This is a genomic window from Paraburkholderia sp. PREW-6R (genome assembly GCF_039621805.1).
Classification (GTDB): domain Bacteria; phylum Pseudomonadota; class Gammaproteobacteria; order Burkholderiales; family Burkholderiaceae; genus Paraburkholderia.
On sequence record NZ_CP155074.1, the window covers coordinates 1,548,229 to 1,663,571 of the forward strand.

The window sequence follows — 115,343 nt, forward strand, 5'->3', positions numbered from 1 at the left end:
CCCGGTTATCAGGTGCCGTTCGCGTCGCGCGAAATGCCGCTACCGTTCGGCTGGGGCACCGGCGGCATTCAGGTGACCGCAGCGATCATCGGCAAGGATGACACGCTCAAGGTGATTGATCAGGGGTCCGACGAAACGACCAATGCGGTCAACATCCGCCGTTTTTTCGCGCGCACCACGGGTGTTGCCACGACGCGCCGCACGGTGGAGGCCACCATCATTCAGACACGCCATCGCATTCCTGAGGCACCGTTGACCGACAGGCAGATCCTGGTTTATCAGGTGCCGATGCCCGAGCCGCTGTTCAGGCTCGAACCGCGCGTAACCGAGTGCAGGAAACTGCACGCGCTCGCCGACTATGGGCTGATCAGCGTGAAGCTTTACGAGGACATCGTTCATCATGGCAGCATCGCTACCACGTATGATTATCCGGTCATCGTGAATCAGCGTTACCTCGCGTCGCCGTCACCCATCCCGAAGTTCGACAATCCGAAGATGCACATGAATGCCGCGTTACAACTGTTCGGCGCGGGCCGCGAGCGGCGCATCCACGCCATTCCTCCGTACACGCCAGTCCGCAGTCTCGACTTCGACGATCACCCGTTCGAAGTGCAGAAATGGGATCACGCGTGCGCGCTGTGCGGATCGACGGAGAGCTTTCTCGACGAGATGATCGTCGACGATGCGGGCAAACGCATGTTCGTCTGCTCGGACAGCGACTACTGCCACGAGCGTCGCGGCGATCGGGATCCCGAACTGCCGGGCGGCGAAGCAAACCCGCGGGCACACGGGGCGCACAACGGAGAATCGGCATGACGCCGCTACTGAGCGCACGTTCGCTCACCAAACAATATGGCGGCCGCAACGGTTGCAGGAACGTCAGTTTCGATCTGTATCCCGGCGAAGTGCTGTGTATAGTCGGCGAATCCGGCTCGGGAAAAAGCACGCTGCTCAATGCGCTTGCGCTGAAGACGCCCACGGATAGCGGCTCGCTTCACTACACCGCGACACATGGCGAACAGCTCGATCTGCTTTCGTTGTCCGAACCGCGCCGACGGCTGCTCATGCGCACCGAATGGGGCTTCGTACAGCAGAATCCGCGCGACGGACTGCGCAGTGGCGTGTCCGCTGGCGCGAACATCGGCGAACCGTTGATGGCAGTCGGCGCGCGTCACTATGGCGACATTCGCCAGGCGGCGACGCACTGGATGGAGCGCGTGGAACTGGACGCGTCGCGCATCGACGAATTGCCCGCCGCGTTTTCCGGCGGCATGCAACAGCGTTTGCAGATCGCCCGCAATCTGGTCACGGGTCCGCGACTCGTCTTCATGGACGAACCGACAGCGGGTCTCGACGTCTCCGTGCAGGCCCGTCTGCTCGATTTGCTGCGCACGCTCACGTCCACGCTGCATCTTTCGGTGCTGATCGTCACGCACGATATTGGCGTCGCGCGGTTGCTCGCGCATCGGCTGATGGTCATGCAAGGCGGTGAAGTGGTCGAAGCGGGTCTGACCGATCAGGTGCTCGACGACCCGCAGCACCCTTATACACAAACGCTGGTTTCCTCGGTTCTGCCGGTTTGAGGTTCACAATGCACTCTCCTGAAAGGAACCACGACATCACGCAACGCGCGTTCGTCGACAACGCCGCGCTCATGTTGCGCGCGGACAACCTCGGTAAAATCTTCACGCTGCACGGCCAGGGCGGCGTGCAGATCGAAGCGCTCGCCGGCGTTTCGCTCGAAGTCGCGCGCGGCGAATGCGTCGTGCTGGTCGGGCCGTCCGGCGCGGGCAAGAGCACGCTGCTGCGCTGCCTGTACGGCAACTATCTGGCGAGCACCGGTTCGATCGTGATCCGCGACGCGGCCGATGACGGTCAACCCGTCGCGATCACCGGCGCGCCACCGCATAACGTGCTGAAACTGCGCCGCACTGTCGTCGGTTACGTGAGTCAGTTTCTGCACGTGATCCCCCGAGTGCCGACGCTGAGCCTCGTCGCCGAGCCGCTGATTTCCCGCGGCGTCAGTGAAGACGAAGCGCGCGCTCGCGCGGCCAGCCTGCTGGCCAGGCTGAACGTGCCGCAGCGCCTGTGGACGCTCGCGCCCGCCACGTTTTCCGGCGGCGAACAGCAGCGCGTGAACATTGCGCGCGGGCTGATTGCCGGTCATCCGCTGCTGCTGCTCGACGAACCGACCGCCTCGCTCGACGCGGAGAATCGCGACGTGGTCGCCGACCTGATTGTCGAAGCACGCGAACGGGGGGCGGCGATCGTCGGCATCTTTCATGATGAGGACACGCGCAACAAGGTCGCCACGCGCCGCCTTGAACTGCGGCCGCCGCAGCGCCACTGAGCAGGCAACGGCGGTACGCGACGCATCACACACTACATTGGCGCCATACGTTCAGGTACAAAGCGCATGGCGGCACAACTGAAGTCTGACTGACTACGGAGCAAGTCGATGTTGATCAGGAACGCTCGCATCGTGACGCGAGACGAAGTATTCACCGGCGTGCTGCGCGTCGAAGACGGCGTAATCCGTGACGTTGAACGCGGCACCACGTCGGCACGTGAAGCGGAAGACTGGGACGGCGACTATCTGCTGCCGGGTTTGATCGAACTGCATACGGACAATCTCGAGAAGCACCTCGCACCGCGTCCGGGCGTGCACTGGAATACCGATGCCGCCTTCGTGATTCACGACGCGCAAGTCGCTGCCGCCGGCATCACCACCGTTTTCGACGCGCTCGCAATCGGCTCGCGTTCGAATGTGGGACTGCGCGGCCGCGATCAGCAAACGCAATGCGCCGAAGCGCTCACGCGCTTTTCCGGACGCAACCTGCTGCGTGCCGAACATTTTTTGCATTTGCGCTGCGAGATCGCGACGGCCGACGTCGTGGAAGTATTCGATACGCTGTGCGCGCACCCGCTGCTCAGGCTCGCATCGGTCATGGATCACACGCCCGGTCAGCGCCAGTGGCATGACCACGAGCAATGGCGCCGTTTCCAGGAGCGTAACGGGAAACTGAGCGACGAACTTGTGGCCACCGCCCTCGTTCAGTTGTCCGTGGAACAGGAACGTTACGCGGACGCACATCGCCATGAAATCGTCGCGCGTTGCAAGCGGCTCGGCATTCCGGTGGCGAGCCATGACGACACACTGATCGAGCACGTCGAGCAGGCCAAGGCAGAGGGCATCGTGCTGGCCGAATTTCCCACCACGCGCGTGGCCGCCGAGGCGGCCCGCGAACACGGCATCTCGACGATCATGGGCGCACCGAACATCGTGCGCGGTGGGTCACACTCGGGCAACGTGTCCGCGCTCGAACTGGCTCGCGCGAATCTGCTCGATATTCTGTCGTCGGATTATGTGCCGTCCAGCCTGCTGACCGCCGTGTTCGAACTGGTCTACGAGGCCGGCTGGTCGCTGCCGCGCGCAATGGCGACTGTGTCCGCGGAACCGGCGCGTACCGCCGGTCTGCACGATCGCGGAGCCATCGAGCGCGGCCTGCGCGCGGACTTCGTGCGCGTGACGATGCTCGACAGGCTGCCGGTGCCGCGCGCCACCTACCGGGCCGGCGCACGGATCGTCTGAAAAGCGGAACGCCGGGGCAGTTTTTCGCTAACCAAAGGTCTAGCGATCGGACTGCAACTGCCCCCAGGTAACCAGCACTTTCTGGATGCCGCGTGCGTAAGCATCACGCGCTCGCGGCGTTTCGGAGTGGTAGGCGCCAATCGCGCGCCATGTGTTGCCGTGCTTGACCATCTTCTGCTTGAGCAGCCACGCGGCCACGTACACGTTCACGCACGGGTCGATCAATGCGTTGTGAGGCACGCCCTGGCGCGCGAGGTCGCCAAAGTGGACCGAGTTGATCTGCAACTGGCCAACGTCGATCGAACCGTTCGCGTTCTGATGGATCGCGGCCGCGTCACCCTTCGACTCGTACCAGGCGAGCGCTCGCAGCACCCACGGGTTGACGCCCTGATAGGCGGCGGCTTCGTTGAAGCAGTCGTCGGCGGCGTGGGCGCTCGTGCAGATGCACGCGAGAAACGCCGCTAGCGCGGTGCATGACAGTTTGATCAGTCTGCAGGACATGAGGCATCCTTTCGCTTTGCAGCGATTGAAATTCATGGAAACAGATGTGCTTCGGCGTGCGCCGTGACACTTACTTTGCGAGCGCCTCGTCGATCTGACGTTGCACAGCGTCGAGGTAGGCATGCGACGCGTCGGACACGATCAGGCGCACCACGGGCGCAGGCGGCGCCTTATGCTCCTGCACCGCGGCAGGCACACGCGCTTTTTTGCGGCGCGACGATGGCTTGACCGGCAGGTCATCGTCGGTACCCGAAGGCGGCAGCATGGCGAGCGTCGGCAACGGCGGATAGACCTTGTCGGCTGCGGGAAGAGCGGCCTGGAATGCGGCACCGGGCGCGCCGGCAAGTGTGCCGGGGAGCGCACCTGGAAGCGTGCTCGACAGCGTGCCAGACGGCGCGCCCGCGACCTGCGAAGCCGCGCCCTGGCCCGCGAAGGCCGGAACGGTCAGCAGCATGGCGACCGTCAGCAGAGACATCCGGACCATCACCTTTGCCTCCTTTATTGAACTGTTCGGATGGATACGCTGTAAGGCTGCCCGACGCCCGCGACGCGATTCTCGAAGCTGACCCGGGCAGCCCGCTGCGCCGGTACGCCCTTCCAGACGGCCTGGTTCAGATAGGTGAAATCCTGTCCCAGCGCGGTGACGAGCACGACCGCGGGTTGCGTCTGCGCCGCGGCCAGCGCCCCGGCTCTCGCCAGCACGGCGGAAAGTTGGGGGTCGCGTGCGCCGAGCGCGTCGGGCGGAAGCTCGAAGCCGATGACCTCGTTGGGCGCCCTGTCCTTATGGGCTACTGTCTGCACGGGCATCGGCGCGCACCCGGCCAGCGCCAGCACCGCCAATCCCATCCATACGCGTCGCTTCACGGCGCTCTCCGTCAATCCCGTTGCTATAAGCCAGTTTTCGGCAGCGCGCCGCGGAAAGTTGAGAGCTGAAAAACGGTCCGGCAAAAATCAAAAAGACTTGCCTCAAGAACGGCGCAAACGATTGCCGCCATGTGCGGTGAATTCCCGTTCACGGGGAGAGTTGTCTCGTGACCAGAAAAACTTTCCGAAAGCCTGGTCAGCGTCCGCGCCACGATCGACGACGCATCGCGCCCAATGAAAATGTGCGACCCCGCTCTCCCCGCTCAGGCGGTCGGCTCGGCTTCGCGGCCTGCCGATGCGTTCTCGCCGGGTTGAACCTGCGCGGGATCCGACGCCACTGCGGCGTGACCTTCCCGCAGCCGCGCCGTCTCCTGTGCGTGCGCGACTTCGGCGCGCCCCAGCGCGTCACGCACATCCCGATACCGCATGTACGCGCAGCGGCCGCCGGTTTTCGCCGCATACATCGCGGCGTCGGCGTTGAGCAACAGTTCTTCCGGGGTGCTGCTGTCGTCCGGATACTGGCTGATGCCGATACTCGCGCCCACCGTCATACTCTGGCCGTCCACCACCAGTTCTTCGTTCAGCGCCTGCACGACACGTGACGCGATCGCAGGCGCCGCCTCCGCCGAGCGCGGCCCTTCGACCAGCACGATGAATTCGTCGCCGCCAAGCCGCGCGACCACGTCGGCGGAGCAGAGCACCTGCCTGATGCGTCGCGCCACCACTGCCAGCACCTTGTCGCCCACCGCGTGACCAAACTGGTCGTTGATCTGCTTGAAACGGTCGAGGTCGACGAACAGCACGGCCAGCCCTTCTTCACGCCGGGTCGCTTCGTTGATCGCGCTCTGCAGCCGGTCCATGAACAGCATGCGGTTCGGCAAGCCAGTGAGCACGTCGTGCGTGGCGAGGTGAACAAGCTCACGCTGCTTGTTGTGCAGCACGTCCATCTGCGACTTGATCTCGCGACGCAGACGGTCGAAGCAGCGCGCGAGCACGCCGATCTCGTCGGTGCGCGTGAGCGGCAGCGTTTCCATCGCGTGTCCGGCGAACAGGTGGGTCGCCGCATACGCGAGGCTTTGCAACGGCCTCGTCAACGCGCGTGCGAACAGGACGGCAAGAATCAGTGCCAGCACGCTGAACACGATCACGATCCGGATGATCTCGTTGCCGAGCAGATGCGCGCCGGCCAGCACGTCGGCAAGCGGCTTGCCGAGCGCAAGCACGATGAAGCGGTTGCCTTCGGAGTCGCCGAACGGCCTGCGCACGAAAGCGAGCACCTCGCCCGCAGCCTGATGCGGATGACCAAGACCGTTGAGCAGCACCTCGCCTTGCGTCTGGGTAAAGAGCGGCTTCGTCACGGGAAAGCTCTCCTGCATCAGCACGCGCCGGCCATGGTCGAAGCCGAAGGTTTTCGACGCGTCCGGATGAACGAGGAAATCGCCCCACTCGTTTGCCAGGTACACCTGATAGTCGCTCGGCAGATCGCTTTGCAGGCGTTTGAGCAGACCGCCCAGATCGATATCGATCACGACCACGCCGACCACCTCGCCACTCGCGCTCGCCACGGGCGTGCCCAGCCGCAGCGTGGGTTTGCCTTGCGCGGCGTGCGTGCCGTATTCGTGGTTGACGGAAATCGGCGACGTGTAAAGACGGCCGGGCGCAAAGCCAAGGGTCTCGAACACATACGGAAACTGCCCTTTTTCCTGCAGCTCGGCGCCCTGCACTCTCACGAGACCATCGTCGTCGCGATCGAAACGGATCAGTTCGAGCCCGTGATGCTGCCGGGCAATCAGGCGCACCTGCAGGAATTCCGGGTGATGCACCATGAAGCTCGAGTACACCTGTGCGAGCCGCTCACGCCCCGCGCTTCGACCGAGGCCGTCGTCGGTCTCGACAATCTCCGCGGTGGACGGCAAGCTCGCAAGCACGAGGGCATCCGCGCCGACATCGTCGATTGCCACGGAAAAGCGCTGGCCCAGCAGCTCGGTCGAGGTCAGCAGGCTGTGCTCGGCTTCGTCCACCAGCATTGCGCGGTTGGCGCGGTAGGCGTAATAGCCGGTTGCGCCGGACGCGAGCACGCCAATGCATGCCAGCAGCACCGATAGTTTGAACGTGAGACCGGATGGCAACATCAGAAGCGCTCCGAGCGGTCGCCGGACACGATGCGTGTCCATAGCGCCTCACGACGCTGGATGTCTTCCACCGGCCCGATCCAGACGATGCGCGCCTGGTCGTTGCTTTCGACCGGCGCGCTCAGTGTGTTCGCGAGTCCCTGCCGCCGCGTGAGCAACGCGCTCACGTCCGGGTCCAACATGTAGTTGATCCACGCAAGCGCGAGCGGACGATCGGTCGCCGAACGGGTCATGGACCAGCAATCGAGCCACGCGAGCGCGCCTTCGTCGGGAATCACATAGCCCACGTCGGCGCCTGCGCGGCGCAGCAGTTCGACCTGCTGCGTGCCGTAATTGCCGAACATCAGCGCGACCTTGTGCTGGATGAAGAACGCGGTGGCTTCTTCGGGCAGTGTGTAATAGGTGAGCAGGTTGCGGCGCAGGTCGACCAGCTTGTGAGCGATCGTGCGCATCTGGTTGGCGTCGAGCTGAAAAGGATGCGCGTATCCGAGCGCGAGCGCCGTGAACGAAAAGTTGTGCTGCGCGCTGTTGAAGTCGAGGACCTTGCCGCGGTAGCGCGGATTCCACAATTCAAGCATCGAGCGCGGCGCGACGGCAATCTGCCTGCGGTCGTAAATCAACCCCATTGACGAATACGTAAACGGGATTGCATACACCTTGCCCGCCGACGTGAGGCCGTCGATCGACGAGAGTGCCTGAAAGCGCGGCACTTGCCGCCTCGTGTTGGGCAGGCTCGCCAGATCGAGCGGGGCAAGCAGATTGGCCTGCGTATAACGTGCAATCTCGGCGGTGTTCGCGGCGAGCACGTCGAACGGAGGCGGAGTTTTGGCGTGCATTTGCGACCACAGCGCCTCGTCGGAATCGACGAGCGTTACTTCGACTCTGGCGTTGTAACGGGCTTCGAAGTTTTTAACGACGTCGTCGTCTGCATAACCGGGCCACGCCAATACACGCAACACTCTTTCACGCGCTTGTGCGTGCGCTGCGCTTAATGAGCCGAAACAAAACGCTGAAACGAGCGCAAAACAGAAAAGCGCATGCAACGCGAGCGTCAAAATGCCAGCAAAACCGTTGCGGTTCAACAGATTCAAACGAGCGCCCGCCGCCGGCTTATGCGGCTGCGGCGTCTCATTCCACGCGCGCCATTCATCTGCCATCAAAATCATGTGCATACCCAACACCGTTTAGACAGACGTTCAACGAATGCACGCGCGCGCGTGGCCTCGCGGGCGCGTTGCTCCGTGACTTTGTTCAGACTTACGCTCGATTTCAAGCCGCCATGCGTGACGCGGCGAGCAACGATGATAGCGCCATGCAGAACATTTTGGGTGCGCGCTCACCAAAGTTTTGCACTGCTCCAGGGTTCGCACCGTAGCGATACGCTTCGCCGATATTTTAACGGCAGTTTATGTGAAATCTTTAATTTGACGCGCCGGACTTCAAACGTAAGTCGCGGTAAGTAACGTAATAAAGCAGAGGAATAGCGCGGACAGAATTGAAAACCGCCAAACTCCGCTTGCTGAATTAACGCTTGCAACGAGCCGCTCGCCAGATATAAACGCAGACTAAAGGAGCATCGCGTGCATGCCGATATTAATGACTCGTGCACCGTCGGCGCCTGCCTGCGGAGAGCGCGAACCGTGCGGAACGGCAAGCACCGGGCTGCGCACAGTCAGAAGAAGAAACGGATCATGCGCCTGACAAAGAAAGAATGGATGCTGGTCGCGGTCGCGGCGGTTTCGATCGCGGGCTTTGGCGGCTGGCTGCAGAGTGAAATGAACGCGGCCGCGCTCGCGCGCGCGCAGCGCGTCACGCAGGATTGGCCGGACACGCACGCGTTTTGCACCGGCATGAGCGCGCGCGAATCCGCGATGATGGACAAGGGCGTGCTCTGGTGCGGCAGTGTGGATGCCACGCGCGCTGATTCGCTGAGTAAGGGCTAAACACCTGGACCCGGCACCCGGACGGGCAAGCCGACGAACCACGCGGAGGGATCATGCTCACAGCACCGACATGGCGGTGGAGTCTTCACCAGATTCCCGCTTTAGAAGCTATCCTCTCGCGCCATCCGGTGTTTTACTAGCTACCCAATCTTTTTGAACTGATAAGCTTGGCGCGCGCTGCTGGCCGCCCCGGCCGGCGGCTTCAATCCAGACCCGGTTGTCATTCGCACCGGGCGCCCCGCGGCGGTATCAGCGCGCGCGGGCGTATTTGAACTACCACCCAGGAGTTAAACAGTGAAGAAACTGCTAGCGGCTTTGACGGTTGCTCTGCTTGCCACCGTCTCGATTGGCGCACACGCTAAAGATTGGTCGACCATCCGTTTCGGCGTTGACGCCAGCTATCCCCCGTTCGAGTCCAAGGGTTCGGACGGCAAGCTCGTTGGCTTTGACATCGACCTCGGCAATGAAATCTGTGCGCGTCTGAAAGCCAAGTGCGTGTGGGTGGAAAACGATTTCGACGGCATGATTCCGGCCCTGAAGGCGAAGAAATTCGACGGCGTGCTCTCGTCGATGTCCATGACGCCGCAACGCGCCGAGCAGATCGCGTTCTCGTCGAAGCTGTTCAACACGCCGACGCGCCTCGTCACGAAGAAGGGTTCGGGCATCATGCCGACGGCTGAGTCGCTGAAGGGCAAGACGGTTGGCGTCGAGCAGGGCACGATCCAGGAAACCTACGCGAAAACCTACTGGGAACCGAAGGGCACGAAGGTCGTGCCGTATCAGAACCAGGACCAGGTCTACGCCGACCTGCTGTCGGGCCGTCTGGACGCCTCGCTGCAGGACGCCGTGGAAGCCGAGATCGGCTTCCTGAAAACGCCGCGCGGCGCGGGCTACGAGTTCGCGGGCAAGGATCTCGTCGACGAGAAAATTCTCGGCAACGGCGCCGGCATCGGTATGCGCAAGGAAGACACGGATCTGAAGGCGAAGGTCGACAAGGCGATCGCCGACATCATCAAGGACGGTACGTACAAGAAGCTCGAGAAGAAGTACTTCGACTTCGACGTGTACGGCAGCTAAGTCTCGCCAGCGCGCCCAGTGGCGCGCTCGCCGGCTGGTATAAGAAACGGGCTCCGCAACACGCGGAGCCCGTTTCGTTTCGTGCGCGGCTTTCTGGCTGCGGTGTCGACGCAGTCGCGCTCCCCGCCCCCCTTTGCCGCATATCGGCTAAGATCGTGCGATCGAGACAAGGCCGGAAGGGATGAGCGAGGCTCGCAGCGACCCCTCCGCGCAATCATTCAACGAAACTGCTTTCCTCCTGAAATCAACGACATAGCGCGGCACATCCCGATGCCCGCGGATCTGAACAGACATGCAAACCCAATCCCACCCGCTGATCTCCCCGACGCTGGGCACCGCCCGCAATCTGACGAGTTTCCATTACGGCCCTGGCGGCGGGCAGAAGATCTACATCCAGTCGTCGCTGCATGCGGACGAATTGCCCGGCATGCTCGTTTCGTGGGCACTGCGCCGCAAGCTCGCCACGCTGGAAGCGGCCGGCAAGATGCGCGGCGAAGTCGTGGTGGTGCCGGTCGCCAACCCGATCGGGCTGAACCAGCATTTTCTCGGCCATCTGTCCGGCCGCTTCGAAACTGGCACGGCGCAGAATTTCAACCGCAACTTCTACGAACTGGCAGCGCTGATCCAGCCGGGCATCGAATCGCGTCTGACCGACAACGCCGACGCCAACCGCACAGCGATTCGCGCTGCCATGCGCGAAGCGCTGGATGCGCAGAAGCCGGAAACCGAACTCGAATCGCAGCGTCTCGCGCTGCAAAAGCTTTCGTACGATGCCGACGTCGTGCTCGACCTGCACTGCGACTGGGAAGCCGCGATGCACATTTACACGAATCCCGACCTGTGGCCGGAAGTCGAGCCGCTAGCGCGCTACCTGGACGCCAAAGCGTCGCTGCTCGCACTGAACTCGGTAGGCAATCCGTTCGACGAGATTCACAGCTTTTGCTGGTCCGATCTGCGCGGCCGTTACGGCGACCGCTTCCCGATCCCGAACGGCTCGATTTCGGTGACGATCGAACTGCGCGGCCAGCGCGAAGTATCGTACGACTACGCCGAGCACGACGCCCAGGCGATCATCGAATATCTGACCACGCGTGGCGTGATCGACGGCGAAGCCGCCCCGCAACCGCCGCTCCAGTTCGAGGCCACGCCGCTCGCGGGCGCCGAGCCGCTCGTCGCCCCGATCAGCGGCGTGCTGGTGTATCGCTGTGAAGTGGGCACCTGGGTCGAAGCCGGTCATGAGGTTGCGGATATCGTCGATCCGCTCACGGACCGTGTCGTCACGGTTAAAAGCACCGTGGCAGGCGTGCTGTACGCGCGCCATCTGACGCGATTCGCTACGGCTGGACTGGAGTTCGCGCGCATCGCCGGCGCCACGGCGTTCCGCAGCGGTTCGCTGCTGAGCAATTAAGCACGTGTCAATCTGGGGCTTTCCGGATTGCGCCGGAAAGCTCGCCGGAGCGCCCGCGCGCGCTTTACGCCCATCGCCGCGCTCACGCCTTTAGCACGACCAGCAGATAGCGTATGCGCAACGCCCCTTGCGCGTTTTGAACCGGTAAAGCGATCAAGTGTCGCGCCGGCGCGACACATTCCAGGTATCAGCCAAGCTGTCACATACCTTACTCTGCGTTCCCTTAAATTGCGGGCCATCGCACGACCTTGCCAGAGAGCCGGCGTCGCGATCGCTTATTTTTTAATCGGAGAACGTGTTTTGAACAAAAAAGTATTTGCCGCCGCTACCCTCGCCCTTTTTGCCGGCGCCGCTCACGCACAGAGCAGCGTGACGCTGTACGGCATTATCGATGCCGGTATCAGCTACGTGAACAACTCGAAGACTGCAACCGGTCACGACAACCTCTTCAAGTACGACGACGGCGTCGCTCAGGGAAGCCGCTGGGGCCTGCGCGGCACGGAAGATCTGGGCGGTGGTCTTAAGGCGCTGTTCGTGCTCGAAAACGGCTTTAACAGCGGCAACGGCACGCTGGGTCAAGGCGGCGCGCTGTTCGGCCGCCAGGCCTACGTTGGCCTGTCGCAAAACAATGTCGGCTCGCTGACGTTCGGTCGCCAGTACTCGTTCTCGACCGACTATCTGGGCGGCAGCTACGCGAACGGTGGCCAGACGGTCGCCGGCAACTACGCTTACCACATCAACGACGTCGACCAGCTGACTTCCAGCCGTATCAACAACTCGGTCAAGTTCAGCAGCGCGAACTTCTCGGGGCTGACTTTCGGCGCGTTGTACGGCTTCTCGAACCAGGCTGGCGCATTCGCGGGCGCGCCGGCAACCGGCACGACGGCTGCACCGGTCGCCGGTTCGTCGCGTGCTTACAGCTTCGGTGTGAACTACGCGAACGGCCCGTTCGGCGTGGGCGCGGCGTACACGGACATCCGTTACCCGAGCCAGTCGACCCCTGCCTTCTCGACGACGATCGCCAACGTCGCGACCGGCAACATCCGCGATCTGCGCACGTTCGGCGTGGGCGGCCGTTATGCAATCGGCGCGGCGACGCTGTGGGCGTTGTACACGAACACGCGCTTCGAGCCGATCACGGGCGGCTCGACGACCTTCACCGCTTACGAAGCAGGCGCGAAGTACGCGTTCACGCCGGCCATCACGGCTGCGGCGGGCTACACGTACATGCATCTGGGCGACGCGAACCGCGGTCACTGGAATCAGGCCGATCTGAGCGTCGACTACGCACTGAGCAAGCGCACGGACGTGTACGCATTGGGCATCTACCAGATCGCCGCCGGCCGCAACGGCACGGCGGACGTGCAGGCGCAGATCGGTTCGAGCACGAGCTACTTCAACACGTCGGGCACGGGTTCGGACAACCAGCTCGCATTCCGCGTCGGCATCCGCCACAAGTTCTGAGCGCGAGCCGCACGCAGGAAGCGCGAGCTTTCTGCTGCGGCGCTCACGGTGGCCGCCTTAAGAAAACGCCCTGCGGGGCGTTTTTTGCATCTGCGCACTCATTCGCACGAGTGTGTGGAGTCGCAGCCCCGTCGCAACGAGGTCGAATGCCGCAGCATGCCGATGCACACGTCCGCGAGATATTCGGCGTCGCGCGGCAGCACGATTGGGCCAGGTTCCAGCAGCCAGTCCCGCAGCACGCCGCCAAGAAACGCATGCACGACACCCGCGGCGCGTTCCGTGTTCAGGTCGGGCGGCAACTGGCCTCGCGCGATGGCGTTGCGCAGACCGAGTTCGAGCTGCCTCCTGCCGTTGCGCGCCGCGTTGCGCTGGCGGTCGAGCACCGGGTCCATGTCGCGCGTGTGCTCCCACTTGTTGAAAAGCACTTCGAACACGCGGCGGCTGTGCGGCTCGACGACGGCCTTGTCGAGGCAGAACACCAGCAGCAACCGGATCCTGCCCAGCGGATCGGACTCTCTCGCATCCACCGAGGCCGCGACCAGCATTTCCATTGGCAACATCACGCGGTTGGTCATCGCGACGAACAGCTCGGCCTTGTTGCGAAAGTGCCCGTAAATCGCGCCGCGCGTGACGCCCGCCCGCTCGGCGACGTCTTCGAGCGACGCACGCGCGACACCATGCTCGGAGAACACGCGCTCCGCGGCGTCGAGAATGTGGTCGCGTGTTTCCAGCGCCTGTTGCCGGGTCCGTCTCATCGCGCGCCGCCGGCTCCGCCGTTGCCGCCACCGCCCGGCGCAGCGCCGTCATGCGCTGCATCCGGCGTGCTTCCATCGTCGTTATCGCGGTCGTGGTGAGGCAGCTTGTGCGATACCTCGTCGAGCTTGTCGCCGAGGAGCCGCCTGACCACGACGTAGAACACCGGAATCAGCAGCAGCCCGAGGAACGTCGCGAACAGCATCCCGCCGATCACGCCGGTGCCGATCTCGTGCCGCGACGCGGCGCCCGCGCCCGACGAGATCACGAGTGGAAACACGCCGAGAATGAAGGCCATCGAAGTCATCAGAATCGGGCGCAGCCGTAGCCGGGCCGCTGCCAGCACGGCCTCACGCAACGTCAGGCCGCGCTCCTGCCCTTCCACGGCGAATTCGACGATCAGGATCGCGTTCTTCGCTGCCAGGCCGATGACCGTCACCAGTCCGATCTTGAAGTAGATGTCGTTTGGCACACCGAATGAAAGGCAGAAGACCAGCATACCGAGCATGCCGAGCGGCACGACCAGCAGCACCGCGGCCGGGATCGACCAGCTCTCGTACAGCGCCGCGAGGCACAGGAACACCACCACGATCGACAGCATCAGCAGCGTTGTCGCCGACGAGCCGGACAGCAGTTCCTGGTAGGACTGACCGGTCCAGTCCGCCGCGAAGCCCGGCGGCAGTTCGTGATTGACCATGTCCTGCAGCGTCTGGATCGCCTGCCCCGTCGAATGACCCGGCGCGGAATTGCCGACGATCTCGACCGCCGAGTAGCCGTTGTAGCGCGGCAGCACCGTCGGCCCGAACGCCCACTTCGCGTTCACGACGCTGGAAAGCGGCACCATGTTGTAGGGCGCGATCGATTTATTGGCAGGCGATGGATCGACCGGCGTGACGAATTCATTCGACGCATTCACGCTGCTGGCCGCGGACGGCGCACTCGCGCCCACCCCGGCGCCGGCCGACGCGCCCGGCGTGTACAGATGCTGGAACGCGTCCATGTTCATCCGGTAAGGCGCATCGGCCTGAATGTACACGCGCTTCACGCGTCCGCCGTAGGTGAACTGGTTGATATAGAACGGCGCAAGCTCCATCTGCAATGTGTCGTACACATCGGTCAGCGACAGCCCCAGTGCTTGCGCCTGGGTCCGGTCCACCGCGATGCTCAGCTGCGGCGCGCTCGGCAGCGAGTTCGGGCGAATGCCGAACAGCACCGGGCTCTTCGATGCGCTCGTGAGCAGCGTGCGCGTGGCGCCGCCAAGCTCGTCGCGCGACTGGCCGGCTCGCGCCTGAAGATACATGTCCACACCGCCAAACTGGCTCAAGCCGCGGATAGTCGGCAGATTCACGACGAAAACCTGCGCATCGGGAACGCTCGACAGAATGCGGTTGAACTGCGGGATCAGCTTCATCGCGGTGTCGGAACGCTTGTCCCAGTCCGCGAGCTTGATAAACGACATGCCGACGTTTTCATTCGTGCCGACGAAACTGAAACCCTCCGGCTGGAAAATGTCCACGATCTCCTTGCTGAACGCGCTGTGCATGAGCTTGTCGCGCAGTTCGGTCATCACATGATCGGTGGCTTGCAGCGTCGAGCCCGACGGCAGATTCACCAGCGCCAGCGCGAACCCCTGGTCCTCGTCGGGCACGAAACTGGTGGGCAGCCGCGTGTACAGAAAGCCCGTCAGCACGACGACGAGAACGAACGCAATCATCCAGCGCGGCGCGTGATTCACCGCCCGGCCGGTCTGACCGAGATACTTCTTCGTGGTCCAGTCGAACGTGCGGTCGAACCAGCGATAAAACGCGTTCTTCTTCTGCGCGTGCTCGGGCCGCAGGATCGCCGCGCACAGCGAAGGCGTGAACGACAACGCGAGGAACGCGGAGAAGCCCATCGACACGGCAATCGTCAGCGCGAACTGCGCATAGATGATGCCGGTCGCGCCCGGCTGCAGTGCGGACGGAATGAACACGGCGGACAGCACCACGGTAATCGCGATGATGGCGCCGGTGATCTGGCCCATCGCCTTGCGGGTCGCCGCGCGTGGCTCCATTTTCTCTTCGGTCATGATGCGCTCGACGTTTTCGATCACCACGATTGCGTCGTCGACCACGATGCCGATGGCGAGCACCATGCCGAACAGCGTGAGCTGATTGAGCGTGTAATGCAGCGCCGACAGGCCGATGAAGGTGCCGAGCAGCGCCACCGGAATCACGAGCGTTGGAATGATCGTGGCGCGCAGATTCTGCAGGAAGATCAGCATCACGAAGAACACCAGCACGATTGCTTCGACGAGCGTGCGGATCACGTCGACGATCGATGCGGTAATGAACGGCGTGGTGTCGTACGGCACGCTCCATGAAACGCCTTGGGGCAGGTCGCGCGCCAGTACGGCCATTTCGGCCTTCACCGATTTCGCCACCGCGAGGGCGTTGGCGCCCGGCAGCAGGAATACGGCCATGCCGCCGGCCTGCTTGCCGCCGAATACGGAGGCGAGGCCATAAGTCTGCGAGCCGAACGAAACGCGCGCCACGTCGCTCAGCTTGACCGTAGTGCCGTCGTTGTTCGACAGAACGATAATGTCCTCGAACTGCTTGATCGACGAAAACAGACTGTCGCCGGTCACGTTCGCCGTGAACACCTGTCCCTTTACGGCGGGGTCCGCGCCCAGCGAGCCGGCCGCGAACTGCGCGTTCTGCGCAGTGACCGCATTGAGCACCTGCGTCGTGGAAAGACCATAGCTTTGCAGCTTGTCGGGGTCGAGCCAGATGCGCACCGCGTATTCCGAACCAAGCAACGTCGTGTTGCCGACGCCCGTCACGCGGCCGATGGCGGGCTGGATCTGCGACGCGAGAATATCGGCCAGACGGCCGCCGTCGATGGCCGGGTTGCTCGATTGCAAAGCAATGAACAGCAGAATGTCCGGACTTGCTTTCGCGACGATCACGCCTTGCTGTGTCACCTGCGTGGGCAGCAGAGGCTGAGCCAGCGTGACCTTGTTCTGCACCTGCACCTGCGCAATGTCGGGGTTAGTGCCCGTTGCGAAGGTGAGGATGATCTGCGTCTGGCCGTTCGAGCTGGACGTCGAACTGAAGTACAGCAGGTTGTCGATGCCGGTGAGTTGCTGCTCGATCACCTGGGTCACCGTCGACTCCATTGTCTGGGCGCTCGCGCCCGGATACTGCGCGGTGACGGTTACTTCCGGCGGCGCGATGTCCGGGTAGGAATCGATCCCCATGCCGTGTACCGAGATGATTCCGAACAGCGAGATCAGGATCGCGATCACCCAGGCGAAGACGGGACGATTGATAAAATAACTCGGCATGGGCGGTCTCCTAATGCGCCACGCCGGCCGAGGCCGGGGATGCCGGGGAGGCCGCTGCTGTCGCCGATCCGGCTGTCTCCGCCGACGCCGCAGCCGGCTCCGAAGCTGCCGATACCGATCCCGCCGAAGCCGCCGACGTCGCCGGAGCGGGCGGTTCCCACGGCACCGTCTTCACCGTCGATCCCTCCCGCGCCACCTGCGCGCCGGTCACGATGACCTGATCGCCGTTCGCGATACCGCGCGTCACGATCCACGAGTTGCCGAAGCTGTCGGTTGCGTCCACGTCTTTACGCGCGACCTTTCCATTCGCGCCGACCACCAGCAGATACGCGCCGACCGTGTCGCGCTGCAACGCCTGCTGCGGTATCAGGAACACGTTGTTCTGCCGGCCGAAGTCGACCGTCAGCGTCACGTACATGCCGGGCAGCAGACGCCGCTGGGGGTTCGCGACGAGCGCGCGGATATTCACCGCGCCGGTGGCGGCGTTCACCGTCACGTCGGAAAAATCGAGCGTGCCCGCCATGCTGTACTGCGCGCGATTGGGCAGCCGGATGCGTACCTTGGTGCGATTCTGCTGCGTCAGTTCGACCGAGCCATCGCTTTGCGCCTGCTGCAGCGTCGCGAGGTCGGCGGCGCTGATCGTGAAGTTCACGTACATCGGGTCGATCTGCTGGATGGTGGTCAGCAGCGTGCCGCTGCCGCCCGTGTCCGACGTGCTGTTGCCGACCACCGCGCCTACCGTCACCTGCTGCTGCCCGGCAATGCCGTTGATCGGCGAGCTCACGTGCGTATAGCCGAGCAGCACCCGCGCGCTCTGCGCGGTCGCCTCGTCGGCCTTGACCTTGGCTGCGGCGCTGCGCTCGGCGGCGTCGGAGTTATCGACGGTCTGCTGCGAAACCGAACCGACCGGCAGCAGCTTGCGGTTGCGCGCGGCGGTGATCCGGTCATTGACGTAGGTCGCCTGATCTTCGGCGAGCACCGCGAGGTCGTTGTTCAGCTGCGCGCGGTAAAAGGTCGGATCGATTTCGAACAGCACCTGCCCCGCGCGGACCGGTGCGCCTTCGGTGTAGACGCGCCGCAACAGCACGCCGGACACGCGGGCGGTCACGTTTGCGCTGAAATAAGGCGAAAGCCGGCCGACGAACTGACGCTCGAGCGGCACCGATTGCGATTGCGCATTGACCACCGCGACCTGCGGTGGCGGTGGCGGTGGCGGCGCGCTTTTCGAGCAGGCGGCGAGTACGATCAGGCACAGATACGACAGCGGCGCGCGCTGAGGACGTGACTTCATGAGGACTCCGTTCTTGCTTGAGGCCGGCATGCGCGGGCTGCATCCGTGGATGCCGGCCCGCACGCTGACGGATCGAATGAGAGAGCCTGCGATTCAGTCGGCGGCCCGTTGCATCGCAGGCCGTACGGCGTTTTCAGAAAGCGGGGAAGCAACGGGCGGCGAGGCCGGCGCGCCTGGATTCACTGCTGCGGTCTGGCTTGTGTTGGGGCTCGTGTTGGGGCTCGTGAGCGGGCTGACGGCCGCGTCCGAATCCGCACCTGGCCAGCCGCCGCCGAGGTTCTTGACCAGCATCACGTTGCTCTCGGCGAGCAGAGCCTGCGTGTCGCGCAGGTTCTGCTGCGCCTGGATCAGCGTCAGCTGTTGCGTCAGCACGTTCTGCTGGCTGACCGCTCCAGCGTCGAACTGCGCCTGCTCGCTCGCAAACAGTCTGGAGCTGCTGGTGAGCACGTTGGCAAACGCGCTTTCCTGCGCCCGCAGATGGTTCATCGACGAAAGGCTGTCCTCGACGCTCTGGAAAGCCGTCAAGACGGTGTTACGGTAGTTCGCGACGTCTTCGTCGTAGGTCGCGCGGGCCTGATGAACCGCGGCCGTGCGCGCGCCGCCGTCGAAGATCGTCGCGGCGAGATCGGGGCCGAGCGTCCAGAAACGGCTTGGTGCGGTGAACAGATGGGCGAGCGTATTGTGCGCGAAGCCGCCTTGCGCGGAGAGCGTGAGCGTGGGGAAGAACGCGGCTTCCGCCACGCCGATATTGGCGTTGGCCGCGGCCGCCGTGCGCTCGGCGCTGACCACGTCGTAGCGCCGTTCGAGCAGTTGCGACGGCAACGCGAGCGGCACGGCCGGCACCGCGAAGCGATAGTCCGGATCGACCGGAATGCTGAATGCCCCTGGCGGCGTGCCGGTCAACACGGCAATGGCGTGTTCGTCCTGTTCGCGCGTGGTCTCGGTGGTTTGCAGATCGGCGATCACCACCTCCAGATTCTCCTGCGCGTTCAGCACGTCGTCACCCGACGCGCTGCCTTGCGCGAACCCGGTTTGCACCATCGAGAGAATCCGGCCGTACAGGTCCTGCTGCTGCCTGAGCGCCTGCACGTCGAAATCGGCTTGCCGCAACTGGAAGTAGTCCGTCGCCACGCTGGCGGCGATCGAGATGCGTTCGCCGGCGAGCTGCGCATCCGATGCCTGCGCACTTTCCTTCGCGCTCTCGATCTCGCGGCGTATCTGCCCCCACAGGTCCAGCTCCCAGCTAAGCGACCCGTCGGCCACCACGCTGTTGCCGGCGCCGACGCCCGCGGTCGTCGCGCCGCCCGCGGCGCCCGCCAGCCCCACGATATTGCCGCCGGAGCGCGCACCGGACAGACCAACCGTGGCGACCGGGAACAGACTCGCACGGTTGGCTTCCACGATGCCGAGCGCCACGCGATAGGCGGCCTCCGCCGCCGCGATCGATTGATTTGCCTGTAAGGCCTGTTCGACCAGACCGTTGAGACGGTCATCGCCATACATGCGCCACCACGTGCTCGAGATCGCCGCTTGGGGATTCGCGTCGGCACGTTGCCACTCGACACCTTCCTTGAACGATGCCGGCACCTGCACTTCGGCTTTGCGATAGTCGGGGCCCACCATGCAGGCCGCGAGCGACGTCGCAAGAAGCAACGTCGTGCCGCTTTTTATCGCCGGCCGCCATCGCAAGCGCGGGTCGTGCCGAAACGCGATCCGTGAAATCCGCCGATCTGTCCTCAATCGTGTTCCCCTATCCGCTGGATAAGAAGCCCGACAAAATCATGACATTTATTTCGGATGCCTAACTACAAAAACGAATCAAAAGGCAATTGAAGGCCTGACCTGTCAACTGGAAACCGTGGTGGCCGCCGCACATAGCGCAACATAGCGCAATATAAAATATTGTGCTGACGAGGCGTTCTCCGAGCGTCGCATGACCACCCGCCAGATCGGACAAACGACGATCAGCAGGCCGACGCTGACAGATCATGACGCCCACCGCGATTCACCATGTACAGGGCGCGGGTGAGGAGCCGCGCGAAATGGGCCAGCTTACGCCGGCCATTCGAAGTCTGGTACGCTGCGCCCTTTGCAACCGCCTGTATCGATTCGATGGAAACCCCTTTCAATGACCGTGGCGTATCGGTCACGCGCAATGCGCTTTCGTCCGCCGGCCAGGTTTTCCCATTGCGCGACATCCTGCGCGTGCAAGTCGTCACCGTGCCGAAGAACAAGGTGCTGCCGGTGACCATCTCGGTCGTCGGACTCGCCGGCGCACTGGTCGGCGGCCTGTTTCGCTCGCCAGCGGGCATGGTGTGCGGCACGATGCTGATCGTAGTCGGCTGGCTCACATGGGCCACGCAGGACGTCACCCATCGCCTGATGGTGACCACCGCCGTCGGCGAGCGGGAAGCGCTGATGAGCACGGACCGGGACTTCGTGGAACGCGTCGGCACGGCCGTGAACGAGGCGAAGGCAGCCGCCGTCACGCCGAAGGTTTGAGCGGCGGCGCGCGCGGTCAGCGCGCCGATGTCTGATACAGATCAGCACGCACACATGTTATTTACCGCGTCGTCTAGACGTTGACATATTTTTGCAAGTGCTTCTGAGCCGGGATGTAGAGTCGGCGCTTCCATTACTGCGTGCTCCCTCCCGCAGGCCTTGCAAACGCGCCGGTCTTGCCGCCTACGTCATGTGGGCGCAAGAAAGCGCCGCTCTGTGCGGCATCCCGGCGCGCTTTACGCTGCCCCGCCTTCGCCAGGGAGACGCTTTTTGCAAAGCGTGCTCCTATGTCCCGCTCCTGTTTCGACGCCGTACGCCAGCGTCTGATCCTTCGTCGTCGCGGTTTCAATCTCCTCGCGCTCTTCACCGGCGCGGCGCTCGTGCTCGCCGGCTGCGGCATCAACTTTCCGGTGCCGACGCCGCCGTCTCCCAGCGTTTCATTGATCAACGGCGGCAACGACGGCCTGCTGATTCCGTTGCAGGTCGAACGCGCCGATCAGGACCACGCGCGCCTTGGCCTGCCGGTTCAGCTCGACGGCAAGCCCGTCTACCTCGCACTCGACACCGGCACGCAAGGCGTGCGCGTGCTCAAGTCCGTGCTGCCCGGCACCCGCTATCCGGGCGTCGGCCCGCAAAGCACCCTGCCGCTTGCGAACGGCGCGCAGGTAACGGGCGCGGCCGTCGGCGTGCCGTTCAGCATCGCGGGCATGAAACCGGTCCAGGTCAACGCGCAGGCGGTCACGCTCGTGAACTGCCAACCAGGCATGAAGCGTTGCGTGGGCATGGACGGCTTTACAGCCGAATTCGGCTGGGCGTTCTCCGGGCTTCTCGGCGTCGGCGCGGCACAGCCGGACGACATCTGCTGCACGCAACCGCTACGCGCGTTGCCGGGCAACGTCGGCGAGCGTTATCTGGTGCACGCGAATTTTGCGAAGCCTTTTCTCGTGCTGAGCCCGTCGAGCGCAATCACAAAGAATTACACGATGGTGCCGATGACCGTGCTGACCGACGGCACGATGCAGTGGCCACGCGGCTGCGTGAACGTCGGCGACAAGATGACGTTTTGCGCGCCGCTCGTGTTCGCCACGGCGAACACCGACATGATCCGCATCGAAATGGACAAGGCGCCGAACTGGACCGGCGACGACGAGGTCGGCAAGGTCCTCAACCAGGGCAACTACAACGCGGCGGTCGGTTCGGGCAACTGGGTGCATCGCTATCAGGACGCGCAGGTCACGATCGTCAAGGCCAAAGCGGGCGCGAACCGTATTGTGATCGGCCTGATGGGCATGCAGAATATCGACGTGCTGTTCGACTTCACGCGTCGTGAGCTCGGCCTGCACTCCGCTACCCAAGTCGAATCACTGACTCCGTGACCGCGTGAAACGGCGTCACTCAGCCATGCAGATTAAAAAGGCCGTGCGGTCCTGATGGACCGCACGGCCTTTCGTGCAATGCGCGTTCGCTCAATCGATCTCGACCGGATTCACATGCCAGATGTCGCGCGCATATTCGGCAATCGTACGGTCCGACGAAAACTGCCCCATTCCCGCAACGTTCGCGATCGCGCTCTCGGCCCACGCGCGCTTGTCGACGAAGCGCGCGTCCACGTCTTCTTGCGCCTTCGCAAAAGCCGCGAAATCCGCCAGCACCATGTAGTGATCGCCCCAATCCACCAGCGTGTGGAAAATGTCCGAGAAGCGCACCGGGTCTTCCGGCGAGAAGTAGCCCGAACGGATCTGATCGAGCGCCATTCGCAGTTCAGCATTCTCCTCGTACACCTGACGCGGCCGGTAGCCGCTCGCGCGCAGGCTGTCCACCTCGTCGGCGGTATGGCCGAAGATGAAGATGTTCTCGCGCCCCACCGCGTCGCAGATCTCGATGTTCGCGCCGTCCATCGTGCCGATGGTCAGCGCGCCGTTGAGCGCGAGCTTCATGTTGCCGGTGCCCGACGCCTCGGTGCCCGCCATTGAAATCTGCTCGGACAGATCGGCCGCCGGAATGATCAGCTCGGCCACGCTCACACCATAGTTCGGCACGAACACCACCTTCAGCCGGTCGCCAATGAGCGGATCGTGATTGACCTTCTGGCTCACGTCGCCGATCAGCTTGATGATCGTCTTCGCCATCCGGTAGGCGGACGCCGCCTTGCCGGCGAACATCACCACGCGCGGCACCCAGTCGCGCTCGGGATTCGCGCGAATCTGGTTGTAGCGCACGATCACATGCAGCACGTTCAATAGCTGCCGCTTGTACTCGTGAATGCGCTTGACCTGCAGATCGAACAGCGCGTCCGGATTGAAAGTGAGTTTGGTGTGCTGCGCGAGCCGCTGGACGAGACGCAGCTTGTTTTGCCGCTTCGCCTCGCGGAAAGCATCGACGAACGCGGTGTCGTGCCGCAGTTCGCGCAATTGCTCCAGCTCGAACAGATTGCTGCGCCAGTGCGTGCCGATCTGCCTGTCGATCAGCGACGACAACGACGGGCTCGCCTGCGACAACCACCGCCGCGGCGTGATGCCGTTCGTGACGTTGGTGAAGCGGTCCGGATAAATGCGCGCGAAGTCGGCGAAAATGTCGCGCGTCATCAATTGCGAATGCAGCTTGGACACACCGTTCACCTTATGGCTCGCGACGATCGCCAGATACGCCATCCGCACGCGCCGCTGGCCGTATTCGTCGACGAGCGAAATGCGGCGGATCATTTCAGCGTCATGCCCCGACTGTTCGCTCACGTGCTTCAAAAACTGCGCATTGATCTCGAAGATGATTTCAAGGTGGCGCGGCAACAGGCGCGCCAGCATTTCCACGTCCCACGTTTCGAGCGCTTCGGGCATCAGCGTGTGATTCGTGTACGAGAAAATCTTCGTGACGTGCTGCCACGCCTTGTCCCATGGCTGGTGATGGATATCCACGAGCAGACGCATCAGTTCGGGAATCGCCAGCACCGGGTGCGTGTCGTTCAGATGCACCGCGACCTTTTCCGAGAAGCGGCCAAACGTGCTGTGCGTGCGCTGATAGCGGCGGATCAGATCCTGCATCGTCGCCGACACGAAGAAGTATTCCTGGCGCAAACGCAGTTCGCGGCCGGCCGGCGTGGAGTCGTCCGGATAAAGCAGCCGCGACACGTTCTCCGACATGTTCTTCGTGTCGACCGCGTTGCGGTAGTCGCCCCGGTTGAATGCGCGGAGATCCAGTTCTTCTGTCGCGCGCGCCGACCACAGACGCAGCGTATTGGTGGCGCTGGTCGCGTAGCCGGGAATGACGGTGTCGTAAGCGGTCGCGTTCACATGCTGGGTGTCGATCCATTCGGTTCGCTCGCCGCGCTGTACGGTGCGGCCGCCGAACGGGATCATGTAAGTGACTTCGGGCCGCGGGAACTCCCACGCGTTGCCCGCGCGCAGCCAGTAGTCCGGCGCTTCGACCTGCTCGCCGTTGACGATCTCCTGGCGGAACATCCCGTATTCATAACGGATACCGTAGCCGAAGCCGGGAATGCCGAGCGTCGCCATGGAGTCGAGAAAGCACGCTGCGAGCCGGCCGAGGCCGCCGTTGCCGAGCGCGGCGTCCGGCTCGATTTCGGTGAGCATGTCCATGTCCACGCCGAGGCTCGCGAGCGCTTCGCGCATCTGGTCGTAAATGCCGAGCGCCAGTAAGGCGTTCGTAAAGGTCCGGCCGATCAGAAATTCCATCGACAGGTAGTAGACGCGTTTCACGTCCTGTTCATATTGCAGGCGCGTGGTTTTCATCCAGCGCGCGACCAGCCGGTCGCGCACGGCAAGCGCAGCGGCGTGCAGCCAGTCGTGTGGATGGGCGGTGACGGCGTCCTTGCCGACGCCGTACATCATGCGGTTGGAAATTGAGCGCCGTAGCGCGTCGACGGTACTGTTGAGCTGGTCGAATTCCAGATCGACGGCTGTCATCGAAGCCTCCGGGGAAGAAAGACGCAACATACGCGAACCGCCCAGATGACGGACGGGAGGCGCGTGCCGGTCGGGCGGGTTAAGAAACAGAGTAGAACATTTTAAGGCCGCCGGACACTGGCAGGCGAGCGCGCTTGACCACGCACATGCCATGCCCGCAGACAGGCGCAGAGCCGCCGGTTTTTCGCACGCGAGCGGTGCAAGCAGGCTGCGTAAGGCACCGAGCGCGTGCATCGTTCTGCAAAAAACAGGCACGCGATCGTCGGCAAGCCGCGACAGTGCACAGCAAAAATTTTTGGGCGCAACGCATTATTTTTTCGACGTATGACGCGTGGATGAATGGCTGGATTGCAATGCGTCGTTAGAATCGGTTTGCCGCCTCTGCAGACTGAATGCCACAGTCACGTGTGCCATCGGGTGGGCGACTCAGTTCGACGTCGCCGGGCGGGATTGGCCGTTAGTTGCGTTTTTACGGGGCGTCGGGATTGCTCGTGACAACCGGGACCGGCCTGCGCAATGCCGCATCCCACCGCCTCGTGCCGCTCTGCGCCTGCTGGAGTCAAGCCAGGCCATGTCGAGCCAGATTGAGCTGCGCTGCGCCGAGCAGGAATTCCACGTCTCTGTAACAATCGTTCCGTTCGCCGCGTAGCGCTGATCGAGCAAGGCTCCCGACCAAGGTTTTCGACCGGTCAATCGTCCTTTCGAACGGCTCCGTGCGCACTCCACCCCTTGCAACGCTGCCGCCGGTGCGCCGCTCCACCAAGCGATCGCACCCAACGGCATGCCTAACCCGACGAGCCGCGTCTTGTCCGATAAACCCAGCGCTTCTCCCCTTCTCGCGGACGGCCCGATGTCCGCCGCCAACCGGCGCGCGATGATCGCGATCATGCTTGCCGTCGCGCTCGCCACGCTCGACACCGCGATCGCCAACACTGCCCTGCCCGCCATTGCCGTAGACTTGCACGCGGCGCCCGCAGCGTCGGTGTGGATCATCAACGCCTATCAGCTTTCGATGGTTGCCACGCTCCTGCCGCTCGCCGCGCTTGGCGACATCGTCGGGCATCGGCGCATCTATATCGCGGGGATTGCCGTGTTCACCGTGGCGTCGCTTGCATGCTCGCTCGCGTCGACGCTGCCCATGCTGACCGCCGCGCGCATCCTTCAGGGGCTCGGCGCGAGTGCAATCATGAGCGTGAATACCGCGCTGATCCGCTATCTGTTTCCGCCGCACCGGCTAGGACGCGGCCTTGGCATCAACGCGCTGGTCGTGGGCTTCTCGTTTGCGGTCGGGCCGACGGTGGCGTCGCTGATTCTTTCGGTCGCCAACTGGCCGTGGCTGTTCGCGGTCAACGTGCCGCTCGGCGTCGTCGCGCTCGCGTTCGCGTGGCCGGCGCTGCCGCACACGGAGCGCGGGACGCACAACTTCGATCCGGTCGCCGCGCTGCTGAACGTTGTCACCTTCGCCGCGCTGATCTTCGCGCTCGGCGAGGCCGCGCAGCGCGCTTCGGCACCGCTGGTGCTGAGCGCGGCGGCCGTCGCCGTGATCTTTGGTCTGTTGCTGATCCGGCGTGAAGCCGGCCATCCCGCGCCGATGCTGCCGGTCGATCTGTTCAAGCGGCCGGTGTTTGCGTTGTCGGCGGTGACCGCTGTCTGCTCGTTCGCTGCGCAGGGACTCGCGTTCGTGTCGCTGCCGTTTTATTTCGAAGACGTGCTTCAGCGCAGCCAGGTTGAAACCGGCTTTCTGATGACGCCGTGGCCGGTGGTCGTCGCGCTGGCTGCGCCGCTCGCGGGCAGTCTGTCCGATCGCTATCCGCCGGGCCTGCTCGGTGCGATTGGTCTTGCGGTGATGTCGGCGGGGATGGCGTCGCTCGCGCTATTGCCGGTGCATCCACACGTGCTCGATATCGGCATCCGCATGGCCGTGTGCGGTGCGGGCTTCGGCTTTTTCCAGTCGCCCAATCTGAAGGCGCTGATGGCGAGCGCGCCGCCGGAGCGCAGCGGCGGTGCGAGCGGCATCGTCGCGACGGCGCGACTGCTGGGCCAGACCACGGGCGCGGCGCTGGTCGCGTTGAGCTTCGGCATTGCGGGCCGGCATGGGCCGACGCTCGCACTCGGCGCAGGCGCCTTCTTCGCTGGCGCGGCGAGCCTCGCGAGCGGCTTGCGACTGCTGGCGCCGTCGCATCGCGCTGGCGTGCAGCCGGGGGCTTCGGCCAAGTAGCGGCGGGCTTGGTAGTTGGCGCGGTAGTTGGCGCGGTAGTTGGCGCGGTAGTTGGCGCGGTAGTTGGCGCGGTAGTTGGCGCGGTAGTTGGCGCGGTAGTTGGCGCGGTAGTTGGTTCGGTTGCCGCTTGGTGGTGGCTCGGTAGTCGCTCGGTAACCGGCTCGACAGTTAGCCGAGTAAGTGGCTCAGCGATTGGCTCAATGAACCGGCCAACAAACAAAACGGGCGCGCCGCTAACGCAGCGCGCCCGTTTTTGCATCCGCGACGTGCGTCGTCGGTCAATGCGCGGCGAAATAGCCTTTTACGGCGGAGAGGAACGTGTTGATGTCGTCGCGCGACACGTCTTTATGCGTGACGAATCGCGACGCATACAGCATCTGCGTGAGGATGCCGCGTTCCTTCAGCCACGCTTCGAGCGGCGCGCAGTGTTGCTGCGGAAACTGCGCGAACACCATGTTCGTCGCGACCGATTGCACCTTCACGTGCGCGATCGACTCGAGCCCGGCCGCAAGATGCGCGGCGTGGGCGTGGTCGTCGGCGAGACGCTCGACGTTGTGATCCAGCGCGTACAGGCAAGCTGCCGCCAGCACGCCGGCCTGGCGCATGCCGCCGCCCAGCACCTTGCGCCAGCGATGCGCGACGTCGATCAGCGCCCGGCTGCCCACGAGCACCGAGCCGACCGGCGCGCCCAGCCCCTTCGAAAAACAGATGGACACCGAATCGAACGGCGCGCACAGCGCGGCAACCGGCTTGCCCGACGCGACCGCCGCGTTGTACACGCGCGCGCCGTCCAGATGAGCCGACAAACCGCGTTCGCGCGCAAGCTGGACCGCCTCGGCGACATAAGCTTCCGGCAACACCTTGCCGCCGATGGTGTTCTCCAGCGCCAGCAGACGCGTGCGCGCGAAGTGGTTGTCGATGGGCTTGATCGCGGCGGCAATCTTCTCGAGCGGGATCGAACCGTCGGCGGCGTTTTCGAGCGGCTGCGGCTGGATGCTGCCCAACACCGCGGCGCCGCCGCCTTCGTACTTGTAGGTATGCGCGAGCTGGCCGACGATATATTCGTCGCCGCGCGCGCAGTGCGCCATCAGCGCCGCCAGGTTGCTTTGCGTGCCGCTCGGAAAGAACAGCCCCGCTTCCTTGCCGGCGCGCTCGGCAACCGTGGCCTGCAAACGAAGCACAGTGGGGTCGTCGCCCCAGACGTCGTCGCCTACTTCAGCGGCGGACATGGCCGCAAGCATCGCCGGAGTAGGACGGGTTACGGTGTCGCTGCGCAGATCGATCATGGTGGGTCCTTATGCGTGCCTGGGCGTGCTTGTACGTACTGTACGTGCTTGTGCGTTCGGGAATGACGGCCGATAACGGCCGGCCGGCGTGCCGCCGCGACTGCTGCTGGTTCGATACGGCGCCGGCTGCTGAGCGACACAGTGTATCAATTAACGCCACGCGCAGAACGGGCACAGGCCGGCGCACAGGTCCACGCAAAAAACTGGGAGGTTTAGCCACCCGACTTCGGCAGCCATGCCAGCGGATCGACCGGCTGACCATTCTGGCGCACTTCGAACTGGATCGAAGCGACACCGCGGCTGTCCACGCCCACCTCGCCGATGGTCTGCCCTTGCGCGACGGCGTCGCCTTCCTTGACGAGCAGCGTGCTGTTTTGCCCGTAGGCCGTAATCAGCGAGTCGTCGTGCTTGATGATGATGAGCGGACCATAAGCCTCGATGCCCGTACCCGCATAAACCACGCGGCCCGTGGCGGCAGCCTTGACCGGATCGCCCGGACGCCCGCCGATCACGATCCCGTTCGACTTGCCCGGTGCGAACGCTCGCAGCACCGGACCGCGCAGCGGCCATTGCAGCACGCCTGGCTGCGGCGCGGCGGTTGCTGCCGGATTGGTTTGCGCACCGGGCGCGTTCTGTCCCGCGACGTTCACGGGCGGCGTGACGACGCTGCCGGACGCCATTGGCGGCGAAACACGCAACACCTGGCCGGGCGTCACCGCGGCATTGACCGGAAGACCGTTCCAGCTCGCGATGTCCTGCGGCGCACGACCATAAGCCGACGCGATGCCGGCCATCGAATCGCCCGGATTGACACGGTAAAAACCGGCCGGCACGGGCACGGTGCTGAGGGTGGTGGGACGGGACGGCGCACTGCTGTAAAACGGCGTGCTGTCCCACGGCATCGTGGTACAGCCGCTGAACACTACGCCCAGCGCGGCTACTGCCAGCAACCGGGTCCCCGACACCTGCCATCGTCTTGTCATTTGATTTTCCTCGACGCCTTGATTCAACCGGATTCGAACAGCCCCAAGCATTCGGCGTGCCGCTGCGCTCAAACCGCAACCTGCGCGGCGAGCACGTCACGCGCGCTCCATTATGCCGTTGCGCTCCGTGCCTCCGACAGAAGACTCACCCGCCTGCCCCGCCAACATCAAGACCCGCGCGAAGCAGAGCAAAAATGCGCCGCGGGTGGCCGCACGACAATTATAGTTCTGCTAACAGCCCCGCCCAGCAATGGATACCGGCCGATTGCCTTTGATGTGACTATTGAATACCTTAGGCCCTCGCCTATACTCGAAAACGCTGCGCCCAAAACGCGGTGCGCCAACATATCGACCCTGCGAGGAGTTGGAATGAACAAAGCCACGTTTCTGGCCGTGCAGCTCAATGTCGACGACATTACCGCGTCGCCTGGCCTCGTCGAATTGTTGAATACACACCTTGTTTTTGCCGCCGACGTTGCCGAGGCCGCCGACGCGCTGGTGCAGCTGGCCAGCATCACGGGCCTGTCGAGCGGCGTGGAAGCGACGGTCGAGATTCCCGCCGTAACGGTCGAGCGGCTGCGCGAAGCGCTCGACAACCTGAGCGGCTACGACGAATCGTGGCTTCTCGCGCTCGAGCCGAGTCATGCGCTGTTCGCCGACATTGGTCGACGGCAGCGAACCCTGCACTAGAGCCGCGGACGCAGTCCGCGCTGCCACGCCCCTCGGCACCGGGCGCTCGACGCCGCCGGTGCGCCACTTTTCGCTCACCGCTCGCCTCGTCAGACCAGCCGGTTGCCTCGCCGTCGGCGTGATCTGGAATTTTGGCGGGTCAACTGGAGAACCGCCGTGAAAAGTCTTTTAAACCGCCGCAGCGTGCTGGCAGGACCGTCGCATCTCGTGCAGGTGCCGCGAGAGCGCAGCACGGAATCGACCTCGGCGCCTGCGCCGGAGGACGCCGCCTTGTCGCAGGCGGCTGCCGGCGCGGCAGCCGCCGACCCGTACGGCGCAGGCTTCACCGCGTCGAGCGAAGCCGCGCGCCCGGTCACGACGCTGCGTCCGGTCCCGGCGGTGCCGACGCAGGTGAGCGCGCGCGGCGTGCAGATCGCCGATACCGTGGACGTCGAATGGCTCGCCGAGGAAGAGGCGCTTACGCCATTTCATGTATTCCGCAGTTTCGAGTATTCGGTCAGCCTGCTCTTTCACGCAAAAGAACTGGCGTATTACATCGTGATGTATCAGGACGGCTCACTGTGGCGCGCGCTGCGGGCGCACGACCTGGAAGCGGCCGAGGCGGCGTTTCGTCATTTCGAGGAACAGGCCACGCGTCTGTCGGAAGGCGAAGCGCGGCGTGCGCAACTCGAGGCACAGAACGAGCAGCTCGCACGGATGATCGCGCGCTCGGAGGCGCAAGCCGAACGCCTGAGAAACGAGTTGCAGAGGCGCGGCGCTTACGAGCAGGCCGTGACGAACCGGCAGCATCATGTGCGCAAGGAAGTGTCGCAGCTGGAGGCGCAGCGCGTCGCCGCGCAAGCGCATCTGAACAAGGCGCAACGACAGATTCATCAGCTCAATCTGACCACGAACGAGGCGATCCCGCATCTGCCGGGCCGCTGAGTACTGACATCTGATTCTGCGATGCTCGCGCCATCGCCTAGACGACAAAACGCCGCCCAGGCCAAAGCCGGGCGGCGTTCTGATTTTGACCGCCGTCGCTCAATCTGACGGCGTTTGCTCTGGTTTCGGCGTGACTTAGTTGCCGAAGTAGACCGAGTTGCGATCGTTGCTGCTCACCGGACGGCCAGCTTGCGACGAACCGGCGATCGGTGCGCCATAGCCGCTGTTGGCTGCCTGAGCGGTGCCGTTTTGTGCATCGACACGTGCTTGCGCGGTTTCCAGATTGTTCGGGTACGTGGCGTGGTCGCCCACCGGGTTGTAGCCGTTCTTCTCCAGCTGAACCAGCTGGTTGCGAACGTCTGCACGCGTGAGCGGCTGGTTCGATTGAGCGAACGACACGACCGGAGCGGCCAGAGCGACGGCAACAGCAACTGCAGAGATAAGAGTCTTCATGGTGTAAACCTCCATAACTTGTTCTTGATGCGCTACAGGGTTTTTGTCCTGCAGCGGTTAAGTAGAAGTTTAGAAGCGAGAACACCTAGGGGAAACACCTAAAACAGCGAAACTCTATTCTCGATTTCGCAATAATCACGACCTTGTTTTACCGACATGCCGATTGAATAGCGCCTTTCAGCAATAATTCCATTTTCTTACGCGCTTTTCGGGCGACGCGGTCGCTTGATACCGCGGCGCGTCGCTGACCTTCCGTGCGTTCAGCTCCAGTTCGCGTGGAAGCTGCCCGGCTTGTCGATGCGCTCAAACGTATGCGCGCCAAAGAAATCGCGCTGCGCCTGCACCAGATTTGCCGGCAGACGTTCGGAACGATACGCGTCGAAATAGGCGATTGCCGAAGCGAATGCGGGAACGGGCACGCCCGCGTTGACCGCCGCCACGACCACTTCGCGCAGCGCCGACTGGTAGTTCTTTGCGATGTCGCGGAAATACGGGTCGAGCAGCAGGTTCGCGATCGCCTTGTCCGTCGTATAGGCGTCCGTGATTTTCTGAAGGAAGCGGGCGCGGATGATACAACCGGCGCGGAAAATCTTCGCGATCGTGCCGTAGTCCAGATCCCACTTATATTCCTCCGATGCCGCGCGCAACTGCGCGAAGCCCTGCGCATACGAGATCACCTTGCTGAAATACAGCGCACGGCGCACCGCTTCGATGAACGCGTCGCGCTCCACGCCGAGCGGCTTGGCGGCCGGCCCTTCGAGCACCTTGCTTGCGGCCACGCGCTGGTCCTTCAGCGACGACAGCACGCGGGCGAACACGGCCTCGGTAATCAGCGGCAACGGCGCGCCCAGGTCGAGCGCGTTCTGGCTGGTCCACTTGCCGGTGCCCTTTTGCGCGGCACGGTCGAGAATCACGTCGACCAGATCCTTGCCCGTTTCTTCGTCTTTCTTGCTGAAAATCTTCGAGGTGATTTCGATCAGGTAGCTGTCCAGCTCGCCCTGGTTCCACTCGGTGTAGACCTTGCCCAATTCCTCGTTCGACAGCCCCACCACTTGCTTGAGCACCGCGTAGCTTTCGGCGATCAGCTGCATGTCGCCATATTCGATGCCGTTGTGCACCATCTTCACGAAGTGGCCCGCGCCGTCCGGTCCCATGTAAGCGACGCACGGCTCGCCATCGGGCGCCTTGGCGGCGATCTCGGTGAGGATCGGCGCGACCAGGTCATACGCGTCGCGCTGGCCACCCGGCATGATCGACGGACCTTTCAACGCGCCTTCTTCACCACCCGACACACCTGTGCCGATGAAGTGCAGGCCCGACTTCGCGAGATCCTGATTGCGACGGATCGTATCGGTGAAGTGCGTGTTGCCGCCATCGATCAGAATGTCGCCCTTTTCGAGCAGCGGCTTGAGCTGGTTGATCGTGGCGTCCGTGCCTTCGCCTGCCTTCACCATCAGCAGAATGCGGCGCGGTGTTTCCAGCGACTCCACGAATTCTTCCAGCGTGAAGGCCGGCACCAGTTTCTTGTCCGGATATTCGGCGATGAGTTCGTCGGTTTTCTCGCGGCTACGGTTGAACACCGACACCGCGTGGCCGCGGCTCTCGATGTTGAGCGCCAGATTACGGCCCATGACCGCCAGCCCCACCACGCCGATTGCCTGTTTGCCCATGTGAATTCTCCAGAGTCCAATGAATGTCGAGACGCCTCGCCGCGTCATGCAGGCGGGACGTCGAGGGTGAAAGAATAAAAGAAATGACGGCTCGCCGCTCGCCCGCTGTCACCTTGCAGAATGTTCGACACACGCAGCGACCACGCGCCGCCTTGCACAACGACGCGACGCGCCTTTGAGCGCGTGAGCCGCCGCGCCGCGCCGAGCGCGCAGCCAGGCTTGCCCGCCGCCGCTTGCAACCGCCCGTCAGACTCGCGCCGCGTTCGGACGTTTCCTGAATACGAGGCTGAAATTGTTGGCGGGCATCGCGATTGGCTCGTCGCACGTAAATCCCGAAGCGGTGCCGAGCGTGGTGACCCGCTCCATGTCGCGCACGCCCCACGCCGGATCGCGGCTGCGCAGTTGCTCGTCGAACGCCTCGTTGCTCGCCGACGTATGCGCGCCGCCGCGCCGGTACGGACCGTACAGATACAGTACACCGCCTTCGACGAGACGCTGGCCCGCGCCGGCAAAAAGCGCTTCGGCCGCACTCCAGGGCGAGATGTGAATCATGTTGATACAGATCACCGCGTCAAGCGCATCGACGCCCCAGTCCGACGCGTGCACGTCGAGCGCGAGCGGCGCGCGCACGTTCGGCAAGCCTTCATGCGTGACCCACGCGGCAATCGACGCTCGCGCGTCGGCGTCCGCGTCGCTCGGCTGCCAGTCGAGGCCCGGCAAAGCGCGCGCAAAGCAGATTGCATGCTGCCCGGTGCCGGCGGCAATTTCGAGCACGCGGCCGCTCGCGGGCAGCACCTCGCGCAGGACGGCAAGAATCGGCTCGCGATTGCGCTCCGCGGAAGGCGAACGTTGCCGCAATGCCGGATGGTGATCAGTCATGTTTCGGTTCTATGTCAGTACAAGGCGGTGCGTACGCGCTCGGCGAGTTCGCGATCGTACGTTGCGGCGTCGAACTGCTCGCCGTTGATACGCCGATGAATCTCGCCCGCGCTCGGCAGCCGTGAACGTTCGACGTGATGCGCCGGATCCCACAGCTTCGAGCGCACCAGCGCCTTCGAGCAGTGAAAATACACCGCGTCGACGTCGATCAGCAGCACGGTGCGCGGCAGTTTACCGGCGACAGCGAAACTGTCCAGCCATTGCGGATCATTCGAGATGCGCCCGCGCCCATTCACCCGCAAACTTTCGCCGACGCCGGGGATCATGAAAAGCAGCGCGAGACGCGGCTCGAGCATGATGTTGCGCAGACTGTCGATACGATTGTTACCGATGCGATCCGGCAACGCGAGCGTGCGCTCGTCGACGACGCGCACGAAGCCCGGCGCGTCGCCGCGCGGCGAGCAGTCGAGTCCCTCGGGCCCCGACGTGGCGAGCACGACAAACGGCGCGACTTCAATGAACGCGCGATAGTCTTCGTTCACGTAAGGGATTTCTTTGAACACGGCGCGTTCGTGTGGCTGGCCGTAGATCGCTTCGAGTTGTTCGATGGTCGTCAACATGGAAATCCTTTCGTGTCGTCCAGGGAGAGCCACATGAGGCTCGCGAGCAGCATGAGGCCGCGCCGCCGCTCAATCCAGCGCCAGCCGACCTGCCAGTGCCGTCAACGTGTCGGCGCAAGGCGCCGCGAGTTTCAGCGACAACATCGGATCCGCGCGCGTGCGCCCCAGATTGATTGCGGCGACAGGCTTGCCCTGCTTCTGCGCCCATACGCAGAAGCGATAGCCCGAGTACACCATCAGCGACGAACCGACCACGAGCACCGCGTCGGCCGCGTCGAGTGCGTGCGATGCCGCTTCCACGCGCTCGCGCGGCACGCTTTCGCCGAAAAACACCACCGCCGGCTTCAGCAGTCCGCCGCAATTCGAGCAGGCGGGAACGCGAAACGTCTCGAGAGCGTGCCATTCGAGATGCGCGTCGCCGTCCGCAGCGGTTTCGGCGGTGACGTCAAGCAGCGCCGGGTTATCGGCTTCGAGCGTGCGCTGGATCGTCGCGCGTGCGTGCTGCATGCCGCAGTCGAGGCAGGTCACGCCGCCTATGCCGCCATGCAGTTCGATCACGTCGTGACTGCCCGCGCGTTGATGCAAACCGTCGACGTTTTGCGTAATCAGCGTGGGCACGTGGCCCGCAGTCTGAAGGCGCGCCAGCGCAGTATGCGCGGCGTTCGGCTGCGCCTGCGCGACGACCGGCCAGCCGACCATGCTGCGCGCCCAGTAGCGCCGGCGCATCGCCTCGGTGCCGAGAAATTCCTGCAGCGTGATGGGCGGCGAACGCTTCCAGTCGCCGTTGTCGTCGCGATAACCTGGAATGCCGGAGTCCGTGCTGATGCCAGCGCCCGTCAGCACGAACAGACGCGGGTAACGCCGCACGAAGTCATGCAGATCGTCGAGCGTATGCGTAGCGATCGACGGGGTGTCGGTGAGCGTGATGGATTCGGTCGGCAGAGGCTGAAGGTCGGTCATGACGGGGCGTGATGTTGGGCGGCCACCTCGGTGCGCTTCCGTGCGTGAAGCGTGCTAGCGCGGCGCGCGTTTCCGTGCGGGCGACGGCGGTGGCGCGTCGCGCTTGTGGCGCGACGCTCGCTCATGGCGCGCCTGCCATTCGGCCAGCGCGGTCCGATAGCGGTCGAGCGCTTCGTCGTAGCGGTCGAACACGCACGGATGGCAGCCACTGTGACAACAGTCGTCGAGATCAGGCTGCAAGGGCGGCACGGGCGGCGGATCGTCCTGACGTGTGGCGCGAGGCACGGTGAATCGTTATCCGGTGGGCAGGAACAGTCAGTATAAGTTGATCTCGCGCACCGCGTGAGCGCGCGGCGCGCGGCATTCGCCAGTTGAGGACCGCCTAGCCTCGCCCGACGAACGGCATCTTGCTAGCCATGATCGTCATGAACTGCACGTTTGCCGACAACGGCAGCCCGGCCATATGCAGCACGGCGTCCGCCACGTGCTCGACGTCCATCAGCGGTTCGATAGCGGTCTCGCCGTTGGCCTGCGCAACGCCTCGCGCCATGCGTGCGGCCATCTCGGTCGCCGCATTGCCGATATCGATCTGCCCGCAGACGATGTCGTATTTGCGTCCATCGAGCGAAACGGCTTTGGTCAGGCCGGTAATCGCGTGCTTGGTGGCCGTGTAGGCGATGCTGTTCGGCCGCGGCGCGTGCGCCGAGATCGAACCGTTGTTGATGATGCGGCCGCCTGGGGGCGTTTGCGCTTTCATCAGACCGAATGCCGCCCGCGTGCATAGAAAGACGCCGGTGAGATTGGTGTCGACCACTGCACGCCACTCGTCGATGTCGAGTTCGTCGATGTCGACCGGCGAGCCGTTGCGGCCCGCGTTGTTGAACAGCACATCCAGCCGGCCAAAGCGCTCGCGGATCGTGTCGAATAATCGGGCGACGCCGGCGGCGTCGGTGACGTCGCACGCAACGGCGAGCGCGTCGCCGCCAAGATGCTGCGCTTCCTGCACGACTGCATCGAGTTGCGCCTCACGGCGTCCGGCCAGCACGACGCTATAGCCATGCTCCAGCATCTTGAGCGCACACGCCCGACCGATGCCGCTGCCCGCGCCCGTCACTAGCGCCACTTTTTTCCTGGTTCCTGTTTCTGCCACAGCGCGTCTCCCTGTTTTGCGTTGAGCCACCGACTGGCCCAGTGGTTCTCACACCATACAACAGCAGCCCACTCGCGACAAAGTGCGAAGCGCGCTGGCGGACAGCGCGCTCATTGCGCTCATAACGCTCATAACGCTCATGGCGCTCATGGCGCTCATGGCGCTCATGGCGCTCGTGGCTCGCTGCGCCAGCGGGCGTCGAGCCGCGCATCAATGGTATCGTTCGCAGTTGCGCGTCGTGCGCATGAACAACGCCTTCCCAGGACGGAGGAAGGAAGACAGGATGCAACGCTTGATAAACGACCTTTCCACACCGCCCCAACGCGTGACGGCGGATTCGCCCCGCCGCTGGCCGCACACCGGTTATCCGGCGATGCTGACCGGCACCGCCGCGTGGCACGCGATCGTGCTGGCGAGCTGGCTGTGCGTGCCCAGCGCGTGGCCGTGGTGGCTTGCCGCGATCTTCGCGAACCACGCCATTTTCACGGTCGCGGGACTGCTGCCACGCACGACACTGCTCGGTCCGAACTGGACACGCCTGCCGGCCCACCCGCGCAATGCCGACGCGATCGCACTGACTATCGACGACGGTCCCGATCCAGCCGTTACGCCACAACTACTCGATCTGCTCGACGCATTCCAGGTGCGCGCCACGTTTTTCTGCATCGGCGAGAAAGTGCAGCGCCATCCAGAACTTGCACGCGAGATCGTCAAACGTGGACACGCGCTGGAGAACCACTCTCAGATCCATGTCCACACATTTTCGGTGACACTGCCGGGCGCGCTCGCGCGTGAGATCGACACCGCGCAACGCACGCTCGAAGACATAAGCGGCGAGCGGCCCCTGTTCTTCCGCGCGCCCGCAGGACTGCGCAACCTCTTTCTCGAACCCGTGCTGCGCAGACTGGACCTGCGACTCGCCGCCTGGACCCGGCGCGGCTACGACACTCGTGAACGCGATCCCCATGTTGTGACAAAGCGTCTGCTCGACGGCCTCGCGCCACGCGATATCCTGCTGCTGCACGACGGCAATGCCGCGCGTACCGTCGAAGGCAAGCCGCTGATTCTTGCAGTCCTGCCACGCGTAATCGATGCCGCCCGGCGCCGGCACTTGCGCTTTGTCACGCTGCGCGACGCGCGCGCCGACGAATGACGGGCTAGTGCAGCCGCCGCGCTCACGTCTGTCTGCCTAGATGCGGAAGTCTGCGGCCATGTCTTCGTCCGTGCGCGCTTCCAGTTGGCCGCTTCGGCAGGCCTTCAGGAACACGTCATAGTCGCGCTCCACCTGGTCGGCATACGTCGTGGCGTAACCGGTCAGCGCTTCCGCGAACTGATCGCCACGACCGATATATGCGCTGACTTCGATCGCCTGGCCGCTCGCTTTAGCATGCGCGCGCGCCATGATCCAGCCGCATAGCCGGGCATAGCCTTCCAGCAGATCGACGTCGAATAGTTCGATATTCGCCGACAGCTTCATATCGCGTAACTGGCGGAAGTAAAAATGGCGCCCCTGCGGCCCCGTTGCCCAGCCGAGAAAAATATCGCTCGCGGCCTGCAACACGCGCTGACCTTGCACCACCCGTTCGCCTTGATGTTCGACGCCGAGCGATTTGTAGTACCTCGCAATCACGGACTGCCGCGCTTCCTTGAGTTGCAGAAAGAGCGGTTTGCCCATGTGATCGACACTCAGCACCACCATGCAACGCGTGCCCACACTACCCACTCCTACCACCTTGAACACGAGATCGTGCACGGTGAAATGGCTGAGCAATTCGCGCCGGTCAGGTGACAACGTTTGCAGATATTCGGCCTGCATACGTTCGAACGTCGTGCGCCAGTTGGCAGACCGGTAGATCTCCGTCTCTTCGGGGGTGAACAGCGTGTTCGAGCCGAGCACGTGAAAAAGCGCCGGCGGCGCGTCGCGGATCGTCCAGTGCGCGCCGTCGCGTTCGGCCATTTTCTCCAGCAGGCTTTCGTGCGTACGGCTCGCGGCCTTTTCCATACCTCGCCGCACCGCGCGGCGCCGCTCGGGCGTGAGTGCCGTGTCAGCCATGCGGTCGAACGTGATGCGGTCGTACCAGAGTTCGAGCGCGCTGCATTGCGCGTACTGGTGCATCCGGTCGCGGTACTGGTTGACGGCGGTCATGACCAGATGCTCGGCTGTGCCACGGCTCAGGCGCATGTGCCGCGCGGCCACGACCAGACTCGCGGTCAGCCGCTTCAGGTCCCATTCGAATGGACCTACTGCCACTTCATCGAAATCGTTCAGGTCGAATACGAGTTGACGCTCCGGTGTTGCGAAGCCGCCGAAGTTCATCAGATGGCCGTCGCCGCAAATCGGCATGGCGAGGCCGGAATCGTGAACCCTGCTCAGGTCGTGCGCCTGAATAATGGCCGTACCGCGAAAGAATGTGAACGGCGACGCCGCCATGCGCCCATAACGCAGCGGCACGAGGTTCTGCACGCGACCCTCGCTGCTTTGCCTGAGTAATTCGACCGGATCGCGGTACAGGTCACCAACGAGGCGATGACTCGACCGTTTCGAGCGCTCACGGGCAGCACGGCCACGGGCTTCACGTTCTGCGATGGTGCTCGTTTTCATAACCGTCTCCACGTTCGCATGCTGCCTCTCAGGTTGGATGACTGGCGTGGTTCACTGGATTATTCGCGTTGGGCAAACGGCATTCAGCCAGTGCCATTACCGCTGGACGTCCAGCACCGTTTTAAACCTTGCTGCGACCACGCTTTGGGTCAGCGTTTCGCAGCGGCGGCGGGTCGTCAGAAAGCGGTTTGCCATGCTAGCAGACGGATCAGTACAAATGGTGTTGCATCAGTTTTGCGTTTTATTGATGACGACACGCGTGAACATCGCCACCCGAACACGCCTGGAAAAGCCCACAAGAGCCAAATCCGGACAAAACTACCGATCTCGCGGCGGAAAAACTAACCGAATGGTGAATTTTTTCTCTTTTGTCGCGCGCGGCTCTTCAGCAAGCGGGTTTTGCGCCGTTTACCTGTTCATAGAAAACTTTTGTGCTGCATGCAGAACACGCGAGACAGGCGTCGTTATGCCTACCGATGCGGCGCGCAAGACGAAACGGAGAGAGTATGTTTGTCGCAATCGGCTGGGTTGTGGTCATCGCGTCTGTGATTGGCAGTTTCGTCGGCGTGGGCGGGCATTTGCCCGCGCTTGTGCAACCGTTCGAACTGCTGTGCATTTTCGGCGCGGCCATTGGCGCGTTCGTCGTGAGCAATCCGACTTCGACGCTGAAGAAAACCCTCAAGGCGCTTCCGACGTGCTTCAAGGGCGGCGGCTACACGAAAGAGAAGTATCTGGAACTCATCGCGCTGCTCTATGAACTGCTTCAGAAAGCGCGTAAGGAAGGCATGATGTCGCTTGAAGCCGACGTCTCCGCGCCGGAAGAAAGCGTGATTTTCCAGAAGTACTCGCACGTGCTGAAGGACCATCATCTGCTCGACTTCATTGTCGACTATCTGCGCATGATGTCCGGCGGCAACGTGAACGTGCTCGAGGTTCAGGACCTGATGGACGAGGAACTGGCCACGCATCACGCCGAATCGTCGGTGGCGGCGAACGCGATCCAGAAGATGGCCGACGGCTTGCCCGCTTTCGGGATCGTCGCGGCCGTAATGGGCGTGGTGCATACGATGGGTTCGGTCGGCGCGCCGCCCGCCGTGCTCGGCGAAATGATCGCCGGCGCACTGGTGGGCACGTTCCTGGGCATTCTGCTCGCGTATGGCTTTATCGGCCCCGTCGCCGATCTGCTCAATGCAAAGGGTCGAGCTGAAGCCAAGCCCTATCAGTGCGTGAAGGCCGTGCTGCTCGCATCGCTGTCGGGCTACGCGCCGCCGATCGCTGTCGAATTCGGCCGCAAGGTGCTGTTCACCGCGGATCGTCCGAGCTTCCAGGAGCTGGACGACGCCGTGCGCGCCACCAAGATGCCGAAGTCGGCCTGACGGAGGGCACAATGGCCGAGAGAAGATCGCGCGGATCGCAGGAAGTGGAGACGCCCGCACCAGTGATCGTGCGCCGCTCGAAAAAGGGCGGCGATCACGATGGCCATCACGGCGGCGCCTGGAAGATCGCGTATGCCGACTTCGTCACCGCGATGATGGCGTTTTTCCTGCTCATGTGGCTGCTGGGCTCCACGTCGAAATACGACAAGCAGGGCATCGAGGATTATTTCAACACCCCGCTGTCGAGCCTGCTCGGCGGCAACGAAGGCACCGCGGCCGCGCGGCCGAGCGTGGTGCAAGGCGGCGGCCGCGACATTTCGGACACACGTCCCGGCGACGGCAAGAAGAGCCAGGTGCAACCAGCGCCGCCTACTCCGGCGCAGCCCACGATTACGCCGTCGGACATGGGCAAACTGCAACAACTGAAGGCAAAGCTCACCGCGCTGATCGAACAGAATCCCGCACTCAAGGCGTTCAAGGACCAGATCCGGATTTCGATCACGAACGAAGGCTTGCGCATCGAGGTCGTCGATTCGCAGAATCGCCCGATGTTCCCGTCGGGCAGTTCGAAGTTGCAGCCCTATGCGGTCACGATCCTCACGCAGATCGGCGCGGCGCTCAACGACGTGGAGAACCGCGTGTCGATTGCCGGGCATACGGACGCAGTGCCGTTCACCGCCGGCCCGGAAGGTTACTCGAACTGGGAATTGTCGTCGGAACGCGCGAACGCCGCGCGCCGTGCACTCGTGTCGGGCGGCATGCATGCGGAAAAGGTGTTGCAGGTGCGAGGTCTGGCCGACGTGTTGCCGCTGAACAGCAATGTCGTCGACGAACCGACGAATCGGCGGATCAGCATTCTGGTGCTGAACAAGGCCGCGGAACAGGCCTTTTTCCACGACGGCGGCCGGACCGCGATCGATGAAAATTCGCCTGCCAGCGCCGCGATTCCTGCGGCGGTCAGCCGCCTGCAACCGGTCGCCGGCTCGCACAGCCAGCCTTAACCCTCTCGCCCTGGCGCAGAGGCCGCCCCACGGAAGCGGCCGACGATTTCATCCACCCGACTGCAAAGCCAGGCGGGTCTGGTTAGAATCGTCGGCATGCGCCCTCCTCACCCGCCGCAGCCAAAGCCTGAGCTTCCGCTACCGACGCCAGGCGTTCCCTCCGTCACGCTGGCCGCGATCATCGCCGTCATCGCGTGGATCGCGATCGTCGCGCAAACCGATCTGACAATCGACCGTACCCTGGCTCGCGGGCTGACCGTGTTCGACGGCTTGGCTCGCATGAGCAGTTACTTGACCAATCTCACGGTGCTCGCCTGCGCGGTTTGCTTCACCTGCGTGGCATTGCGCGGACGCGCGCCGATCGTGCGTTTTTTCCGGCAGCCGACGGTGGTTACCGCGGTCGTCGTGTACATGGTATTCGTGGGACTCGCGTATAACCTGCTGCTGCGCGGATTATGGACGCCCACCGCATTCCGGCTGCTGCTCAACGAATCGCTGCACAGCGTGCTGCCCATGCTCGCCGCGCTGTACTGGGTGCTGTTCGTGCCGCGCTTTCATCTGCGCATTCGGCACTGTCTGCTGTGGCTGATCTATCCGGTCGCTTACCTCGTCGTCACGTTCTGGCGCGGCAGTCTGTCCGACTTCTACCCGTACCCTTTCATCGACGTGGACATGCTGGGTCTGCGCCACGTGATCGTCAACGCCGCGTTGCTGTTCGGCGGCTTCCTGATGTTGCTGGCTGTCTTCGTGGGAATCAATCACCGTCGCCGCAACTAGACGACCACTTCCGATGCTGTTCGGCATGACTCGCTCGGGCGCGCTTCTTGCGCTCTTTGCCTAGGCCTGTTTGGCAGACGTAAGCTGCCCCGACGGGCAGCGTGCGCGACCCCCGGTGTGACGAAAGCGATCGCCACTACGTCACACGTAAATATGACAACAGGAGCAAGCATATGGACACCAACTCAGCAGAAGGCGCAGTCAAGGAAGTGACCGGCAAGGTACAAGGCGCGGTAGGCGACGTGCTCGGCGACACCGGTACCCAAATGGCCGGCAAGGCCAAGGAATTGAGCGGCAAGGCTCAGCAGCTCGCGGCCAACACGACGAATCTCGTACGCGACACGACGGCTGAAAGCCCGTTCGCCACGATCGCAGTGGTCGCCCTTGCCGGTTTCGTTGCAGGCGCGCTGTGGTCGCGCGGCGGATCGGATCGCGACTATCGCCGTTAAGCATTGGCTTTAAAAACCGCTGCCCACCGGGCGTTTCATGACAAGCGAACGTCCCGGGCAGCGATGTTTATTTCAATCTGCGCACCGATCAGACTGGTTCAACCGTTCGCTACGCTAACTGCTCTTCTTGCGGCGTGATGCACCCATTTCCAGCTCGATCCACGTCGGCGCATGATCGCTCGCGTGCGGTTCGCCGCGCACCCAACGATCGACGCCCGCATCGCGCAACCGCGGCGCCAGGTCCGCGCTCAGCAGCAGATGGTCGATACGTAAGCCCGAATTCGTTTCCCAGTGCCGGCGAAAGTAATCCCAGAACGTATAAATGCGCTCGTCGCCGAAATGAGTACGCAGCGAATCGGTCCAGCCCTGCGCGAGCAGACGCTGATAGCGCTCGCGAGTTTCGGGTTGCAGCAACGCGTCCTTTAGCCAGGACCGCGTGTTGTAGATATCCTCGTCGGTCGGTATCACATTGAAGTCGCCTGCGATGACCACCGGATGTCCGCTTTTGAAAAGCTTCGCGGCATGCGCGATGAAATGGTCGAACCATTCGAGCTTGTAGTCGAACTTGGGGCCCGGCTGCGGGTTGCCGTTAGGCAGATACAGGCAACACACCAGCACGCCGCCTACCGCGGCCTCCAGATAACGGCTTTGCGTATCCTTTTCGAAACCGGGCAGTCCACGGCGGCTCTCGAGCGGCGGCTCGCCCTTTGACAGAATCGCCACGCCGTTCCACGCGCTTTGTCCCTGCCAGATCGCGCCGTAACCTGCTTCGCGAAGTGCGTCGACGGGAAACGCGCTGTCTACCGCCTTCAGTTCCTGCAGGCAGACAATGTCCGGCGACTCACGTTCGAGCCATTGCAACAGCGCATTCAAACGCGATTTAATGCCGTTGATATTGAAAGTGGCAATGCGAAGCCTGGACACTGAAAATCCTCCTTGCAAAGCAGTTCATTTCAATGCCTCGTCGCACCACTCTACTGCCCAGGAGCGTGCGCATGAGATGGCATCAGCCTCGTTTGGAAAGGAGTCGATGTCGCCCGAATCATGTGACTGCACATGTTCGTGTTTGCGCGGAATGCGAGTAATTCTGGCCCTCGCGTAATAGACGCCTTCGTCCGCGTGACGTGCGCGGCAATCGATATGAAAGTGCCTGTAATCGAACTGCATTGGCTCTCCTTCTAGATGCGCCGCTTGAACGAACCGGCGCCGCCATGAGGTCGCCACGACTCAACATGGCAGCAACATGGCTGACGGCTGTCCGTAGCATGACCTATTCCTGGCAAACGCTAGTTTCGCTCGCAATGTGGATATTAACCGACGTACAGTAGTCGAATTGTTCAACGCCGGTTCCGATGCTTCTGCACGCCTCGCGCTGTGCAGCGTGCTTGATTGAATTAACGTTGCGCGTGCAACGGCATTGAAATTGCTGCAACGCTTACTTATGGCGCGACGCTTCGGATGCCGACGCATCGCAACGCCTGCATTGACCTTTCAATGGAGTCAACCGAACGTCATGTCCATCCAGAAAGAAGCTCAAGATTCCGGCGACGAGACCGTCGCCACCCCACGCCAGCCTTCACGTCGACGTTTCCTGCAGTCCGCTGCCGCTGCCGCTACGGTGGGCGCCGCGCCCCATCTGCAGGCGCAGGCACAGACCCCCCAGGCACCGCCCGCTTCCCCGGCACAGGCCGCACCGCCGCGCCCGGTTACGCTGACTGTGAACGGACGTGCCTACACGCTGCAACTCGAACCGCGCGTGACATTGCTCGACGCATTGCGCGAATACGCCGGGCTCATGGGCACCAAGAAGGGCTGCGACCGCGGGCAGTGCGGCGCCTGCACCGTGCTCGCCAACGGGCGGCGCATCAATGCATGCCTGACGCTTGCCGTGATGCACGAAGGCGAGGACATCACCACCGTGGAAGGGCTCGCCAGCAACGGCACGTTGAGTCCCATGCAGCGCGCGTTCATCGAACACGATGCGTTTCAGTGCGGCTACTGCACGCCGGGGCAGTTGTGTTCCGCGACTGCCCTGCTGAGCGAGTTCCGCAACGGCACCGCGAGCGTCGTGACGGCCGACGTGCGCACCCGCCCTGCCCAACTATCCGACGACGAAATTCGCGAGCGCATGAGCGGCAACATCTGCCGCTGCGGCGCGTACGCCAACATCGTTGCCGCCGTGCGCGCCGTGCATGACGGCGGCGGGGTTCAAACGGGTGCGGCCGCAGGTGCGGCCGCAGGCGCGGGTTCGGGCGCGGCTACAAGTGCGGCTGCAAGTGCGGCTGCAAGTGCGGCTACAAGCGCGGCTGCAAGCGCGGCCGCAGGCGCAGGTGGCCCTGTCGGCGACACCATCAACGGCAACGCCTGACGGAGCGACCAGCATGGATGCGATCTCATACGAACGCGCCGGCGACGTCGCCAGCGCAGTGCGTGCCGCGCAGCAGCCCGGCACGGCGTTTATCGGCGGCGGCACGAATCTGCTCGACCTGATGAAGGGCGGCGTAGCCCGGCCCGTGCGGCTCATCGATATCACGCATATCAACGGACTTGACACGATTTCCACGCTGCCCGACGGCGGCATTCGCATTGGCGCCCTGATGCGTAATAGCGACGCGGCGAATCACGCGCTCGTGCGCGAGCAATACCCGCTGCTCTCACAGGCGTTTCTGTCCGGAGCGTCCGCACAATTGCGCAATATGGCGACTGTCGGCGGCAATCTGTTGCAACGCACCCGCTGCGGCTATTTCTACGACACGGCCTTTACACAGTGCAACAAGCGCGTGCTGGGCAGCGGCTGCGCCGCGCTCGACGGCAACAACCGCACGCATGCGATTCTCGGCGCAAGCCCGCAATGCATCGCCGTCAACCCGTCGGACATGAGTGTGGCACTGGCGGCGCTCGATGCCGTGGTGCGGGTGAGCGGGCCGGCCGGCGAGCGCACGATTGCGCTCGTCGATTTTCACCGGCTTCCCGGCGATCGTCCCGATGTGGACACCACCTTGCAGCCAGGTGAATTGATCACCGCTGTGGACCTGCCGCCGCCGCTCTTCAGCGCGAACTCGCATTATCTCAAAGTGCGTGACCGCGCCAGTTACGCTTTTGCGCTCATCTCGGTGGCCGCCGCGCTGCAAATGGACGGCGAGCGCGTGAAGGTCGCGCGGATCGCATTGGGCGGCGTCGCGCACAAACCCTGGCGCGCGAGCGCAGCGGAACAGATGCTCAACGGACAGCCGCTCACGCAGGCCACGCTGCGCAGCGCGGCAGCCGCCGCGCTACAAGACGCGAGACCGGAGCGCGACAATCGTTTCAAGGTGCAGCTTGCGCAACGCGCAATCGTGCGTGCAGTGAATCAGGCCGCGGGCCGCGCAGGAGGTGTCGCATGAATCTGATCGGACAACCGCTCGACCGGACCGACGGTCTGCTCAAAGTGATCGGCGAAGCACGTTACGCAGCCGAATTTCCCGAGGCGCGTCTCGCGCACGCGGTGCTCGTGACGAGCACGATTGCAAGCGGCACGATCACGTCGATCGATTCGAGCCGCGCACAGGCATTGCCGGGCGTACTGCTCGTGATGACGTATCAGAACGCGCCGCGTCTGCCTAACGGCGGCAAACCCGCGCTCGCGCCGCCCGCGGGCCGCCGCCTGTCGCTGTTGCAGGACAATCAGGTTCACTACAACAACGAGCCGGTCGCGGTCGTGGTCGCCGACACGCTCGAACATGCGACCGACGCCGCGCATCAGTTGCGCATCACGTATCAGAGCAGCATGGCGACGGTGGATTTCGCGCAGGCCAAATCGCATGCCCATGCGCCCGACAAACCACAAGGCCGGCAAACCGACACGCAGCGCGGCAGTTTCGACGACGGCATGCGCGCGGGCATGGTGCATATCGACGAGACGTACACCACGCCGATCGAGCATCACAATCCCATGGAACCGCACGCCACGATGGCGCGTTGGGACGGCCCTCAACTCACGCTGTACGACGCTACGCAAGGCGTCAGCAGCGCGGCGCAGGCAGTCGCGAAAACGCTCGGCATTTCGCCGTCGGACGTACGCGTGATTTCGCCGTTCGTCGGCGGCGGGTTCGGGTGCAAGGGGTCGTCGTGGTCGCATGTGTCGCTGTGCGCCATGGCGGCGAAGCAGACGGGCCGCCCCGTGCGGCTTGCGCTGGAACGTCCGCAGATGTTCGGCCCAGTCGGCGCCCGGCCGCACACGGAGCAGCGCTTCGTGCTGGCTGCGCGGCCGGATGGCACGCTGACCGCGATGCGTCACGACAGCATGTCGAACACTTCGGTGATCGAAGACTGGACCGAGACCTGCTGCATGGTGACGCGCATGCTCTACGCCGTGCCCAATCAGGTGACGACGCACCGCATCGTCCCCCTCAATCTCGGCACGCCGACGTTCATGCGCGCGCCGGGTGAAACCACTGGTTCGTTCGCACTCGAATCGGCGATGGACGAACTTGCGGTCGCGCTGAAGATGGATCCGCTAGCGCTACGCCTGAAGAACTACGCTGACAATGATCCGCAGGAGAACAAACCTTTTTCGGGCAAGTCGCTGCGTGAGTGTTATCAGATAGGCGCCGAAAAATTCGGCTGGTCGCGGCGCAGCAGCGCGCCGCGGTCCATGCGCAACGGCAACACGCTGATCGGTCTGGGCATGGCAACAGCGACCTATCCTGCCAATCGCAGCGAAGCCGGCGCGCTTGCGCGGATCCTGCCGGACGGCACGGCAATGGTTGCGTCGGGCACGCAGGATATCGGCACCGGCACCTATACCGTGATGACCCAGGTCGCCGCCGACGCGCTCGGCTTTGCGCCGGAGAATATCCACTTCGCGCTTGGCGACTCGTCGCTACCGCGGGCGCCGGTGTCGGGCGGCTCGCAATCGGCAGCAAGCGTATCGCCGGCCGTACGGGACGCCGCGACCCAGGCGCGCAACCAGCTGATTGCCCTGGCGCTGGCCGATCAGGCATCGCCTGTCTATGGCGTTCCGGTCGCGGACATCACCGTCGAAAACGGCTGGGTGACGAGCCGCTCGCAACCGTCCAGACGCGACCCGGCGGCGGCGATCATCGCGCGTTCGGGCGGCAAGCCGATCGAGGCCACCGCATCCGTCAAGCCCGGCGATGAGAAGCAGAAGTACTCATTCCACTCGTTCGGCGCGGTGTTCGTGGAGGTGCACGTCGACGCCGACCTCGGCACGATCCGCGTACCGCGCGTGGTCGGCGTGTACGACGTGGGACGCATTCTCAACGAGAAGACCGCGCGGAGCCAGTTGATGGGCGGCATCGTGTGGGGCGTCGGTGCGGCGATGCAGGAGGAGTCCACCGTCGACCTGCGCTATGGCCGCTTCACGAACGCCAACCTCGCCGAATATCACGTGCCCGTGAATGCCGATATCGGTTCGCTCGACATCACCTTTATCGATCGCCCTGATCCGTACATCAACTCGCTCGGCGTGCGCGGGATCGGCGAGATCGGCATTACGGGCGTGTCGGCGGCGATCGCGAATGCGGTCTATCACGCGACCGGCATGCGGGTTCGGGATCTGCCCATCACGCTCGACAAGGTAATGGGCACAATGCAGGTCTGACTGGCGCACGGTTGCACGTGGGCGTTGCTGGACGGCGCCCGCCGCGACACGCGCCAGCGGCTGCATCGCTGCAATGCGGTATGCGCAGCAAATCATCTGACGGCTAAGCAAGTTATGTGGGACGGGCAGCGCCATTTCAGTACATTGGCGCTTGCCTGCGCGAGCGTTGCATCGCACAATCGGTTCATCCCTCATTACCGGTGCTCGCTCATGGCCTATGCCTCGCTTGCTACTGGCGTGCTGCTCGCCGCCGGCTTCGGCTCCCGCTTCGACCCCGATGGTTTGCATAACAAGCTGCTCGCTCACATGCCCGACGGCACGCCGGTCGCCCATGAAGCGGCGCACCGCCTGCTGCGTGTAGTCACTCGGGTGCTGGCCGTGGTGCGCCCGGGTTCGGACGCGCTTGCACGTCTTCTGAACGATGCGGGATGCGACGTGGTGTTTGCGGCGGACGCCGAACGCGGCATGGGCGCGAGTCTCGCCGCAGGCATCGAGGCCAGCGAAGACGCCGAAGGCTGGGTGGTCGCGCTCGCGGACATGCCGCGCATCGCCACGCCCACGATCGAAGCCGTGGCGCGCGTGCTCGACAGCGGCGCTTCTCTGGTCGCTCCTTTCTACCTGGGGCAACGCGGGCATCCGGTCGGCTTTGGCATCGAGCATCGGGACGCGCTGCTGGCGCTCGATGGCGACACGGGTGCACGCGCGCTGTTCAACTCGCAGCGGATCACACGGCTCGATGTCGACGATCCGGGCATCCTGCGCGATGTCGATACGCGGGATGATCTTGAGAATGTTTAGTAGGTCTGTGTCGGCGGGTGAGTTTGGCTGGTATGTCTGGCTGACCAGCATCGGCCCGAATTGATCCTCGGCTTGACCCTGCGGTTGAGCTTACTTGATCGAGACGCAGGTTTGGGTGCATACTGTATATCCATACAGTATTTTGCGTGAACCGCTGGCTCGCTTTGAGACGTGCGGGGCACGGCGCGTCCGCATGAACCGTACTTCCATCGAACCGGCTTTTTCCGCGTGGCGTGACGCAGCACGAGCGCTGCTGCGTCGAAACGTCGAGCCGGGACAGGTCGAGTGGATAGAGTCGGAACGCGAAGCATGCGCTGTTGATCGTCAGCAAGCCGCTGAATTGGAGGGTGCGACCGTTGCCGGTGTGCGTGCTGAAGACGTATCTGCGGCCGGTGTTGCGGCCGGTGTTGCCGCCGCCGGTATCTCCGTTGATATCTCGGCGGCCAATACGCGCGCCACCGGGCTGCACGGCCCCTCATCCACCGCGATTCCCCGCGAGCTTCTCGCCCGGCTGCAAACCGCGGCCTGCTATCGTGCGCCGGATCGCTGGGCGCTGCTTTACCGCATACTTTGGCGCTGGACGCATGGCGAGCGGCGCGTGCTCGATCCCGGCGACGAAGACGGCGCGCTGCTCGCAACACGCATCGCCGCAGTTGAACGGGAAACCGACGATCTGCTGTTGCTTACGCTATTCCGGCGTCGCGATCCCACCATGGGGCTGCCGGAGTTCGTCGGCTGGTACGAGCCGCGACACGATCTGCTGGAGCGCGCCGCCGAGCGATTCGCCGAGAAAATGGGTGATTCCACGTGGATGCTGGCCACGCCGCACGGTGCGGCATTCTGGAACGGCATGCTGCTTTTCATCGGCCGCACTGCCAGCGAAGAGCAGGACGAAGCCACGCATGCGTTGCCCCCTGGCGCGATGGCCGGCGAAGCGATCAGCAGCGAATCCGCCGAGGCGCTGTGGCTCATGTATTACGCAAACGCCTTCAATGGCGAACGCACGCCCATGCCGCTGCGCTACTGGCGCACGCCGCCCGCCGGGCCGCCGTTGCCCGCGTCCATTGCTCGCGCGCGCAGCCGCCTCGGCGCGCAGGCGGCGCCTGTCAGCGTTCCACCGGCACCGCCTGTCGAATATTCGGCCATGACACCGCCGTTTCGTGAGCCCAGCGGTCCGCCAGACGCCTGCCGGCGCTGCGCGTTATGGCGTAATGCGCGGCAGGCCGTTGCCGGCGTGGGGCCGCGGCGAGCGCCGATCATGGTGGTCGGCGAGCAGCCTGGCGAGGACGAGAACCAGCGAGGCGAATCGTTCATCGGGCCGGCCGGCCAGTTGCTGGACGCAGTGCTCGCGCGCGCCGGACTCGAACGCGCTTCGCTGTATCTGACCTATGCCGTCAAGCATTACAAATGGGAAACCCTCGACCATCAGCACGAGCACGCGTCCGGCCAACAGCCCAACCGGCAGCGCATGCATCGCATGCCCGCGCGCCGCGAAGTCGAAGCGTGTCGGTACTGGCTCGACAAGGAACTGGCACAGGTCGGGCCGCGCGTGGTCGTCACGCTGGGCCCGACAGCCCTCAAGGCGATGAGCGGCGCCCACGTCAGCCTGTCGGAATATCTCGGTCAGACGATCGTACACGGCGACCTGATGATCGTCCCGACCTGGCACCCAGCCTATGCGCTGCGTACCGCTCATCGCGGTTTGCGCGACGACATTGTCGCAACGATTGCCGACGCGTTCCGGCGCGCTGCGCGATCGGCCGGCGCGTCAGGGTGAGCGCTTACGGGAGCGCGCAAGGATGCGCCGGTGAGCCTTTGCAGGATCACCCAGCCGCGCAGCCCGGCCATGTTGTCCCGGGCATGGCGTTTGCAACCAAGCACCACGATGTAACGGTCACGCAAAGCACACTGATCCCGTCTAAGCTGAGGTGACATCACCTTCAAGGTCACGCTTTCGCGGCGCCCGCGCCACGCACGAATTGCCGGCGAACGGCCCGTGCGCATCGTCATCACATCACGTCCATGAGCGAAACCTGCCCGCGTCTTTTCATCGTTTCACCCCATTTCGACGACGCCGTCTTCAGCTGCGGTGAGCTGCTCGCCGCGCATCCCGACGCCGTCGTCTGCACCGTATTCGCGGCACCGCCTCAGCAGCAGATGCACACGGAATGGGACGAAAAATCCGGCTTCGCCACCGCCCATCAAGCTGTGCACGAGCGCACGATCGAAGACGACCAGGCGCTCGATATGCTCGACGCCATTCCTCTGCGATTGCCGTTTCGCGACAGTCAGTATGCGGATTCGCCATCCATCAACAAGCTCGCGGCCGCACTCGAAGAGACGATTTACCGCACGACCGCCGACACGCTCCTGATGCCGCTCGGACTGCATCACGACGACCACGTGCGTGTATTCGAGGCCTGTTGCGAAATCCTGCCGCGTCTGTCCCATCTGGAATGGTTCGGCTACGAGGAAGCGATTCACCGGCGCACGCACGGTGTCGTGCAGGCGCGGCTAGCAGATCTCGCGCAACGCGGCATCGACGCGACGCCCGCCTCTCCGAGCGCAGGCCATACGATCGACGTCGCCCGTCGCGCGCGACTCAAACGCGAAGCGGTGAACGCCTACGCAAGCCAGTTGCGGGCCTTCGGCACGGGCAACTATGAAGATGTCTTTGCCGGCGAGCGTTATTGGCGCCTGACCACGGGGCGTCGCGCGAAGAAGTGAGTGGACGAGGATGAGGACAATCGCCTAAGTTTGACGTGAGCGGTTGCCGCCCCGACAAGGCCGCCGTGGAGCCGCGCCGTCATCACCGCCATGTGTTTTTCCAGCTAACCGAGGTTACGACATGCACACCACGCCCATTCCCGATCCCAACCCCGATCCGAGCCGCGACCCGGAAGGTGGCGACCCGCTCGCGCCAATACCGGGTCATCGCACGGATGAGCCGCAGCATTCGGACGGTCCGCCGGACAAAGACCCGGTGTGAACCCGATCTGATCGCAACACGCTGCTGAGACAGGCGCGAGTCGTGCGTTGCGCACGACTCGCGCGGAACGGTTTCGCCTAACGCGTCAGTTCCGAAAAGCCGTGCAACAGGCGGTCGATATCGGCCGCGTGGATGTTGCCCATCGTCGAAATGCGGAAGAGTTCGGCGGACAGTCCGCCCTGTCCCGCATAAATCACGAAGCCGCGCGCTTTCAGCGCGTCGTGCAATTGCGGGTACGAGACGCCTTGCGGCAAGCGGTACGCGCGCAAGACTACCGACGACTGCTCGGGCGGCAACACGCTGGCGATGCCGCGCTCGGCGAGGCCCGCGCGCGCCTGTTCGGTGAGCATGGCATAACGCGCATGGCGCGCACGCCAGCCGCCTTCGTCGGCGAGTTCACGCAGCGCTTCAACCAGCGCATAGTACGCATGAACCGACGGCGTGAACGGCGTGTTGCGCTGATCCTGCAAGCGCGCGAGTCGGCAAAGGTCCAGGTAATACGTGCGGCTCGCCGCCTGGGCGAGCGCCGCGCGGCGCACCAGCACGAACGACGCGCCAGGCACGCCGTGCAGACACTTGTTCGCGGTGGCCGCGACCGCATCGAGGCTTGCGTCGGCGAAATCGATCGCTTCTGCGCCAAAGCTGCTCACGCCGTCCACGAGCAGACGCAGCCCGCGCTCGCGACACAGCACGCCGAGTGACGTCAGATCGTTCAGGCGGCCCGTGGTGGTTTCGTGATGGATGACTGCGACGTGCGTGAATGCGGTGTCCGCGTCCAGATGGGCGGCGATTTTCGCGAGGTCCGGCGCCTGCATCCAGTCGTGTTTCAGCGATTCGTGCGCGATGCCGTATTGCGCGGCGATTTGCGAAATGCGCTCACCATACACGCCGTTTTCCACCACGAGCAGCTTGCCGTTTTGCGGCACGAGCGCAGCCGTCATGCTTTCGACCGCCGCCGTGCCCGAGCCGGTCATCAGCACGGCTTGCCACTCGCTCGCGTCCAGACCATACAGATCGACGAGACGCGTGCGCGCTTCTTCCTGCAGATCGAAAAATTCGCTTTCGCGATGGCACAGATCGGTCTGCAGCAGGCTGTTGCGGACGCGTTCGGTCAGCGTCACCGGACCTGGATTGAGCAGCAGCATCGACGCACTCCTTATGCGGCGCCGATGTGGCGCATCAGACGCGTCTTCACATCGGGCGGGGTGATGGTGGGGCGCGGCAGACCGTCGGGCGTGCCGCGACGGATCGCGATGCGCACGAAACGCGGGCCGTCGAGCGGAGCGGAATCGAACAGCGCGTCGATCACGCTGGCATCATCGCTTTCAACCGCCGACGCATAGCCGCACGCCGCCGCCACACCTGCAAACGACACATGCGACGAGACGGTCGCCTGGCCGCCGGTGGAATCGTGCGCGCCGTTGTCGAGCAGAATATGCGTGAGGTTCGACGGGCCGTACGCACCGAGCGTCGCGAATGCGCCCATGCGCATTAACGCGGCGCCGTCGCCGTCCAGCGCGACCACGTGCAGGTCCGGCCGCGACAACGCAAGACCGAGCGCGAACGGTGTCACGCAGCCCATCGAACCGACCATGTACAACTGGTTCGGGCGATCGTCGATCGCATACAGTTCGCGGCCGCAAAAGCCGGTGGACGCGAGCAGCACGGTCGATTGAAGCGGCGTGTGCGCAATCACCTTTTGCAGCGCGTCGTGACGCGTGGCGAGTTCATTCGCTTTCGCCTTCCCGAAGTTCGAAAGCGGCGCATTCATGACGCGGCGCGCCGTTACGCCGCTGTCCTTCAGTTCGTACGGCGCAACGCTGCCCTTCTGCATGACGAGCGCATAAGGGCGGCCGGTCTCGTCCATGTGTGCAATCGCGCGCTCCAGCGCCGGGCCGATCGCGTCGGCCTCGGTTGGGAAGGTCTCCCGCGGAATGTCCATCGTATCGAGCATGGCCGGCGTGACCGGTCCCATCAGCGCGTGCTGCGGCTCGTCGGCGACGCCAGGCTGCCCGCGCCACGTGACGATCAGCAACTGCGGCAAACGGAATGTCCACGTGAGCGAGGTGAGCGGGCTCACCGCATTGCCCAAGCCGGAGTTCTGCATCATCGTGATGCCGCGGCGGCCGTTCTGCGCACCGAGCGTCACACCGGCGATCAGTGCGACGGCGTCGCCCTCATTGGCCGCCGACACGTAGTGCAGCGATTCGTCCTGCAACACGTAATTGATGAACGGCGTCAGGTAGGAACACGGCACACCGGCATACCAGTCGAAGCCGCGCTCACGCGCCGCCTCGACGAACTGTGCAGCCTCGATCATTGCGCGGCTCCGCCTGCGGCGTGGGCCGGGTTGCCGACCGACGCCGCGAACGGCGCCTGGGCGTGCGCAAAATCACCGGCGCGCCGGAAGTCTTCCAGATCGTTCACGCCGCGCCAGTGGCCATGCACGTATTGCACTTCGATCGACTCGCCGGCTTCGATCAGTGCGTTCAGCAACGCAGGCATGTCGAGCGAATCGAAATCAGGCCGTGCCTGCAACTGGCTCAGCACCGCCTGCAAACGCTCGCGGCCCGCGCCGCGCACGTTCAGCAGACCTACCCAGCGCCCATGCGGTGTCTGCGACGCAATTGCGTTCGACGCCGCTTGCCCGCTCGACACGTGGCGCAGCAGCACCTTGTTGCCGAACAGGCCGCGGTCGTCGGCGGCCGAGCACCATGCGAAGTCGCGCACGCTGGCGTTTTCCGCATCGGTTAGTGACGAATCGACGACTACGCTGAACGCCGCATCGCTTTCCACCAGGTCGCGCAGCATATAGCTGCGGAACAGCAGATCGCCGTACGAAATCACAGTGTCGCCCGCGGCCTTGTCGATCGCGCACGCGAGGGACGCCAGTTCGCCCGTCTGCGCATGCCGTTCGTTGACGACGAGCTTGATGCCGGCCGTATCGATTGCATCGGCGCGATAACCGCCGACCACGGTAATGTCGTTGACGCCCTGCTTCTTGAACGCGTCGACGAGCCAGCGCAGCAGCGGCTTGCCCGCGATCGGCAGCATCACCTTCGGACGGTCTTGCGTGACCGCTTCGAGGCCCTTGCCGCGGCTCGCCGCAAGCACCACCGCCGAGCTGGCCGCGCGGCCGCTCGACAGATAGCGGTCTTCGGCTTCCGAATATTCGTCGGCATCTTGCAGACGGAAAATTTCGTTGACGGCGGCAATGCTGTCTTCGACGTTGACCAGCGTTTCGCTCGAATGAATTTCTTTCGCGACGGCCTGCATTGCCGAGGTGGCCGCACGAATCAGATGGTTCGCCCAGATCACCGTGCTGATGCCGGCTTCGCGGAACACTTCGGTCGGCGTGCTGTAGTACTTGGTCGGCACGATCACGAGCGGACCGCGGCCGGCCCACTCGCGCGCGAATTCGAGAATCTCGTCGGGACGCGACAGCTTGCTGTGAATCAGGATCGCGTCCGCACCGGCTCGCCGGTACGCTTCCGCCCGGCGCAGCGCTTCGTCCATGCCCCAGCCGGCAATCAGCGCTTCGACGCGTGCGACGATCGAGAAATGTTCGTCCGACTGCGAATCCTTGCCGGCCTTGATCTTGCCGCAGAATTCGTCCATATCCGCGAGCGGTTGCGCTTCGCCATTGATAAAGCTGTTGGTCTTCGGAAACTGCTTGTCTTCGATACACACGCCGGCAATGCCGCGCTGTTCGAGCTTGCGCACGAGCCGGCGCACGTTGTTGAAGTTGCCGTAGCCGGTGTCACCGTCGAGCAGGATCGGCAGGTCGCTTGCGTCGGCCATGAATTCGAGCGTGTCGACCACCTGCGTCCAGCTTGCTTCGTTGTTGTCCCGTACGCCGAACTGCGCGGAAATGGCGAGGCCCGAGCCCCAGATTGCCTTGAAGCCCGCTTCGCGCACAATGCGCGCCGAAAGGCCGTTATGCGCCTCCATCATGAATTCGAGTTCATTGCTAACGAGCATCTGACGCAGCCGTGCGCTGCGGGAAACGGAGGCGAAAGCGGGTTCGCGGGCATTCATTGACGGCACTCCTTGTGGCGGGCTTTTACGTGCTTTATTGGCCCGGCTGGTCTGCTGGAAAATGGCGACTATAGCGGAAATTTTATTTATTCATCATTTCGCCAAATGGGGTTTTCCCTCATTTTTCTTGAAGTTGCAAAAATGTGTCGTTTTTTGCGTTTACGTGTAATGCGAAGGATATGCATTTGGTTGGCGATTTGTGGAATCCTGATGCAGCCTATGACTGGCGCAGCAATCCGCGAAGAGCGCGAGCTAGACCAAGCAAAGACAAAATCAATTCCGGTCGCGTTTTAAATAATCAATGTTTATTTGCGGATCGCAAAATTTATATTCACGCGATTAAAATCAGTAAATGACTGAAGTGTAATGAATCCAACCTTTATTTTATTTGCATAGCGCTTTCTTGTTTTAAATCCGATTCTGGTCAGACAAAGAAAGCTCTGAAGAGCGGGTTTCCCCTGCCCTGCGCGCCCCGCGTTACGAAGCCGTAAACACAGACAGCGACACGCGACTCGCTACGCCACCGGCAAACCACCTCTGACCGACCACTTCGTGAAAGCGAAACATTGCTATGACTCTGAATAAAAAACTGGCCTCGATGATCGCCGTGCTCTGGATCGGCCTGATCCTGATCGGCGGCTTTGGCGCATGGCAAAGCCGTGCCTCGATGATCTCCGACCGCCGCGATCAATTGACTTCCCTGATCGAACAGGCCAATCACGCTGTCGAGCGCTATTACACGCTGGCCCAACAGCACGTGCTCTCCGAAGACGAAGCCAGAAAGCAGGCGCTCGATACGCTGGCCGCCATGCGCTATGGTAAGGACGGCTATATTTCGGTCAACGATTCCCAGCCGGTCATGTTGATGCATCCGTTCAAGAAGGAGATGGTCGGCAAGAATCTCGCGCAGTTCGCCGATCCGGCGGGCAATCATCTGTTCGTGGACATCGTGAACGCGGGCAATCGCCAGGGTGGCGGTTTCGTCGATTACCTGTGGGCCAAACCGGGCAGCGACAAGCCTGTGGCCAAGACAAGCTACGCCATGCATTTCGCGCCGTGGGACTGGTATATCGTCACGGGCATGTATATGGACGACGTGCAGAGCGCGTTCTACGCGAATCTGCTGCGCTGGCTGGTGATTACCGTCACGCTCGGCACGATCGCGACCGCGGTCATGCTCCTCGTGCTGCGCAGCGTGCACCGTTCCCTCGGCGGCGAGCTCGAAGTCGCCGTGCAAGCCGCGCAAATGATGGCGCGCGGCAATCTCACGACGCGCGTGCCGGTCAAGCCGGACGACCAGACGAGTCTGTTGCACGCGCTTCATACGATGCAGCACGGCCTGGTGGACACCGTATCGCGCGTGCGGCTCGGCACGGAGAACATCAATATCGGTGCGACGGAAATCGCTGCCGGCAACACGGATCTGTCGCAACGCACCGAGGAACAGGCGGCTGCGCTGGTCGAAACCGCATCGAGCATGGACCAGATGACGGTCAACGTGAAGCAGAATGCGGACAGCGCGCAGCAGGCCGCGCAACTCGCCGGCCAGGCGGCGGATGTCGCAAGGCGCGGCAGTCTCGTAGTGGACGACGTGGTGCGTACCATGGGCGAAATCACGACCAGTTCGCGGCAGATCGGCGACATCATCGGCGTAATCGACGGCATTGCGTTCCAGACCAATATTCTTGCGCTGAACGCCGCCGTGGAAGCGGCGCGCGCGGGTGAACAGGGACGCGGGTTCGCCGTGGTCGCGGCCGAAGTGCGCAGCCTCGCCCAACGCTCGGCGACCGCGGCGAAAGAAATCAAGGCGCTGATCGAAACCTCGACGGGCACCGTCGAATCGGGCGCATCGCTGGTCGCCAACGCCGGATCGACGATGGGCGAAATCGTGCAGTCGGTACGGCGCGTGAACGAGATTCTCGAAGAAATCAGCAATGCATCACGTGAACAGAGCGCGGGCATCGAACAGGTGAATCGGGCAGTGGGCGAGATGGATCAGGTCACGCAGCAAAATGCCGCGCTCGTCGAGCAGGCTGCGGCGGCCGCGCATTCATTGAAGGATCAGGTGGGCGTGCTGCGCGAGGCGATTTCGAGCTTCTCGCTGCCAGCCTGAACGGCGCCTCGACCCAGGGATAACAAAAAAGAAGGCGCTCGACAGGCACGGAGCGCCTTTCCAACACGCCGCGTCGGAGTCGACGCATTAATCGAACGACCGAGCCGCACGGATTTTAAAAATCCGTGCGGTTTTTTTTCGCCCAGGCCGATGTCGGCGCCTGGTGACGCATGCTTTTGCGCGGCGCAGTTGGGGACGCATCTTACTTACTTCCATCTATCAATAAAATTACGTTGTTATTACAATCCAACGGATGCTACTCCTTGCTTCTGCTCGGGGCTCGTAGGTCAACATCGCGTCGATCGATCTTGCTGTTCGTTTTCCACACCCAATGGCACAGAAGAAAAAACCACCGTCTGTTGATCTTTACTCGCCGGTCGCGCGAAACCAGTTGCTGGCCGCACGTCTGCCGATGTGGCGCTCCAGGTTCATCGTGCTGCTGGTGTTCAGCGCATTTGCCGCGCTCGCCGGGCGCGCGTTCTGGGTTCAGATCGTCAATCAGCACTTCTACGTCGATCAGGGGCAGAAGCGCTATCAGCGCACCCTCGAACTCGACGCGATGCGCGGACGGATCGTCGATCGCAATGGAGCGATGCTGGCCGTGAGTCTCGTCACTTACGAAATCTGGGCGTCGCCCAGATTGCTCGACGAAGCTGCCATTCCGCCGCTTTCGAAACTGCTCGACCTGCCGCTCCCGGAATTACGTCGGCGTCTGAATGGCGACAGGACGCTCGTGCTGCTCAAACGTCAGGTGGATGCCGACACGGCGGATCACGTGAGCAAACTGGGACTGGCGGGCATCACGCGAATGGCCGACTCGAAACGCTTTTACCCGGAAGGAGAATCGGCGGCACACGTGGTCGGTTTCACGGACATCGAGGACAACGGCCAGGAAGGCGTGGAACTCGCCGCGAATGCGCGCCTGCTCGGTGTGCCAGGCCAGCGCGAAGTGATTCGCGACCGGCTGGGCCGTGTGGTATCGGAAACGCGCCCGCTCGTGCCCGCGCAAAACGGCGCAACCATCCAGTTGACGATCGACCGGCGCATCCAGCAGCTCGCTTATGCACAATTGAAGGACGCCGTCGCGAAACATCACGCCGAAGCCGGCAGCGTCGTCGTGCTCGACGCGCGCAATGGCGAGATTCTCGCGCTGGCCAACTATCCGAGCTTCGACCCGAACGACCGCGCGCGTCTCACAGGGCGGCAGCTGCGCAATCGCGCGGTGGTGGACACTTTCGAACCTGGCTCGACGATCAAACCAGTGGTGGCCGCGCTCTCTATCGACGAAGGCAAGGTGCGCCCGCAGAGCATCATCGATACGGCGCCTGGCTGGTACAGGATCGGCCCGGCCGTCATTCACGACACGTCGAATCACGGCGCGATGACGGTGGCCGAGGCCGTGCAGAAGTCGAGCAATGTCGCATTCGCCAAGCTCGCACTGAACCTGCCGGCCGAGACGATCTGGACCAAGTATCGGCAATACGGTCTTGGCTTGCGGCCCGAGTTGACCTTTCCCGGCGTGGCGTCGGGCAAAGTGCGTCCGTATCAACGCTGGCGGCCAATCGAACAGGCGACGATGGCGTACGGTTATGGGCTCTCCACGTCGTTGCTGCAGATCGCACAGGCGTACACAGCCTACGCGCGCGACGGCACGATGCATCACGTGAGGCTGCTGCACGATGACGCAGGCGAGAACATCGACACATTCACCACCTATACAGACAAGCCGGCCAACACGCAGGTGACCACGCCGTCGACAGCACGCGCTATCCGTTCCATGCTGGAAATGGCAACGGGCGTCGGCGGCACGGGACGCGCGGCCGCGGTGGAAGGTTACCGCGTGGGCGGCAAGACCGGCACCGCGCGCAAGCAGGTCGGCGCGACGTACGCGAAGAACCGCTATCGCGCGCTCTTCGTCGGAATGGCGCCGATGAGCGACCCGCGCCTGATCGTCGCCGTGATGATCGACGACCCGGCCGGCCAGGCGTACTACGGCGGAACGGTAGCCGGTCCGGTATTCAGCGGCGTAACGGGCGGCGCGTTGCAGTTGCTGGGCGTGCCGCCAGATGCGTGACATATCGATGCGCGGACCCATTGCCTCTCTTCCACTCATGCGCTTTGTTTTTGCGCGCTTGCCTTAAGGGGCTTTTCTTCACGCGCTTGTCTCCACGCGCTTGTCTTAACGCGCTTGCTTCTGCGTGCCTGCTTTTCCGTGCCTGCTTTTCCGTGCCTGCTTTTCCGTGCTTTTTTACCGCGCTCTACTTTCATGCCGCGCTTTTCGCACTCTTAAGTCTCGCTTAATTCTTTGCTGCAACCATGAGGCACGACATCCCCTGTTGAGCCGCCAGAACATCGGCGGCGCTTTTTTTCAGGATGTTGCCGACGCCCCCGAAGATACGCTGCACGCTGCGAAGAAGGAGGTCAAACCATGGTTGAAGACGCGGTGTTCGAGCATCTGCGCGCCATGCCGGATAACGGATGGGTTCGTCAGATCCATTCATGCAAAGTCTCGGATCCATTGCAGCCGCCGTGGGGACGCTCTTACAGACTCGTCGAATGGACCATGAAACACGCGCCGGAATCGAGCCGCCGTGTGGTGCCCGCTGAAAGTACGCCGCTCGAAATTGCGCTTGCTGTCGTGTCGCACGTGCCCGGCCGGCGCTTTTACCAGCAGGCGGATGAATAGACTGTCGTCCCGCTCGTTCTAGCCGCCCGCAACTTTGGATTTGCAGTAGTCCAGCGCGTCTTCGAGCCGGTCGTTGCCCCAGAACATTTCATCGCCGACAAAAAACGTCGGCGCGCCAAAAACGCCGCGAGCCGCGGCCTCGTCAGTCTGTTTTCGCAGATGCAGTTTGTTCGCTTCGCTTTGCGCGTCGGCGATGATCTGCCCAGCGGGCAATGCCAATTCCTCCAGCACTTCGCTCACTACGTCCAGCGAACCTATGTCGCGGTCATGCACGAAGTTCATCTGCATGATCGCGCGGCAATAGGCGCCGATCCACGGACGATCCGTGCCCACCACCGCCACGCGTGTGGCAAGCAGCGCAGCGCGCGGGAAGGTGGTGGGCCGCGTCAACGCAAGACCGTACTTTCGACATTGACGCTCCATGTCTTTCCACACATAGGCGCCTTTCTCCTTCTGCAGGACGAACGGTGAATTATCGAAGCCGAGCGCGCGAAAAATCGGGCCCAGCAAAAACGGACGCCAGGCAATCCGCACGCGTTGGGCGCCGGCCAGTGCCTCGATGCGCATTACGCTCAGGTAACTGTAGTTGCTGCCGAAATCGAACCAGAGTTCGAGTTCCGGTGCATCGTCTTGTGTGTTCGATGCGGCTGTCATCATGTTCGCTTCTCCAATTCGTGCCGTTGGCAATGGCGGGGCGCGTGCGTGAGTGCTGCCTGCCGTTCATCGCCAGGCGTCACGTGCTTTCGGGAAAAGACGCGATATACTGTATATACATACAGTACTTTCTTGTCTGAACAATGCGTCTGCCACCTTTCGATCCTCCGACGCTCGTCGAACTGCGCGCCTGGTGGCGCATGCGCGACGAAAAGGCCGTCCAGCGGCTCATTCTCGAGATCCAGCGGCAACGGCTTACGCTGCTGGAATTGCGCATACTGATCGACGCCGGCGTGCAGCAGGCGCGCGCGGCGGACCGTGCGCTCGTCGAGCGGGGCGAACCGTTAATGACGCTGCGCATACGGATTGCACAGGAGGTGCTGCGTGTCGGCGATATTGACGACACCCGGCAAATGAGCCGCGCCGAGCAGGAGCGGCTCGCCGTACGCACGCATGAGCAAATGGACTATGCGCGCGAGGGGCGGCTCAGGCGGCAACGTCGGAATATTTAGGGTGGCGTGGCCAGGACGCGGCAGCAGCAGCAGCGATTGCAAATCCGCCGAAGCGGCAAATGTATTCGACGTGTGGGTCGCGTCCATCACGCGTTCAAGGCCTCGACGCGCGAAAATATCAACGCGTTTGCGCGGCCACACGCAGGCCGAGCGAGATGAACAGCACGCCGATGATCTTGTTTTGCCAGCGCGCGAGCCACGTCAGGCGCTTTACGAGTCGACCCAGGGGACGGATGGTCAGCACGATCAGCGTCGTGTAAAGCGCGCTCATCGCGACGAAAACCAGCCCGAGCGTCGTGAACTGCAAAAAAGTGGAGCCGTGCTCCGGACGCACGAATTGCGGCAGGAACGCGAGAAAAAACAAAGCGGTCTTGGGGTTGAGCACTTCGGCGGGAATGGCCTGCAGGAAGGCCTTCGACGCGGACACCGGCGGCACCGCCGGCATCTGCGCGCTGGCCTGTTTCTCGCGCAACGCGCGAACACCCAGATACACCAGATAGGCTGCACCAACGAATTTCACCGCATTGAACGCCAGCGCGGACGTCATCAACAGCGCCGACAGGCCAACCGATGCGCCGAGCGTGTGAATGAAGTCACCCACGGCAATGCCGAGTCCCGTGAGAATGCCGGCCTTGCGCCCGCCGTGCACCGTACGCGTCAACACCAGCAGCACGGCCGGCCCCGGAATCAGGAAGAGTCCGAGCACGACTGCCACGAAAGTCCCCAAAGTCGAAAAATCAGGCATGTTGTCTCCAGGATGACGTGCACAGTCGGCGAAGCGCAGGCACAGCGTGGTCAAAGGCCGCGCTTTAGCGTTCGATTGTAGACGAACAGGTGATTTGAGATTGAGCGCGCCGTCGATCCGTTACCATGACGGAACCGGACAGCGCGTGATCGACGTAGTCCGTTTTTTCATTCACCGACCTCTTTGCCTTGCCCACTTATACGTTGCCCGCGGCACTGAGCGCGGAACTCGACATCCGCAAGAGCCGCTTTATCGCGCATGCGATACCCGTTGCCGACCGCGAGGCGGCGATGGCCGAGTTGCGCCGCCTGCGCGACGCGCACCCCACTGCGACGCATATCTGCTGGGCGCTGCTTGCGGGCGGCCAGTCCGGCATGTCCGACGACGGCGAGCCGTCCGGCACCGCTGGCCGGCCGATCCTCGAAGTGCTGCGGCATCATGATCTGGACGGTGTGCTCGCCGCGGTCGTGCGCTATTACGGCGGCGTGAAGCTCGGCGCGGGCGGTCTGGTGCGCGCGTACACGGACGCAATCGCGTCGGCATTGCTCGACGCACCGCGCGTCGAACGGATCGCGCAGGTCGCGCTAGTCGTTGAAGTGAGCTATGCCGACGAGGCGCGCGTGCGCAGATGGATCGACGCCGCTGGGTATGCGCTCGCGAACAGCGCGTACGGCATGCTCGTGAACATGACCATTCGCCTACCCGCGAACGCGGTGGACGACGCGCGACGGGAACTGGTGGATATGACGCAGGGAAAGGCCGGCTTCAAGTAACGTGACGACCTGACGCCGCAGGGCAAGTGGACAACACTGTCATACGTAGCAGCTATCCTCTCATGACGTGGTGTCGAGCGCGCGTTATGACGGTTAACATGCGCTGCGCCGCGCCTCGGCGCGCGGCGATGCAACCGACTCGCAATCCGATTTAGGAGATGCATCGTCACGGCGCGCTGTTACCATGCTGCTCTGTACCGGGATGAATCCATTTAAAAGGGTAACTTCTCTGACTTCGACCGTCGCTTTTTCCCGCACAGCACCTGAGTCGCCGCAACGGAGCCAATCTTCGCTGCGCACGTCCAGTTCCATGCGCGCTCACCTGACGTACAGCGTACTCAAAGGATGCGGCAGCCTCGCGTTGCCTTTGATGTTGTCCGCCTGCTCATGGTCGTGGTTCGGGCTCAACCATAGTGCGCAACGTGCGGCAGCCCACCCCACAGGCTGGCTCAGCGTCGCTCCCGCCAGCGAATTCGCTTACATGCCGGCGCGCAACGGCCGCGTCTCGCCAAACCGCATCGAAAATACGGCGATGACCGGCATCGTGATGAAGGACGACATCAATGAGTCCGTCCGCAAAGGTGTGGTTGAACGTTTGCAGGTGGCGGGTTTCCATATCAATCAGGGCACCCGGGTACTGACCGGCATCATCGAAAAATTCACCGTGGACGACGCGCGGTCGCCGGCGCTGTGGACGCTGCAAATGCGTTATGTGGTGACCGATGTGGCGACCCGGAAAGTGGTTTTCTCCACGACGAAAACCCTCAGGCAGAAGTCGCCGAAATTCACCAGTAGTGTTATTGCTATCGAGGATACGGTGAGGCTGAGTGTCGATGCGTTGATTGGGGATCCGGGGTTTGTGAGGGCGGTGAATTGAGGGGGCGCGTGCCTGCTTTCTGATGGGGAAAGACATGCATCGGATCAAACGCTATCTGACGACCGCGGCCGCTTTCGCAGTCGGCGAGGCACTCGTATCTTTCATGTTGCTGGCCGCGCTGCTTTGCAAGCTGACCGCACGGATCGGCAAGTCAAAGTGATCTCACCCGGTTGAAACGTCATTTCACACTTAATGCCGCTCGCGCCGAACCGAAAGCTGGCTTGGCTGCTCCAGTAGCATCTACCAATCCAAAATTGCGTTCGCGCGAATTCTTCGCTTGCTGCGAGTCCTGCCATTCGTAGATCGACATCAGCGGTGTTCCGGTTTGCGCGCGTTTTGCCAGAAACGATTTGATCTCGTCGGCTTGGCCCACCGCGTCTTTCTTCCCGCCCGACGAGACGCCCCACTCGCTAATCACCACCGGCAGTCCATATCTGGAACGCACGTCTGCGGACACGTCCTGAATCTGCCGGCTGCTCATTCCGTACGCGTGATAAGACACGGCGTCGATGCAGCCGCTCGACGATGCCTGGACGCTTTGCAACAATCTGCCGGATCGCGTATTCATTAATGGCGCGGATGAAAAGCCGAATCCGATGACCGGCGTTGATGTATGAACCGACTTCAACTTTTCGCACACCGCCTGGATAAAAACCGGAAACGTCGAATCGACGCTCCCTGTTGGCCAATAAGCAGGTAAATCGGGTTCGTTCCACAATTCGATGGCGAGCAGATTCTTTTGGTAGGTGCCCGTCAGCCTGCTGATCAAATCGACCAATTGCGTTGCCGACTCGCGCAACTGCGCAGTTCGTGACTCGTCGTTCTGTGCCGGCTGTACAAGCGATACAGTCGATCGCACTGTTAAAAGAACGGGTAAGCCTGCGGAGTCGGCCGCGTCGAACGCCGCCGACACGCTGTTGCGATAACTGGCGAGTTGCATCGAATTCATCCACACGCCGAAACGCACGAAGCTGAAGCCGAACGCTTTGATCCGTCTCGCCATATCCGGCGTAAAGCGCTCGATCTTCACCTGAACACCTACTTTCGGGGATTGATCGATGTTGGAGATCCAGTTCTTGAACAGTTGCGCATGCGCCCCAGCCGACGCACAGCAGATGCACAGCGCCAGCAGACCGGATCTGAACACACGCTCGATGCCTACCATATCTCCCCCGCGTCCGCGGTCTCAACTCGTTTGAAAATGTCCGGGCCTGCATCCATCGGCCAGACAGCTGACACGCCAGGCGCCTAGAAGTGCGACGCTGGACAAGTGCCTGATATAACTTCCCAGATCCGGCTCGAATAGCATGGACACCGCTATATGACCGACGACCAGGCTTGCGAGCACGTCCGCTGCTCCGGCTTGACGACAGGCCGTGCTGGAGCCTCTGCGGTCCAGCACCGAACTAAGCGCGATCCACACGAACACCTGCATCACGAACTCTTTGGGTCCGGGATAAAAGAGAACGGGGACGTTCAGTTTTAGAATCGCATACACATAGTCTGCGCAGAATGTCGTGAACGAGGTCGGTTCGTACAGGTTGTAAAAACCCGTCCGTGCACCGTAGGGTGAGCCGGCCACGAGATAGTCGACTGCCATATCGCGAGGGTGCAGCAAGATGGAATACACAATGTCCGGCAGCAGATACAAAGCAACGACAGCGGCGAGTATGGCAAAGGTCTTGAGCCGTGCCGACATTGCCCAAAAAACCCAGACAGCCGCCGCGATGGCGAGAATCAACGCGAAGTAGATGCGCACTGTGAGCGCATAGCCGAGATAGAGAACGGCCGCTGCCGCCATTACCCAAAAAAGGCCGCCTTTTCTGGCGACCGTCACCAGAATGATGGACATGAGCACGACCAGTGTGTCCTTGCTTGCAACGAACAGATTGAAAAACACACAGGGCGCCAGCAATATGACATTCGCTGCGAGACCGCCGGCGCGCCTCGAATACCCGATCATCAATCCGATGAACAGGACACCAATACCGATCACCAGAAGATTGGTTCCGACACTGCCGAGTGACGCATAAAACTTTGCTACTGCATCGAACGATGTGTCCTGATACGTGCTCGACCCACCAATCTGGGACTGGATCTTGTCGGCGTCACGAGACACGAAATCAGGAAGGAATGTCCCCGCTTTCCAATACACCGCGACATACAGCAGTATCGCGACGCCGGCCGTCAGTCGGACGACGCCCGCGCTAAGCCGCGGCCCCGCATTGATCAGCTTGAAGATCATGGGCAGGCGCCTCGCGCTCGCTGGCGACGCTCGTCCTGTCTTTCCCGGCAGCGCGTCACGACAAACAGCACGGACGCCACAATCGCCGCACTGACCATCAAATGGGCGAACGCGGCGCCCACTGCACCCAGGCGCGCGACCGACAGCCATTCCAGCGGCATGCTGAAGATCGCGACTGCGGAGATGACGACGAATACTTGCTTGCCCAGGCGCAGCGCAATGGCAGCGCTCCAGTAAATATCGGCAATCGACCTGAGCACGAACGAGATGAGCAGCGTGGAAAGCATCAACCGTGTGGCCCCGTCAACCGGCTCATGCGCCATACGAAAGATGGGCTGGATGAGCGCCAGTATCGCTGCTGCCGCTAGCACGGTAATGCAGATGCTGGTGCGTGCAGAACTTCGTAGCACCGCCCGAAAATCGGCAGTTGCAACGCCCAGGGAGCGAACGAGACGGGGCCCTGTCGTCACGACAACGGTCGCATAGGCGATCGTCTGGATCGAATTCGCCACGGACCATGCGAATACATAACGACCGAGTTGATCGGCCGTGATGATTCCGCTCGCAATGAACCGCTCTCCGTATTGCAAGCAGGAAAGTACAGTGGTCGCGACGAAGAAGGGCAAACCGTCGAGCCATACTGTACGAACGCTCGTTACGCTGCCCGCCGCTTTCGCGCGGGCAAATCGCTTCCCCTCATACTCGTGGTTCCAGAGACACCCACACGCTCCCAATGCCGCGACCACATTGGTCACCCACCATAAAGTCAGTATCGACTCGATGGACCGCACCGCGCCGCTGAGCAGCGCGATGATTGCGACACCAGCCCACGCACCTGTCCGGATGAAGAGAAGAAACGAACCCAGGCGCGGCCGGTGCAGGGAGAATACATAAGAGGTCGTCTCGAGGCCGAGGTGTTCAGAAAACGCCACGAGCATGATGCCTACCAGGACGCCCCGTGACATTCCCGCAAACACCGGCAGGTCGACGCCAACCCGTATGAGCCAGACAACCGCCGCAATGACAAAATAAACAACGCAATAGAGTGACAGCAATCGGCGCGCTTCGTGGATCGCAATCGACGCGTTCTCACCACTCAGTCGTCGATTGATTTCGGTACTAAACCCAAGGCCCAGCAATTTGGACGACACGACAGACACCGCGACCGCCAGACCATAGTCAGCCACGGCAGCAAACCCGAGCGTGCGCGCGATGACGATCGTCAGCGCGAACTTTAACGCCAGCGATGCGATCCGAAAGACGAGGCGAAAGAGCAGATGCATAGCGTGCTCGCGTCAGCCGCAGTGTGCTGCGCGAAGCGCGTCGACGACCCGCTCTCTTCCGCGGCGGATTCGCTCGACCCCGGTCGATGCGTTTTTCCAGAAGTCGGGCACCGCGCCGTCCGCGAGAATGGTCGCCGCTACCTTGTCCGGGTCGAAGTCGGCCGCATTCGCAACCCAGCCATTCAAACCCAGATCGGCATAGGCGCCGAATCCCTTTCGCTCGTAGCTAAGGTGATAGGACGGCACGCCGCTTAGCACCGATTCGAGCGCACCATGAAGACGTACCGACACGACGACGTCAGGCCGGTCCGTATTCAGAAGCTGTTTCAGCGGCAAGAGGTCGCCCGTAATGCCCATGCTTCGGTAGTACGCAAGGTCGTCGTTGCCGCGCCCGGTACTTTGCACTGAAAAGCTGATCCGGCAGGCAGGCCGCAAACGCTCGATCAGTGCCTGCGTCGACGCCTCGTACCGCTTGCGCTGCTGCACGCCCCAGCTCGGCGCGCGACGCAATACGAAAGCGACATGATTGACAGCGGACGGCGCTGTGTTCGCGAGTGCCATGATCTGCGTGCTGCGCCGCTCGAAGTCCAGCACGGCAAGATCGGGAGCACGCTGGGTGTTGGTGTTGCCTTCGAGGAAAGACATCGAGCGGTCGTCGCGAACGAACACCGAAGAAAACGTTCCGAGCATGGCTTTCAGGTGCGAATGCAGCGGTTCGGCCGGCATCGAAGGTCCAATGCTTTGCGGCAGATAGACCGTGGGCTTGCCCGACAGGCACGCGGCGCGCATCTGCAACAGATGGCCCGCCTCCAGTTTGAGCGCTTCCAGGTAATTGCGCGCACGCAGATAACCGCCTCCCACGCCGGCGATCAGATCGGCTGATTTTAAAAGGCGCAACAGTTCGCTCAACCGGCTATTGCTGGCCACCGGCAGCAGCAGACTCGCTGCCGCCGCAATCCGAGCCACACCGTTTTCGGCAAGAACCGGCGCAGGGTGCAGGTCGCTGTGCTGGGAAAAAGAAGCGGGATCGGCCGCGACGATCGACACGCGCGTGTTCTCGCCGAGCGCCTGTTTCAAAAGGCCTATCGACAGGTCGACGAGCAGGCCATCGCCGGAATTTCTGGAACTGTATGCGTGCAGTAGCACTACATGCTTGCTGGGCAGTATCATTTGCGCTCCCTGATCAAACGCTTGTAGAGATCCACGGTCTGATTGACCATGGAAGAAGTGGAGAAGCGTTCCACTGCCCGCTCGCAGTTAAGGCTCATTGACTCGCGCATTGACGGGTCTTGCGCAAGCGCACCGATTGCATCCGAAAACGCGGCAACATCATCTGTATTCGGCACAACGAATCCCATTCTTTCTGCGCCGATAAGTTCGGCCGCGCCGGACACACGTGTCGAGACAATTGGCACGCGTGCGGCCATCGCCTCGAGAACGACATAGGGGAAACCTTCGTAGCGGCTTGGAAGCGCGAAAATATCGAATGCCGAAAAGTAGCGGCGCGCTGCCGGGACTGCACCGAGCAAACGAATGTTCGACGGCACGCCTTGCGCACAGATACCCGACGCGCCCATGAAATCGCCCGGGCCTATCACCGCAAAGATCACGTCATCCATTCCACGGTCGAGAAGGCTTCGTGCCGCGCTCGCCAGCCGGTCGACACCCTTCTGGAATTCGAGCCGCCCGACAAAGCCGACAACAACTGCGTTGCTCGGCAAGCCAAGCGCAGCTCTTGCAGCGGCGGCCGGCATCAACGATGGCGCAGGAACCCCGTTGAAAATGGTCGCTATCCGATCCGCTGGAATGCGAAGCACTTGATGCAAGTGTTCCGCTTCGTCAACCGAGACGGCGATGATTCGATCGCTACGGAAACGTCCCAGCAACCGCTCGATCAGTCCATAAAACCGACGTTGCGCGCGCGGCAGATAAGGGTTGAGCGTGTAGACCGCATGCGGCGTATAAACCTGTTTCCATGGGCCCAAACACAGACGCGCGAGCGCACCGGCCTTCGAGCTGTGACTATGCACAATGTCCGGCATGATCTCGCGCAGACATCTGAAAAGATGGGCGAAAGCAAGCGTGTCCGACGCGCCGACAGAACGCTGTACCGGTAGACGATGCACCGAATCGCATTGCGCGAGGACTGACTCATCAATGATCGTCCCGTCGAAACGGTCGCCGCTCGGAACAACCAGATGAATCTCGATGCCGCCGCGCGCGCGTAATCCACGAATCAGATCCGCGATATGGACCGCAACGCCGCCGCCTGCTGCTTCGACGACAAGTGCAACGCGCAGGCGCCGCGCCTTTTGGTTTCTGTTTGTATCGGCGTTCGTGCTGCGCTCGGGAACAACAGGAAGTGTTCGAGTAGGGACAGGCCGCGATATTTCATCGCGAGGTGTGACAGTATTCGAGCGCATCATAACCGCCGGCCAATGCGACTGATCAACCTGCGCCAGCGGGATAGCGGTGCAATCCGCGAATCGTCGTAGCTGTATTGCACGTACCGGTAGCCGCCGTTTTTACGGCTGTAAGCCCGCCTTCCAGACTTCGGATCGACGCCGTTCAGAATGACGCCAGTTACGGCAATGCCGTTATGCGCAAACCGTTTGACAGATTCCGACAGCTCCGAGACCCGCGTGCGGCCAGCGCGTGCAACCAGCAGCACGGTTGCGCAGTAGTGAGCGAGCACCACTGCGTCGGTTGCCACCAGAACTGGCGGTGAATCGACGAGCACAACGTCGTAGTCGCGCGCGCACGCTTCGAAAATGCCTTGCACGCGTTCATGGAGGAGGACTTCCGCCGCACTGAAGGGCAGATCACCTGTAGTCACCACATCGAGGTTCTGAATCACATTGCGGTGAATCACCTCGTTAAGACGAAGCTTGCCGGCGATCACGTCCGTCAGACCGGATTCCCGCTCACGGCGAAAGTTCTGATGCAGGTAGCCTCGGCGAAGGTCACAATCGATAATCAACACGCGCTTGCCGCTGCTCGCCAGCAGCGCGCCAAAATTCGCCGACACAAATGATTTGCCGACACCGGGCGTAGGTCCCGAGACCAGGATTACCTTGTTCGCGGCATTCGCCATGGCGAACTGCAGTGCTGTACGCAAGCTCCTGAGACTTTCAACGGCGGGATCATGCGGATGACGCTCGACCAGCAAGCGCACGTCTGACGCGTCGCTGTCGTCCGCGTTGACCTGCTGCTGGTGACGCGATAGGGGGATAGTCGCGTACACATTAAGGCCGGTATGGCTCTCGACCTCCTCCGCCTCGGCCACTCCCGCAAACAGGAAGCTGTGGACGAACGCAAAGCCTGTTCCGAGCAACAGCCCAAGCAAGGCGCCCGCCGCGATCGTCAACGGACGGTTCGGAAAGGCAACCTGTTCAGGAACGACCGGCGTATCGACCAGCCGAACCGTTCCGGTTTTGCCCGCCTCCACCAGCTTCAATTGCTGGACGTTGTTCAGGAGCGCCGTGTAAAGCTCGGTGTCCACCTTCACGTCGAGCATCAGACGAACGGCATCCTGTTGCACGTCAGGCAAGCGCCGGATCTGTTGATCGAAAGCGCTCTGCTGGCTGCGAAGCGTCGCGATCTGCGAGCCCAGCGCGATCACGTCGGGGTGGGAGTCCGTGAAACGTGCCGCTAATTCGTCGCGCTTCTGCTGCAGTTCAAGCATTCGGGTTTTGGCATCCGCCGTCTGCTGAAGGGCGATCTTCGCCTCCTCCGTCAGATCGACAGAACCCTGACGGTTGCGCATCTGCGTATAACGCGCCTCGGCGTTCTCGAGCTGCTCCTTGAGCAGTGGTGTTTGCGTGTCAAGAAACGCAAGGGACTGCGCCGCGTCGGCGGCCTTGCGGTCGATGTTCTGCTTCACGTAGTAACGACCGACCGCAGCCAGCTGGTCACGAACCGTGATCGGATCGGTTCCCTTGAGACTGGCGATCAGAATGCCCGACGACTTGATCTTCTCCTGAATGTCCAGGCCATTCTGCATGTCGACGATCGTATCGAGACGCGATCTGCGGGTCAGCTTGAACTTCGCACCAGGCTCGGCGTTGAACGACTTCACACATAGCGTCAGCGGACCGTATTCGGTCTTGATTTCTTCTACCTGACCTACCCGGCCAATGAAGGCGTCCGTCAGGTCCCAGCCCGACAGACGATAGCGGCCACCCTCCAGCACGGTCAGCGCGAAATGATCCCCTTCTACACGCTTCGGGACATCGAACAGCGGAATGTCAGCACTTTCGGGACCCCAAACCCAGCCTCCGATACCGAGAACGCCGGGCCGCCCGATCGAGTCATTAAATCGCGAGATAAGGTCGCCAATCACCGGAAAGCGACTTGGCCGCACGACGATATAGCTGTGCAGTTGATCGACGACGCTGGTCACGACAAGCCGCGACGCCATGATCTGCTGCTCGGCGGAGGTCGGAGAGTTGTAGCTGAAAAGCGACGACACATCGCCCAGCAAACTCTGCGCAGCGGCCATACCCGTGCCGTCTTCCACCTGGACCGAGATATCCGCCTCGTAGCGCGGCGGAAAGAGAAAGGCGAAGGCAGTCGCGAGAACAAGGCAAGTGACGCAGATTTTGAGGATGATCCAGCGATAGTCGACGAGCACGTCGAGTACCGCAATCAGATCGATCTCCTCATCATGTTTCAACGCCCCTTTCTCAGGCGGTTGTGACGATTTCATTGGAAAGATGGGCAAGTATTTGAGAGGGCTGTAATAAAGGCAGCGTGCGTGAATCCGTCGCAGTCCTTACGGATATTCATGTCAAGCGGTTGATGCGTTCCGACCATCCCCTTACTCCAGCGTCGATAAGCTCCAGGCTTCGTTCGAAGGCGGCGCGATCTTTGCGGTACGGGTCCGGTATATCGAATCCCGCACCAATCTTCATCGGTGTGCCGGACCCATGGCCAAGTCGGAATACACGCCCGCGCGACAGTGGATAGCCGCGCTCGACATGCTGCTTCTGCCGCTGATCCATCGTCAGCACAAGGTCCGCCGACGCCACCATCCACCCCACGAGTTGACGGGCGCGATGCGGCCGGATGTCTAGACCGCGCTCACTCATCAGGCTGACAGCCATCGGATCAGCCTCGTATCCGATCAGCGCTGTCAGGCCCGCCGAGGCCACCGCAGCCGTTTCCAGCGTTTGCTCGAGAAGCGCTGCCGCCATCGGACTGCGGCAGATGTTCCCGGCGCAGACCACCAGAACGCGACAGATCATTTAGCGATAACGCCAGCCGTTAGTCCGGTGTTGATCAGCGGCATCAGCAGGCTCAGCACACGGTTAAAGCGCACGAGGCCACTGCCGTCGACGTACACCACGTCTTTAGGCCGCAGATCGAAATCTTTGGCCAGCAGCATGGCTACCGGCGATCGACCGTCGAGATGAAAGACCTGCGGACTTCCGCTTAAAGAGCCTCGTATCACGAACATTTGCGCGGCGTCGGCAGTCGACGCGTTCACACTTCCCGCCTGCGCCAATGCATCCGCGAGCGTGATGCGGCCCGTTCGGCGGGGAATGGCAGAAATCGGCTTGTTGACCTCACCCATCACATACACGTCGTTTTCGTCGCGCGAAACGACGCGCAGCATGTCGTCGGCTTTAAGGTAAAGCCGTGACGGACTCACACCGTGAGCGACAAGCTGTGTCAGATTCAAGCGGTGCGACTGACCACCGCGCACCAGAACGAGGTCGCTCTGATCGGCTGTTTCGCTGAAGCCTCCTGCCCGGGCGATGGCTTCGTACAGCGACATCGGCACGTCATTGACCGCAAATGCGCCGGCATTGTGGACCTCACCGTCGACATACACCTGATGCGCACGAAAAGACGCCATGCGCACCGTCACTTGCGGCTTGACAAAATATTTCGCCAGCGCGGCGCTGAGCCGACGTTGTATTTCGTCGGTACGCAGCCCCTCCACGTGCAATGTGCCCGCGTACGGAAAGGTCAGGTTGCCATTTTGATCGACGACAAACCCGGCCAGCGGATCGCTCGACCGGCTTGACGACTGGGACTGCGTGGGACCGATCGCCGCTGCAATTTCAGGGTGATCCCAAACCACGATCTGCAGTACATCACCCACTCCTACCGCGTACGTCTGCGGCGCGCCGGACAGCAACTGCGCGATTTCGACCTGTTGCTGCGCATCGATCCTCGCGAGGCGGGAGATCAAATTGGCATCGACTTCCGTAATCTCGATATCGGGGGTTCCCGGTGTTGCGTCGACCTTTTCCGCTTCTGCCGCTACGCCCGCCTGATCGGCTGCGCCGGTCGGGTTCGCATTGCCTCGCGATTTCTGCATACGCGACGTTTCCATCCGCATGCCGGGCGCCACTGCACAAGCGCTCGTCAATAGCGTCACCGCCGCGAGTATTGCGCCGAGCCGAAACGCCGGCCCGCTCCTGTTCACCGCTAACATCGTGTTCACCTATTCAAGCGAGCCCGCCAAAGCGTTGCTCTTGCTGCCTGATCCGAAGCAGATCTTTTTACTGTTTAGCCGGCGCGCGACTGTCTGTTGCGTGCCCTCTGTTGCGTGATCCGCGCGCCACGTAAGTTGAAAGGACGCGTCAATATGCATTTCGATGTAACAATCCATTCGCCACCGTGGAAAGAACAATGCGCATATCGAACGAGAAGGACCAATTCCTTAAGTAATACAGATCGTATTCGACGCGCTTCTGCATCTTCTCTATACGATCTGTCTCCCCCCGCAACCCATTCACCTGCGCCCAGCCCGTAATTCCCGGCTTGATCCGATATCGATGGATATACCCGTCGACGATCGTGCGGTACTGATCGTCGTGTTCCGTGGCGTGCGGCCTGGGTCCCACCACCGACATCTCCCCTCGCAGCACGTTCAGAAACTGCGGCAATTCATCGAGGCTCGTGCGACGAAGGAAAGCACCGACACGAGTGATCCGCGGATCGCCGCGTGTGGCCTGTTGAACGACGCCCGGCGTTTCGACGTGCGCACGCATCGTGCGAAATTTGTAGATGCGAAAGACGCGGCCGTCCGCGCCCTTGCGCCGTTGCGTGAACAGGACCGGCCCTTTCGACGACAGCTTCACCGCCGCAGCGATGGCCGCCAGCAACGGCGACAGCGCCAGCAGAACCACCGCCGCGAACACCCGGTCGAATATCGCTTTCTGCACGAGTGCATACGGCGTCATGGGCGAAGCCATCAGGTTGATCGCCGGCGCCCCCATCAGATCGACGACATTGCGGTCGAACATCGCAAGGCTGCGCATGTCGGGAATGAAACGTACATTCACGAGGTCGCCGTTGAATTCGTCGAGCAGGCGCGCTACCGTGCGCTCCTCGGACATGGGCAGCGCAAGCCATATTTCTTCGATCTGTTCGCGCCGCACCCAGTCGGCGAATTCATTCAATACACCGAACGACTTCAGGCCGCTCACGCTGGCTGCCCGCGGCGAGCCGTCTTCACGCACGAGCGGATCGAACGTAGCAACCGCACGGAATCCCGCACCCGGTGAACCGGCAATGTTGGCGAGCACCTGATCCCGATGCGCACCCGAGCCCACGACCGCCACCATGCGCAAATTCTTTCCCGCAAGCCGCATCCTGCCGAGCGCGGCATGTACCAGCAGGCGCGACGCGACGAGTGCTACCGCGGTGAACAATGTCCAACTGACACACCAGAGGCGCGACACCGATGCGGCTCGATGCAGCAGGAACGTCATTGCAAGTCCACACGCCTGAACGACCACCCAGCCGAGCACCACGCGCACGCTCAGCCGCCATTTCGATCGGCCGCGCCACGATTCGTACACGCCCAGCCATGGCAACAACAGAATGGCAAACGCCATGTCGAACGCGACGAGCGCGACTTCGAGAACCGATTGCGCGGGATCGTGCTGGCAAACAATCGACGCCAGCGCCGCGCCCAGTGCGATCAGAATCGCGTCGAACAGACGTGCCAGCGCGCTCTCCATGTCCGCCAGATTGCGGCCGGCAGTTTGCCTCATTACCGTGTGCATACCTCGTCACCTGCCACTTCGCGCCACGTCGCCGACGTTGCAACAGACTTCCATTGCAGCAACCCATGCGTGGCATTGCCGCCGACTATCCGTCTTCGCAATGCCGCTGCGCGTCACCTTTTAAAGAGATCCAATTGTGACCTTGGCGGCATCGCTCAGACATAAGACGTTTCCCAATGCACTCCTGTATTTGCGGGGTAAATTTGGGCAGGTCTCCAATGCTGTCCAAATGATCGCGGGCTATTCTTGACAGAACCCGTCTCGTAGATAAGGCGTCGTGTGCTTTCGCTGTCTTAATCCGGTTAAGACATAAATCCAGGATTGGATTGAACGTCATGCCACGATTAGCGGGCGGGGGCTCAGTTCACCCCTGCGCAAGCGATGAAGTTTCGCGGGCAGTGTTCACCTGGCACTCCGCCTGCCAGAGCAAAGAGATGCGGAGTGCGTTCGCGAGCAAGCGTTGCACGTTGCCCGGCGCGCGGCGCGCGGCGCCCGGCGCGACGTGCGGGATATCCCGTCCGTACGCGCCGCGCATTTCGCTTACCACTGATACGCCGCGCCGGCGCCCACCGTCGTCGTGGCCGAGCTGATGCCCGCGCCCAGTTTCACCTTGAGGTTCTGCGTTACACGGGCCGACACGCCCACCGCGACTGCCTGATAGCCTTTGTACCCGGCGGTGCCGACGCCGATCGCGAGATTCTTGTTCGCATCGACTTCCGGCACCATGGTCAGCGCGATAGCCGACGCAGTCCCCGTGTAGGCGCTACGCGCAATGTCACTCATGCCGCCCTGGAATTGCTGCATGTTGACCGCGTCGGTGGCGGCCTGTCCCGGCGCGACATTAGTGATGCGCCGCTCGCTGCCGGCCGAGCCCACCGATACTGTGTTCGTCACATCGGCGACGGAGTTCTCGCCGATCGCTACCGAATTCGGCGCAGACGCGATCGCGCCACCGCCGATCGCCACCGAGCCATTGCCGACCGCCCTCGCAGCATTGCCGCCGCTGTTGACGGCGACATACGGATTGCCGCTGTTCTGAACGTTCTGCACGGTTTGCCCGAGGTTGCTGATCTGCTGGTTCGTGTTCCAGAGCTGCGCGCCGGTCACGGCGTCGGTGCTGGTGGCCGAAATTTCGCCATCCTGAAGATTGGTCAACTGCACCTTCGGCGCATTAGCCGCCGTGCCGCCGAGCGTGACGCGGTCGTGCGCGGAGCTGTCGTACTGGACTGCATTCGCCACTGCCCCGCTGATATTGCCAACGGTGTTCTGCAGGCCGGCGATGTCGCTGCTGTTCTGCGACACGCGCCCATCCAGATTGGTGATCGCACTGCCGACGTTGTTCACGACCGTGCCGCCCACGCTATACGAAGGCGCCGACACGGTTCCATCCGCATTGACCGTCGCGCCGCCGCCGAGCGCCAACGCGGTGCTCGCCGACTGAGCGTACAGTTGCGCACCATTGATTGCATCGCCGCTCTTCGCGTTCACCGCGCCGGCGGCGACGCCGGTCACGACACGATTGCCGGCCGTCCCGGCCATGTTGATGAGGTTGCCGTCCGTCGTCGCGCCGACGCTGATTGTGCGCGAAGCCGGGTCCTGCGTGACGATGCCGACCCCGCCCGTCTCCATGCTCTGCTTCAACGTATTCAAGCCATCGTCGAGCGAGCCGAGCGCGTCGCCGACCGTGCCTTGCGTGCCGCCCTGCACGTGATACGTGGGCCCGGTGAGCGAACCGTCCGCGTTGAGCAGCGCGCCGCCGCCCAGGGCGGCCACCATCGGCTTGATCTGCGCGACGTTGACGGCGGACGCGTCCGTGGTGCCGGCGGTAATGCCGGTGAGCTCACGTGCGCCGCTTGTACCGCTGAAATCGACGCGGGTGCCGTCCATGTCCTTGCCGACCGTGAGAGTGCGCGAGGTCGGGTCCTGCTGGACGACGCCGATTTCGCCCAGATTGATCTGGTTCGTCAGATTGGTCACATTGCCTTCGACCGTGGTGGTGCGCGCGTCGAGGTTCGTGATGTCCGTACTGTTCGTGGTGACGCGCTGATCCAGATCCGTGATATTCGTGGTGTTGTCGATCAGCTGCTGGTTGACCTTGCTGATGTTCGTTGTATTGTCCGTCACCCGCTGATCGAGGTTCGTGATCGTGGTCGTGTTGTCCGTGACGCGCTGGTCGAGGGTGCTGATGTCCGTCGTATTGTTCGTCACCCGCTCGTCGAGGCTGTTGATATTCGTCGTGTTATCGGTCACGCGCTGGTCAAGCTTGCTGATGTTGTTCGTATTGGTCGTGACGCGCTGGTCCAGGTTGGTGATGCTGTTGGTGTTCTGCGTGACCGCCTGGTTGGTCGTGAAAAGTTGCGCGCCATTGACCGCATCCGTACTGGCGGCCGACAGCGTGCCCGCTCGCAGATTGGACACGCGCACGGGTGTCGCGGTGTTGCCGAGCGTGACCGAGTCGTGCGCGCTCGAATCGTATTGAACCGAATCGGCGCTCGCCTGGGTGCCGGCATTGGCAGCGACGGCAAGTGCGGCGCCCACGTCGTTAAAGGTCATGCCGCCGATTTTGTAGGTCGGCTTGATGACCGTCCCGTCGCCAGCCACACCGGCCCCCCCGCCCAGCGCGCTCACTGCGCTGCTCAACTGCGAAATGTTTGCCGCATCCGTGCCGCGCACGCCTGCCGCGACGTTCGTGACCTGCCGCTGCAGCGAGCTACTGCCGACCGAAACCGTGTTTGCCACATCCGCGATGGAGCCCGCGCCTAGCGCGACTGCATTGGCGGCTGAAGCAGTGGAGCCAGCGCCGAACGCAACGGACCTGGCGGCGGCCGTCGGGATATACGCGTCGCTGCCGGCGGCGATGGAATCCACCGCGTTGGTCTGCACTCTCGTGCCGATAGCCAGCGCGTTGACGTTCTGGGCCGCCGCCAGATAGCCGACGGCCACCGCGTTGTCGGCAAAGCTGTTGGTCGACGCGCCCGCGCCCACTGCGGTGGTGTTCAGTGCCAGCGCGGCGGCCGCCGCTCCCACGGCCGTGCTATTGGCGCGCGCCGCGCCGGCCGCCGCACCGACCGCAAGCGCCCGGTCTGCGATGGAAGTCGCACCGACGCCCACCGCCAGGGCGTCCTGGCCGTACATGGCGGTGGTGGTCAAGCCCGGCGTAATGATCGGACTCACCGCAATGTACTGCGTGGCCGATGTGTCGTCCGTCACCGTGGCGGCTTTCAGCACGGGTGCGGCGGGTTGACTCGCGGTTGCGCTCAGCGCGGGCGCCTTGATCTGGCTCGCGGCGGAGTCGGACGGCTGGGACGAGCCGGTCAGCGCGTCCGCGTCCCATGTTGCCGGAACATTGATGAGCGGATTGAGCGCCGCGTCCGACGCATTGGCAGTCGACGCGAACGCCACGACGCCCACGAGGCTAGCGCCGACGGCGACCAGCGCGTCATACACGGAAGCGCCGGACCCGCCGGACGCGCCCCGGCTCCTTGTCAGCTCGGACACGGCGACATACGCGCGCGTGGCTCTATTCCATACGGTTTTATAAGTCTTGTTCAACACATCCCCCAATCTTCTCTATCCAACTTCCTCACCAAGTTTTTCCTACGTCATCCTAAGTATTCGATTCGAAACCGGAGAAACTTAAGAAGCAGTTCACGCTTTCACTTGGCCCATAAAAGCGAAGCGGACAGTGTGGAGGGATGTGACTAAAACGCGAATACGACTACTCTTAAAAGCTAAATTTTAGCGTCGATTAGCTAAACGGCAGATTGGCTTTAGGACGAAATGCAACAGATGTCTTAGGCTCGACAAAAGCTTTTCAAGGCAAAGCAGGCTGCGTGCTTACGCGTTCGCACTCCACACTTTCGACCTTTGAGAAAACGACCGAAAGGGCTCAAGCGGAACCGGCTCAGCGCTCGCCCACCTGCAAGCACACCGGAAACGTAATTTCAAAAATCGTCCCCTCGCCTTCCTGCGAGTCGAAACGAATGTCCCCGTCCAGGACGCGGCACAGTTCCTTGACGATCGCCAGACCCAGGCCCGCGCCGGGGATGTCGTCATCGGCGGCGCGCTCGAATTCCTTGAACACGCGCTCACGGTCGGATGCGCCGATACCCACGCCGGTGTCGGACACGCGCAGGCGCCAGTGGCTGCTGTCCGCAGCCGCCATCGTCAGGACGATCTCGCCGGCGCGCGTGTATTTCGACGCGTTGGTCAGCAGATTCAGCGCAACCTGCTTGAGCTTGAGCCGACTGGAAATGATCGAATCGAGCGCGTCGTCAAAGGACGCTTCGAGACGCAACCCTTTTGCCTCGATCACCGGTTGGCACGAAATGACCAGTTCGTCGAAAAGTTCGCGCAGCGAGAAGCGCTCCAGCGTCAGCGGACTGGTGTCGCCGAGCACGATCGAGTACTCGACCAGTTCGTCCACCAGTGTCTTCATGTCGCTCGCCTGACGGTTCGCCAGCGCGAGCGCGGTGTCGATCTTCTCGGGTGCGCGGCTCATCAGCTGAAGCGCCATCGAAAAAACATTGAGGAAGTTGCGCAGATCGTGTACCACGCGTCGCGTGATCCGCATGCGCGATTCGTAGAGCTCGCTGACAAGTTGTTGATTGTGTGTAAGTTCCTTATTCACGCTTTCGAGCCGCGCGGTGGAATCCTCGATCGTGCGATCCCTTTCGCTGACGACTTCGCGAATCGAGGTCAACGTGACAAAACTCACACATTCGTCGATGAAGTGGCGCGCCCGCTCCTCGTGGCGCCGAGTAAACGATGGCTTCATTTCGCTGAATTCGACGATCGCGCCGGTCAGCATCTGGCGAAACAGGTCGAGTTCACGAACCAGTTCGTCGATCCGGTAGCCCTGCTGCCAGCGCAGCTTGCCGTGCTGACGCGCATCGCGCTCGATGGCGGTTTCGCACTGGTCGAGATCCTGCTGCTCCAGCACGATACAGATCTCTTCGAGAATATTGGGAATGTGGTCGGCCAGTTGCTCGTAGGTCAGGCGGTCGGCCTCGCTCAGTTCGGTGTCGTGAAACACCGCCTTCATCCAGCGCTCCGTCAGATCGACCCGGTGCAGCCGCAAATGCGCAGCAAAAGTGGACAACGGGAGTGCGGGCGAGTCTGTCATGTAGGGTGGCCTGTCGCCGCCTGATGGCAGCAGTGGGTGATCGCGGGCACCCCGCGCGTCCTGGCGCGAGGGTTCCGTGACTCTTCCACGCCATGCTCGACACGTCCGCGCGGACCGCCGACCGCGACCAGCAGGCAGGGCGAGCGCGTCACGCAGCGCTACGCGCCTCCAGTATGCGCGAATTACAAGACAAAAATTAACCAGGGTAACGACGTGTATGCACCCGGTGCACGCCCGGCGCCCCGCGCCGCCCTGGCGTACACCGCTCAGGTCTTCTCGAACAGCACGTCCTGCGCACCTTCCCACAGCACCTTGACGCCGAGCTCGCGCAGCTTCTCCTTGCCCTCGACAATCGTCAGGAAGTGGTTGCCGGCAAGTTGCCCCAGCTTGCTCGCGAAACAGCAGGCGCCGTACGCCAGAATGATTTCCGTCTCGCTGTAGCCGCCGGGATAGAACAGGATGTCGCCGACCGACGGATGACTCGTATGATTTTCGAAGCCGACGGCCGCGCCGTCATTTTCCAGCTTGAAGTCGCCGAGCGGCACCCAGCAGCCCTCGCCGCTCCAGCGCACGTGGATGATCTTCTGTCGGTACGGCAGCAGCTTCAGGAACGCCGCGACGGTTTGCGGTGCGTCCGGGTGGGTTTCGGCGATAAACGTGTGGCCACAGGAGGTGATTCGGAGTCGGGTCATTGCGGATATCCGTTGCAGGAAAGTGGAGTCGGGTCGGTCGGTCAAACGCCGGCTGGGCCGGGCCGGCGGCGCAACATTCTGTCGTCCGGTGCAATGCCTGGACAGATACAGTTGACGGTCAGGCGGTCAGTCCAGTTGCCCTGTCGTGCCTGCGTGGCGTCTCCTGGCTGCTTCCAATGCGCCTGCGGGTAAAAAGCCGCCCACATGGCGAGATTAAACCGGCGTGCCAGCCTGAAGCGTCTGCGCCACGAATATTCGTAGTTTGCAAGCTGCGCAATGAGAAGCACACTGCGAAAGTTGCGTGCGCGGCCGGCACTTTCGCGTTGCGCGGGCGGCGCCGCTTGCGGCCATTGTTGAACGTGTGCAACCGCGTGCAGTGTGTCAACGTTGCGCAGGCCCATGAGTCGTAGCGGGGTACCCGGTAAACCCATTAAACCAGGCGTTCGCCTCGCAGCTGCGCTCGAAACGCATGTCTGTCCGCCGCACGGTCCCGTTAGCTCTTGAGCCGGTATCCTGTCTTGAAGATCCACGCGACGATCAGCAGAAACACGGCGAGAAACAGCGCAGTCATGCCGAGACTGACCTTGACGTCCACGTCGGCGAGACCATAGAAGCTCCAGCGAAACCCGCTGACCAGATAGACGATCGGATTGAACAGCGTAATGACCTTCCAGAATGGCGGCAGCATATTCACTGCATAGAAGCTGCCGCCGAGAAAGGTCAACGGCGTAATGATCAGGAGCGGCACCAGTTGCAGCTTCTCAAAGCTGTCCGCCCAGATGCCGATGATGAACCCGAGCAGGCTGAACGTGACCGCCGTCAGAACAAGGAACAGGATCATCCAGAACGGGTGCTGGATTTGCAACGGCACGAACAGACCGGCCGTCGCGAGAATGATCAGCCCGAGAAGAATGGACTTGGTGGCGGCCGCGCCCACATAGCTCACCACGATCTCCAGATACGACACCGGCGCGGACAGCAACTCGTAGATCGTGCCCGTAAAGCGCGGAAAATAAATGCCGAACGACGCATTCGAGATGCTTTGCGAGAGCAGCGACAGCATGATCAGGCCCGGCACGATGAACGCACCGTAACTGATGCCGTCCACTTCCTTGATACGCGAGCCAATTGCCGCGCCGAACACGACGAAGTAAAGCGAAGTGGAAATGACCGGCGCAATGATGCTTTGCATCAGCGTGCGCCATGTACGTGCCATTTCGAACTTGTAGATCGCACGAATTGCATAAATATTCATTGGTCACCTCGGAGCAGGCTGACGAAAATATCCTCGAGCGAGCTTTGCGTTGTATGCAGGTCCTTGAAACGGATGCCGGCGTCGTCGAGCGCCTTGAGCAGCGCGATAATGTCGGTGCGGCCGCCTTCGCCCTCGTAGGTATAGGTCAGTTCGTTGCCGCCTTTGGCGACGGCCAGCCCGTAGCCCGCGAGCGACTCCGGAAGCGCGGCAAGCGGGCTTTCCAGTTGCAGCGTTAACTGCTTTTTACCGAGCTTGCGCATCAATTCCGTTTTCTCTTCGACGAGCATGATCTCGCCCGCGTTGATCACGCCGATGCGGTCCGCCATTTGTTCGGCCTCGTCGATGTAATGCGTGGTGAGAATGATCGTCACGCCGTCCGCCGCCAGCGAGCGCACCAGCCTCCACATATCGCGGCGCAACTCCACGTCCACGCCGGCAGTGGGTTCGTCGAGAAACAGCACGCGCGGCTCATGCGAAAGCGCCTTCGCGATCAGCACCCGCCGCTTCATGCCGCCCGACAGCGTGATGATCTTGCTATTGCGTTTTTCCCATAGCGACAGGTCACGCAATATCTTCTCGATGTACGCCGGGTCTTTCGGCTTGCCGAACAGTCCTCGACTGAACGACACGGTCGCCCAAACGGTTTCGAATGAGTCGGTGGTGAGTTCCTGCGGCACGAGACCGATCAGCGAGCGCGCACCGCGATAGTCGGCGGCGATGTCGCGGCCGTCCACCATGACGCTGCCTTCGCTCGCATTGACAATGCCGCAGATGATGCTGATGAGCGTGGTCTTGCCCGCGCCGTTCGGCCCGAGCAACGCAAAAATCTCCCCGCGGTCGATCGCCAGATTGATGTTCTTGAGTGCATGAAAACCCGTGGCATAAGTTTTCGACAGGTTCGTGACCGAGACGATTGGCGGCATGGATTCGACGATGGCAAAACCGATATCTGATTGGAAAGGAGCGGCGCGAGCGCGCCGCCGCACCCGCAATGTAATGGAAAGCGAGAAAGCGTGCAGCGCAACCGCGAATTGCCCTTGTCAATCCGCGGGCTTATGAAGATCCGTGAGGGCACGCGCGGCGTGACGCATCGCACCAGGATGGCAGCGGGAACGCCGTCAACAGGCGTGCCGGCAATAGCGGCTGCTCCGTTGCACTGCAAAATAGTTCGGTTTCCCTGGCGTTTTATGGCGGGTCGTACGGAGACCGGCAGCAAATCGCGCAGCACGCAGGGGCATGCTGCTTCGGCGTTTAACGCTGAAAAGCCGGGAACCGCGCCGCGATCACCTGTTGTATTTCTTCGGAGGCCACCGGCTTCACGAGGTGATGATCGAAGCCCGCTTCGCGTGAGCGCTCGCGGTCGCTTGCCTGGCCATAACCTGTCACCGCGATCAGCAAAGCGCCAGCCGTGGACTCCCGCTTGCGCATTTCGCGGGCTAGCTCGAAGCCGTCCATGCCGGGCAGCCCGAGATCGAGCAGAACGATTTCGGGCTCGAACTGCGCGGCAAGCTCGAGAGCGCTCGTCGCTTCATGCGCCACGCGCACGTCGTAGCCGTCGGCCTCAAGTACGAGCGACATGGCCATCGCGGCGTCCGTGCTGTCGTCCACGAGCAGCAGGCGCAGCGCGGAAACCGCGTTGTGCCCGGCCGTCACTGGCGCGCTCGCCACTGGCTCGCCCGGATGCGCGAGCCGTGTGAGCGGCAGACGCACGACGAATTCACTGCCCTGCGCCGGACCCGCGGAATAGGCTTCAATCTCGCCACCGTGCAACCGCACCAGCGTGCGAGCGAGCGGCAGCCCGATGCCGAGGCCGCCGTCGGAACGTTCGAGCGAACTCTCCGACTGCACGAACAGATCGAAGATATGCGGGATGCTCTCGGCGGCAATGCCGACGCCGTTATCGCGCACACTGATCTGCACATCGTCCTGCTGCTGCCCGACCCGAATCACGATCTCGCCGCCTTGCGGCGTGTACTTCGCGGCATTCGACAAAACGTTGCCCAACACCTGCGCGATCCGCACGCCGTCGCCGACGACGTACAGCGGTTCTTCCGGTAACTCGGTCTTCAGCGTATGGCCCTTCTTGCTGAGCGTGGGCTGCGCGGTCTCGATGGCCGCCTCGACCGCCGCAGCGAGTTCGACGATTTCCTGGCGCAACGTGATCTTGCCCTGCGTGATACGCGCGACGTCCAGCAGATCGTCGACGAGCCGGCTAAGATGCTTGACCTGACGTCCGATAACTGCACGCATCGCTTCAAAGCTATCCTGTGAAGGCGAACGGCTCGGGTCGAGCAGTTCGACCGCGTTGCGAATCGGCGCGAGCGGATTGCGCAACTCATGCGCGAGCATCGCGAGAAACTCGTCCTTGCGCCGGTCCGCGTCGCGCAGCACCATCTCCGTCGCCTTGCGCTCGGAGATGTCATTGACGATGCCGGCCAGCCGATAGATCTGCCCACGCGCGTCGCGTACCGGAAATGCGCGCTCCACGGCCCAGCGTGTTTCTCCGTTCGGCCGCACGATCCGATATTCGATCTCGTACGGTACGCCCTCGGCAAGCGCGCGGTACGCGTCGGCCGCCACGGCTTCGTACTGCGCATCGATATGCCCGCACCAGTGCCGCGGCCCCGGAACCGGCGCCTCGGCTTCATCGCCCCACAGCCGGCTGTATGCCGGGCTCACGTACAACAGTTGCGATGTGGCGGGATCGAGCATCCAGAACACGTCGTCGATGTTCTCGGCCATCTGGCGAAAGCGCTCTTCGCTTTCGCGCAATGCGCCTTCTGCGCGGCGCACGCGCAGCAGCGCGCGCACCTGTGCAATCAATTCGGCCGGCTCGATCGGCTCGGTGAGGTAACTGTCCGCGCCACCGTCGAGACCGCGGACGCGATCCGTGCTGTCCACCGCTCGCGCGGAGGTGTGCAACACCAGCGCGCCGGAAGTTTCAGGGGCGGCCTTGATGCGGCGGCAAACTTCGAAACCGTCGAGATCGGGAAGGTTGACGTCGAGCAGAACCAGGTCGGGCTGCGAGATGCGTGCGCACTCGATCGCGTCGGTGCCGTTGCCGGCTTCAATCACCACAAAGCCCGCACGCGACAGAATGCGCGTCTTTGCATAACGCGCGCCTTCGTTGTCGTCGACGTTCAGAATGAGATTTGCAGTCGCGTCGCTCATGAAAAATCGTGTCCGTGTGTACTTCAGTAAATGCCATGCACCGCTTTCAGCAACGAAAGCAGTTGAGTGCCCAAAACGGGCTCAATCGAATCCGAGGAACAGGCGCCTGTGTGCGCGGCGATCGCTGTCATACGTTGCCCGTGTTGCTGGCACCGGTTGCGGACTCGCCCTCCGTGCCGGCGAGATTGCGCGCGTTGCCCGACGTGCCGGCCATATCGCGAGCCGGTGCGCCCGCAATGCGCTCGACGTCGGGCACGTGCGGCAGATAGGCGGGAATGGTCGCCGTGAACGTGGAACCCTTGCCGAGTTCGCTTTCGAGTCCGAGCGTGCCGCCCAGCAGCTTGCACAACTGGCTACACAACGGCAATCCGAGTCCAGTGCCTTTTACCTGGGTCTGCAGACGATTGGCCACCTGCTCGAACTCCTCGAACACGATCTGCTGATGTTCAGGCGCAATACCGATGCCGGTGTCGATCACGGCAAAGGTCAGGCGCTTTTCGGCAGGCTCATAGCGCGCGCGCACGCGCACCTCGCCCTGCTCAGTGAACTTGAGTGCATTGGATATGAAATTGCGCAGGATCTGCGAGACTTTGCCTTCGTCGGTATAGACCGGCGGAATGTCGTCGCACGCTTCGAACACGAGGTCGACGCCGCTTGCGGGCAGGAGCGGACGCAGCATGCCGCGCAACGCCGAAAAGAGATTCGCGACCTCGAATTCCGCGGGCCGCAAATCAACCTTGCCGGCCTCGATCTTCGCGATGTCGAGCAGATCGTCGACCGTCTCGGAAAGCTCCTCTGCGGCCTTGCGGATAAAGCGCACCTGCTTTGCCTGCTCGTCGGTCAGATCGCCGTCCACGCGGTCGATCAGCAGCTTAGAGAGCGCACGGATCGAATACAGCGGCGAACGGAATTCGTGCGACATGTTCGACAGAAACCGCGACTTTGCCTCATCCGCTCGACGCAGATGCACGGCCCGTTCGTCGAGTTCGGCATAGAGCGCGACCACGCCGCGATTCGTGTCCTCGAGCTCGCGCGTGAGCCGCATCAACTCTTCCTGACGCTCCTGCAGATGCGCGAGCGCCATCACCAGTTCGCGGTTCTGCCGCTGCAATTCCTCGAAGGGCGTCTGCGCGTTGACGGCTACCGCTTTCGGCCGCACCGCCGCGACCACACCCGAAGCCGCAACGCGCGGCGCCTTTTCGGGCAGACGTTTGGTCAACGTGAGCACGGCGCCGCCGGGCGCATCTTCGAACGAGCACGCGTCCATCAGGCGCTGCGCCGCGAGAATGCCCATTGGACCCGGCGCGCCGGGCACGTCTGCCGCGCTGTTTGCGCGCTCGGCATGGGCGGCCGCACCGGTGATCTTCTCGAGGCCCGTGGAAGGCGAGACAAAACGGATCATCAGGCTCTGCGGGCGGCCGGTCTCGTCGAGCAGGAACTCGGCGCGGCCCACACGCGTGGCGCTGAGCATCATGCGCGCGACTTCGAGCGCCGAAGTCGCGATGCGCGTCTGGTCCTGCGCGGCAAAACCGATCGCTTCGCTGACCTCGCGCGCGCGCCGCCGTGTGGCGACCACCGCGAGTTCGCTGTCGATCTGAAGAACGTGAAGAATTTCGGCCATCAGCGCCGCTCCGCGTCGCGAGCACGCGCAACGAACACGGTGATGTCATCGCGCCCGCGCGCGAAGTCTCGATACAGCGTGGCAGCGATTAATGACGGGTGGCGCAGCGCAAGTCCAGGGTAACGGCTCAAGTCCCAGCGCGTGGCGAGCCCGTCCGAATGCAGAATCAGCAAAGCGTCGGCGGGCCATTCGACCTCAAATGCCTGCGCCTTGTGCATCTGATGACCGACGATCCCCGCATGCGAGACCAGATGTTTATGCGACACCGGACTCCATACGCTCGCGGCAATGTTGCCGATGCCGCAGAAACGCGCGACTGCGCGCGCAGCGTGTTCCGTGGCGAGCGGAATGCGCGCGACGCCGACTGCGGCGCCGCGCGTGCCGCGCAGTGCGTCGTGCGAAGCGGTGACAATCTGTTCGACCGTGGACGGCCCGAGCCGGCCAAACGCGTCGGTTGCGGCGACCGCCGCCGTGTTTGCCAGCGGGCCATGGCCGAGGCCGTCGGCAACCATCACCAGGAAGCCGTCGTCTTCATAGCAGCACGACCACGCGTCGCCGCACACGAACTCGCCTTGCAGCGGCAGATTGATCGCGCCGAATTCGATTGTCCCGCTCGCGCGGGCAGTCGAGCCGGCGTCGCCAGTCGTCGAAAATGGCGCCGCGCCATGACCCCACACCACCGCGCGCAACGCGGTGCCAAGGCCCGGCGCACTCCAGACGTCGAGTTCGTCGGCGAGCCGCTGGATCGCGCCGAGGCCATTGCCCGAACTGCCGGCCGTCGTATAGCCGTCGACAAATGATGCATGCAGATCGGCAATGCCCGGACCGCTGTCGATCGCGAGTAATTCGATCCCTTCCCGTGCAACTCTTTCCACGCCGGGCGGCACGACCTCGCGCAACGAACGTACGAGCAGTTCGCCGCGCTGTGCGTATTTGAGCTGATTAGTCGCGCACTCGGTGACGATGATGGCGAGCCGCCCGCTCACGGTCTCGTCGAAACCCAGGCTGACTGACAGATCGCCGATGCCGCGTCGCGCGAACGACACCTGGCTTGGATCGCCGATTTCAAAACGTTGCTGGGTCGAAGTTGACCCTTTCAGAACGGCTTCCATTTGGTGATTGATATATGTGTGCCCTCACCTGGCGCCGAGCGGATCTCGAACTCGTCGCACAGCCGTTTTGCGCCGCCCAAACCGAGGCCGAGACCGTTGCCGCTGGTGTAACCGTCGGTGAGCGCTTTGTTGATGTCAGCAATTCCCGGGCCGTTGTCGATGAATTCGAGCCGCAGACCGGTGCGCCCGTTGCGACGCAAGGTGAAGCAGTGGGCGTCGCCGCCCCCACCGTATATCAATGTATTGCGGGCCAGTTCGCTCGCCGCAGTGACGAACTTGGTCTGGTCGATCAGTGACAGGCCGAGCGCGACCGCCTTTTCGCGGACCCAACGGCGTAATCGCACGATCTGCTCATCCGAGCGGATCGGCAACACTTCATCCGATGTATGGTCTTCGGCGCCAGCCTGGGAATAATGACTCGTCATGGAAGATTGAGGCGCGCTGTTGGATGACTGGCCGGCAAGCGGGCTCAAAATTCGGCCGAGCCAGTCAGCAACGCCATGCCCTTCTCGACGTTGAGCGCAGTGCGCACGCCGGGCAATGCGAGTCCGAGTTCGACTAGCGTGATCGCCACGGACGGCTGCATGCCGACTACGACCGTTTCCGCGTCGAGCACGCGAGCCATGGCGGCCGTGTCGCCGATCATCCGGCCGATAAAAGAGTCCACCACGTCGAGTGAAGAAATATCGATCAGCACGCCTTTGGCGCGGTCTTTGACGATGCGGCTCGTCAGATCGTCCTGCAGGGTCATGGCCAGACGGTCATGCATGTCGACCTGAATGGTCACGAGCAGAAACCTGCCCATCCGCAGAATTGGAATGCGTTCCATTGCCGGGTCCAGTCAGTGTGGGCGGACCGGCTCAATTGCCGGCGAGCGAATTGGCCTGCGATGCGCCACCTGCGCCTTGCGCGTCGCCGCGCAGCGCGCCGCCGAGCACGGGCTTGCCGGTGCGCTGCAGCGCAATGACGAACGCGTCTGCGAGGGTCGCCTTGGTAATGACGTTCGACAGATTGACGCCGAGGTGGACGATGGTCTGCGCGATCTGCGGACGGATGCCGCTGATGATGCAGTCCGCGCCCATCAGCCGCGCCGCTGCGACGGTTTTAAGCAAATGCTGGGCGACGAGCGTGTCGACCGTCGGCACACCGGTAATGTCGATAATCGCAATCGCCGCGCCCGTTTCTACAATTTTCTGCAGAAGACTTTCCATCACGACCTGCGTGCGCGCCGAATCAAGCGTGCCGATCAACGGCAGTGCAAGAATGCCCTCCCACAACTGGACGACCGGCGTGGACAATTCGAGCAATTCCTGCTGCTGGCGCACGATGACCTGTTCGCGGCTCGTCTGGTAAACCTCGGTGGTGTACAGACCCATCGCGTCGAACAACGTGCTGACGGTCCATGTCAGTTCGGCGAGGCGCGCGGAATCGTCTTCCAGCTCGGCGCGCAAACGGGTGAACAGCGGCCCTTTGAACGAGAACACGAACGTCGCCGTTTCAACCGGAGAGAAGCCCTGGCGCGCCCGCTGCGTGGTGACTTCCGCGAGAAAGCCGCGCACTTCGTCCCACGTCGACGTTTGAAAATCCACACGGTCCGACGCATTGAGCGCCGCGCAGGAAAGCGACACGAACTGCACGAACTGGTTGCGCAATTGCGCCTCGGTAACGCCGCCGCGACGGGACGCAATGGCATATTGCTGGGCGACCCAATCGCCGAGCAATTCGCTTTGCCGTTCGTTGAAGAGTTGGGCGAGACGCGTTCCGCCGAGCGTTTCCATACGTTTTCCTGGTGGTTTGATCAGGGTCCGTGCATTAAGCCGGTCCATTGCTTTTAATGTGTGACGGCTGTCGCCGCCATTCAGGCGCCTTGGACTCTAGCATGCGGGCGAGTCCCGCCACAATCGGGCAACCCTCTTTTGCTCCCGCCGACGCGCGCGGAAAAGGGGTCATCAGTCCAATCGGCCGCTTTTACCTTAATGAATCGAAATTCTGCCAGTTGGGTAAGTATTGCCTTTCGTGCCGTAAGCAATGAGTTTGTCGGGCGCATGGACGCTCCTCACCCTGAGGCTCTCGGCGACGACTGCGACGGGCCCGGCTTGAGGTCCTGTTGCGCCAATATTTCGGATTACTTCGCATGTTTGCCCCTGCGCAAACGTTGCCATGCAGTCGTTCAGCGTTGGCGGGAACGCGCCATGCTCGACAGGAGACATGCTGCCTGGCAGTGCCGCGCTGCTACGTTTCCCGAACGCAATCTGCGCAAGCGATGCTTCCCGGGCTGTCTCGCGGCTGTGACTCAAGACCCACAAGGTCGTGGAATACCGCTTGCGGCGAGTTGGTCATGCGGGCACGAGCGCTTGCGTGACGTCGATCATCAACCGAATCGAAGGAGAGGAAACATGAAACACCTTACCAGAACGATTTTTGCGTCAGCGTTAGTGATGGCGCTTTCGGGCGGTGTGTACGCCCAGGCAGGCGGTGGTGCTGGAGGCGGCGGTGGCGCTGGCGGTGGCGCTGGCGGCGGTGCTGGCTCCGGCGGTAACGGCGTGGGCGCGGGCGGCGGCGCGACGGGCGGCGCAGGCGGCATGGCAACGCCGGGCGCTGGCACGGGCAGCATGAAGAGCCCGGGCAGTTCCGGCTATGGCTCGCCGGGATCGACCGCCACTGGCGGCGGCATGGGCACCGGTACGGGCGCGACGCCTAACAGCCCGTCTATGAACGGCACGAGTAGTGGTATGAGCAACGGTATGAACAACGGCACCCGCAGCGGAACCGGCATCAACGGTGGCGCGAACGGGACGATGCAGAACGGGCAGTGAAACGGCTACCGTAGTCCAGTTCCAATGCAGTGCAGGCGGTCTGATCGAGGCCGGCTAGCAACGGCGGCGACGACTCTTGATGGGCGTCGCCGCTTTTCCGTACCCGGCATTCGCCGCTGCTTCAACCGATACCGGCCGTCTTGCAAGTTCTTCCTCCGAACACATCACGGTTCTGCGCAAACAAAACTGCTTGCCTGATTAACATTGCCTTTGCCGCTATAACGCGGAAACATGGGGTACCGGCAGAGCGGTCGCGAGCGACCATTGGTCGCCGGCGAAATATCGGTAGCCGTCAGCGTTTCAGGCGATGCTCCGCGCGTCACCCAGTTGTCGAGCACGTCCAGCAAGTCCACTGACGGGATGAACACGCCGCTGCCGTGCTGAAATCCAGGCACCATATAAAGCCGCATGAAGCCGTTGACCTGTTGCACGCCAAAACGATCAATCAACGACTGGTAATAAGCGATCGTCTGATTCGGGCTGATGACTTCGTCAGCAAGTCCTTGCAGCGTAATGAGCTTGCCGCCCTTTGCGATGAAGCGCGAGAGGTCCGGATTCATCGAACCGATCGTCTGCGAAAGCCCGATGAGTTGCGCGCGATAAATGCCCGGATGTTCCGGGTCGAAACGGAATGAATCGAAGTTCGCGTCGCGCGTCACGAAGTACCGGATATAGCCGTCGCCTTGCGAAAACAGATAACCGTTGGCGAAGAACGTTGGCAGCGTCGGCCGTTCCGGCTGATGCGCAAGGCCGAGCAGGCCGGTGAGATGGGTGCCCTGAAAAACGTTGTAGCCGCGATAGCCGGTGACGTCCCACGCAAGTCGGTACGGCAACGTCAGGCCATTGCGCATCAACATGAGCGTGGCGAGTTGCGTGTCCGACAGGCATTGGTCGTGTGACGGCACGCGACCCTCGCAGCGCAACGAGTCGATGATCTCCGGTTCATGATCGCGACACGCTTCGACGTCGCTGATAATGCCGTCCGCTGCACCGTCGAGACGGTCGCATACGGCGAGCGTCCGTTGATACACGCGTTCGAGTAACAGAGGGGGAATGTAGCCGCCCGGCGTCGCGTATTCCGCCTGCCCGATCTTTACGCCGATCAGACGAACGCCAGAAAAATTGAGTGCAGGAGAATTGGCGATGACGCCGTCGTAGTCATCCGGGTAACGTTGCATGACGGTGTAGCCTTCGCGCCCGCCCGTCGAACCGCCGGCGAAATACATCCGCTGCGGCGGCCTTCCATACGCGCGCGCAATCAACGCAAGCACCACGTCATGTGTTTTCTTCAGATGCGCGTAACCAAAGTTGGTGACGGCATCGTCGACGAGACCGAACACCGCAACCGACGAATCCCCTACATGCCCGGAGTCGTCGCCGAAAGTCGCATAGCCTTGCGCAAGCGGCGCGCGATTCGGCGAGAAAGGCATAACGCCCGTGCCGCTCACCACGACGCCGTTGTAGCCACCGCCGCCGATCTGCAAAGCGCGCCCGTTCCAGCGGCGCGGCAGATTCAGGTCGAAGCGGATATCCGGCGTGGTGGTCTTGAGTGCCTTGATACGCCCGGTTATACGGCAGTATTCGCCCCCTTGCTGATTGCCTGGCGCGGTAGCGCCCACCATGGCCGCGCTGTCGATCACCGCACCGGCAGTAGGCAAAGCAATGAGTTCTGCGGGCAGCACCGCGCCCGCAAATTCGGCGCAGCGCAATGCCAAAGGAGGCTCTTTCGGCGCGGCTGTTGCCGACTGAACGTGCAGCAGCAGAAGCATGCCCACGCATGCAAGCGTTGCGCCGCATCCCGCCTTTACCGTATCGCGCGCGTTCTGTGGAGAACGGCGCCAGCGCCAGCGCGCCTTCATCCGTAACCCGCACCATTCGCAGTGGTGCTCGACTGCTGCCCTTTCCAGCCGCTCCAACCGCGAGCGATCATCAGCAATGCGCCGATCGCGACCAGATCGCCAGCCAGTCCAATCAGCACGCCGCGAAAGCCATGAAACATATGCGGCGTGGCGGTATCCACAATCAGCGACACGAGCGTTCCGGTGACGAAGCACACGAGCCCCGTGCGTCCGACCGTTACCACGGCCGGCAGCCGCCGCGCAAGCCACGCAATGCTCCCCATGCGAACGAATTGCGCGGCGACCCAGGCAATGACAATAAAATTGATCACGCGATCCACTGAAAGATTCTGTTTAAGCGCGCCGGGCAATGGTTGCGTCAGCACGAAAAGCTTGACGATAGCAAACGCCAGCACCGCAACGACCGCCAGACGCGTCAGCCATTGTGCAATGCGGCCGCTGTGGAAGTGTTCGCTGATCGGCTGAACGCGGCACAGTACACCGAGCACGAACATCAACTGCCATGCAAACGGATTAAAAGCCCAGTCGGACATATCGTCAATGCTGAAGAGTGCAGCCAACGGTCGGGCAAACGCCCAGATCAGCACACTCAGGCCGAGCGCCGTGAGCGACGAGCGGCGCGCGAGCGGCACGACGAACGGCACGCACAGTGCAAACATCACATACATAGGCAATACGCTGGACAGGTAAGGTTGGCGCCGCAACACCGCAATATCGAACGCCTGTCGCAGCGGCTGCACTGCGAACGGCGGCCACCCCGTCAACTCCATCATCGGGCGGTTCAGATTCAGATAGGCCAACACTGCGCCGGAGACCAGCGTCAAGACGGCCGTCAGTAAATAAGCGCGATAGATTTCCCAGCAACGCTTTACAAAGCGCATCTTCGCCGCGCCTTCACCTCGGCCGGCAAGAACCGCGGTATATGCAGCCGCACTCGCATAACCACCGAGAAAGACGAATACCTCCGCTGAGTCGCACATTGCATAAGCATGCAACATGAGATGCGACAGCGTGCTGCCCGGTATATGGTCCAGCACGATGACAATCAGCACGACGCCGCGGAAAAAATCCACTTCGATCGAGCGTCCGCGACGGGTTTCCATTCAGGTTCTCGCAAGAGAGCACGCCAATACAGCGCGCCAGATAAGGGCGGCTCTACCGCACCGTTTTTCGTAGGAACACCAAGAGAATAAATCGTTCCGAGCCGGCCTGCTCGCGCCTGCCCGATGTGATAACAAGCAGCCGCCGATTATCGGAATAGAAAGGGCTGTCTGAAATGAGACCGTTAGGCGAAGGTAATACTGACTCGTGGCGTGTTCGTTGCGCACATGGTTCTGCGGCAATCAGTAATGCGGGCAATGGGAATCTGCAATAGTTCCTAATTTGTGCCGAGTTCCGTAAAATGCGATTTCTGCGACACCGCACAGCAACAGACGGCATTGAGGGTACGGCTTTAAGCACACTCATAGCACCGTGGAACGCCTATTGCTGCATTGACGACGTTATCCATCAACCGGAGGTCGTCATGGCAAACGTGGCTAATCCCGCGAGTGAACCCGAGCGTCAACCGGAAGAAGACCCCGGTAGCCGGCCCACCAAGGTTTCCAAGCCAATCGGCGACGCCATTCCGACTCCCGTCGAGCCAGGCCTCGATCAGCCGTTGCCGAAGAAAGGCGAAGCGCTCCCGACTGACACTGGCGCGGAGGATGCCGCCTTGGGTGATACTGAAACGCCGCCCGGCGTGCCGCCGCCCGGTGAGTCCGACTTTGCGTAAGCTTCGCGCCCGGATGACGCGTTCCCACGTGCGCGTCATCCGCCAATAAAGAACGGCTGCGTTCCTCGCCACGGGGCAAGCAGAGCCCGCATGGCAAAGAAGCAGCCACTTTCCCGATAGCGCGCGATGCGGCTTAGGCCGCTGCGGGCTCATGCACGATCTTGAGCGTGCTCTTATGTTCCTTGATTAGCTGGTAGACCGTTTCGCCGGGCACAGTCTCCTGGTCGAGCAATTCATCTGCGATTGCTCGCAAGACCGGTTCATACGCGTGCAGCAGTCCATAGCACAGACCATTCAGTTCCTTGAGCAGAATGTTGGCCTGCTCGATTGCGCTCTTCATCTGCAGACCGGCATATTGCGACGGCAATGCGGCCAGACTGAACAGATTGCCTTCACTGTTAAAGCCAAACTTGGACACCATATCGAGGCTGATCCGCGAAGCCTCCTGCAAATCCGACGCCGCGCCGCTCGATGCTTCGGAGAACGTGAGAATTTCGGCGTTACGTCCACCGAGCAGAACCTGTATCTCATTGCGAATTTCGGTTTCGCGGTACAGGTGCTTGTCTTGCGCTTTCGTGATCAACGCGACGCCCAACGCACCGCCGCGCGGCAAGATGGTTACTTCTTCGAGGACGCCGGTGCCAAGCAAGGCAGCAATCAGGCCGTGCCCAGCCTCGTGTACTGCAATGCGGGTGCGCTCGTCTTCGGTCAGTGCACGCTCAGCACCACTCACGTCGCCAATTCGTGCAATCTTGATCGCTTCCATGAAATGCTTCGAGGCGATCTCGGTGTCCCCCGCTTTGCGCGCAACGAGTCCCGCCTGGTTGACCACCATCGCCAACGTTGCCGGAGAAAGACCGGTAGTGAGGCGCGCAAGCTGGTCGTAGTCGATATCGGCGGATTTCGATTTAAGCTTCTCCGCATAGAAGCGGAAGATTTGAGCGCGGTCCTCGCGATCGGGCAGGCGAACCTGTACCGTACGATCGAAACGGCCAGGGCGGCGCAATGCTTCGTCTATGTTGTCGGGGTGATTGGTCGCAGCGACAATGATCACCCCTTCGTTCGACGCAAAGCCGTCCATCTCCGCCAGCAACTGGTTGATGATCCGGTTACTTTCGGCTTCCACCGGACCGCCGCCCGTATCGGTACGTTTTGCGAGGCCGTCAGCTTCGTCGATAAAGATCACGGTGGGCGCATTTTTGCGCGCCAGTTCGAACAGATGCTTAACCTTCTGTATGCCGACCCCGTAATATTTCGCACTGAAATAGCTGCCGGTGATCGAAATGAAACTTGCGCCGCATTCGCCCGCCAGCGCTTGGGCAAGACGCGTTTTACCGACGCCCGGGCCACCCACCATCAGAATGCCGCACGGTGCGCGCACCCCCATCGACGTAAATTGTTTCGGATCGGACAGATAGCCGCGAATGTCGGCGAGCGCCGCTTTCGCCTCGCCGGCGCCGATTACGTCGTCGAAACGCAGCACGGGGGACTTGTCGAGCAGCTTCGCGCCACCGCGCATTTCGCGGCGCATGAACCACACCATGCCGCCTACCAGAAATAGTGGCAGCAGGACGCTGATCGCATCGCGCACCTGATCGAAGATCGGCAGCCAACGTGCTCCGCCAGTGCGAATGTCCGCATCGGGCAGCCAGACGAGCTGATACGAAGCGTCCGCATCGGACTTCGGCTCACCGAGCAGAAGCGCATGGGAGAACGTGGCGTTATGGTCCGTGACGAAGTACTTCGCACCGTCGCGCATCGACACCAGGATCGCGCCCGGACTCACGCCGATTGCGGCCACCTTTGCGTCGTGAATGTCACGCAGCATTTGCGAAGCATCCTGCTCTTCATGCGTCCATGCACTCGGATCGTGGCGCATCTGGCTGGCGACGCCGGTCAAAGCGGGCGCAGGGCGCGCTGTGCGCTGCTGATAAATCCACAGGCTTAAAACCATGACCAGTGCAATGAGCGGCACACCGACTGCAATGACGAGTTTGCGCACGCGTCGTTTCCCAAGCGAATTCTTTCCCGGCTTCATGAGTCACTTCCAAAAACGGGCCCAGGACGAGCCCTGATGCTTGTCAAAATCAAAACGAGTAGAGATTGGCCGGGATTCAGACGACACTGTAAGTGCAAAGAAAGATGACACCAGCGCACATTCTTTTCGCACCCATAGCCCGACCAACTGGCGTTGAGTATGCGACGCGTTGTGACTTTCCAAATCGCAGAAAAAGCCTGTTTCCACCGCCTATCCGGCGCTTAGCCCGGCCGGAATTCAGGGAACGAGCTGCGTACTACGCGTGTTGCAATGCGGCTCAGCGAACAGTCTACCAGCCAAAAAATTGCTGCGTATTGTGTGTAGACATAATTAATCGCGCCCCGATTAAATCCGGTCATAATTGCTTCAATCAGACTTAATCGCATGCGAGTGAAAGCTTCCACCGCAATCACAGAAAAAGCATTTACTCCCGAAATGCCGTTGCGGATGCAACTGCGCTGCACTCGGCATGAATGACTGTGCTTGCGAAACGAATGCGCGCGCACTGCGGCGGCTGAGTCAAACCGTGTTGCTCAAACTGAATGAAAGCGGGGAACAGGCCGTTACATCACTTCGCCTCGTGGAGATGGCGAGGCCGCGTGATCGCTGGCAGGGGTGCCCGCTGCTAAACTTCAAGTCCTTTCAACCGGCGAAGCCACCGCGCTTTGCATGAATTACGCCCTTCGCCATGCTTCGATTCGAAAACCTGACCAAAGCCTATAGCGAACGTGTCATTTTTCAGGGGCTTCATTTCGCATCGACGGCGGGCTGCATTGCGCTTGACGACGAATCCGGCAGCGGCAAGTCCACGTTGCTTCGCCTGCTGGCAGGCGCGATTGAACCCGACACTGGCGAAGTCTGGATTGGCGGCCACTCGCTGCATACTGACCCGCTTGCAGCGAGGTCATTGCTCAGCTATGTGCCCGAAGACTGCATGACTTATCCGGACCAGACGGGCCGCGACTATCTGCAGGAAGTGGCGTCGGCCAGAAAAAACACGCAGGTCAGCCACGCGCTCGATCTGGCCGAACGCTTCGACCTTATGCCGCATCTGGACAAACGTTTCGAGCAGATGTCCTATGGAACACGTAAAAAGGTTTTCCTTACCGCGGCGGTGCTCGGCGAGACCCGGGTTCTGATTGCCGACGAACCGGCTGGCGGACTCGACGCGTCTGCACGCGCCGCACTGGTGGACCTTTTCAACGCGCTGGCCGTCACACACACCGTTTTCTTTTGCAGCTATGACGAAGCTTTCACGCAAGCATGCGGTGCAAAGCGCGTGAAACTCGCCGGGCTTGCCGCGCGGGATTAGAACGTCACGCAGATCTTGCCGAAGTGTGCGCCCGATTCCTCGTGCGTAAATGCAGCGCCGAGTTGCGCCAGTTCGAACGTGCTGTCGATCACGGGCTTGATGCCCGTTGTTTCCAGCGCACGGATCATGTCGCGCTGTTCCTGACGGCTGCCGACGATCAGCCCTTGTAACTGCTGCTGCCTCGCCATCAACGCCGCGGTCGGCACAGGGCCCGCGCGGCCGGTCAACACGCCAATCAGTGAGATGTGGCCGCCGATCCGGCATGCCGTAATGGATTGCGGCAAGGTGCCGGGGCCGCCCACCTCGATGACGTGATCCACACCGCGCCCGTCCGTCAGCGCACGAACTTCCTTGCCCCACTCAGGATTTTCGCGGTAGTTGATCGTATGCGCCGCACCCAATGCACGCAGTTTCTCGAGCTTGGTTGCAGACGAAGAGGTAGCGATCACCGCAGCGCCCATGGCCCGCGCAAACTGTAACGCGAAGATCGACACGCCGCCCGTGCCGAGTACAAGTATCGTATCGCCCGCCTTCAGGCGACCATCCACCACCAGCGCACGCCACGCGGTCAGTCCCGCTGTGGTCAGCGTCGCAGCCTCTGCGTGACTGTAGCCGCGCGGCGCATGCGTGAAATAGTGGCTCGGCAGGACAACAACCTCGCGGGCGTAACCGTCCACGCCATCACCCGGCGTGGTGGTGAAGTCCCCGATTTCGGGCGGCCCGTTCTCCCAGAACGGGAAGAAGCATGACACGACATGGTCGCCCGGACTGAATTCGGACACACCTGCGCCGACCGACTCGACGACGCCCGCGCCATCTGCCATTGGAATCCGCCCTGCCTGCGCGGGCAAGTTGCCGCTCACCACGCCGAAGTCGTGAAAATTGAGTGAATTTGCGTGTATGCGAACGCGAATCTGACTTGCCTGCGGCTCGCCGGGATCAGCGATATCGACAACCTGAAGATTCGCCACGGTGGCAGGCGAACCGATCTTGACGGCTTTCATCTTCTCGCTCCTTGACGAACACGGTTATGACCTCGCGCCTTTGAGGGCGCTAGTGAGTTGCGCTAATCATTTGCGCGTGTTCGGATAGTGTAGATTGGGTGACGTAGGGACGTGGCTAACGGCGCGTGCGTCACCCTGCATTCATGCATGCAGAGGCCAAACGCCGAGCGACGTTGTGCAGGCCGTTCGCTTGTGTGTAGAGTAAGGTGCTTATTTGACGGTCTGAATGACTTCAAACCCTTCGAACTCTGGATGTCCGAGATACAGCACGCGGTTTTCATTGCCCGCATTGCGGTGCGCGGCGCGAAATGCTTCGGATCGGGTCCACGCCTCGAACGCCGCGTAGTTATTCCAGATGGTGTGGCTGGAATACAGCACGTGGTCTTCCTTCTGCGGCCCCTTGAGCAGATGAAACTCTACGAAGCCAGGTACTTCCTTCAGGTGAGTGTCGCGAGTCGTCCAAAGCGTTTCGAATGCGGCTTCGGAGCCGGGCGTGACCTTGAAACGGTTCATGGCGATGTACATGCTGACGGCCTAATTGCAGGAGCGATGCAAAACGACGGACTGTGCAGAGCGCTGCGTCCACGGCTGTCCGTCGCACGGTTTGCCATTATAGGCCTGCAAAAGCGTCGGCACCCTTGACCTTCCCACCGCGGGAAGGTCCAAAGTGCTTCCTCGAAGCGGCACAGGGTGCGACCCACCGCCGCGACACTGACAGCGGCGCCTGTCGCGTTCTGACACGTCGATTCAGAACAACGCATCCCGCCGGAAAACGAAGCCTGGAACAGTCCCGTCTACGGAAAACTTATATGAACAAACTTCGCGCTCATCGTGCCTTGTACGCCCTTTGCCTATCCGGCAGCATTGCGCTGACAGTCGCGGCGTCTGCCGTTCACGCTCAACAGCATTCGTCGATGTCCGGCATGGACATGTCACACTCCGCAGGCAATGCCACCGCAGATGATGGCAACGACAACCGTTCCACCGCGGCATTCAAGGGCGCCGACGACAAAATGATGAAGGACATGAGCGCGCCAGCGTACACCGGCGACGCTGACAGGGATTTTGTCGCTCATATGATTCCACACCACCAGGGCGCAATTGAAATGGCACAGGTCGAGCTGAAGTACGGCAAGGACCCCGATTTGAAGCGCCTTGCCAGGAACATCGTCAAGGCGCAGCACGACGAGATCGCCTTCATGCAGCGCTGGGAAGCGAAACACCGCGCGAAATAACACTAGAAAAGGTCCGAAAAGAACTGATCCCGCTTCGTCCACCTGTGTGCATGCAGGTGGAATACTTTAGTCTTACTTAAATCTGCATCGGAAACTTGATCGTTTCCCATAACGGTGACAGCATCAGCACGCGAAGCCATTGGCTTAGAGCCCATTTGCGCGCTAACCAATATTCGAGCTATACGTCATCGCACTGCACAATGTTCAGCATCACCGATTCATAGAGATGTCTCATCGCTCGCCGCAGACTCGTCCAGCAGGATTCGCCGGACAAGGCTGGAAGCAAGGGATCACCATGAGTGAAATGGACCGCTGGATCGAGCATCGAACGAGAATGAAGAGCGCTGGCAAGATGCTCATCATCGGCGCGTTGGTGGTCGAAGTGGCATTGGGCACGTACTTTGTGATCGAACGAGAAAGAGACGACTCGAACGCAGCAAACTCCGAGACAGCCAGGGACGAAGCATTGACACCAGCTGCGCAGGTGCCGCGAGCACCGGTCACGTCGCAGAGTAGCGCTGACGTTTTAAATGGGCATCGGACAGAAAGCGTCGCCCCACCGCCGATCTTGCCGGCAGCCAAACCGTCTTCAGCGAACGACATAAGCGTGAAGGCGGTGCCGCAGCCCACCGCCACAGCTAGAACAGTACAAGAACCGGCCGCGCAGATTGCGCAACCGAACAAATCGAAGCGGCGGCAGCAGGCCGGTTTAAAGACACAGCATCAAAAGACAAAGCCGGATCGCAAACACCACGTTGTTGCGGGATCCAAGCAGAAGCGCTCAAAGGCTGCGCCGTCGCTGGATCAGCAGGGGCGCAATCCGGTGGCGTCGGCGATGACCGATCAACTCGTCAAGCAGTCCACCACTGTGCCTCAAGCAGGCGCACGGTACCCTGCGCACGACGCGGGTGCTAGTACAACAGGCGGCCAATCCGCACGACCTTCCGCAGGTTATGGTGCCGAGCCGCCGACATTGCGCGGCAGGAAATAGAAGTGTTTGCGCGTGCCTGTCTTTACGGCCAGCGCGCTACCCGTGCTGTTCTGGTTGCGTTTTTCTAACGAGCCGGATTCAACCGTTCCCATTTCAGATCGGCAAAACACGGACCCTGTGTTGCCTCACTGAACTTGACGTCATTGTGTCCGCCGTTCCACTCCAGCACCGCCACGTTCCCATTCACATCCACCGCAAAATCCCAGCCGACGCAGCGCGCGAATGGGACCTTTCGGTGCAGTTCGAGCGCCTTCTGAATACACGCTTTGAACGATGGCACGATGGTGCCCGCAAACGGAACGTGTGAATCGGGATGTTCGGTGACCGCGATCCAGTCGTTCAGGTAGCCTTCGTGGCCGAGTTGCCCGGTGGTGAGATCGACCGCCACGCAGACATCGCCAGCTGCCCTGACATGGGTGTCGTTCGCGCGGCCTAAACGGAGAAAGCATGCGCGAAGAGAAATAACGCCCGCGTCGTCCACTGCCGTGGTGACACGCAAAGTGGCAACCGATTTCGGTGCGAAGGCTGCAAGGGTCGGGTGTTGATCGACGAACCGTTGCATCACACCGTTGCCAAGCGATCGAATGGCTTCGATATCGAAGCTTTCGCGGTCGTACACGAAAATGCCGATGCCCTGCGCCGAGCCATCGAGTTTGAAGACGATTCTATCGGAGTCGCGAAACATGACGTCGCGGACCTTTTCGGGAGGCACCGCAACATTGTCGTGGCTGAAAAATAGCCCGTTCGCGAAGTAGCCGACATCCGGGAACCCTTCACTGCCGAAGATGAGCCGGGACACCGTCTTCATGCTGGAAAGCGTTCCGTAGCCGCCTTTCAGGTTCGGCACTACGACGCTGCCGTAGTAGTTGTCCGGAATCCAGCCTTCTTTGAACGTTCCGCAAAACGCCGTATAGACGCGAAGCCACGGCGCGTAATGAACGCTGCCGAAGACCTCGCGCGCATACGAATCCGCCAGCTTCAGATTTCGTGGGTCGATGCGCCCAGATTTGCCTTCCAGCATCTGGAGGGCACGTCTCGCCTGAACGCGGTGAAATCGGTGAAACTTGTATCGGGCTGCTCTTTTGGCAGCCCTACGTACTACATCTTCAACGTCAATTCGCATTCGCTAGCTTCCAGACGGATTGCCGTCATCTTTCCGGCAGTGGCCGCAACGGCCTATCAACAGATCAATAGGCATTGGCGTGATGCATGCCTTTGAAGATTGTCGCCAGAATGATCTTCACGTCAAGTGCAAATGACCAGTTTTTCAGGTAGTACAAATCGTGCTCGACTCGGCCTTCCATCTTCTCGATGCGATCGGTCTCGCCTCGAAAGCCATTGATTTGCGCCCATCCGGTGATACCCGGCTTGATACGGTAACGATGGATGTAACCCGAAACGATGTTTTGATAAAGATCGTCGTGTTCAAGCGCATGGGGACGGGGTCCTACAACCGACATATCGCCGCGCAGCACATTGAAAAACTGCGGCAGCTCGTCAAGACTCGTGCGGCGCAGGAATGCGCCCACACGCGTAATGCGCCGGTCACCCTTGGTAGCCTGTTCGAGCACGCCATGCTTCTGCTCGTGCAGGCGCATCGTACGGAATTTGTAGATCGTGAACACGCGTCCGTCCGCACCCTTGCGACGCTGCTTGAAGAACACGGGGCCGGGGGAGCTAGCCTTGACCGCCAGCGCGCAACCAATCAGTAGCGGCGCCACGGCGATCAGAGCCATCAGAGCAAACACGCGGTCGAACAGCTCTTTCTTCAGCATTGCGTTGGGCGGCAATGGTGACGCAGCAAGATTGATCGTCGGCACGCCGAGCACGTCGGTGACGCTGCCTTCAAAGAGCGCCAACGCGCGCACGTCAGGCATGAAACGGATGTTGATCAGATCATTGCGGAACTCATTCACCAGCTGGAGGATGGTGCGCTCTTCGGAAAGCGGAAGTGCGAGCCAAACTTCGCCGATCTGCTGTTCACGAACATAGTTGACGAACGCAGCATGTTCGTTGAAAGCCGGAACAGGGACCGCGACTGCCTTATCGGAACGCAGGTTGTATAACGCCTTGGCGCGAAAACCCGCTGCGGGCGACTTCTCCATTTTGCGGACGATTTCGTCACAATGTTCTCCGCATGCTGCAATCGCCACCTGCTGAAGATTCAGCCCCACGTGACGTACACCGCCCAGCAGCGTATGCGTGAGCATCCGGCCCGCGATCATGGCCGCGCCCGAGATGCCGGTCCAGTAGACGAACCACAGCCGCGACACGAAATCGATGCGATGTAACGTGAACATGATGGCCATCGCGCAGCCCTGCACGATGAGCCAGCCAAGCGCCACTTGCCCGACAAGTACACGCTTTGGGCGGCCTCGCCAGGATTGATAGACGCCCAAAGCGGGGAACACGGCAAGAGAGAACGCCGCCGCGAAAGCCACGAACGCCCAATAAAAACTTCGTTGCGAGAGGTCGTCGAAGCGGATCTGGGAGGCGACGAATGCCCCCAACATGATCATTGCCACGTCGAACAACCTCGCCATCAGGCCGGTAATTACTCTCATTTTTCACACCCCTTGAGCCTGCTGCTGTGCACCCTGCTGTGTACCCCGTCGTACGCCTGTTTCGCCCGCTCGACTGTTAGAGCCTGTCAACCGCAGCGACCATATTTGTCGTCGTACCTGACGATGTCGTCCTCGCCAAGATAAGCGCCCGACTGCACCTCGATCATCTGAAGCGGCACACAGCCCGGATTTTCGAGCCGGTGCTTGATTCCGATCGGGATATAGGTCGACTCGTTCTCGCTCAACAGGAACTGCTCATCGCCCCGCGTGACGAGGGCCGTTCCGCTCACGACGATCCAGTGCTCTGCGCGATGGTGATGCATCTGCAACGACAGTCGCGCGCCGGGGCTGACGACAATGCGCTTCACCTGAAAGCGGTCGCCGTGATCGATGGAATCGTAAAAGCCCCACGGGCGGCGAACCTTTCTATGCGACTCCGCCTCAGGCGATTTTTCGCGCTTGATGCGTGACACGAGACCCTTGATTTCCTGCACGTGCGAACGGTCCGCAACGAGTACCGCGTCATCGGTTTCGACGACCACGATATCGGTCGTACCGACACAGGCCACGAGTCTGCCGCCCTGCGAGCGTGCATAGGTCGACGTAGCGCCTTCGAACAGCACCCGGCCGTTCGCGGCATTGCCGAACTCGTCCTTTTCCATTGCCTGCCATACGGCATCCCACGAGCCGAGATCCGACCAGCCTGCCTCCAGCGGCACGACGACGCCAGAAAAGGGCACGTCCGGCTTGCCGAGGTGTTCCATTACCGCATAGTCGATCGAATCGGAGGGCGAGCGGGCGAACTCCATCGCGGCAGGAATGACGCAACCGTCGACCGTCTTGAGATTCTCGTACGCGCCGACGCAAGCGGCGTAGATGTCCGGCTGCAATAACTCGATGACAGAGAGCCACACAGAAGCGCGCACGACGAACATGCCGCTATTCCACCAGTAATTGCCTGACTCGACGTATTGGGCCGCCAGCTCAGCGGCAGGCTTTTCGACGAAGCGATCGATGCGATGCACGCCGTCCTGCAGCGGATCGCCGAGACGGATGTAGCCAAAGCCCGTGTCCGCACGCGTGGGCGGGACACCGAGTGTGACGATATCGCCGGCTTGCGCATAGCGCGCCGCGGTATCGATAGCGTGATGAAGCGCAGGAAGATCCGCAATGGCGTGATCTGCCGGCATCGTCACCAGGATTGCATCCTGGCCTTGCGCGGTCGCATTCAGCGCCGCTAGCGTCAAAGCAGGCGCGGTATCACGGCGCGTCGGCTCGACCACGATACGTGCGCTCACTCCGCTTTGACAGGCCTGCTCATAAGTCGTGAAATAGTGCTCGGCACCGCAAACGATCACGGGCTCCGGCGCGACATTCCATCCGCCGTCGAAACCCGCCATGCGCGCGACCGTGGCTTGCAGCAGGCTCTGGTCGCCAACCACATCGATCAGCTGTTTTGGAAACTGTTCACGCGAAACGGGCCACAGCCGCGTTCCTGACCCACCGGCAAGAATCACCTGAACAAGCCGCAACCGATTTTCAATCGCCTCATCGACAGCCGCGACTTCCGTTTCGCTCAGATCCACCATTACGTTGCCCACTTGAAGCTCCTCTCGATTGAAGCGGCGATTACTTCTTGCGCCAGGAGTCCGTCAATGCTTCGTCATGACAGCGCTTGCGGAACGACTGCCATCAACGCCGGTCATACGGCGTCGGCTGCGGCAATGTGATTAATTCAATGCGTCTCGGCCGACAAGCAACATCGGTCACGCTGAACACACGCTGAAGCATGTATTCATTCGACCCGCACATTGAAGAGGTTGTGTGCACGCCGCAGCCGTTTCCGGCCTCGGTGAAAAAACAGACGCTCGCCACGGCCTTGCATGCCGATCGATTCGCACCACGCTGACCATCACAGTGGTCAATTTCACTTCCACGAAATGCGTAGAAGGTAAAGTGAAGAATCGAAGTCGCTGCAACGGCAATGAACACTAAGCGGCGAGCAGTTGAGTGAATGATAGACAGGTTACGCTGCAGCACAGCATGACTGGCGCGAAGCGCTGATGTTTTGGCTCTGTGCGTGGTGCATCGTTCTGGTTAAACCCAGAATACGCGCCGCGCAATCTGCTGTAGGCGCGCCCGCTTTGAAAACAATGAGCAGCCGTGTTACCTTCGTGGTGGACGTGTCGCGATATCCTGAACGGTAGGACTCCGACAATGTCGTCATCGGCTTAAGCCCTCCCCGCGCGCATCAGATCGCTCTCCACCGACCCTGCATTGTTCGCATCACCGGACTCGCCATGGCTTATATATCGCTAATTGCGCTTTTTTTGACGGTTACCAATCTCGTCCCCGTGAGTGCTGCGGGCTTTCTACCGATTCTCCTTTGTGCCTGGAGATTTTTCGGCAGAAGCTACCCGTCGTTCATCACGCCTTTGACATGCTTCACGCTTTTCGCGATCGTCTCGACGCTTCTGTATGACCCACAGTCATTCACTGAATTCGAGTTTTACCGGCGCGACGGCAATTTTTTTATTTCCTATGCGCCTATCTTTGCAGGCTGCCTGTATGTGCATCGCTGGAATCTGAGCAAGGTGTTCCGCACGTTCTTTGTATTCGCGGTGGTCATCAACATTCCGCTTTACGCATACTACCTCGCGCAGAACCACCTGCTGAGTATCTTTTCCCATCCGGACGATACCTTCGGTAGCTATTTCATCGCGCGCAACGCAGCGGGTGGCTTCCTCGCGATGCTCTTCTGTCTCGGCGTGGCCTGCTATCTGGAAAGAAAGAGCAAGTGGCTGCTTGCGCTTATCTTCATCAACTTCCTGATGCTGTTTTCCACCTACAGCCGCGGGTCGTTGCTCGGCGCGCTTGCGGTGCTGCCGTATCTTTATTTCGGCCGCAAACGCTGGATACTGGGCACGCTGATCGCCGGCCTCGTGGCAGGCTCTCTTGCCATGGCGTTTTACCATACGCACCCTAACGTCGATTACATGGGCTTCAGCTTTACTATCCATAATGCAGACGCCAAAGTGGCCAACCTCGACATCCGAGCCGACTGGCTCTGGCCGCGCGCGCTCGCTTATTTCAGCCAGAGCCCGATTGTCGGCATGGGCTTCGGTTCTTTCGACGACCATATCGGCACAGTCGCTTCTTACTTCCATCTGCTCGCCATTCCCTCGGACATCACGATTGAGCACAGTGATTCGCACGCTCACAACTCCTATCTGAATATCCTTGCTGAACTTGGCGCTGTTGGACTGGCTCTCATGCTTGCCTTCTACTGGAAGCTGATCGCCTGGAGCCAGCGCGGCGCCGCCTTTGCGGCGTTGAACCACGGAGGCCGGAACTTTGCAGCGTTCCGGTTTATCGAACTCGGCTCGGTGTGTCTGCTTGTCATGGCCGCGACCGAACATCGTCTGGTTTCGCCCTCCAATGTTCTGATTCTTTCCCTCGTCGTGTCGCTGGCGCTCGCGGCCAGACCGCTCCGCGCCACTGCCGAAGTACCGCGTCCGCTCGAAACAGGGCCGCGGCTAGGCTACTAGTCTCATTCGTGCGATTGCGCATCACGTCCGGTCGTCTAGCTCACGACCGGACGTGAGCGGCTGTCCGCCGATTTCAAATCGAGGAATACCACGCATATGTGGACCATTTTCACCAGCATTGGCGACGCCGCCATTACAGTGCCTGTAGCAGCGGTTTGTGCGGGCTGGCTCGCTCTGGTCAGCCCGCGACTCGCGTGCCAATGGATCGCTACCCTCGGCGCAGGAATGGCGCTGGTAGGCGTGACAAAAGTCTTGTATGCCGGATGGGGATTGTCGATGGGGGCAATGGATTTCCGCGTAATCAGCGGTCATACCATGCTATCCACGTCGGTCTGGATGGTGGCGTTTGCCCTTCAGCTCAAGTGGTGGCGCCTGCCGCCCGCCTATGGCGTGCTGGCGGGCCTCGCCATTGGCTTTCTGACGGGAATATCCCGCGTCATGGACCACTCGCACTCGTTATCCGAAGTGCTTGCCGGATGGATCATCGGCATCATCGTGGCCGCCGTGTTCCTGCGCGTCGCGCTCAACACGGACTTCGCGCGGCCCCGGCCTGTGTGGTCGGCAGCCAGTTTAATTGTGGTCTCAACGCTGGCCTATGGGCACACCGCACCGATTCAATATCTGATCGATGTGCACTCCCCGGCCATTCACCGCCACGTGCCTTCTATCAGCGCACTGTTAGGGCATATCGGCTTTCGCGCGCAGGCTCAGGAGGCCGCCGCGACGAAGTGATGCTGCTCTTCCTGCTCCGTTTCAAGGCTGACCGGATAGGGGAGGAAATGCTCGACGCCGCGGTACGGCAGACTGGCATCGATAAACTTCGTCAGTTGAGACTTGAAGTTCTCGGTCGAGAAGCGCTCGGCGTTCTTCCGGCAGTGCTGGGGATCGAACAGGCCTTCGTTTCGCTCGAACCGCCTGACAGCCGACAGTAGCGAATCCACTGTTTGCTCGCCAAAAAACACGCCCGTCGGCTGCTCCTGCGGCAGGCCGACCACGGATTCCAGCGCGCCGCCTCTGCCGAATGCAATCACCGGCGTTCCGCATGCTTGCGCTTCCACGACCGAAATACCGAAGTCCTCTTCGGCGGCGAATACGAAAGCACGTGCTCTGCGCAGATGGTCGATGAGAACGTCCGACGGCTGATGGCCGAGAATCTTGACGTTCGGACCTGCAACGGACTGAATGCGCTTCATCTCGGGACCGTCGCCGATCACCACCAGGCGGCGCTCCGGCGTCTGCGAAAACGCCTGCACGATCAGATCAATGCGTTTGTACGGCACCATGCGTGATGCCGTGACGTAGAAATCGTCCTTGTCCTCGCACACCGACATGCTCTTCAGATCGACCGGCGGATAAATGACCGTCGCGTCACGCTGATAGGCCTTCTTGATCCGACGCGCGATGAAGTGCGAATTGGCAAGAAGATGGTCCACACCATTCGCCGAGCGCGAATCCCAACCACGAATGTAATGGAGCAGAACCCGCGCCATTGCCGACTTGATGCCGGACGCGAGGTTCGACTCGCGCAGATATTGATGCTGCAGATCCCACGCGTAACGGATCGGCGAGTGCACGTAGCTCACGTGCACCTGGTTGGGCCCGGTCAACACCCCTTTCGCCACCGCGTGCGAACTCGAAATGACGAGGTCATAGGCGGAGAGATCGAGCTGTTCGATCGCGAGCGGCATTAACGGCAGGTACGAACGGTAACGTTTCTTCGCAAACGGCATGCGCTGGATGAACGAAGTATTAACGGACTTGCCTTTCACGCAATCGCGGTCTTCCAGAAAATCGACAATGGAAAAGAGGTCGGCTTTCGGGAAGCATTCAATGATGTTCTTCAGCACTTTTTCCGCACCGCCTGACACCACCAACCAATCGTGAACAATAGCGACTTTCACTTCGACCTCCCTGTAAGAATGCAACCGTGCGTTTGACAAGCAGCGCACCCACCTTCAATAACGATCAATCGTCTTTCGCGGCGCCTGGCTGTATGCGACCGCCCCATGCCAGTCGCACCATGCCCATCGCACGCTCCGCGCCCGGCAGCAAATGAATCAACTCGAGCCGGACCATCACGCTCATCAGCGCGAGCGATAACGTCGCTTCGCCGATCACGCGGGCCGACGCCATGCCCAACGCGCCGTAACGCGGTGCAAGATAGAGCGCGGCCGCGACATTCATCACACCTGAGATCGCGCCCGCAACGGCAAGCAACTTGTCTTTCTTGCGCGGCACGAACACGTAAAAAGCGGCAAATTCGTTGAACGCTGCAAACGGGAACATCCAGGCAAACACCTGAAGAACATGCGCACTCGGACCAAACGCGGGCCCTAGAATCAGCGGAAGAACGAAAGGCGAAAGCGCGAGCGCGCCGCAAAACGCCAGCAATCCATAGCCCAGCACGAGCATCGCGCCGCGTCGCGTCGTGGCATGCGCGCCTTCCTTGTCGCCTTGCGCGAGTTGCCGCGAAATCGTGGGAATGAACACCTGTGCGGCCGGCCCGAGCAGGCTCAGCCCGATCGTTGCAAAACGTTCGGCTGCGCCGAAATATCCCACCTGCGCCGGCGTAGACAATAACGTCAACAGGTAGGTCGACGAAGCGGTCAACACGACCGATCCGGACGAATAACAGAAGAGCATCGTCGAGCTTCTCACGAGCGGAATGATGCCCGTGGTCCTGAGGCGCGGCAGCCCAAGCTGGAATGTCGTGAGGCCATACGAAATCAGTGATGACGCAATGCCGGCTACCAGCAGACTTGCCAGCACCCACACAGAATCGGCCGGCCCTCGCACGAGGGTCAGCACGAGCACGAGGCTCAGCGCGAAGCCGAACACTTCGATCATGATCGGCGTGCGGAACCGCTGCCGCCCCTGGAACAACCAGCCCAGATTCAGTGCGGACACCACGCCGAGTGCAGTCGCGAGCAAACCGATCAGCGGCTTTTCCGACAGCACGGGAGAGCACATGGTGGCGACGAAGCCGATGCAGCCACCGAGCACCCCGAGCGCGAGACGCGCGCTGGTGTGCAACGAGTAGATCTCATTGCATTCGCGGTCTGATTCAGCCTTCGCGACTTCCCGCATGCCGACGAACGTGAACCCGTAGCTCGCCAGCATCCAGATCACATTCATCAACGACATCGCCGCCAGTACGCGGCCGTACTCCGCGACACCCAGTATGCGGCCGTAGAACGGCACGACGATGATGAGGTACACGTACCTCATCAGATACCCGCCGTACACGAATGCGATTACGCTGGCGTTTTTCTTTCGATCCATCCCGTCCTCCTTGAGATCGGTCCGATTAGCGTTCCGACCATCAACGCCCAGCCACGCGACGGCGGGCCAACGGGTTGGTGATGTAACTTACGACGAAATCTGAAAAAGGCGTGTAAGGGACGAGGCAAAGGCTGGATAGCACGAGCGTGCCGAGTTTCTTCTTCATACTCCAGAAGGGATTCGCAAGGATCGTATGGAAATAGGTATGTGAATCGCGCAGCATCCAGCGCCAGCGTGTCGAGAGCGGCGCGCGATATACGCTCGAGCAGAACAGCGCCTTCTCATGCGAGAAGTCATGGAAATTGGACGGAAGTTGCAGCTGCAATCGCGAACGCGCGATCTCACGAAGAATCGCCCAGCGCATCCCGAATGCTTTCGGTGCTTTGCTCAGCTGCTCGGAGTTGGCGAACGCGACGCTCGAATCGATCGCATGGTGCACGCGATAGCCGCCCAGCGAGCGTGAAATGGACGCCACGGTGCCAACCAGCGCCACGCCGTAGATCGCGTAAAAATCCGCGCCGTAGCGGTTGATCGAGGACTCCGGAACGGGGAACACCCGCTTGAGTGCACTCACGCGATACGCGTTGCCCGAAGCGGGCGGCGACGGGTACAGCCAGCCGCCCATCAGCAGCCTGCCGCAATTGGGTAGCGGTTCCGTGTTGGGCACATAGGCCCCCGTCGGACTGCCCATTGCGTCGACCACGTCGAGACGGAATTGCACTTTCGCCCATTCGCCGGAAGAAAAGGCGCGCATGACCTCGGAGACGGCCGACGGATACAGGAAGTCGTCGGAGTCCAGAAAGATCGCATACTCCGTGTCGAGCATGTCCACTGCGTAGTTATAGGCCGACACCTGACCGCCATTCGGCTTGAAAATGGCGGTCAAACGCGACCCATAGCTCTCGATGATCTCGCGGGAGCCATCGGTCGAACCATCGTCGATCACGACGACACGCGTTCCAGGGTAGTCCTGGTCCAGAGCCGAATCGATCGCCGTCGCGATATAGCGCTCATAGTTGTAATTACAGATGACGACAGTGACGTGGTTCATGGTATCTCGACGCTATCTGAAGGGTTGGGCCGGCCGTAGGTGCCCGGCCACTACACTGACTGCGATTAAAGCGCGGTTGCTATGCACACTGCTTCATTGCAGCGCTCTCTTTCCGTCCAATACGTCTACGTCCGTACGACGATGTAAGCAAGATGCCTTGCCGGATCGTTACCGTGAGCCTGACCGTTGACACGATTCGGAACCTTGAAACGCACACTCAGGTTCTGATTGTTCCAGTCCAGTGCAACGTCCTCACGAGGGCTCATAAAGCCCGTCAACGCATCCACGAGCATCGCCTGGGCCTTGCGTGACGAAGGCGCCGGCACGCCGGCGGCGCTGACCGTTCTCCAACCCGGTTCGGCATTCACCTGAAGCACGATGTCGTTATCGGAACGCAACGCACTGCCTGCCGCACCGGGGCCGAACTGCAACGGCGTGGAGAACCTTTCAAGCGATCCAGCAGCCGTCTGGCGAAGCACGATCAGGCTTTTTCCCGACACGTTGTAAGTTCTTTCCGGCGGCCCGCGATGCGTGAGGCGAAACGATTCGTAGCCGTCCCAGTGGTAGATCATCGACACATACTTGTCCGCGTCATTCCAGTTCCTGTCCAGCGCCCATACAGCGAAATCGAAGAAGTAGCGCGGCAGATAGTGCGGATCTTTCATGTACTCATCGCCTATTTCCGTCTGCCATATGCCGCGCGCTGGGCCATTCTTAACGTACTGCTCGTACAACGGATCGAGCGCTGCAACCGGAAGGTAGTGCGTATCCAGGTAGTCCACACAATCCAGCATCCGTTGGTTGAACACCGGGCTGCGGTACTCCAGCCATTGCCTGTATGTGTCCAGGCCGCCCTGATCGGGCCAGCCGCCGTACACCACGTACGCGTGATAGCGGCGAATGATGCGCGCGGCCGGGATATGAATCTTCTCTACGTAGTCCTGCATCGCATGCTGGTAGGGCTGCGAAGCTTTCTCATCGCTGGCATTGAACCCTGGACCATGCCAGAACGACGCCTGAACCGCACCGCCGGACAGTCTGCCTGCGGCCTCGTTCCAGATCTGGAAATGGCGAACGTTGTAAGGCGGCGCAGAGTACTTGCGCACCACTGCGTCCACGTATCGCTTCCATGCATCCACGTCTACCGGCGCGGACTTCGAGTCACCGGGCAAGCTGGCATTCCACGTCGGCGTATAGGCCAGCAACAGCAACGATCCGATACCGTTGCGGTTATTGCTGATCACGATAGGGGCGAGGTCGGCGTCGTAATGCGTGCCGGTCTTGTTGACGTGCACGCTGTCGGACTGCTTGCTCAACTGTCCGGGACCGACTACATCGCGGCCCCACGTGATGCCCATTTCGTGCCACATTTCCAGATCACTCGGCGCCAGCGCCCAACCGTTCGCTCCAATCAGTTCGGTAATCCTGCGGCCTCCGGCCCTGGACGCTTGAGGCGCCGGCGCCGAAGCGCTCGCACCATGCGCGACCTGCACGCCGGCCGCCGCCAGAGCAGTCAGCGTCTGCAACGCACGCCGTCGTTGCGGCTGCTTCAATCCTTCCCGCGTCACCATCGGCTAGACCACCGACGCGCCAGGCGCCAGTTCGGTCACGCGGGCCTTCGACCGTCCATACAGAATCTCGAGCAATCTTTGCGCCGAGCGATCCCATCTGAATTCGCGCGCTCGTTCGATTCCTTTCGCCCTGTACTGCCGCCGCAATGCGTCGTCGCTCATCATTTGCGTGACCTTTTCCGCGATGTCGGTTGCTGAGGACGCATCGCAGTAAAGTGCGGCATCGCCGCACACTTCCGGTATCGAGGTTCGTGACGACGCCACGACTGGACAACCGCAATACATGGCTTCGAGTGGCGGCAAGCCGAATCCTTCATAAAGCGACGGGAACAGCAGGCAGCCAGCATTCTGATAAAGCGCTTTCAATTCCCCGTCTGTGACGAATCCAGTCCAGATCACCTGGCTGGATTGCGCGGCTTTCGCAACACGCTCGTTGTTAAACACGCGAGAATTCTTTCCACCCACCACGACGAACTTGATCCCCGAGAGGTGCTGCAGCTGCGCGATCGCCTCGAGCGCGCGCTCGAGGTTCTTGCGTGGATCGAGACTGCCGACAATCACGCAATAACTGTCTTTTGTCAGTTGCAGACGCGGAATGATTGCCGGCTCCGCAACGACGCGGTCGAGATGATCGGCCGCCGGCTGGACGACTTGCACGCGCGCCGGATCCACCTTCAGATGCTGGCAGATACGCTGTCTGGAGTATTCCGACACGGTAAGGATGGTCGGATCCATTCTGGGCAGCATCGAAAAAATAAACTGATACCAGAGCCGAAACTTCTTCGAAAAACCTTGCGGCACATCGTACACCGCCATGTCGTGAACCATCACCACCTGGCGGCGCTTGAAGATCGGATGAATGTTGCACAAGCTGACGAGCGTCGTACCACGCGCGGCGTAAGGAAGCGCGATCTGCTCCCATAGCGTGCCGCTTAACCACGGAACCAGGCGTTGCCGCTTGAGCGAAGCACCGGGTTCCGCGAGATTGCGCGGCACGAAAATATCCAGTTCCTCGCCCGGCGTAGCGTGCGTTTGCATTGCCCTGGTCAGTTCATAGGCAACGCGCTGAACACCTGTCATCGGCTGCGAAGTGAACTTTCCATTTATTGCAAAGGCCATGGTTTCTCCGTCATACGACGTTGCTCAAACTGCGGATCGATACGTGTGCGCTCG

The 115,343-nt window shown here is 61.9% G+C and carries 99 protein-coding genes and 1 pseudogene (1 of these 100 running past the window's edge); 39 read left to right on the top strand and 61 right to left on the bottom strand.

From position 1 onward, the window contains the following. From AAGS40_RS22095 to AAGS40_RS22110, 4 genes are all read left to right on the top strand, one after another. Nucleotides 1-816: the 3' portion of an alpha-D-ribose 1-methylphosphonate 5-phosphate C-P-lyase PhnJ gene (locus AAGS40_RS22095; protein WP_345814986.1), read on the top strand. 129 nt of this gene lie to the left of the window's left edge; 816 of the gene's 945 nt are visible here — the last part of the coding sequence; its start codon lies beyond the left edge, outside the window; it ends in the stop codon at nt 814-816. After that, nucleotides 813-1,583, top strand: a complete 771-nt coding sequence (gene phnK, locus AAGS40_RS22100; RefSeq protein ID WP_345814988.1) for a phosphonate C-P lyase system protein PhnK — start codon at nt 813-815, stop codon at nt 1,581-1,583. The genes AAGS40_RS22095 and phnK overlap by 4 nt, the downstream gene beginning before the upstream one ends. A gap of 8 nt (nt 1,584-1,591) precedes the next feature. Continuing rightward, nucleotides 1,592-2,350 carry a phosphonate C-P lyase system protein PhnL gene (phnL, locus tag AAGS40_RS22105; protein ID WP_345814989.1) on the top strand — a complete coding sequence of 253 codons (759 nt, stop codon included), beginning with the start codon at nt 1,592-1,594 and terminating at the stop codon, nt 2,348-2,350. Nucleotides 2,351-2,458: 108 nt separating this feature from the next. After that, entirely contained in the window at nt 2,459-3,592 is a 1,134-nt protein-coding gene (locus tag AAGS40_RS22110; RefSeq protein ID WP_345814990.1) for an alpha-D-ribose 1-methylphosphonate 5-triphosphate diphosphatase, read from the top strand. Between the two features lie 39 nt (nt 3,593-3,631). Here AAGS40_RS22110 and AAGS40_RS22115 read toward each other — a convergent pair whose 3' ends face one another. From AAGS40_RS22115 to AAGS40_RS22135, 5 genes are all read right to left on the bottom strand, one after another. Next, nucleotides 3,632-4,093 carry a lytic transglycosylase domain-containing protein gene (locus tag AAGS40_RS22115; protein ID WP_345814991.1) on the bottom strand — a complete coding sequence of 154 codons (462 nt, stop codon included), beginning with the start codon at nt 4,091-4,093 and terminating at the stop codon, nt 3,632-3,634. A 70-nt stretch (nt 4,094-4,163) separates the two neighbouring features. Then, on the bottom strand, nt 4,164-4,577 hold the full coding sequence (locus AAGS40_RS22120) for a hypothetical protein (RefSeq protein ID WP_345814992.1): 414 nt from the start codon (nt 4,575-4,577) through the stop codon (nt 4,164-4,166). A gap of 14 nt (nt 4,578-4,591) precedes the next feature. Continuing rightward, a complete protein-coding gene (locus tag AAGS40_RS22125) occupies nt 4,592-4,900 on the bottom strand; it encodes a hypothetical protein (RefSeq protein WP_345816543.1) in 309 nt (102 codons plus the stop codon). A 320-nt stretch (nt 4,901-5,220) separates the two neighbouring features. After that, nucleotides 5,221-7,089, bottom strand: coding sequence for a diguanylate cyclase (locus AAGS40_RS22130; RefSeq protein ID WP_345814993.1), 1,869 nt, complete (start codon nt 7,087-7,089; stop codon nt 5,221-5,223). Then, nucleotides 7,089-8,261 carry an extracellular solute-binding protein gene (locus AAGS40_RS22135; protein WP_345814994.1) on the bottom strand — a complete coding sequence of 391 codons (1,173 nt, stop codon included), beginning with the start codon at nt 8,259-8,261 and terminating at the stop codon, nt 7,089-7,091. Before AAGS40_RS22135 ends, AAGS40_RS22130 begins: the two co-directional genes overlap by 1 nt. Before the next feature lie 519 nt (nt 8,262-8,780). Here AAGS40_RS22135 and AAGS40_RS22140 point away from each other — a divergent pair. The 4 genes from AAGS40_RS22140 to AAGS40_RS22155 all read left to right on the top strand — a co-directional run bounded on the left by AAGS40_RS22140 (nt 8,781) and on the right by AAGS40_RS22155 (nt 12,981). Next, the gene (locus tag AAGS40_RS22140; RefSeq protein ID WP_345814995.1) at nt 8,781-9,032 is read left to right on the top strand and encodes a hypothetical protein; all 252 of its coding nucleotides are present in this window, start codon (nt 8,781-8,783) and stop codon (nt 9,030-9,032) included. A 294-nt stretch (nt 9,033-9,326) separates the two neighbouring features. Then, nucleotides 9,327-10,109, top strand: a complete 783-nt coding sequence (locus tag AAGS40_RS22145) for an ABC transporter substrate-binding protein (protein ID WP_345814996.1) — start codon at nt 9,327-9,329, stop codon at nt 10,107-10,109. A gap of 292 nt (nt 10,110-10,401) precedes the next feature. Then, a complete protein-coding gene (locus AAGS40_RS22150) occupies nt 10,402-11,517 on the top strand; it encodes a succinylglutamate desuccinylase/aspartoacylase family protein (RefSeq protein ID WP_345814998.1) in 1,116 nt (371 codons plus the stop codon). 300 nt (nt 11,518-11,817) lie between these two features. Continuing rightward, nucleotides 11,818-12,981 carry a porin gene (locus AAGS40_RS22155; protein ID WP_345814999.1) on the top strand — a complete coding sequence of 388 codons (1,164 nt, stop codon included), beginning with the start codon at nt 11,818-11,820 and terminating at the stop codon, nt 12,979-12,981. 98 nt (nt 12,982-13,079) lie between these two features. On the opposite strand, the gene AAGS40_RS22160 is transcribed toward AAGS40_RS22155, so the two are convergent. From AAGS40_RS22160 to AAGS40_RS22175, 4 genes are all read right to left on the bottom strand, one after another. After that, the gene (locus AAGS40_RS22160; protein WP_345815000.1) at nt 13,080-13,736 is read right to left on the bottom strand and encodes a TetR family transcriptional regulator; all 657 of its coding nucleotides are present in this window, start codon (nt 13,734-13,736) and stop codon (nt 13,080-13,082) included. Next, complete coding sequence (locus tag AAGS40_RS22165; protein WP_345815002.1) at nt 13,733-17,059, bottom strand: efflux RND transporter permease subunit; 3,327 nt, start codon at nt 17,057-17,059, stop codon at nt 13,733-13,735. Before AAGS40_RS22165 ends, AAGS40_RS22160 begins: the two co-directional genes overlap by 4 nt. Before the next feature lie 10 nt (nt 17,060-17,069). After that, complete coding sequence (locus tag AAGS40_RS22170) at nt 17,070-18,350, bottom strand: efflux RND transporter periplasmic adaptor subunit (protein ID WP_345815003.1); 1,281 nt, start codon at nt 18,348-18,350, stop codon at nt 17,070-17,072. A 93-nt stretch (nt 18,351-18,443) separates the two neighbouring features. Next, entirely contained in the window at nt 18,444-19,973 is a 1,530-nt protein-coding gene (locus AAGS40_RS22175; RefSeq protein WP_345815005.1) for an efflux transporter outer membrane subunit, read from the bottom strand. Between the two features lie 489 nt (nt 19,974-20,462). Between AAGS40_RS22175 and AAGS40_RS22180 the strand changes: the two genes are divergently transcribed. Continuing rightward, nucleotides 20,463-20,852, top strand: coding sequence for a DUF6232 family protein (locus AAGS40_RS22180; RefSeq protein WP_345815006.1), 390 nt, complete (start codon nt 20,463-20,465; stop codon nt 20,850-20,852). Between the two features lie 287 nt (nt 20,853-21,139). After that, nucleotides 21,140-22,228, top strand: a complete 1,089-nt coding sequence (locus tag AAGS40_RS22185; RefSeq protein ID WP_345815008.1) for a hypothetical protein — start codon at nt 21,140-21,142, stop codon at nt 22,226-22,228. A 90-nt stretch (nt 22,229-22,318) separates the two neighbouring features. On the opposite strand, the gene AAGS40_RS22190 is transcribed toward AAGS40_RS22185, so the two are convergent. Beyond that, the gene (locus AAGS40_RS22190; protein ID WP_345815009.1) at nt 22,319-24,772 is read right to left on the bottom strand and encodes a glycogen/starch/alpha-glucan phosphorylase; all 2,454 of its coding nucleotides are present in this window, start codon (nt 24,770-24,772) and stop codon (nt 22,319-22,321) included. Between the two features lie 850 nt (nt 24,773-25,622). Between AAGS40_RS22190 and AAGS40_RS22195 the strand changes: the two genes are divergently transcribed. After that, nucleotides 25,623-26,990, top strand: a complete 1,368-nt coding sequence (locus AAGS40_RS22195; protein WP_345816544.1) for an MFS transporter — start codon at nt 25,623-25,625, stop codon at nt 26,988-26,990. 278 nt (nt 26,991-27,268) lie between these two features. Here AAGS40_RS22195 and ltaE read toward each other — a convergent pair whose 3' ends face one another. Both ltaE and AAGS40_RS22205 read right to left on the bottom strand, forming a co-directional pair. Beyond that, nucleotides 27,269-28,276 carry a low-specificity L-threonine aldolase gene (ltaE, locus tag AAGS40_RS22200; RefSeq protein ID WP_345815010.1) on the bottom strand — a complete coding sequence of 336 codons (1,008 nt, stop codon included), beginning with the start codon at nt 28,274-28,276 and terminating at the stop codon, nt 27,269-27,271. 212 nt (nt 28,277-28,488) lie between these two features. Beyond that, entirely contained in the window at nt 28,489-29,259 is a 771-nt protein-coding gene (locus AAGS40_RS22205) for a peptidoglycan DD-metalloendopeptidase family protein (RefSeq protein ID WP_345815011.1), read from the bottom strand. Nucleotides 29,260-29,628: 369 nt separating this feature from the next. On the opposite strand from AAGS40_RS22205, the gene AAGS40_RS22210 reads away from it, so the two are divergent. Further along, nucleotides 29,629-29,949 carry a hypothetical protein gene (locus tag AAGS40_RS22210; protein WP_345815013.1) on the top strand — a complete coding sequence of 107 codons (321 nt, stop codon included), beginning with the start codon at nt 29,629-29,631 and terminating at the stop codon, nt 29,947-29,949. A gap of 156 nt (nt 29,950-30,105) precedes the next feature. Beyond that, complete coding sequence (locus tag AAGS40_RS22215; RefSeq protein WP_345815014.1) at nt 30,106-30,873, top strand: DUF2968 domain-containing protein; 768 nt, start codon at nt 30,106-30,108, stop codon at nt 30,871-30,873. A 135-nt stretch (nt 30,874-31,008) separates the two neighbouring features. On the opposite strand, the gene AAGS40_RS22220 is transcribed toward AAGS40_RS22215, so the two are convergent. From AAGS40_RS22220 to AAGS40_RS22250, 7 genes are all read right to left on the bottom strand, one after another. After that, nucleotides 31,009-31,326: a DUF4148 domain-containing protein gene (locus AAGS40_RS22220; protein ID WP_345815016.1), complete on the bottom strand. Its 318-nt coding sequence runs from the start codon at nt 31,324-31,326 to the stop codon at nt 31,009-31,011. A gap of 260 nt (nt 31,327-31,586) precedes the next feature. After that, the gene (gndA, locus tag AAGS40_RS22225) at nt 31,587-32,996 is read right to left on the bottom strand and encodes an NADP-dependent phosphogluconate dehydrogenase (protein ID WP_345815018.1); all 1,410 of its coding nucleotides are present in this window, start codon (nt 32,994-32,996) and stop codon (nt 31,587-31,589) included. A 246-nt stretch (nt 32,997-33,242) separates the two neighbouring features. Continuing rightward, on the bottom strand, nt 33,243-33,875 hold the full coding sequence (locus tag AAGS40_RS22230; protein ID WP_345815019.1) for a DUF938 domain-containing protein: 633 nt from the start codon (nt 33,873-33,875) through the stop codon (nt 33,243-33,245). Between the two features lie 14 nt (nt 33,876-33,889). Next, nucleotides 33,890-34,495 (bottom strand): pyridoxamine 5'-phosphate oxidase family protein, encoded by a 606-nt coding sequence (locus AAGS40_RS22235; protein ID WP_345815021.1) that lies wholly within the window; start codon nt 34,493-34,495, stop codon nt 33,890-33,892. Between the two features lie 69 nt (nt 34,496-34,564). Further along, a complete protein-coding gene (locus AAGS40_RS22240; RefSeq protein ID WP_345815022.1) occupies nt 34,565-35,455 on the bottom strand; it encodes an NAD-dependent protein deacetylase in 891 nt (296 codons plus the stop codon). Nucleotides 35,456-35,509: 54 nt separating this feature from the next. Continuing rightward, entirely contained in the window at nt 35,510-35,740 is a 231-nt protein-coding gene (locus tag AAGS40_RS22245) for an oxidoreductase-like domain-containing protein (RefSeq protein ID WP_345815024.1), read from the bottom strand. A 97-nt stretch (nt 35,741-35,837) separates the two neighbouring features. Further along, entirely contained in the window at nt 35,838-36,605 is a 768-nt protein-coding gene (locus AAGS40_RS22250; protein WP_345815026.1) for an SDR family oxidoreductase, read from the bottom strand. Nucleotides 36,606-36,888: 283 nt separating this feature from the next. Here AAGS40_RS22250 and AAGS40_RS22255 point away from each other — a divergent pair, with 283 nt between their 5' ends. Then, on the top strand, nt 36,889-37,758 hold the full coding sequence (locus AAGS40_RS22255) for a polysaccharide deacetylase family protein (protein ID WP_345815027.1): 870 nt from the start codon (nt 36,889-36,891) through the stop codon (nt 37,756-37,758). A gap of 36 nt (nt 37,759-37,794) precedes the next feature. Here AAGS40_RS22255 and AAGS40_RS22260 read toward each other — a convergent pair whose 3' ends face one another. Beyond that, entirely contained in the window at nt 37,795-39,207 is a 1,413-nt protein-coding gene (locus AAGS40_RS22260; RefSeq protein ID WP_345815028.1) for a DUF2252 domain-containing protein, read from the bottom strand. 506 nt (nt 39,208-39,713) lie between these two features. Here AAGS40_RS22260 and motA point away from each other — a divergent pair. The 4 genes from motA (at nt 39,714) to AAGS40_RS22280 (ending at nt 42,810) form a co-directional block, all read left to right on the top strand. Further along, the gene (gene motA / locus AAGS40_RS22265) at nt 39,714-40,583 is read left to right on the top strand and encodes a flagellar motor stator protein MotA (protein ID WP_345815029.1); all 870 of its coding nucleotides are present in this window, start codon (nt 39,714-39,716) and stop codon (nt 40,581-40,583) included. An 11-nt stretch (nt 40,584-40,594) separates the two neighbouring features. Then, complete coding sequence (gene motB, locus AAGS40_RS22270; RefSeq protein WP_345815031.1) at nt 40,595-41,584, top strand: flagellar motor protein MotB; 990 nt, start codon at nt 40,595-40,597, stop codon at nt 41,582-41,584. Between the two features lie 96 nt (nt 41,585-41,680). Next, the gene (locus tag AAGS40_RS22275; RefSeq protein WP_345815033.1) at nt 41,681-42,361 is read left to right on the top strand and encodes a Pr6Pr family membrane protein; all 681 of its coding nucleotides are present in this window, start codon (nt 41,681-41,683) and stop codon (nt 42,359-42,361) included. Between the two features lie 173 nt (nt 42,362-42,534). After that, on the top strand, nt 42,535-42,810 hold the full coding sequence (locus tag AAGS40_RS22280; RefSeq protein WP_345815034.1) for a CsbD family protein: 276 nt from the start codon (nt 42,535-42,537) through the stop codon (nt 42,808-42,810). 114 nt (nt 42,811-42,924) lie between these two features. Here the strand turns inward: AAGS40_RS22280 and AAGS40_RS22285 are convergent, their stop codons facing one another. Together AAGS40_RS22285 and AAGS40_RS22290 are read right to left on the bottom strand one after the other, a co-directional pair. Continuing rightward, complete coding sequence (locus AAGS40_RS22285; RefSeq protein WP_345815035.1) at nt 42,925-43,734, bottom strand: exodeoxyribonuclease III; 810 nt, start codon at nt 43,732-43,734, stop codon at nt 42,925-42,927. Between the two features lie 24 nt (nt 43,735-43,758). After that, entirely contained in the window at nt 43,759-43,977 is a 219-nt protein-coding gene (locus AAGS40_RS22290; RefSeq protein ID WP_345815036.1) for a hypothetical protein, read from the bottom strand. Between the two features lie 346 nt (nt 43,978-44,323). Here AAGS40_RS22290 and AAGS40_RS22295 point away from each other — a divergent pair. From AAGS40_RS22295 to AAGS40_RS22325, 7 genes and pseudogenes are all read left to right on the top strand, one after another. Next, a pseudogene (locus tag AAGS40_RS22295) lies at nt 44,324-45,010 on the top strand (2Fe-2S iron-sulfur cluster-binding protein); the annotation flags it as partial. Nucleotides 45,011-45,191: 181 nt separating this feature from the next. Next, nucleotides 45,192-46,193, top strand: a complete 1,002-nt coding sequence (locus tag AAGS40_RS22300; RefSeq protein ID WP_345815037.1) for a xanthine dehydrogenase family protein subunit M — start codon at nt 45,192-45,194, stop codon at nt 46,191-46,193. After that, entirely contained in the window at nt 46,190-48,412 is a 2,223-nt protein-coding gene (locus AAGS40_RS22305) for a xanthine dehydrogenase family protein molybdopterin-binding subunit (RefSeq protein ID WP_345815038.1), read from the top strand. The genes AAGS40_RS22300 and AAGS40_RS22305 overlap by 4 nt, the downstream gene beginning before the upstream one ends. A gap of 210 nt (nt 48,413-48,622) precedes the next feature. After that, nucleotides 48,623-49,210 (top strand): nucleotidyltransferase family protein, encoded by a 588-nt coding sequence (locus AAGS40_RS22310; RefSeq protein WP_345815039.1) that lies wholly within the window; start codon nt 48,623-48,625, stop codon nt 49,208-49,210. 193 nt (nt 49,211-49,403) lie between these two features. Further along, nucleotides 49,404-50,987 (top strand): DUF4130 domain-containing protein, encoded by a 1,584-nt coding sequence (locus AAGS40_RS22315; RefSeq protein ID WP_345815041.1) that lies wholly within the window; start codon nt 49,404-49,406, stop codon nt 50,985-50,987. Nucleotides 50,988-51,232: 245 nt separating this feature from the next. Further along, complete coding sequence (locus tag AAGS40_RS22320) at nt 51,233-51,937, top strand: PIG-L family deacetylase (RefSeq protein WP_345815042.1); 705 nt, start codon at nt 51,233-51,235, stop codon at nt 51,935-51,937. Nucleotides 51,938-52,058: 121 nt separating this feature from the next. After that, nucleotides 52,059-52,199 (top strand): hypothetical protein, encoded by a 141-nt coding sequence (locus tag AAGS40_RS22325; protein ID WP_345815044.1) that lies wholly within the window; start codon nt 52,059-52,061, stop codon nt 52,197-52,199. Between the two features lie 77 nt (nt 52,200-52,276). Here AAGS40_RS22325 and AAGS40_RS22330 read toward each other — a convergent pair whose 3' ends face one another. From AAGS40_RS22330 to aepX, 3 genes are read right to left on the bottom strand one after another with little or no spacing between them, the layout of a single operon-like run. Continuing rightward, nucleotides 52,277-53,344, bottom strand: coding sequence for a 2-aminoethylphosphonate aminotransferase (locus AAGS40_RS22330; RefSeq protein WP_345815046.1), 1,068 nt, complete (start codon nt 53,342-53,344; stop codon nt 52,277-52,279). A gap of 11 nt (nt 53,345-53,355) precedes the next feature. After that, complete coding sequence (gene aepY, locus AAGS40_RS22335; protein WP_345815047.1) at nt 53,356-54,519, bottom strand: phosphonopyruvate decarboxylase; 1,164 nt, start codon at nt 54,517-54,519, stop codon at nt 53,356-53,358. Further along, complete coding sequence (aepX, locus tag AAGS40_RS22340; RefSeq protein WP_345815049.1) at nt 54,516-56,237, bottom strand: phosphoenolpyruvate mutase; 1,722 nt, start codon at nt 56,235-56,237, stop codon at nt 54,516-54,518. Before aepX ends, aepY begins: the two co-directional genes overlap by 4 nt. Nucleotides 56,238-56,808: 571 nt before the next feature. Here aepX and AAGS40_RS22345 point away from each other — a divergent pair. The 3 genes from AAGS40_RS22345 (at nt 56,809) to AAGS40_RS22355 (ending at nt 61,036) form a co-directional block, all read left to right on the top strand. After that, complete coding sequence (locus tag AAGS40_RS22345; RefSeq protein WP_345815051.1) at nt 56,809-58,350, top strand: methyl-accepting chemotaxis protein; 1,542 nt, start codon at nt 56,809-56,811, stop codon at nt 58,348-58,350. A 331-nt stretch (nt 58,351-58,681) separates the two neighbouring features. Beyond that, nucleotides 58,682-60,424: a penicillin-binding protein 2 gene (locus AAGS40_RS22350; protein ID WP_345815052.1), complete on the top strand. Its 1,743-nt coding sequence runs from the start codon at nt 58,682-58,684 to the stop codon at nt 60,422-60,424. Between the two features lie 354 nt (nt 60,425-60,778). Continuing rightward, the gene (locus AAGS40_RS22355) at nt 60,779-61,036 is read left to right on the top strand and encodes a DUF2866 domain-containing protein (protein ID WP_345815053.1); all 258 of its coding nucleotides are present in this window, start codon (nt 60,779-60,781) and stop codon (nt 61,034-61,036) included. 18 nt (nt 61,037-61,054) lie between these two features. Here AAGS40_RS22355 and AAGS40_RS22360 read toward each other — a convergent pair whose 3' ends face one another. Then, a complete protein-coding gene (locus AAGS40_RS22360) occupies nt 61,055-61,693 on the bottom strand; it encodes a 2-hydroxychromene-2-carboxylate isomerase (RefSeq protein WP_345815054.1) in 639 nt (212 codons plus the stop codon). Nucleotides 61,694-61,833: 140 nt separating this feature from the next. Between AAGS40_RS22360 and AAGS40_RS22365 the strand changes: the two genes are divergently transcribed. Further along, nucleotides 61,834-62,202 (top strand): hypothetical protein, encoded by a 369-nt coding sequence (locus AAGS40_RS22365; protein ID WP_345815056.1) that lies wholly within the window; start codon nt 61,834-61,836, stop codon nt 62,200-62,202. A 118-nt stretch (nt 62,203-62,320) separates the two neighbouring features. Here the strand turns inward: AAGS40_RS22365 and AAGS40_RS22370 are convergent, their stop codons facing one another. After that, nucleotides 62,321-62,947 carry a LysE family translocator gene (locus AAGS40_RS22370; protein WP_345815058.1) on the bottom strand — a complete coding sequence of 209 codons (627 nt, stop codon included), beginning with the start codon at nt 62,945-62,947 and terminating at the stop codon, nt 62,321-62,323. A 188-nt stretch (nt 62,948-63,135) separates the two neighbouring features. On the opposite strand from AAGS40_RS22370, the gene AAGS40_RS22375 reads away from it, so the two are divergent. Next, the gene (locus tag AAGS40_RS22375) at nt 63,136-63,720 is read left to right on the top strand and encodes a YigZ family protein (protein ID WP_345815059.1); all 585 of its coding nucleotides are present in this window, start codon (nt 63,136-63,138) and stop codon (nt 63,718-63,720) included. Between the two features lie 93 nt (nt 63,721-63,813). Here the strand turns inward: AAGS40_RS22375 and AAGS40_RS22380 are convergent, their stop codons facing one another. Beyond that, nucleotides 63,814-64,032, bottom strand: coding sequence for a hypothetical protein (locus AAGS40_RS22380; protein WP_345815060.1), 219 nt, complete (start codon nt 64,030-64,032; stop codon nt 63,814-63,816). On the opposite strand from AAGS40_RS22380, the gene AAGS40_RS22385 reads away from it, so the two are divergent. Both AAGS40_RS22385 and AAGS40_RS22390 read left to right on the top strand, forming a co-directional pair. Next, nucleotides 64,031-64,597 (top strand): hypothetical protein, encoded by a 567-nt coding sequence (locus AAGS40_RS22385; RefSeq protein ID WP_345815062.1) that lies wholly within the window; start codon nt 64,031-64,033, stop codon nt 64,595-64,597. The genes AAGS40_RS22380 and AAGS40_RS22385 overlap by 2 nt on opposite strands. A 34-nt stretch (nt 64,598-64,631) precedes the next feature. Then, a complete protein-coding gene (locus AAGS40_RS22390) occupies nt 64,632-64,757 on the top strand; it encodes a hypothetical protein (protein ID WP_345815063.1) in 126 nt (41 codons plus the stop codon). Nucleotides 64,758-64,775: 18 nt separating this feature from the next. On the opposite strand, the gene AAGS40_RS22395 is transcribed toward AAGS40_RS22390, so the two are convergent. The 20 genes from AAGS40_RS22395 to AAGS40_RS22490 form a co-directional block, all read right to left on the bottom strand. Further along, nucleotides 64,776-65,762 carry a cellulase family glycosylhydrolase gene (locus AAGS40_RS22395; RefSeq protein ID WP_345815064.1) on the bottom strand — a complete coding sequence of 329 codons (987 nt, stop codon included), beginning with the start codon at nt 65,760-65,762 and terminating at the stop codon, nt 64,776-64,778. A 21-nt stretch (nt 65,763-65,783) separates the two neighbouring features. Then, nucleotides 65,784-66,842 (bottom strand): hypothetical protein, encoded by a 1,059-nt coding sequence (locus AAGS40_RS22400; RefSeq protein ID WP_345815065.1) that lies wholly within the window; start codon nt 66,840-66,842, stop codon nt 65,784-65,786. After that, complete coding sequence (locus AAGS40_RS22405; RefSeq protein WP_345815067.1) at nt 66,839-68,125, bottom strand: polysaccharide biosynthesis protein; 1,287 nt, start codon at nt 68,123-68,125, stop codon at nt 66,839-66,841. The genes AAGS40_RS22400 and AAGS40_RS22405 overlap by 4 nt, the downstream gene beginning before the upstream one ends. Nucleotides 68,126-68,137: 12 nt before the next feature. Continuing rightward, on the bottom strand, nt 68,138-69,295 hold the full coding sequence (locus tag AAGS40_RS22410; protein ID WP_345815068.1) for a polysaccharide pyruvyl transferase family protein: 1,158 nt from the start codon (nt 69,293-69,295) through the stop codon (nt 68,138-68,140). Then, complete coding sequence (locus AAGS40_RS22415; protein WP_345815070.1) at nt 69,292-70,551, bottom strand: glycosyltransferase; 1,260 nt, start codon at nt 70,549-70,551, stop codon at nt 69,292-69,294. Before AAGS40_RS22415 ends, AAGS40_RS22410 begins: the two co-directional genes overlap by 4 nt. Continuing rightward, nucleotides 70,548-72,800: a polysaccharide biosynthesis tyrosine autokinase gene (locus tag AAGS40_RS22420; RefSeq protein WP_345815071.1), complete on the bottom strand. Its 2,253-nt coding sequence runs from the start codon at nt 72,798-72,800 to the stop codon at nt 70,548-70,550. The genes AAGS40_RS22415 and AAGS40_RS22420 overlap by 4 nt, the downstream gene beginning before the upstream one ends. Nucleotides 72,801-72,909: 109 nt before the next feature. Then, complete coding sequence (locus tag AAGS40_RS22425; RefSeq protein WP_345815072.1) at nt 72,910-73,371, bottom strand: low molecular weight protein-tyrosine-phosphatase; 462 nt, start codon at nt 73,369-73,371, stop codon at nt 72,910-72,912. Then, complete coding sequence (locus AAGS40_RS22430; RefSeq protein ID WP_345816545.1) at nt 73,368-74,570, bottom strand: polysaccharide biosynthesis/export family protein; 1,203 nt, start codon at nt 74,568-74,570, stop codon at nt 73,368-73,370. The genes AAGS40_RS22425 and AAGS40_RS22430 overlap by 4 nt, the downstream gene beginning before the upstream one ends. A gap of 148 nt (nt 74,571-74,718) precedes the next feature. Next, on the bottom strand, nt 74,719-76,149 hold the full coding sequence (locus AAGS40_RS22435; protein WP_345815073.1) for an undecaprenyl-phosphate glucose phosphotransferase: 1,431 nt from the start codon (nt 76,147-76,149) through the stop codon (nt 74,719-74,721). A gap of 540 nt (nt 76,150-76,689) precedes the next feature. After that, nucleotides 76,690-79,704, bottom strand: a complete 3,015-nt coding sequence (locus AAGS40_RS22440; protein WP_345815074.1) for a YadA-like family protein — start codon at nt 79,702-79,704, stop codon at nt 76,690-76,692. Nucleotides 79,705-80,053: 349 nt separating this feature from the next. After that, nucleotides 80,054-81,274, bottom strand: coding sequence for a sensor histidine kinase (locus tag AAGS40_RS22445; protein WP_345815075.1), 1,221 nt, complete (start codon nt 81,272-81,274; stop codon nt 80,054-80,056). A gap of 266 nt (nt 81,275-81,540) precedes the next feature. After that, the gene (locus AAGS40_RS22450; RefSeq protein WP_345815076.1) at nt 81,541-81,966 is read right to left on the bottom strand and encodes a DUF3830 family protein; all 426 of its coding nucleotides are present in this window, start codon (nt 81,964-81,966) and stop codon (nt 81,541-81,543) included. A gap of 493 nt (nt 81,967-82,459) precedes the next feature. Beyond that, the gene (locus tag AAGS40_RS22455) at nt 82,460-83,221 is read right to left on the bottom strand and encodes an ABC transporter permease (RefSeq protein WP_345815077.1); all 762 of its coding nucleotides are present in this window, start codon (nt 83,219-83,221) and stop codon (nt 82,460-82,462) included. Further along, nucleotides 83,218-84,144 (bottom strand): ABC transporter ATP-binding protein, encoded by a 927-nt coding sequence (locus AAGS40_RS22460; protein WP_345815079.1) that lies wholly within the window; start codon nt 84,142-84,144, stop codon nt 83,218-83,220. Before AAGS40_RS22460 ends, AAGS40_RS22455 begins: the two co-directional genes overlap by 4 nt. 328 nt (nt 84,145-84,472) lie before the next feature. Next, entirely contained in the window at nt 84,473-86,392 is a 1,920-nt protein-coding gene (locus tag AAGS40_RS22465) for a response regulator (protein ID WP_345815081.1), read from the bottom strand. A gap of 127 nt (nt 86,393-86,519) precedes the next feature. Next, entirely contained in the window at nt 86,520-88,013 is a 1,494-nt protein-coding gene (locus AAGS40_RS22470) for a sensor histidine kinase (protein ID WP_345815082.1), read from the bottom strand. Then, entirely contained in the window at nt 88,013-89,125 is a 1,113-nt protein-coding gene (locus tag AAGS40_RS22475) for an ATP-binding SpoIIE family protein phosphatase (RefSeq protein ID WP_345815084.1), read from the bottom strand. Before AAGS40_RS22475 ends, AAGS40_RS22470 begins: the two co-directional genes overlap by 1 nt. Then, nucleotides 89,110-89,550: an anti-sigma regulatory factor gene (locus tag AAGS40_RS22480; protein WP_345816546.1), complete on the bottom strand. Its 441-nt coding sequence runs from the start codon at nt 89,548-89,550 to the stop codon at nt 89,110-89,112. Before AAGS40_RS22480 ends, AAGS40_RS22475 begins: the two co-directional genes overlap by 16 nt. A gap of 44 nt (nt 89,551-89,594) precedes the next feature. After that, entirely contained in the window at nt 89,595-89,954 is a 360-nt protein-coding gene (locus tag AAGS40_RS22485) for an STAS domain-containing protein (protein WP_345815086.1), read from the bottom strand. A gap of 31 nt (nt 89,955-89,985) precedes the next feature. Beyond that, complete coding sequence (locus tag AAGS40_RS22490) at nt 89,986-90,903, bottom strand: STAS domain-containing protein (RefSeq protein WP_345815087.1); 918 nt, start codon at nt 90,901-90,903, stop codon at nt 89,986-89,988. A 618-nt stretch (nt 90,904-91,521) separates the two neighbouring features. Here AAGS40_RS22490 and AAGS40_RS22495 point away from each other — a divergent pair. Continuing rightward, nucleotides 91,522-91,941: a hypothetical protein gene (locus AAGS40_RS22495; RefSeq protein ID WP_345815088.1), complete on the top strand. Its 420-nt coding sequence runs from the start codon at nt 91,522-91,524 to the stop codon at nt 91,939-91,941. 164 nt (nt 91,942-92,105) lie between these two features. On the opposite strand, the gene AAGS40_RS22500 is transcribed toward AAGS40_RS22495, so the two are convergent. After that, nucleotides 92,106-93,710 carry a tannase/feruloyl esterase family alpha/beta hydrolase gene (locus tag AAGS40_RS22500; RefSeq protein WP_345815090.1) on the bottom strand — a complete coding sequence of 535 codons (1,605 nt, stop codon included), beginning with the start codon at nt 93,708-93,710 and terminating at the stop codon, nt 92,106-92,108. Between the two features lie 86 nt (nt 93,711-93,796). Beyond that, a complete protein-coding gene (locus AAGS40_RS22505; protein ID WP_345815091.1) occupies nt 93,797-94,903 on the bottom strand; it encodes an OpgC domain-containing protein in 1,107 nt (368 codons plus the stop codon). Between the two features lie 422 nt (nt 94,904-95,325). Between AAGS40_RS22505 and AAGS40_RS22510 the strand changes: the two genes are divergently transcribed. Beyond that, nucleotides 95,326-95,574 (top strand): hypothetical protein, encoded by a 249-nt coding sequence (locus AAGS40_RS22510; protein ID WP_345815093.1) that lies wholly within the window; start codon nt 95,326-95,328, stop codon nt 95,572-95,574. A 133-nt stretch (nt 95,575-95,707) separates the two neighbouring features. Here AAGS40_RS22510 and AAGS40_RS22515 read toward each other — a convergent pair whose 3' ends face one another. Then, nucleotides 95,708-97,612: an AAA family ATPase gene (locus AAGS40_RS22515; RefSeq protein WP_345815094.1), complete on the bottom strand. Its 1,905-nt coding sequence runs from the start codon at nt 97,610-97,612 to the stop codon at nt 95,708-95,710. Between the two features lie 688 nt (nt 97,613-98,300). Between AAGS40_RS22515 and AAGS40_RS22520 the strand changes: the two genes are divergently transcribed. Continuing rightward, nucleotides 98,301-98,924 (top strand): ABC transporter ATP-binding protein, encoded by a 624-nt coding sequence (locus AAGS40_RS22520; RefSeq protein WP_345815095.1) that lies wholly within the window; start codon nt 98,301-98,303, stop codon nt 98,922-98,924. On the opposite strand, the gene AAGS40_RS22525 is transcribed toward AAGS40_RS22520, so the two are convergent. Next, on the bottom strand, nt 98,921-99,928 hold the full coding sequence (locus AAGS40_RS22525; RefSeq protein WP_345815096.1) for an NAD(P)-dependent alcohol dehydrogenase: 1,008 nt from the start codon (nt 99,926-99,928) through the stop codon (nt 98,921-98,923). The genes AAGS40_RS22520 and AAGS40_RS22525 overlap by 4 nt on opposite strands. A 210-nt stretch (nt 99,929-100,138) precedes the next feature. After that, nucleotides 100,139-100,453: an antibiotic biosynthesis monooxygenase gene (locus AAGS40_RS22530; protein WP_345815097.1), complete on the bottom strand. Its 315-nt coding sequence runs from the start codon at nt 100,451-100,453 to the stop codon at nt 100,139-100,141. 284 nt (nt 100,454-100,737) lie between these two features. Here AAGS40_RS22530 and AAGS40_RS22535 point away from each other — a divergent pair, with 284 nt between their 5' ends. Both AAGS40_RS22535 and AAGS40_RS22540 read left to right on the top strand, forming a co-directional pair. Further along, nucleotides 100,738-101,163 carry a DUF305 domain-containing protein gene (locus AAGS40_RS22535; protein ID WP_345815098.1) on the top strand — a complete coding sequence of 142 codons (426 nt, stop codon included), beginning with the start codon at nt 100,738-100,740 and terminating at the stop codon, nt 101,161-101,163. 295 nt (nt 101,164-101,458) lie between these two features. Beyond that, a complete protein-coding gene (locus AAGS40_RS22540) occupies nt 101,459-102,154 on the top strand; it encodes a hypothetical protein (RefSeq protein ID WP_345815100.1) in 696 nt (231 codons plus the stop codon). Between the two features lie 64 nt (nt 102,155-102,218). Here AAGS40_RS22540 and AAGS40_RS22545 read toward each other — a convergent pair whose 3' ends face one another. From AAGS40_RS22545 to AAGS40_RS22555, 3 genes are all read right to left on the bottom strand, one after another. Then, nucleotides 102,219-103,277: a sugar-transfer associated ATP-grasp domain-containing protein gene (locus AAGS40_RS22545; RefSeq protein WP_345815101.1), complete on the bottom strand. Its 1,059-nt coding sequence runs from the start codon at nt 103,275-103,277 to the stop codon at nt 102,219-102,221. A gap of 64 nt (nt 103,278-103,341) precedes the next feature. After that, on the bottom strand, nt 103,342-104,718 hold the full coding sequence (locus tag AAGS40_RS22550; protein WP_345815102.1) for an undecaprenyl-phosphate glucose phosphotransferase: 1,377 nt from the start codon (nt 104,716-104,718) through the stop codon (nt 103,342-103,344). An 86-nt stretch (nt 104,719-104,804) separates the two neighbouring features. Continuing rightward, nucleotides 104,805-106,307 (bottom strand): mannose-1-phosphate guanylyltransferase/mannose-6-phosphate isomerase, encoded by a 1,503-nt coding sequence (locus tag AAGS40_RS22555; RefSeq protein ID WP_345816547.1) that lies wholly within the window; start codon nt 106,305-106,307, stop codon nt 104,805-104,807. A gap of 711 nt (nt 106,308-107,018) precedes the next feature. Here AAGS40_RS22555 and AAGS40_RS22560 point away from each other — a divergent pair. After that, nucleotides 107,019-108,266 (top strand): O-antigen ligase family protein, encoded by a 1,248-nt coding sequence (locus tag AAGS40_RS22560; RefSeq protein WP_345815103.1) that lies wholly within the window; start codon nt 107,019-107,021, stop codon nt 108,264-108,266. Nucleotides 108,267-108,362: 96 nt separating this feature from the next. Beyond that, nucleotides 108,363-108,998 carry a phosphatase PAP2 family protein gene (locus tag AAGS40_RS22565; RefSeq protein ID WP_345815104.1) on the top strand — a complete coding sequence of 212 codons (636 nt, stop codon included), beginning with the start codon at nt 108,363-108,365 and terminating at the stop codon, nt 108,996-108,998. On the opposite strand, the gene AAGS40_RS22570 is transcribed toward AAGS40_RS22565, so the two are convergent. The 5 genes from AAGS40_RS22570 to AAGS40_RS22590 all read right to left on the bottom strand — a co-directional run bounded on the left by AAGS40_RS22570 (nt 108,974) and on the right by AAGS40_RS22590 (nt 115,289). Further along, nucleotides 108,974-110,167 carry a glycosyltransferase family 4 protein gene (locus tag AAGS40_RS22570; RefSeq protein ID WP_345815105.1) on the bottom strand — a complete coding sequence of 398 codons (1,194 nt, stop codon included), beginning with the start codon at nt 110,165-110,167 and terminating at the stop codon, nt 108,974-108,976. The genes AAGS40_RS22565 and AAGS40_RS22570 overlap by 25 nt on opposite strands. Nucleotides 110,168-110,231: 64 nt before the next feature. After that, nucleotides 110,232-111,548 carry an oligosaccharide flippase family protein gene (locus tag AAGS40_RS22575; RefSeq protein ID WP_345815107.1) on the bottom strand — a complete coding sequence of 439 codons (1,317 nt, stop codon included), beginning with the start codon at nt 111,546-111,548 and terminating at the stop codon, nt 110,232-110,234. 40 nt (nt 111,549-111,588) lie between these two features. Continuing rightward, nucleotides 111,589-112,599 carry a glycosyltransferase family A protein gene (locus AAGS40_RS22580; RefSeq protein ID WP_345815108.1) on the bottom strand — a complete coding sequence of 337 codons (1,011 nt, stop codon included), beginning with the start codon at nt 112,597-112,599 and terminating at the stop codon, nt 111,589-111,591. Between the two features lie 125 nt (nt 112,600-112,724). Beyond that, nucleotides 112,725-114,170: a hypothetical protein gene (locus tag AAGS40_RS22585; protein WP_345815109.1), complete on the bottom strand. Its 1,446-nt coding sequence runs from the start codon at nt 114,168-114,170 to the stop codon at nt 112,725-112,727. Between the two features lie 3 nt (nt 114,171-114,173). Continuing rightward, nucleotides 114,174-115,289, bottom strand: a complete 1,116-nt coding sequence (locus AAGS40_RS22590; RefSeq protein WP_345815110.1) for a glycosyltransferase family 1 protein — start codon at nt 115,287-115,289, stop codon at nt 114,174-114,176. Nucleotides 115,290-115,343: the final 54 nt, after the last annotated feature.

What these genes read in the sequence shown, in the direction of transcription:
- phnK (WP_345814988.1), top strand. Translation starts at nt 813, where the DNA reads ATGACGCCGCTACTGAGCGCACGTTCGCTCACCAAACAATATGGCGGC.
- phnL (WP_345814989.1), top strand. Translation starts at nt 1,592, where the DNA reads ATGCACTCTCCTGAAAGGAACCACGACATCACGCAACGCGCGTTCGTC.
- AAGS40_RS22110 (WP_345814990.1), top strand. Translation starts at nt 2,459, where the DNA reads ATGTTGATCAGGAACGCTCGCATCGTGACGCGAGACGAAGTATTCACC.
- AAGS40_RS22115 (WP_345814991.1), bottom strand. Translation starts at nt 4,093, where the DNA reads ATGTCCTGCAGACTGATCAAACTGTCATGCACCGCGCTAGCGGCGTTT.
- AAGS40_RS22120 (WP_345814992.1), bottom strand. Translation starts at nt 4,577, where the DNA reads ATGGTCCGGATGTCTCTGCTGACGGTCGCCATGCTGCTGACCGTTCCG.
- AAGS40_RS22125 (WP_345816543.1), bottom strand. Translation starts at nt 4,900, where the DNA reads ATGCCCGTGCAGACAGTAGCCCATAAGGACAGGGCGCCCAACGAGGTC.
- AAGS40_RS22130 (WP_345814993.1), bottom strand. Translation starts at nt 7,089, where the DNA reads ATGTTGCCATCCGGTCTCACGTTCAAACTATCGGTGCTGCTGGCATGC.
- AAGS40_RS22135 (WP_345814994.1), bottom strand. Translation starts at nt 8,261, where the DNA reads ATGCACATGATTTTGATGGCAGATGAATGGCGCGCGTGGAATGAGACG.
- AAGS40_RS22140 (WP_345814995.1), top strand. Translation starts at nt 8,781, where the DNA reads ATGCGCCTGACAAAGAAAGAATGGATGCTGGTCGCGGTCGCGGCGGTT.
- AAGS40_RS22150 (WP_345814998.1), top strand. Translation starts at nt 10,402, where the DNA reads ATGCAAACCCAATCCCACCCGCTGATCTCCCCGACGCTGGGCACCGCC.
- AAGS40_RS22160 (WP_345815000.1), bottom strand. Translation starts at nt 13,736, where the DNA reads ATGAGACGGACCCGGCAACAGGCGCTGGAAACACGCGACCACATTCTC.
- AAGS40_RS22165 (WP_345815002.1), bottom strand. Translation starts at nt 17,059, where the DNA reads ATGCCGAGTTATTTTATCAATCGTCCCGTCTTCGCCTGGGTGATCGCG.
- AAGS40_RS22170 (WP_345815003.1), bottom strand. Translation starts at nt 18,350, where the DNA reads ATGAAGTCACGTCCTCAGCGCGCGCCGCTGTCGTATCTGTGCCTGATC.
- AAGS40_RS22175 (WP_345815005.1), bottom strand. Translation starts at nt 19,973, where the DNA reads ATGGTGGGCCCCGACTATCGCAAAGCCGAAGTGCAGGTGCCGGCATCG.
- AAGS40_RS22180 (WP_345815006.1), top strand. Translation starts at nt 20,463, where the DNA reads ATGGAAACCCCTTTCAATGACCGTGGCGTATCGGTCACGCGCAATGCG.
- AAGS40_RS22185 (WP_345815008.1), top strand. Translation starts at nt 21,140, where the DNA reads ATGTCCCGCTCCTGTTTCGACGCCGTACGCCAGCGTCTGATCCTTCGT.
- AAGS40_RS22190 (WP_345815009.1), bottom strand. Translation starts at nt 24,772, where the DNA reads ATGACAGCCGTCGATCTGGAATTCGACCAGCTCAACAGTACCGTCGAC.
- AAGS40_RS22195 (WP_345816544.1), top strand. Translation starts at nt 25,623, where the DNA reads ATGTCCGCCGCCAACCGGCGCGCGATGATCGCGATCATGCTTGCCGTC.
- ltaE (WP_345815010.1), bottom strand. Translation starts at nt 28,276, where the DNA reads ATGATCGATCTGCGCAGCGACACCGTAACCCGTCCTACTCCGGCGATG.
- AAGS40_RS22205 (WP_345815011.1), bottom strand. Translation starts at nt 29,259, where the DNA reads ATGACAAGACGATGGCAGGTGTCGGGGACCCGGTTGCTGGCAGTAGCC.
- AAGS40_RS22210 (WP_345815013.1), top strand. Translation starts at nt 29,629, where the DNA reads ATGAACAAAGCCACGTTTCTGGCCGTGCAGCTCAATGTCGACGACATT.
- AAGS40_RS22220 (WP_345815016.1), bottom strand. Translation starts at nt 31,326, where the DNA reads ATGAAGACTCTTATCTCTGCAGTTGCTGTTGCCGTCGCTCTGGCCGCT.
- gndA (WP_345815018.1), bottom strand. Translation starts at nt 32,996, where the DNA reads ATGGGCAAACAGGCAATCGGCGTGGTGGGGCTGGCGGTCATGGGCCGT.
- AAGS40_RS22230 (WP_345815019.1), bottom strand. Translation starts at nt 33,875, where the DNA reads ATGACTGATCACCATCCGGCATTGCGGCAACGTTCGCCTTCCGCGGAG.
- AAGS40_RS22235 (WP_345815021.1), bottom strand. Translation starts at nt 34,495, where the DNA reads ATGTTGACGACCATCGAACAACTCGAAGCGATCTACGGCCAGCCACAC.
- AAGS40_RS22240 (WP_345815022.1), bottom strand. Translation starts at nt 35,455, where the DNA reads ATGACCGACCTTCAGCCTCTGCCGACCGAATCCATCACGCTCACCGAC.
- AAGS40_RS22255 (WP_345815027.1), top strand. Translation starts at nt 36,889, where the DNA reads ATGCAACGCTTGATAAACGACCTTTCCACACCGCCCCAACGCGTGACG.
- AAGS40_RS22260 (WP_345815028.1), bottom strand. Translation starts at nt 39,207, where the DNA reads ATGAAAACGAGCACCATCGCAGAACGTGAAGCCCGTGGCCGTGCTGCC.
- motA (WP_345815029.1), top strand. Translation starts at nt 39,714, where the DNA reads ATGTTTGTCGCAATCGGCTGGGTTGTGGTCATCGCGTCTGTGATTGGC.
- motB (WP_345815031.1), top strand. Translation starts at nt 40,595, where the DNA reads ATGGCCGAGAGAAGATCGCGCGGATCGCAGGAAGTGGAGACGCCCGCA.
- AAGS40_RS22275 (WP_345815033.1), top strand. Translation starts at nt 41,681, where the DNA reads ATGCGCCCTCCTCACCCGCCGCAGCCAAAGCCTGAGCTTCCGCTACCG.
- AAGS40_RS22280 (WP_345815034.1), top strand. Translation starts at nt 42,535, where the DNA reads ATGGACACCAACTCAGCAGAAGGCGCAGTCAAGGAAGTGACCGGCAAG.
- AAGS40_RS22290 (WP_345815036.1), bottom strand. Translation starts at nt 43,977, where the DNA reads ATGCAGTTCGATTACAGGCACTTTCATATCGATTGCCGCGCACGTCAC.
- AAGS40_RS22300 (WP_345815037.1), top strand. Translation starts at nt 45,192, where the DNA reads ATGGATGCGATCTCATACGAACGCGCCGGCGACGTCGCCAGCGCAGTG.
- AAGS40_RS22305 (WP_345815038.1), top strand. Translation starts at nt 46,190, where the DNA reads ATGAATCTGATCGGACAACCGCTCGACCGGACCGACGGTCTGCTCAAA.
- AAGS40_RS22310 (WP_345815039.1), top strand. Translation starts at nt 48,623, where the DNA reads ATGGCCTATGCCTCGCTTGCTACTGGCGTGCTGCTCGCCGCCGGCTTC.
- AAGS40_RS22315 (WP_345815041.1), top strand. Translation starts at nt 49,404, where the DNA reads ATGAACCGTACTTCCATCGAACCGGCTTTTTCCGCGTGGCGTGACGCA.
- AAGS40_RS22320 (WP_345815042.1), top strand. Translation starts at nt 51,233, where the DNA reads ATGAGCGAAACCTGCCCGCGTCTTTTCATCGTTTCACCCCATTTCGAC.
- AAGS40_RS22325 (WP_345815044.1), top strand. Translation starts at nt 52,059, where the DNA reads ATGCACACCACGCCCATTCCCGATCCCAACCCCGATCCGAGCCGCGAC.
- AAGS40_RS22330 (WP_345815046.1), bottom strand. Translation starts at nt 53,344, where the DNA reads ATGCTGCTGCTCAATCCAGGTCCGGTGACGCTGACCGAACGCGTCCGC.
- aepY (WP_345815047.1), bottom strand. Translation starts at nt 54,519, where the DNA reads ATGATCGAGGCTGCACAGTTCGTCGAGGCGGCGCGTGAGCGCGGCTTC.
- aepX (WP_345815049.1), bottom strand. Translation starts at nt 56,237, where the DNA reads ATGAATGCCCGCGAACCCGCTTTCGCCTCCGTTTCCCGCAGCGCACGG.
- AAGS40_RS22345 (WP_345815051.1), top strand. Translation starts at nt 56,809, where the DNA reads ATGACTCTGAATAAAAAACTGGCCTCGATGATCGCCGTGCTCTGGATC.
- AAGS40_RS22350 (WP_345815052.1), top strand. Translation starts at nt 58,682, where the DNA reads ATGGCACAGAAGAAAAAACCACCGTCTGTTGATCTTTACTCGCCGGTC.
- AAGS40_RS22355 (WP_345815053.1), top strand. Translation starts at nt 60,779, where the DNA reads ATGGTTGAAGACGCGGTGTTCGAGCATCTGCGCGCCATGCCGGATAAC.
- AAGS40_RS22360 (WP_345815054.1), bottom strand. Translation starts at nt 61,693, where the DNA reads ATGATGACAGCCGCATCGAACACACAAGACGATGCACCGGAACTCGAA.
- AAGS40_RS22365 (WP_345815056.1), top strand. Translation starts at nt 61,834, where the DNA reads ATGCGTCTGCCACCTTTCGATCCTCCGACGCTCGTCGAACTGCGCGCC.
- AAGS40_RS22370 (WP_345815058.1), bottom strand. Translation starts at nt 62,947, where the DNA reads ATGCCTGATTTTTCGACTTTGGGGACTTTCGTGGCAGTCGTGCTCGGA.
- AAGS40_RS22385 (WP_345815062.1), top strand. Translation starts at nt 64,031, where the DNA reads ATGCGCGCTCACCTGACGTACAGCGTACTCAAAGGATGCGGCAGCCTC.
- AAGS40_RS22380 (WP_345815060.1), bottom strand. Translation starts at nt 64,032, where the DNA reads ATGGAACTGGACGTGCGCAGCGAAGATTGGCTCCGTTGCGGCGACTCA.
- AAGS40_RS22390 (WP_345815063.1), top strand. Translation starts at nt 64,632, where the DNA reads ATGCATCGGATCAAACGCTATCTGACGACCGCGGCCGCTTTCGCAGTC.
- AAGS40_RS22395 (WP_345815064.1), bottom strand. Translation starts at nt 65,762, where the DNA reads ATGGTAGGCATCGAGCGTGTGTTCAGATCCGGTCTGCTGGCGCTGTGC.
- AAGS40_RS22400 (WP_345815065.1), bottom strand. Translation starts at nt 66,842, where the DNA reads ATGATCTTCAAGCTGATCAATGCGGGGCCGCGGCTTAGCGCGGGCGTC.
- AAGS40_RS22405 (WP_345815067.1), bottom strand. Translation starts at nt 68,125, where the DNA reads ATGCATCTGCTCTTTCGCCTCGTCTTTCGGATCGCATCGCTGGCGTTA.
- AAGS40_RS22410 (WP_345815068.1), bottom strand. Translation starts at nt 69,295, where the DNA reads ATGATACTGCCCAGCAAGCATGTAGTGCTACTGCACGCATACAGTTCC.
- AAGS40_RS22415 (WP_345815070.1), bottom strand. Translation starts at nt 70,551, where the DNA reads ATGATGCGCTCGAATACTGTCACACCTCGCGATGAAATATCGCGGCCT.
- AAGS40_RS22425 (WP_345815072.1), bottom strand. Translation starts at nt 73,371, where the DNA reads ATGATCTGTCGCGTTCTGGTGGTCTGCGCCGGGAACATCTGCCGCAGT.
- AAGS40_RS22430 (WP_345816545.1), bottom strand. Translation starts at nt 74,570, where the DNA reads ATGTTAGCGGTGAACAGGAGCGGGCCGGCGTTTCGGCTCGGCGCAATA.
- AAGS40_RS22435 (WP_345815073.1), bottom strand. Translation starts at nt 76,149, where the DNA reads ATGCACACGGTAATGAGGCAAACTGCCGGCCGCAATCTGGCGGACATG.
- AAGS40_RS22445 (WP_345815075.1), bottom strand. Translation starts at nt 81,274, where the DNA reads ATGACAGACTCGCCCGCACTCCCGTTGTCCACTTTTGCTGCGCATTTG.
- AAGS40_RS22450 (WP_345815076.1), bottom strand. Translation starts at nt 81,966, where the DNA reads ATGACCCGACTCCGAATCACCTCCTGTGGCCACACGTTTATCGCCGAA.
- AAGS40_RS22455 (WP_345815077.1), bottom strand. Translation starts at nt 83,221, where the DNA reads ATGAATATTTATGCAATTCGTGCGATCTACAAGTTCGAAATGGCACGT.
- AAGS40_RS22460 (WP_345815079.1), bottom strand. Translation starts at nt 84,144, where the DNA reads ATGCCGCCAATCGTCTCGGTCACGAACCTGTCGAAAACTTATGCCACG.
- AAGS40_RS22465 (WP_345815081.1), bottom strand. Translation starts at nt 86,392, where the DNA reads ATGAGCGACGCGACTGCAAATCTCATTCTGAACGTCGACGACAACGAA.
- AAGS40_RS22470 (WP_345815082.1), bottom strand. Translation starts at nt 88,013, where the DNA reads ATGGCCGAAATTCTTCACGTTCTTCAGATCGACAGCGAACTCGCGGTG.
- AAGS40_RS22475 (WP_345815084.1), bottom strand. Translation starts at nt 89,125, where the DNA reads ATGGAAGCCGTTCTGAAAGGGTCAACTTCGACCCAGCAACGTTTTGAA.
- AAGS40_RS22480 (WP_345816546.1), bottom strand. Translation starts at nt 89,550, where the DNA reads ATGACGAGTCATTATTCCCAGGCTGGCGCCGAAGACCATACATCGGAT.
- AAGS40_RS22485 (WP_345815086.1), bottom strand. Translation starts at nt 89,954, where the DNA reads ATGGAACGCATTCCAATTCTGCGGATGGGCAGGTTTCTGCTCGTGACC.
- AAGS40_RS22490 (WP_345815087.1), bottom strand. Translation starts at nt 90,903, where the DNA reads ATGGAAACGCTCGGCGGAACGCGTCTCGCCCAACTCTTCAACGAACGG.
- AAGS40_RS22495 (WP_345815088.1), top strand. Translation starts at nt 91,522, where the DNA reads ATGAAACACCTTACCAGAACGATTTTTGCGTCAGCGTTAGTGATGGCG.
- AAGS40_RS22500 (WP_345815090.1), bottom strand. Translation starts at nt 93,710, where the DNA reads ATGCTTCTGCTGCTGCACGTTCAGTCGGCAACAGCCGCGCCGAAAGAG.
- AAGS40_RS22505 (WP_345815091.1), bottom strand. Translation starts at nt 94,903, where the DNA reads ATGGAAACCCGTCGCGGACGCTCGATCGAAGTGGATTTTTTCCGCGGC.
- AAGS40_RS22510 (WP_345815093.1), top strand. Translation starts at nt 95,326, where the DNA reads ATGGCAAACGTGGCTAATCCCGCGAGTGAACCCGAGCGTCAACCGGAA.
- AAGS40_RS22515 (WP_345815094.1), bottom strand. Translation starts at nt 97,612, where the DNA reads ATGAAGCCGGGAAAGAATTCGCTTGGGAAACGACGCGTGCGCAAACTC.
- AAGS40_RS22520 (WP_345815095.1), top strand. Translation starts at nt 98,301, where the DNA reads ATGCTTCGATTCGAAAACCTGACCAAAGCCTATAGCGAACGTGTCATT.
- AAGS40_RS22525 (WP_345815096.1), bottom strand. Translation starts at nt 99,928, where the DNA reads ATGAAAGCCGTCAAGATCGGTTCGCCTGCCACCGTGGCGAATCTTCAG.
- AAGS40_RS22530 (WP_345815097.1), bottom strand. Translation starts at nt 100,453, where the DNA reads ATGTACATCGCCATGAACCGTTTCAAGGTCACGCCCGGCTCCGAAGCC.
- AAGS40_RS22535 (WP_345815098.1), top strand. Translation starts at nt 100,738, where the DNA reads ATGAACAAACTTCGCGCTCATCGTGCCTTGTACGCCCTTTGCCTATCC.
- AAGS40_RS22540 (WP_345815100.1), top strand. Translation starts at nt 101,459, where the DNA reads ATGAGTGAAATGGACCGCTGGATCGAGCATCGAACGAGAATGAAGAGC.
- AAGS40_RS22545 (WP_345815101.1), bottom strand. Translation starts at nt 103,277, where the DNA reads ATGCGAATTGACGTTGAAGATGTAGTACGTAGGGCTGCCAAAAGAGCA.
- AAGS40_RS22550 (WP_345815102.1), bottom strand. Translation starts at nt 104,718, where the DNA reads ATGAGAGTAATTACCGGCCTGATGGCGAGGTTGTTCGACGTGGCAATG.
- AAGS40_RS22555 (WP_345816547.1), bottom strand. Translation starts at nt 106,307, where the DNA reads ATGGTGGATCTGAGCGAAACGGAAGTCGCGGCTGTCGATGAGGCGATT.
- AAGS40_RS22560 (WP_345815103.1), top strand. Translation starts at nt 107,019, where the DNA reads ATGGCTTATATATCGCTAATTGCGCTTTTTTTGACGGTTACCAATCTC.
- AAGS40_RS22565 (WP_345815104.1), top strand. Translation starts at nt 108,363, where the DNA reads ATGTGGACCATTTTCACCAGCATTGGCGACGCCGCCATTACAGTGCCT.
- AAGS40_RS22575 (WP_345815107.1), bottom strand. Translation starts at nt 111,548, where the DNA reads ATGGATCGAAAGAAAAACGCCAGCGTAATCGCATTCGTGTACGGCGGG.
- AAGS40_RS22580 (WP_345815108.1), bottom strand. Translation starts at nt 112,599, where the DNA reads ATGAACCACGTCACTGTCGTCATCTGTAATTACAACTATGAGCGCTAT.
- AAGS40_RS22585 (WP_345815109.1), bottom strand. Translation starts at nt 114,170, where the DNA reads ATGGTGACGCGGGAAGGATTGAAGCAGCCGCAACGACGGCGTGCGTTG.
- AAGS40_RS22590 (WP_345815110.1), bottom strand. Translation starts at nt 115,289, where the DNA reads ATGGCCTTTGCAATAAATGGAAAGTTCACTTCGCAGCCGATGACAGGT.